We start from the raw sequence: 113,316 nt of genomic DNA on the forward strand, positions 1-113,316 counted from the left end.
GCAGCGGCTGCGACTTCAGCGCCGCGTAGCCGAACAGCTCGGCCAGCGCGGCCGGCTTGCGCACGTCGATCAGCAACTGCGCAGTGGCCGGCACGCGGAACGTGTTGCGCCCGGCGAGCGAGGCATGCTCGACGATCGTGTAGCCGTCGCCGTGGGCGAGGGCGGTGTCAGTGCCGGCCATCGGTCCTCCGCGCGGCCGCACCGGAGCCTTCGCGCAACCTAGGTGCGCGCACGGATTGCCTCGACGCAGTCGCCGATCAGGCCCGGTCCGCGATAGATCATGCCGGTGTAGAACTGCACCAGCGTGGCGCCGGCCGCGATCTTCGCCGCCGCGTCGCCGCCGCCGACGATGCCGCCGACGCCGACCAGCGGGATGCGGCCGCCCAGGCGCTGCGCCATGCCGCGCAGCACCTGGGTCGATTTCACGAACACGGGTTTGCCGGAGAGGCCGCCGGCTTCGTCGGCGTGACGGTGACCGGCGACCGCGGCGCGGTCGATCGTGGTGTTGGTGCAGATCAGACCGTCGACACCGGCCGCCAGCAGCACTTCGGCGATCGCGTCGAGTTCGGCCTCGGACAGGTCCGGCGCGATCTTCAGCAGCATCGGCTTGCGCGCGCCGTGTTGCGCGGCGAGGCGCTCCTGCGCCTCGCGCAGCGTGCCGACGAAGCGGCGCAGCGTTTCCTCTTCCTGCAGGTCGCGCAGGCCCTGCGTGTTCGGCGAGGAGATGTTGACGGTGACGTAGCTGGCGCGCGCGTAGACGCGTTCCAGGCAATGCAGATAGTCGTCGACCGCACGCTCGTTCGGCGTGTCCTTGTTCTTGCCGATGTTGATGCCGAGCACGCCGCCGAACTTCGCGCGCTCGACGTTGCGCACCAGCGCGTCGACGCCGCCGTTGTTGAAGCCGAGCCGGTTGATGACGGCCTCGTGCTCGGGCAGGCGGAACATGCGCGGCTTCGGATTGCCCGGCTGCGCGCGCGGCGTGGTCGTGCCGACCTCGACGAAGCCGAAACCGAGCGCGGCGAGCGCGTCGACGTAGGCGCCGTTCTTGTCCAGGCCGGCGGCCAGGCCGACCGGGTTGTCGAAGCGCAGGCCGAACGCCTCGACCGGCAGCGGTTTCGGCCTGGCCGCCAGCAGCGGCGTGGTGCCGGTGCGCCAGGCCGCCTCGATCGACGCCAGCGCGAGGTCGTGCGCGCGCTCGGCGTCGAGGCAGAACAGGAACGGGCGGGCGAGCGCGTACATCTAGGGCATCCGTCCGGCGTAAAGCCGCGTGTCGTAGTTCAAGGTGACGTGGCCGTCGACCGCGCTGCGCTCGAACGCGTCGCGCAGCGCGTCGCGTAACGGCTCGTAGGATTCGTCGCCGGGCCTGGGCGCGTACGAGGACGAGCGCGCGCGGCCGAGCACGCCCTCGAAATCCAGCCGCTGCGCGTTCGGGAACGCCGCGGTTTCGAGGAAGCCGGCGCCGAAGAACGCGCGGATCACCGGTTCGTCGGCGCGCCGGCCCGATTCGACCTCGGCGTAGTCGCGGCAGTGGGCGCGCAGGATCGCCTCGTATTCGAGCATGAAGCCGTCCTGGCGGCGCACGTTCCAGAACAGCACGACGTGGCCGTCGGGACGCAGGATGCGCGCGAATTCGGCGCGCGTCGGGGCGGCATCGAACCAGTGGAAGGCGGTGCCGGCGGCGACCAGATCGATGCTGCCGCCGGCCAGCGTGGTGGCTTCGGCGCGGCCGTCGACGGCGTGGAAGCCGTCGCGGCTGCCGAGCCATTCCGCCGCCGCCTCGCGCATCGGCGCGTTCGGCTCGACCGCGTGCACGACGCAGCCGGCATCGAGGAACAGCGCGCTGGAGATGCCGGTGCCGGCGCCGACGTCGGCCACGCTCGCTCCCGGCCACAGCCAGTTGCGCGCGCGCAGGTGTGCGGTCAGGGCAGCCGGATAGCCGGGCCGCCAGCGTACGTAGTCGGCGACGCGGTTGCCGAAGCGCTCGACCGGATCGTGGGCGGCGCGTCCGCCCGCCGTCGATTCGTCCGCCATCAGAACGCGTAGTGCGCGAAGAACGCGAGGCCGCCGAAGAACAGGAAGATCAGGGCCAGGCCGCAGGCGACGATGACCACGTGCGCCCAGCCGAGGATCAGCCCGGCGATGGCGAAGCCGTCGCCGTCGACCGTGCCGGGCGGCGCGCGCCGGATCTCGCCGCGCGCGACGTGGCCGAGGACGATCGCCAGGATCGCGCCGATGATGGGCAGGGCGAACCACGACAGCACGCCGAAGACGAGGCTGGCGACGGCGCTGCCGCTGGTGCGGGGGGCAGTATTCATGGGCGGCATTCTAGCGCGCCGCGGCGTCGGCGCGCCGCCGCCCGGACGAGAGGTCCGGGCGGTCGGGCGGGTGCGATCAGAACTCGAACTTGATGCCCTGCGCCAGCGGCAGCGCGTCGGAGTAGTTGATCGTGTTGGTCTGCCGGCGCATGTAGGCCTTCCACGCGTCCGAGCCGGATTCGCGGCCGCCGCCGGTTTCCTTCTCGCCGCCGAACGCGCCGCCGATCTCGGCGCCGCTGGTGCCGATGTTGACGTTGGCGATGCCGCAGTCCGAACCGGCCGCGCCGAGGAAGGACTCGGCCGCCTTCAGGTTCTGCGTGAAGATGGCCGAGGACAGGCCCTGCGGCACGGCGTTCTGTTGCGCGATCGCCTCGTCCAGCGTCTTGAACTTCATGACGTAGAGGATCGGCGCGAAGGTTTCGGTCTGCACCACCTCGTCGGCGTTGGACAGGCCGGTGACGATCGTCGGCAGCACGAAGTTGCCCTTGCCGTCGATCGCGGCGCCGCCGGTCTCGACCTTGCCGCCGCTGGCCTTGGCCTTCTCGACCGCGCCCAGATAGGCCTGCACCGCGTCGTGGCTGTTGAGCGGACCCATCAGGTTCTTCGCGTCGGTCGGATCGCCGATCTTCTTCTCCACCTGCTTGTACGCGCCGACCAGCTTGGTCAGCACCTCGTCGTGGATCGCCTCGTGCACGAACAGGCGGCGCGTCGTCGTGCAGCGCTGGCCGGCGGTGCCGACCGCGCCGAACACGATCGCCGGAATCGCCAGCTTCAGGTCGGCGCTCTGGTCGACGATGATCGCGTTGTTGCCGCCCAGTTCGAGCAGGCTGCGGCCCATGCGCTGCGCGACGCGCTCGCCGACGATTCGGCCGATGCGGGTCGAGCCGGTGAAGCTGATCAGCGGGATGCGGCGGTCGTCGACGAACTGCGAGGCCAGCTCGGTGCCGGCGTCGTTGAACAGGAAGAAGATGTCCGGGAAACCGCCGGCCTTCAGCGCCTCGTTGCAGATCTTCATCGACGCGATCGCCGACAGCGGCGTCTTCGGCGACGGCTTCCAGATCGTGATGTCGCCGCAGACCGCGGCGACGAACGAGTTCCACGCCCACACCGCGACCGGGAAGTTGAATGCGCTGATCACGCCGACCAGGCCGATCGGGTGCCACTGCTCGTACATACGGTGGCCGGGGCGTTCGGAATGCATGGTCAGGCCGTACAGCTGGCGCGACAGGCCGACCGCGAACTCGCCGATGTCGATCATCTCCTGCACTTCGCCGTCGCCTTCCGGCTTGGACTTGCCCATCTCCAGCGCGACCAGCGAGCCGAGCGCATCCTTGTGCTTGCGCAGTGCGTCGCTGCACAGGCGGATGGCCTCGCCGCGGCGCGGCGCCGGCGTCGCGCGCCAGGTCGCGAACGCTTCCTGCGCGCGCTGCACGATCGTCTCGTAGTCGCCGGTGCCCGAAGCGTGCACTTCGGCGATGACTTCGTTGGTGCTCGGGTTGATCGACTGCAGCAGGCCGGCGTCGGTGGTCTTCGACCATTCGCCGCGGCCCAGGTAGGTGCCGGAATTGGTCTGATCGAGGCCGAGGGCCTTCAGGATCTGGGCGGACATGTGCACTCCACGATAAATGATGATGAGGGCGGCGCCGGGCGGCGCGAAACGGACGATTGTAGCAGGGCGGCCGTGGCCGGGCCGGCGAGCGCCTTCGCGGAGGGGACGGACGGGGGCGAACGGGAGCTGCGGCGCGGCAACGCGCACGTTTTCCCGAAGCCGGTTCCGGGTCGGGCGGGGAGGTTAGCGCCGCGGGTTCGCCGCGCCCTCGTTTTCTAAGGCTCCGCGGCGCAGCGCTTGAGCCAGACGAAGCTGCGGCGGGACGCCGCCGCTTCGGGCTCGCAGCGCAGCTCCTTCATGTTCGAACGAGGCAGCTTCACCTGCGAGCAGTTCATGTGGGTGGGGACTTCCGCGTACAGCGACTTCAGCTTCTCCACCTTGGCGTCGGCCGCCGCGCGCTGCTCCGGCGTCATGTGCTGCTCGAGCGTGTCGGTCACCTTGCGGTACCTCGGCTCTCCGGAGGTTCCGGCGAGTTTCATCCACGCGTAGCCGGTCAGGTCGTCCTTGGCGACGCCGCGGCCGATCAGGTACAGCCCGCCGAGCGCCGCCTGGCTGGACTGGTTGCCGGCGCAGGCCAGGCGCTGCTGGAGTTCGGCCACGTTGGTGCTCTTCTCGTCTCGCAGCGCCTGGTCGGCGCGCATGAGCAGGTCGTAGTAGTCCCGGCGCGTCACCGACTCGAACTCGGGCTCGGACGGCGGCGCCGCCACGAGGCACGCGGGAATCAGGCAGAACGCCAGGGACAGCAGACGCAGGCCGGGCTTGTTCATGCGGATCTCCAGACGGCGGGGCGCGGCTCGCGCCGGCCCGTGCGGAAAAAACGAAAGGCTCCTCGCGGAGCCCTTCGCCGAACGATGCGCAACCCTGGTATCCGGACATCGCGAGCCATGGGGAACTACGCAGATGCAGCAACCGGACATCGTTCGGTGAAGACGATAATCCCTTCGGCAGTGTACCGGCACTGGACGAAAAAGGCCTTTCGATGGAGCTTCTTGATCGGCCGGCCGCGCGCCATACAGGATGGCGCGCTTCGTTGCGAAGCAAATGGGTACGGAGGCGGAATCCGCGGCTGCGTTGGACGGGTGGGCGCGCTCGGGCGCTGGCCGTCCCGGCTCGTGGACGAGCGGGCGATCTGCCCGGTCCGGCGGCTCGGTCATACCTTGCCCGCCGCCGTCGGCGCGCTTTCCTAGCGCCTCGGATACTTCCGTCCGCTGTGGACGGAAACGCGCAGGGCCGATCCCTCCTGCACGGACCCATCCAGGGCGGCGATGGCTTGCCGGGCTTCGTGTCCTTCCATTTTCAGCTCCGCAAATCCCTTGCATTCGCCGTTGAACAGGTCCTTGGACATGCGCAGTCCGAACACCTTTCCGTGATTGGCGAACAGGGCTTGCAACGCGCTTTCGGTCATCGATCGTGGAAGACCGCGGACGTCGATGGTGATCATGGGGTTCTCCTTGAAGGGGCCGTGCAACGATGCGCACGACGGCTTGTGCCGGGTGAGCGGACGGGAAGCGATCCTTGAGGCTTCAAAGTCGCTGCAGGACGACGGGCATCGACGGGTAGCGAGCCCGCAGGTAAAGGATCATGCGTGATTCGGCCAGCGTCCGGTTGAACACGAGCGACGGCGGATGCAGACAGTAGAGGTACTTGGGGACTCCGGAATGGCTGGTGCCCACCCACGTTCGCGACACGGAAACCTTTTCGTCGTCGCAGGCCGCGGACCACATGCGTTTCAACGCAGCCGGTCCGATCGAATGGCCGTCCCAGAGCCGGAACTGAAAGACCGGTGACGAGAGTTTCATGCCGCCTCCCTCGATTGCGCGCACGGATTGCAAGGACCGGCGCGGTGTCACCCTGCGTCGTTGCCGAAAGCGGAAGAAAAACGGTTCGTGAGCTTTGCGATCACCAGGCGCAAGCCGCTCGTCGGGAGAGAAGGACGGGTCGTCCGACGTCCGGCGATGCCGGCAATGCCAACCGCGGGTCGGCGAACGAGTGTGAGGGAGGCGATCGCAGGGGGCGAGGACATCCAACGCTTCGTCAGTGTGCGCCTGATCGTCGTCGAAGTCACGAACGGCGTGCGAAGGCGAGCGTGCCGCAGACGCCTGAGCGGCGGTCGATCCGCGCAATACGCGGGCGGTTCGAAGCGGGACAAGGGCCGTGTCGATCCTCATCGATCCGATCTGCCTGGCGCCTTGGGCATTGGCCTGCCGCATGATCGTTCGGTACGCGGCGGTGACGATGCTGCACGCCCGCTGCAGACGATCGTGGAGAAGCGTTCTTTCGTCGCGCGCGCTTCGACGGGCAGCTTCTGCGCGAGGGCGCAGAACCATTCTGCCGGCATGTGCTGTGCGGGCGTTCCGGAGGCAGAGGATTTGCGGCATGCTGCCTTCGCCACCGCTGCACGCCGATCCGAATTGGCGACCCCGACAGGAGTTGAACCTGTGACCTCGCCCTTAGGAGGGGCGCGCTCTATCCAGCTGAGCTACGGGGCCGCGTGGACCGGCGGCTCGCATCCGAGGGGATCGGATGCTCCGGCCGTGCCGTGACGCGCGAAAGAGCTCGCGGAATCGGACGGGCGGCAGCCGGGCCGCCATGATACCCGGCTTCGGCCGGATCGGTGGCATCCGGCGTCGCGCCGCGCTCCGCCGAGGCGCGCCGCGCTCGCCTCAGCCGGGGCCTTCCGCTGCCGCTTCCGCGTCGAGCAGCCGGTAGCCCACGCCGGTCTCGGTCAGCAGCCATTTCGGCCGGGCCGGGTCGGCTTCGATCTTCTTGCGCAGGGTGCGCATGTAGATGCGCAGGTACTGCGGCGATTCGGTGTGCGCCGCGCCCCACACCTCGCGCAGCAGCTGGCGGTGCGTCAGCACCTTGCCGCGATGGCGCGCCAGCGTGGCCAGCAGCTGGTACTCGATCGGCGTGAGATGGACGTCCTCGCCGTCGCGCCGCACGCGGCGGGCGGCGAGGTCGAGCGTGACGTCGCCGATCTCGACGCGAGGAGTTTCGGCGACCGCTTCGCGGCGCGACAGGTGCCGCTGCATCACGCGCAGGCGCGCGAGCAGCTCGCCGATGCCGAACGGCTTGGTCAGGTAGTCGTCGGCGCCCATGTCCAGCGCGGCGACCTTGTCGGTCTCGCGTTCGCGCGCGGACAGCACCAGGATCGGCTGTTCGTACCATTCGCGCAGGCGCGCGATGACTTCCAGGCCGGGGAGGTCGGGCAGGCCGAGGTCGACGATGGTGATGTCCGGACGATGCAGCGCGGCGAGCCGCAGTCCCTCGTTGCCGCCGCCCGCGACGTGCAGCGCGTAGCCGTGCGCGTCGAGCGCGGTGGCGAGGAAGCGCTGGATCTGCGGGTCGTCCTCGATCAGCAGCAGGTTGGCGCGCGCGGCGCTCACGGCGCGGCGACTCCGCGCGGCCGCAGCGGCAGGCGCACGCGGAACTCGGCGCCGCCGTCCTTCGCGTTGCGCGCCTGGATGCTGCCGCCGTGCGCGTCGACGATCGCCTTGCAGATCGCAAGGCCGAGGCCGAAACCGCTCTGCGCGCGTTCGCGCATGCCCTGGTGGAACTTGTCGAACACGCGCGCTTCTTCGCCGTCGCGGAAGCCCGGCCCGCGGTCGCGCACGCTCAGCACCAGGTCGGCGCCGTCGGCGTGCGCGCCGATCTCCACGGCGGTGTCCGGCGGCGTGTGGCGCGCGGCGTTCTCCAGCAGGTTGGACAGCAGCTGTTCCAGCATCACCTCGTCGCCGGACAGCAGCGGCAGGTCGTCGTCGATCGCCAGCGCCACCGGATGCCGCGCCAGCAGCTCGCGCAGGCGCGCGAGCACGGAGCCGACCAGTTCGTCGATCGCGACCCAGTCGCGGCGCAGCGGAACCGGTTCCTCGCTCAGGCGGGTCAGGTCGAGCAGGTTGCCGATCAGGCGGTTCATGCGCCGCGCCTCGTGCAGCAGGCCGTCGAGCAACGTCTGCCGCTGCGACGCGTCGAGCGCGCTGTCGCGCAGGGTGGAGGCGGCGCCGATGATGGTCGCCAGCGGCGTGCGGAAATCGTGCGAGATGGCGGCGAGCAGGGTGTTGCGCAGGCGCTCGGATTCGACGCGCATCCCGGCTTCCTGCGCTGCTTCGGCCAGTTGCACGCGTTCCATCGCCACCGCGGCCTGGTTGACCAGCGCCTCGACCAGGTGCATCTGCTCGGGGATGACGAGCTGGCGCGGATCGGCCGGGCGCAGGCCGAGCACGCCGATGCAGTGACTTTCGCGCTCGTCCGCCGCGGCCGTCCTGGCCGCGCCTTTGGAGGTGAGCAGCGGCACGTAGATCGCCGCCGCGCTGGCCAGCGTGTCGGTGTTCAGGCCGGCCTTGCGGCGATGGTCGTAGGCCCACTGCGCGATGCCCAGGTCGTTGCCCGGCACCGGATAGCGCACCAGGCTGCCGCTGGCGCGCTCGGCGCCGCGGTCGCAGAAGTGCGTCGGGTCCTGGATCCTGCCGTCGGCGTCGGGCAGCAGCACGGCCGCCTCGCCGTCGACGCTGGCGAGCACGTGGCGGACCAGGAACTTCGCCAGATCCTCCAGGTTGCGCCGGCGCGCGAGTTCGCGGCTCAGCGCGTACAGCTCGGCGCTGCGCCGTTCGCGCTGGCGCGCGACGGAGGCCTGCCGCTTGCCCAGCGCGGTCAGCTGGCTGATCACCAGCGCCGTGGTCAGCATCACGCCGAAGGTGATCAGGTATTGCGTGTCGGAAACGGCGAAGGAGAACTGCGGCGGCACGAACAGCAGGTCGAACAGCGCAACGCTCAGGACCGAGGCCAGCACCGACGGCCCGCGGCCGAGGCGCGCGGCGACCAGCACGATGCCGAGCAGGTACACCATCACCACGTTGGTGCGCTCGAAGCTGCCGACCATCTGCGCGCCGAGCGCGGTCGCCGCGGCGACCACCGCCAGCGCCTTCAGGTACGCCGGCCAGCGGCTGCTGCGCGCCGGCAGGCGCGGTGCGACCGGCTTCTCGTCGCCGGCCTCGCCGTTGATCACGTAGACGTCGATCGCGCCGCTGTGGCGGATCAGCCCGTCGACCAGCGACGGCCACCAGCGCGAGAGCCAGCCGGCGCGCACCGGCTTGCCGACGATGATGCGGCTGACGTCGCGCCGGCGCGCGTATTCGAGCAGGGTCGTGGCGACGCCTTCGCCGCTGAGGTTGGCGGTTTCCGCGCCGAGCTGCTCGGCCAGCTTGAGCGTGGCGAGGATGCGGTCGCGCGCGGACTGCGGCAGGCGCGTGAGCGCCGGCGTCTCGACGTACACGGCCAGCCACGGCGCGTGCGAGGCCGCGGCCATGCGCCGTGCGGCGCGCACCAGCCGCGCCGACAGCGGATCGGGACCGACGCAGACCAGGATGCGGTCCGTCGCCGCCCAGGTCGCCGAGATCGCGTGGCGGTCGCGGTACTCGCGCAGCGCGGCGTCGACGCGGTCGGCGGTGGCGCGCAGCGCGAGCTGGCGCAGCGCGATCAGGTTGCCCTTGCGGAAGAAGCCTTCGGCCGCCTGGCGCGCCTTCTGCGGCACGTATACCTTGCCTTCGGCGAGGCGTTCGAGCAGTTCGTCCGGAGGCAGGTCGACCAGTTCGACGTCGTCGGCTTCGGCGAACACCTTGTCCGGCACGGTCTCGCGCACCTGCACGCCGGTGATCTGCGCGACCACGTCGTTGAGGCTTTCCAGGTGCTGGACGTTGACGGTCGTATAGACGTCGATGCCCGCTTCGAGCAGTTCCTGCACGTCCTGCCAGCGCTTGGGATGGCGCGCGCCGGGATGGTTGCTGTGCGCCAGCTCGTCGACCAGCAGCAGCTGCGGCCGGCGGGCGAGGGCGGCGTCGAGATCGAATTCGGCCAGCTCCAGTCCGCGGTGTTCCAGCGGCAGCGGCGGCAGGAGTTCGAGCCCGTCGAGCAGGGCTTCGGTTTCCGGGCGGCCGTGCAGTTCGACGTAGCCGACGACGACGTCGGTACCGTCGTCGCGCTGGCGCCGCGCCGCCTCGAGCATCGCGTAGCTCTTGCCGACGCCGGCGGTGGCGCCGAAGAAGATCTTCAGGCGGCCGCGCCGCGCGCGCGCATCCTCGTTCTGCACGCGCGCGAGCAGGGCGTCGGGATCGGGACGTTCGGAGTTCTCGGACGTGGGCATGCGACGGCGCTGTGGACCGCGTCCATCATGCGGCAAGCGGTGCCGGGATGGCTATGTTTTCTGCGATGCGGCTGAAGGAGCGGTTTCTCGCACAGGCGCAGAGAACGCAGGGAAGATCACAAGCTCTTCTCTTTTCTCTGCGTCCGCTGCGTCTTTGCGAGAAAACCGCTTTCCGTGGAGACGCCGAACGAACAGCAGGCTACCGACCGTCGAGGGACAAATTCAGCTCGAGCACGTTCACGCGCGGCTCGCCGAGCACGCCGAACTGGCGGCCTTCGGTGGCCTGCGCGACGCGCTTCTCGACCTCGGCCGCGTCGATGCCGCGCGCACGCGCGACGCGTGCGACCTGGTATGCGGCGGCGGCCGGCGAGATGTGCGGATCCAGGCCGCTGCCCGACGCGGTGACCAGCTCGACCGGCACCGGCGCCGTATTGCCCGGATCGGCGGCGCGCAGCGCGGCGATGCGCTGGCGCGCCGCTTCGGTCAGGGCCGGATTGGTCGGGCCCTGGTTCGAGCCGGACGATGCCGCCGGGTTGTTGGCGAACGGCGCCGTCGCCGACGGCCGGCCCCAGAAGTAGCGTGGATCGGTGAACAACTGGCCGACCAGTTCCGAGCCGCGCGGCTTGCCGTCGACCTCGATCAGGCTGCCGTTGGCGGCGCGCGGAAACAGCACCTGGGCGAGGCCGGTGGCGACCAGCGGATAGGCGATGCCGGTGACGATCGTCAGCAGGAGCAGCATGACGACGGCCTGGCGGAGGATCTTGCTCATGGCGGTTCCCGTACTTTCTGGAGTGGAAGCGGTGGCGGCGTGGATCAGAAGATGCCCTGCAGCGTGACGAAGCCGCGCGTGCCGCCGGTGTCGCGCGTGTCGCCGGCGTCGGTGAAGCTGGCGGTGCGGCCGTAGAAATCGTCGTTGTCGGCGTGGCTCACGCCGAGGCTGGCCGACCAGCCCGGATGGAACTGGTACTTCAGCGTGGCACCGACGTCGCTGTAGTCCGGGTCGTCGGTGCCGTCGGCGTTGGGGGCGGCCAGGCGCGTGCCGAAGCGCGTGTGGCCGGCGTGCAAGGCCAGGCTCCACTGCGCGGCGAGCGGAATCGTGGCGTCCAGCTGCACGTAGCCGGCGCCGCGCGAATCGCCGCGGTAGCCCTGTTCGACGTCGACGCCGAAATAGTCCGTCAGCGCGTGCGAGTACTTCAGCGTCAGCCATTTCCAGCTCAGCGCGGCGTTCGCCTCGAGCGTGTCGAACGAGCGCGACGGCAGGCCGGCTTCGTCGAGGTCGCCGTTGGGATAGAGATAGCTGTACAGGCCCACGCGCCACGACCAGTCCTCGTCGATCGGGCGGCCGTAGCTTGCGTACAGATCCAGTTCGAGCGAGGCGCCGGGATAGCTGCGGTCGCTGATGCTCGAGGCCCACACGCCGGCGGCGAAGCCGCTGTTCGTGGCCAGGTCGGCGCCGCCCTGGATCGCCGGGCCGCCCCAGGTCTGGGTGAGGCCGCGGAACAGATAATCGGAGGTCAGCGCGACGTTGCCGCTGATCGTGTACGGCGCGTCCTCGGCATGGAGGTTCGCGGCGGCCAGGCAGGCGAGGGCCGCGGCCCACGGCAGTGTCTTGTTCTTCACGGGATGTCCTTGTTCGAAACGGAATGGCGTCGTGCGTCAGATGCCGGCGTAGCCGCCGAGGACGTAGTCGTCGTCCTCGGTGCGCGCCGGCGCGACGAACGGGGCGGGTTTCTTTCTCGCCGCATCGTCGGCGGCGTAGCAGGCGTCGTTCGCGGCGTTGCCGGTGTCGGGCTCGGCCGTCGCGGACGACGGGTAGACGGTTCTCAGCAGATGCGTGCGCATCACGGTTCTCCTCAGGCCAGACCGCAGGCGACCAGCAGCACGTCGATCAGCTTGATGCCGAGGAACGGCACCGCCAGGCCGACCAGGCCGAACACCAGCAGGTTGCGCCGGAGCAGCTGGGCTGCGCTCATCGCGCGGTAGTGCACGCCCTTCAGGGCGAGCGGAATCAGCACCACGATGATCAGCGCGTTGAAGATCACCGCGGAAAGGATCGCGCTCTGCGGCGTGGCCAGATGCATCACGTTCAGCGCGTTCAGCGACGGATACGTGCCGGCGAACGCGGCCGGGATGATCGCGAAGTACTTGGCGACGTCGTTGGAGATCGAGAACGTGGTCAGCGCGCCGCGCGTGATCAGCATCTGCTTGCCGATCTCGACGATCTCGATCAGTTTGGTCGGATTCGAATCGAGGTCGACCATGTTGCCGGCCTCCTTGGCGGCCTGCGTGCCGCTGTTCATCGCCACCGCCACGTCGGCCTGCGCCAGCGCCGGTGCGTCGTTGGTGCCGTCGCCGCACATCGCGACCAGCCGGCCTTCGGCCTGGATGTCGCGGATCAGCTTCAGCTTGGCTTCCGGCGTGGCCTCGGCGAGGTAGTCGTCGACGCCGGCCTCGGCGGCGATCGAGGCTGCGGTGAGCGGGTTGTCGCCGGTGATCATGATGGTCCGGATGCCCATCGCACGCAGCTCGGCGAAGCGCTCGCGGATGCCGCCCTTGACGATGTCGCGCAGCTCGATCACGCCGAGCGCGCGATGGCCTTCGGCGACGACCAGCGGCGTGCCGCCCTGGCGGGCGACGTCCTCGGCCGCCTTGATCACCGTCGGCGGCAGCTGTCCGCCCTGCGCCTGGACGTACCTCCTGACGGCATCGAGCGCGCCCTTGCGGATGTGCTGGACGCCCGGCGCGTCCTGGCGCGACGGATCGGCGGGCAGGTCCACCCCGCTCATGCGCGTCTGCGCCGTGAACGGCACGAACTGCATGCCGGCGCCCGTCATCTGGCGCTCGCGCAGGCCGAACAGTTCCTTCGCCAGCACGACGATGCTGCGGCCCTCCGGCGTCTCGTCGGCGAGCGAGGCGAGCTGGGCGGCGTCGGCCAGCGCGCGTTCGTCGACGTCGGGTGCCGGGTGGAAGGCGACCGCCTGGCGGTTGCCGAGCGTGATCGTGCCGGTCTTGTCGAGCAGCAGCACGTCGACGTCGCCGGCCGCTTCCACCGCGCGGCCGGAGGTGGCGATCACGTTGGCCTGGATCATGCGGTCCATGCCGGCGATGCCGATCGCCGAGAGCAGGCCGCCGATGGTGGTCGGGATCAGGCAGACGAGCAGGGCGACCAGCACCGTGATCGTCACCGGCTCGCCCTGGCCGGAGCTCTGCACGGCGTACAGCGAATACGGCAGCAGCGTCGCGCAGGCGAGCAGGAAGATCAGCGTGAACTTCGCCAGCAGGATGGTCAGCGCGATCTCGTTCGGCGTCTTGCGGCGGCTGGCGCCTTCGACCATCGCGATCATGCGGTCGAGGAAACTCTCGCCCGGATTGTTGGCGATGCGCACGACCAGCCAGTCCGACAGCACGCGCGTGCCGCCGGTGACCGAGCTGCGGTCGCCGCCGGACTCGCGGATCACCGGCGCCGATTCGCCGGTCACCGCGCTTTCGTCGACCGAGGCGGCGCCGTCGATCACTTCGCCGTCGGCGGGCACGAAGTCGCCGGCTTCGACCAGCACGCAGTCGCCCACGCGCAGGTCGCTGGCGGAGGCGACCGCGACGGCGGCGTCGCGCTTGGGTGCGGCCAGCTTCTTCGCCACCACGTCGCGGCGTGCACCGCGCAGGCTGGCCGCCTGCGCCTTGCCGCGGCCTTCGGCGATCGCCTCGGCGAAGTTGGCGAACAGCAGCGTGAACCACAGCCACAAGGTCACGCCGAGGATGAAGCCGGCCGGCGCTTCGCCGTGGCCGGTCAGCGCCTGCAGCCACAGGCCGGTGGTGAGCGCGCTGCAGACGAAGACGACGAACATCACCGGGTTGCGGAACTGGCGCCGCGGCGACAGTTTGCGGAACGCGTCGGCGACGGCGGGGAGCAGCAGATCCTTGCTGAGCGCGCTGGTATGGGAGGTGGTCATGAGGGTCGAAGATCCAGGATCAAAGAGGAAACACGAAGGACACGAAGGGCGCGAAGAAAAGCGAATCCGAAGCTTTCCTTCGCGCGTTTCGGGAGGTCCGTGGTTTGGAGTTCTCGCTTTCGATTGGAGCGGCGAAGGAAAACGGCTGACGCCTGGGACGCTCGGATAGAGGCACGGAGGTTCTTCCGCCTTCCTTCGTGGTGGAGTCTTCTCGCCTTTCAGCGCCCACTCGCGAGCAACTGCTCTGCGATCGGCCCGAGCGCGAGGGCGGGCAGGAAGGTCAGCGCGCCGATCACGATCACCGTGCTGGCGAGCAGCACGACGAACAGCGGCGTATGCGTGGGCAGCGTGCCGGCCGAGACCGGCACCTGCTTCTTGGCGGCGAGCGAGCCGGCGATGGCGAGCATGCCGATCGCCAGCGGGAAGCGCGCCATGAACATGCAGATGCCCAGCAGCACGTTGTAGAACGGCGTGTTCGCCGACAGGCCGCCGAATGCGCTGCCGTTGTTGTTCGACGCCGAGGACAGCGCGTAGAGGATCTCGCTGAAGCCGTGGATGCCCGGATTGGCGATGCCGGCGACGCCCTGCGGCGCGAGCACGGCGATCGCCGTGCCGACCACGACCAGCGCGCAGGGAATCAGCACGACCAGGCTGGCCATCTTCATCTCGTAGGCTTCGATCTTCTTGCCGAGATACTCGGGCGTGCGTCCGACCATCAGGCCGGCGATGAACACCGCGACGATGGCGAACGCGATCAGGCCGTACAGGCCGGAGCCGACGCCGCCGAAGATCACCTCGCCCAGCTGCATCAGCCACATCGGCACCAGCCCGCCGAGCGGCGTCAGCGAGTCGTGCATCGCGTTGACCGCGCCGCACGAGGCGGCGGTGGTGATGGTCGCGAACAGGCCGCTCGCGGCGATGCCGAAGCGCGTCTCCTTGCCTTCCATGTTGCCGCCGGCCTGCAGGGTGGAGACGTGCTGGTCGATGCCGAGCCCGGCCAGCGCGGGATTGCCGGCCTGTTCGGCCATCGTGCAGCCGATCGCCAGCGGCACGAAGATCACCAGCATCGTGGCGAGCAGGGCCCAGCCCTGGCGGCGGTCGCCGACCATCGCGCCGAAGGTGTAGCACAGCCCGGCCGGGATCAGCAGGATCGCCAGCATCTCGATGAAGTTCGAGAACGGCGTGGGATTCTCGTACGGATGCGCGGAATTGGCGTTGAAGAAGCCGCCGCCGTTGGTGCCCAGGTGCTTGATCGCGATCTGCGAGGCGGCCGGACCGAACGGCAGGGTCTGCGCGGCGACCGGCGTCTGCCTCGTCGTGTCCTTGCCGTCGGCATCCTTGATCGCGTTGCCGTCGGCATCCTTGACCGTCTCGACCTGCGTCGTCGGCTGCAGCAGCGGCACGTCCTGGTAGGCCTTGAAGTTCTGCACCACGCCCTGCGAAGCGAGCAGCAGCGCGACCAGCAGCGACAGCGGCAGCAGCACGTAGAGCGTGCTGCGGGTCAGGTCGACCCAGAAATTGCCGATGCCCTGCGCCGTGCGCCGCGCGAAGCCGCGGATCAGCGCGATCAGCACGGCGATGCCGGTCGCGGCGGAGAGGAAGTTCTGCACCGCCAGGCCGAGCATCTGCGTGAGATAGCTCATGGTCGACTCGCCGGCGTAGCCCTGCCAGTTGGTGTTCGAGGCGAAGCTGATCGCAGTGTTCATCGCCGAATCCGGCGCGACGGCGCCGAAGCCCTGCGGATTGAGCGGCAGCCATTGCTGCGTGCGCTGCAGCAGGTACACCAGCAGCAGGCCGGCGACGTTGAAGGCGAGCATCGCGATGGCGTAGCGCTTCCAGCTCATGTCCTCGTCGGCGCGTACGCCGCCGAGGCGGTAGAGCAGGCGCTCGATCGGGGCGCCGAAGCGGCGCACGCGCGTGGGCGCATCGGAGAACACGGCCGCCATGTAGGCGCCGAGCGGCTTCACCGTCAGCAGCAGGACGGCGAGGTAGAGGGCCAGTTGCAGCCAGGCATTCGCGCTCATTCGAACCACTCCGGCTTGAGCAGGGCGAGGGTGAGGTAGACGGCCAGCAGCAGCGCGATCAGCGCGGCGAGGGCGTGCAGCGCGCTCATCGGCGATCCTCCAGCCGGGCGCACAGCCACAGGTAGCCGCCGGTCAGACCGGCCAGCGCCGCGAGCAGGAGCAGATAGACAAAATCCATGGGGGGTGACGTCTCGTCGTTCGAGGCCGTCACGATAGGCCGGCGCGCATATGCGCCGCGTAGGAAAGCGCGGCTGCGCCATAAAGAACGCATAAAGATCGGCGGGTGGAGCGAGGAAGAATTTCTCGCAGAGACGCAGAGAAGAGAGGGCAGAGAGGAACTATTCCTCCGCGTTCTCCGCGTCTGCGCGAGAGCCGTCTTTTGCACCGGCCGGCGCGAACGGCACGATGGCGCCGGGCTGCAACGTGCGCTGCCAGGCGTCGAGCCTGGCCTCGATCGCGGGCGAGGTCGCGATCTGCGGCTCGGAATGCTCCTGCTGCTCGGTCGCCTCCCATTGCGCGACGGACGCCTTCGCCCGCTCGAACGCGTCGCGGATCGAGGTCGTCTGGTTCAGCGCTTCGGCCAGGAAGGCCTTGCCGAAGTAGGTGATGTCCGAGTCCGCGCCGCAGCCGAACGAGGTCCGGTCAGCGCGGGCCGACGCGATCACCATCGTCGAGTCGTCGCGCAGGGCGTCGACGAAGCCGCCCGAGTAGCAGGCGTTGACGACGACGACCTTCCAGCGCAGGCGCGGATCGGTTTTCAGAACGTCGGCGAGATCCTGCGGCTCGATCTGGTTCAGCGGCAGCGGATCGAGGTCGACCAGCAGCTGGTGGTCGGCCGAGCCGTGCGTGGTCAGGTACAGCAGCAGCACGTCCTCGGACGGGTCCATCGTCCTGGCGATCGCGTCGAGGCCGCGCTGAAGGTTGGTCCAGCTGGCCAGCGGACGCGTCGCGATCGTGGCCGCGTTGTTCTCCAGCACGAGCACGCGACCGGCGGCGCCGAAGCGTTGGCCGAACAGCTGCTCGACGTACTCGGCCTCGTTGCGGAACACGTTCTCCTGTGCGTCGCCGGCGAACGCGACGACGTAGAGATCGACGCTGCCGGGCGTCTGCGGCTTCAGCCGCGCCAGCGCCGCGTCGAGCAGGGCCGGCTGGTCGTACATGAGCTTTTCCGCATCGAAGGCCGGCGCCTCGTCGGCGCCGGCTTCGTCGGGCGGCGTGTCGTCGCCGGTTTCGGCGAGCATGGCCTGCTCTGCGGACGTCAGCACCGAGACGGCCGGCAGCCACCACGACAGCGCGGTCACCGCGAAGGCGAGCGCGGCGACGCCGAGCGTGCGCGCGAACCGGCGCGGCGCCAGCCAGTGCGCGAGGACCAGCAGCGCGAGCAGCCACCACAGCGACACTGCCAGAATGAAGAGACCGGCGAAGAGGCCGAGGTCGTCATCCTGCATCCTCGACGCGGCCAGGTCGAACGGCCAGTACAGGACGGCGAGCGCGAACGTCGAGGTGGCGGTCAGGATCGCCGCCGTGCCCCACGTCACGTCGCGTCCGCACAGGCGCACCATCAGCCACGCGGCGAACAGGGTCACCAGCGCTTCCACCAGCAGCGCCATCGCGTCGTCGACGGACAGCGCGAAGGCGCCCGCGTCGAGCGTGGAGACGCCGCACAGCACGACCAGGCCCAGCGCCACCATCGCGAAGAACGTGCCGGGGCCGGCGGTGATCGCGCGGCCGCGCGGCGCGCGCAGGAACAGCAGCCGAAGGCCGTCGAGCAGGGTCTGAAGCAGGGGCTTCAAGGCGTGGTTCGGTCGACGTCGATCGCGTCGAAGTCCGCCACGCAGCGATGCGCCGCTTCGGCCGGGCAGGTCGTGGGCGCGCGCGCCAGCAGGGTCGTGCGCAGGCCGGCCGCGCGTGCGGCGTCGAGTTCCTCGACGATGTCGGAGAGGAACACGATCGTGTCCGGCGTGGCGCCGATCGCCGCGGCGATGCGGCGGTACGACTCGACATCGCGCTTGCCGCCGACTTCGGTGTCGAAGTAGCCGTCGAACAGCGGCGTCAGGTCGCCGGCCTCGCTGTAGCCGAAGAACAGCTTCTGCGCCGGCACCGAGCCGGAGGAATAGACGTACAGGCGCTTGCCCGCGTCCTTCCACGCGCGCAGGCGCGCGGCCACTTCGGGGTAGAGGTGTGCGCGGTACTCGCCGCTGGCGTAGCCGTCCTTCCAGATCATTCCCTGCAGCGCCTTCAGCGCGGTCGACTTGCGGTCGGCGTCGATCCACTCGATCAGCAGGTCGATGATTTCCTGCTGGCTGGCCGAGACCAGGCCGGCTTCCTTCGCCGCTTCCTGCAGCCAGTGCTGCACGTCGGCGTCGTCGGCGTGCGTCTCGACGAAGGCCGGCAGGCGTTGGCGCGCGTACGGGAACAGCACGTCCTTGACGAAGCGGATCGAGCTGGTGGTGCCTTCGATGTCGGTGAGGATGACCTGGATCAAGCGCGGATTCCTTTGCGTGTTCGCGGCGTCGGGGAAGTCACGGCGAGGCGGCCGGCTGGCGCGCGCGGGTGTCCTCGACGTGCGCGGCGTAGGCGCCTTCGATCGCGCGCTTGGCGCCGAGCGGATCGGCCAGCTGCGCGAAGATCATCGCGCTCTCGCCGCGTCCGGTCAGCACCACGTCGCCGAAGCCGAGCAGGCGTCCCCACATGCTCTGGCGCAGGTCGATCGTCTCGATCGAGGCCAGGCGAAGCTCCTCGGTGCTGCGGCTGACGATGCCGGTCTTGCGCACGACGCGGCGGTTGGTCACGCCCTGCTCGATGGAGCGCAGGCGGATCCACTCGTACAGCGCCGCGAGCAGGGCCAGGCCCAGCGTCGGGATCGCCAGCAGCAGGAACACGATCAGCCGCCACTTGGCGGTCCAGTGCAGGTCGAAGCGGCCGGCGATGACCTCGCCCGGCGCCAGCGATTCGTCGAGGTAGGACACGATGCGGCTCAGGCGGCGCCGGCCGAGGCGTGCGGCGACATGCGCGGGAACTGCTCGGCGATGTCGCTGCCGGTGAAGCTGGCGACCCAGCCCTCGACGTTGGTGAACAGGCGGATCGCCACGAAGTAGGGCGACTCGCTCATGTCGAACCAGTGCCGCGTGCCGTCGGGCACGCCGATCAGGTCGCCCTGCTCGCACAGCACCTCGTAGACCTTGTCGCCGATGTGCAGCGTGAACTGGCCGGCGCCGGCGACGAAGAAGCGCACCTCGTCCTCGCTGTGCGTGTGCTCGTTGAGGAACTTCTTGCGGAATGCGGCCCGCTCCGGGTGGTCCGGCTTCAGACTGATCACGTCGACGGCGCGGTAGCCTTCCTCGGTCATCAGGCGCTCGATGTCGGCGCGGTAGGCGGCGATCACCTCGTCCTGGCTGGCGCCCGGCTCGATCGGCGCGGATGCCTCCCACTGCTCGAAGCGGATGCCGACGGCGCGCAGTTCGCGCGCGACGTCGGCGTGTTCGGTGTGCACGGACAGCGGCGCCCCGCCGCGGGATTCCTGGTAGATGCGCAGACGGCTCATGCCTGTTTTCCTCGCAGTTGCAGCAGGTCGAGCTCGCACGCTAGCAGGAACTCGAACGCTTCGAGATGGCGTTTGGTTTCGCCCATATCGCGACCCCACGTATAGATTCCGTGGCCGTCGATCAAGTACCCGTGCAGCGGGCGGCCGGCGTCGAGCCAGGCGTCGACGCGGTCCACCAGCTCGGCCATGTCCTGCGTGTTCGGGAAGACCGGAAGATCCAGCACGCTCTCGTGCGTGGTGTAGCCGCTGATCGCCTTCTGCAGCTCCCAGCCCTCGAAGCGGATCGCACCGGCGCCGGCGTACAGGCGCGAAGCCACCGTCTGCGTGCGCGAATGGGTGTGCAGCACGGCGCCGGCCTGCGCGAAGCGGCGGTAGACCTGCGTGTGCAGCGCGGTTTCGGCCGACGGGCGCGCATCGGTGCCGATCGGGCGGCCGGCGAGGTCCACGACCATGATGTCGTCGATGCCGAGGCGGCCCTTGTCGCGGCCGGAAATCGTCACCGCGGCGTGGTCCGCGTCCAGGCGCATCGAGAAGTTGCTGCTGGTCGCCGGCGTCCAGCCGCGCGCGCCGAGCTCGCGGCCGGCGTCGGCGATCTGCCGTGCGCACTCCTGCAGGCGGTCGCGGTCGATGGCGTAGGCGTCGTCTTTCATGCGTGCGGCGGGTGATCGGGAGGAGGGGCACTATACCGGAGCCGCATGAAGGCCCGCCTTCATCACGCAGTCATCGCCGCGCGGCTACGGTGCGCCGACCGGAGCTGCGGCAAAGCTGCGCAGCAGCGTGCGGGCGCTGCGGGCAGGCGCTAAGCTCCGGACGCTTTTCGAGAGAGGAAGTTGGTCTTTCCCGGGCCGTCCGGCCCGATGCAAAACACACACTGAGGAGTCACCATGTCGAACCCAGCCGAAAGCCAGGCCAGACGCCGTTTCCTGAAACTCGCCGCCACCGCCGCCGTCGCGGCTCCGGTCGCCGCCGTCGTACTGCCGCAGGTGGCGCGCGCGCAGGACCTGCCGCACGTCGACGCGGCCACCGATGCGACCGCCAAGGCGCTCAACTACGTCGAGGACGCGAGCAAGGCGTCCGGCAACGCCGCCTACAAGGCCGGTGACGATTGCGCCAACTGCCAGTTCTACACCGGCAAGGCCGGCGATGCGTACGGTCCCTGCCAGCTGTTCCCGGGCAAGTCCGTCGCCTCCAAGGGCTGGTGCGCGAGCCACGCCAAGAAGGCCTGATCCGCCTGCGTCATCGGACCTTTCCATCTGGAAAGGTCCGATGACGCGTTCACCCGTCTCGGCAATCGAGACGTGCCGCTGTCACAATCGCCCCCGGTTCTTCGCCTCGGGTGTCGTGCGTGCCAGATCTTCCGCTTCCCGTCCTGCTCGGCCTTGCCGCCCTGGCCGGTTTCGTCGTCGGTCTCCTGCTGCTGTACCTGGCGTCGCGGCGCTGGGTCGCGCGTGCGCACGAGGCCGGCCGCAGCAGCCGTGACACCGACGTGGCGGTCCTCGCCGGACAGCGCGAGGCCGCCGCGGCGCGCGCCGACGAACTCGCCGAACGCCTGCAGCGCTACGAGCGCGACTGGTCGGCGGCCGAACAGAACCTGCGCAAGCTGACCGCGCACGCGGCCGCGCAGCAGTCGCAGGCCGAGCAGCTCGGCCATCAGCTCGCCGACGCACGCCGCAGCCGCGACGACGCGCAGGGGCGGCTGGTCGAGCTCACGCGCACGCACGCCGCGCTCGAGGCCGGCGCGAAGGAGCAGGCGCAGGCTGCGGCCGACAAGCTGCAGCTGCTGGAGCAGGCCGAGCAGCGCCTGCGCGAGTCGTTCCGCAACCTGGCCGGGCAGATCCTCGACGACAAGGCCGAGCGCTTCCGCGAGCAGAGCTCGCAGCAGCTCGGCGGCCTGCTCGATCCGCTCAAGCTGCAGCTGAAGGAATTCCGCGAGACGATCCACGCCACGCACGCCAGCGAGCAGCGCGAGCGCGGCATGCTGGCGCAGGAGATCCAGACCCTCAAGCAGCTCAACCAGCGCATCAGCGAGGACGCGATCAACCTCACGCGCGCGCTCAAGGGCGACACGCGCTCGCAGGGCGCCTGGGGCGAACTCGTGCTCGAGCGCGTGCTGGAAGCCTCCGGCCTGCAGGCCGGGCGCGAGTACGAGACGCAGGCGAGCTATGCCGACGGCGACGGCGGCCGCCAGCGTCCCGACGTGATCGTGCACCTGCCCGAGGACAAGGACATCGTCGTCGACGCGAAGGTGTCGCTGGTCGCCTACGAGCGCTTCGTCGCCGCCGTCGACGAGGGCGAACGCGCCGCCGCGCTGGGCGAGCACGTCGCCTCGCTGCGCCGGCACATCGACGGCCTGTCGTCGCGCAACTACAGCGGCATCGAAGGTTTGCGCACGCTCGATTTCGTGCTGCTGTTCGTGCCGGTCGAGGCCGCCTTCATCGAAGCGGTGCGCGCAGACGACCGCCTCTACACGCAGGCGCTGGCGAAGAACATCTCCCTGGTCAGCCCGAGCACCCTGCTGGCGACGCTGCGCACGGTGGCCCACCTGTGGCGCATCGAGCGGCGCAACGTCAATGCGATGGAGATCGCCAAGCGTGCGGCCAACCTGCACGACAACTTCGCCATGCTCGTCGACGAACTGCAGGCGCTCGGCGGCCAGCTCGACAAGGCGCAGCGCGCGCATGCGAGCGCGCTGCGCCGGCTGACCGAGGGTGGCAAGGGCAGCGTGCTGCTGCAGGTGCAGAGCCTGGCCGAGATGGGCGCGCCGGTAAAGAAGGCACTGCCGCCGGGGCTGTTGAGCGCGGCCGGCACGGCGCCGGAAGACGATTCTTCGTCCACGCCCTCCGGCTGATCCCGCGAAACAGGGAAAGTGCCGATTCCCGGCGCCGCCCGGACGACCCGGGCGGCGCCGTGGAGCAATCCGGCTACGGCGCGCCGTCGAAGCCGTCGGCGAACAGTGAGTCGACGGCGTCCTCCACCACCAGCTCGACCGGCACCTGCAGCATCGCCCGGGCCGGATCGTTGCTGTGGATGCACAGCTGCGCCGAATGGCGACCCGCTTCCAGGCCGGTCGCGTCGAGCACGACGCGCGCGGTCGACTCGGCTCCGGGCGCGGTGGTGCCGTCGACCTGGTCGTAGAACAGCCATGGCACCTCGCCCGGCCGTGCGCAGGCTCCGCCCGGCGTGGCGATGGCGAGGCCGGCGAGCGTCATCCAGGTGCCGGGATAGCCGTAGTCGAAGCGGCCGCTGCGCGTCGCCGCGCCGGTCGCCAGGTCGAGGGTGTACATCGCCGTCAGCGGCGGCAGCGGATCGGACGACCCGGCCAGGTAGAGCACGCCGCTGGCGTCGTCGAAGTCCATGCTCTGGCGGTAGTTCGCGTCGAAGCCGATCGATCCGATCGCCTGCGCCGCGCCGCTTTCCTTGTCGATCGCCACCAGCGCATCGTTGTACAGATCCAGGCCGTACATCAGGCCGTTCGGCGCGACCGCGACGTCGGCGATGCACACCGCCGCGCCGGTGTCGATCTCGGCGACGGCACTGGGAATGCCCGTCGCCGGGTCGATGCGGTGCAGGAACGAGCGGTTCTGGTCAGTGCGGCCGCAGGTCGAGGCGGAGGCGAACAGCGTGTGCGTGGTCGCATCCCAGGCCATGCCGGTCCAGCCCTGAGAGAAGTCGGGCGTGCGGATCGCGGCGATCTCGCCGAGCTCGCCGGTCGCGGTGTCGATCGTGTCGAAGCATTCCTCGGCAACCGACAGGCACTGCGTGATCACGTATTCGCGGCTGAAGTCGTTGCCGACGAAGTCGCCGGCCAGCGTGTCCTGGGTGATGCCCACGCGTATGAACGGTCCCGGGTTGGCCGCGTCCACGCCGACCAGCTCGATGAACCGTCCCGGCTCGGTCTTCACGCCGTAGGCGGGCAGGCCGAACACGCCCGACAGCTGCGGCGGCGCCGACGGATCGATCGGCGCCGCGGCCGTCGCAGCCGTGTCGACGGGCGGGCGCGCCAGCGAGGTCCGGTTCGGATCGCCGACCGGCACGACGTGCCGCGACTGGCGAGGGAAATGCGCGTCGGACGCCACGCGGCCCAGGCTCCATTCCAGCGCATGGTTGCCGTTGTTGCGGATGCCGAGCTGGCGGATCAGCACGTCGCCCGGAGCGGCGGTCGCCGCGATCGTCGACGGCGTGGCGGCGATGCGCGGCGTGCCGATTTCGAGGCGGTTCTGCGCATGGGCGAGGTACGGCGCGTGCTGCGGCGTCCAGCGCACGGTGCGCCCGTCGGCGAGCAGCGGCTGCTCGACCGAGTATTCCTGGCGCAGGCCGCGGTAAGTGTCGATCAGCGCGACACCGGCCGAGGCGCCGTGGTCGATGTTCAGCACGTCGCCGCCTTCGGTGTCGAACTCGACGTCGACGTAGCTGAAGGAGACGGCGCCGCCGGCTTCGTCCAGGATCAGCTCGAACGTGATGCCGCAGTCCGCCGGCGCGGCGTCGCAGCCCAGGCCCAGGTCTTCCTCGTTCGCGTGGTTCTTGCCGCGCCACTCCACCACGAAGCGCCGGTTCGGCGCCTCGCCGACGGTGGCGTACTGCACGCTGCCGGCGCCGCCGAGCCTGTCCCAGTGCGGCAGCAGGCTGTCGTTCGCATCCGGCGGCGGCGGGAACCAGTCGTCGCTGCCGAACAGCGGGAAGTTGCCGCCGCACTGCTCGGGATGGGTGACGAACTGCGCCGCGCCGTTGTTGTACACGCACAGCGCGTCGACCGCGCCGCCGCTGAAGGTGCGGCCGTACAGGGTGAACTCGAACGGCAACGGCACGTAGGCGCTGCCCTCGACGAACACGCCGCTCGCGCCGATGTCGACGTAGTCCAGCGGCGCACCGTCGTCGATCGCGTACGTCGGCGGCGCGGACTGGGCAGTCCAGGTGAAGGCGAGGTCGTTCACCTGGCCGGCGGTGACGACCTTGTTGTAGCGCCCGCTGGCGCCGGGGGCGATCTCGAGTTCGAACAGGACGTCCAGGAACGCGTCTCCGTTCTGGGTGCCCGACAATTCGTATCGGCCGGAACTGAGCGTGTGGTAGCGCAGGGTCTCGGCGGTGTGGTTGGTCACGGTGAAGCAGTAGTTGACCTGCGTGCCGGCGACGACGGCGAGATCCGGGGTGGCGCCGCAGGCCGGCGGCGGATCGGTGCTCAGGGTGACGGCGACGTCGAGCGTCGCCGGCTCGACGGTCTGCTCCAGCGCGGTCGAGGTCGAGGCGAGATTGCCGGAGTCGCCCGCATAGACCGCCTTGATCGCGTGCGAGCCGGCTTCGAGCGTCGTGGTGGTCAGCGTCGCGCGCGCGGAGGCGTCGAGCGTCGCGCTGCCCAGCGGAACGTCGCCGTCGAGGAAGGTGACGGTGCCGGTCGGCGTGGGCGCCTGCCAGTGGCCGGACGCGACGCTGGCGGTGAACGTCACCGCCTGGCGGGCGATCGAGGGATTGAGGCTGCTGGTCAGGGTGGTCTGGCTGGCCGGGGGCGTGATGACCTGCACCAGCACGTCCGAGGTCGCCGGTGCGTGCACGCCGTCGCCGGCGTAGCGGGCGGTGACCGGATGCGGACCGGGCGCCATGGTCGAGGTGATCAGCAGGACGCCCTGGCCGCCGGCGTCGAGATCGAACGTGATGATCTCGTTGGCGCCGTCGTAGAAGGTGATCTGGCCGCTCGGCGTGGCCGCGTCGCCCGAGGTCACGGTGGCGGTCAGGAAGACGAGCTGCCCGAACACGCCCGGGTTCGCGCTGCTGGTCAGGGTGACGGTGCTCGGCACGCTGCCGGCCACGGCCGGCAGTGAAACGAGCAGCGCGAAGAGGGTGCAGATCGCCCAGGCGCACAGGCGCAGCGAGCGTGCCGCGCGCCCGGGCTCGGGCGCGAAGGCGGAAGAATGACGCGGTGTCCGGGACGCTGCCCGCAGCGGCGAACCGGCCGCGGCCGCCATCGTGATGCAATCAGGTTTCATCGAGGTTCCCCGTAGTGATGGCCTGGGCCGGAGAGCTCGCCGAGCCGCCGTCCCGCAGGCGTTGCGACCGTAGTCGCGAGCCGCGGCCGCGGCTATCGGAACCTATTGCAGATCGATGGCAGGGCGATTGCCGGGCGCTTCGAGCGGGCGGGGCGGCCGCCCGCCGGCCCGCACCGCGCTCAGGCCGGCGGCGAGGAAAGGCCGGCCGGTATGGTTCGCTCCCCGGCCAGCGCGCGGGCCTGGCGCAGGGCATCGACCCAGGCCTGGCGATGTCCGCGTGCGCGATACACCGACACCTGGAGCAGGGCGCAGTCGAAGTCGCGCCCGGCCCAGGCCGCGACGCGCCCGGCCAGCGCGCTCGCCTCGTCCAGGCGCCCGGCGGCGATCAGCCACGCCGCATAGGAAGTCGCGACGCCGGCGATTTCGATCGGAGCGCCGGCGGCCTCGGCGGCCTCCAGGGCGGTCCGGTAGGCGCGTTCGGCGGCATCGTGGCGTTGCAGGTGCAGGTCCCGCTCGGCGGCGGCGACCGCCAGCATCGCCGAGCCTTCCCGGGTACCGTCCGCCGCCGCGGAGGGTTCCGCGGCGAGATCCGCGCGCGCGCCGCGATCGGCGATCAGCGCCCGCTGCCGCACCAGCACGATGCGCGCGCGCTGGCCGTCGCCGTCGTCGGGCCACTGCGCCAGCGTGCGGTCCGCGGTGGCGACCGCGTCGCCCATCCGCCCCTCGCGCCAGGCCAGCTCGGCTTCGGCGGCATGCAGGTAGCGCGAAACGGTGGCGCGCATGCCGGCGGCGCGCGGCTGCAGGTCCGCCAGCAGCGCGCGCGCCTCGCGGTAGCGGCCCAGCCCGGTCAGCGCCCGTGCCCGGTCGACGCCGATCAGGAAGGCCAGCCCGGGATCGGCGGCATGGTCGCGCATCTGCCACTGGCGTTCGCTGGTGGCCAGGGCATCGGCCCAGCGCAGCAGCATCACCTGCACGTCGAAGGTGCTGGTGCGCACGGCGAGGACGCGTTCGATCGCGCCGGCGGCCTCGAACTGCTCGGCCGCGCCGAGCAGATACGAAAGCGCACGCTCGGGCCGGCCGCGCTCGGCCTCGAGCAGGCCGAGGTTGGTGTCCGCCTGGGCGATGCCGATGCGGTCGCCGGCTTCCTGGAACAGGCTGCGCGCACGGCCCAGATCGGCGGCCGCCCCGTCGAAACGGTGCAGTCCGACGCGGCTCGCGCCGCGCGTCGCCAGGGCGTCGGCGGTCTCGCGCACGGCCTCGCGGCCGTCCAGACGGTCCAGCGCCGCGTCGAGGTCGCGCTCGGCCGCCTCGAAGTCCGCGCGGCGGAACGCGACCTTGCCGCGCACGGTCTGCGCACGCGCCTGCAGCAGCGGATCGGCGCGCACGGCGGGGTCGTCCAGCAGCCGGGACAGTCGCGCTTCCGCCTCGTCGAGGCGGCCGCCGCGGAAATCGACCTGGGCCAGGCGGTAGGCGACCTGCGGGCTGTTGCGCTCCGGCTCGGCAATCGCCTCGAGGATCGCGCGCGCGGTGTCGAGTTCGTTCGCGAGCAGGGCGGCCTGCGCCTGCTGCAGGCGCTCCTCGGTCGCGACGCTTTCGTGCGAGTCGGCCGGAATGGAGCGGCCGAGCGCGGCCAGCAGCAGGTCGGCGCTTCGTCGCGCGGCCTCGATCACGTCGGCGTGCTCGGCCTCGACGTGGTGAAGCACGCCGCCGACGCTGGCGTCGAGTTCGATCTTCCAGTTCGACGGCGTCCGGCTCGCCTTGCCTTCGACGCGGGTGCCGACGCCGAGCCGGCGCGCCAGTTCGTCCCGTTCCGGCGGCTCGACCGCAGCGTCCGCGCCGCGCAGCGCGAGCAGCACGTTTTCGCTCGGCGGCACCGCCAGGCCCGCCGAGCGCAGCCGCTCGGCGATCAGGTCCATCGCGCCCAGGCGCACCCAGCCGGCGTCGCGAGGCGCATCGACGGCGAGCGGCATAACAGCGACGGCGGCAGGGTCCGTCGCCGCGGCGACGGTTGCCGTCTGCGTGCGCTCGCGCAGGGCATAGGCGAGCACGGCGGCAGCGAGCAGCGCCGCGACGGCGAGCCGCGCCGCCATCCGGATCCGGCGGGTGCCGGGCGGCACGGTCGCCGCTGCAGGCGGACCGGAACGGGCGCCGGACGGTGGCGTTGCGTCCGCTCCGCCGGACGCCGCTCCGTTCGCCTCGCCTTCGGCGGAGGCGTCGTCGGCCAGTGCGTCCGCCGCGGGGGCCTCGCCGGATTCCGCCGGCGTCACGGCTTCGGTCTCGGCCACCCAGCGGTAGCCGAAGCCGGGCACGGTGCGGATCGCGCTCTGGCGCTGGCCGTCGTCGCCGACGGTGCGCCGCGCGCGCAGGACCAGTTCGCTCACGCGCGCTTCGGCGACGTCGACGCGGCCCCACAGCGCGGCGACGAGTTCGTCGCGTCCGACCGCGCGGTGGCGATGCTCGACGAGATAGGCGATGCAGTCGAAGGCGAGCCGCGTCACCGACAGCATGCGTCCGTCCTGCCACAGCTCGCGCGCGGCCGGCAGCAGACGATAGTCGCCGAAGCGGTACTCGGTCGGGTTCATCGCGCAAGATTGGCGGCTCGCGCCGCGGCCGGCAAGCGCGCCCGCCGGCGCGCGCCGGCGGGATTCAGGAGCGGCGCAGCCGGCTGTTGCGGTAGCCGTAGCCGAGGTAGACGGCCATGCCGATCACGGTCCAGATCAGCAGCAGGCTCCAGTTGTACCAGCTCATCGTGCTCAGCAGCAGCAGGCAGCTGGCGATGCCGAGCGTGCACACCACCGGTGCCCACGGCACGCGGAACGTGCGCGGCAGGTCCGGTTGCGTGTGGCGCAGGATCCACACGCCGGCGCAGACCGCGCAGAACGCGATCAGCGTGCCCATCGAGGTGAGTTCGCCGAGCACGTCGAGCGGGAACACCGCCGCGAGCGCGGCGATGCCGATGCCGGTGATCACGGTGTTGATGTGCGGCGTGCAGTAGCGCGGGTGGATCTTGGCGAACACCGGCGGCAGCAGGCCGTCGCGGCCCATGATCATGAAGATGCGCGGCTGCGCGATGATCATCACCAGCACGACCGAGGACAGGCCGATCAGCGCGCCGAGCTCGACCACGATGCGCAGCCAGGCCAGCTCCGGATGCGCCTTGACCGCGGTCACCACCGGTTCGGTGGTGCCGAGCTGGTCGTACGGCAGCAGGCCGGTCAGCACCGCGGCCATGCCGATGTAGAGCACGGTGCAGATCGCCAGCGAGGCGATCGTGCCGATCGGCAGGTCGCGCTGCGGGTTCTTCGCTTCCTGCGCCGCGACCGAGGTCGCCTCGAAGCCGATGTAGGCGAAGAACACCATCGAGGCGGCGCGCAGCACGCCGGACCAGCCGTACTTGTCGCCGCCCTGGTTCTCCGGGATGAACGGGTGCCACAGGTCCGGATTGACGTACTGCCAGCCGGCCACGATGACGATCAGGATCAGGCCAATCTTCAGCACGACCATCGCGATGTTGGCGCCGCTCGATTCGCGGATGCCGACGTAGCACAGCCAGGTCAGCGCCAGCACGATCGCCACCGCCGGCAGGTTGAACAGCGCGCCGGTCGTGACCAGGTGACCGTTCTGGAACGCGATCGGCGCGTTGGTCAGCGCGGCCGGCAGCACGATGCCGAAGTGTTCGAGCAGACTGTTGAAGTAGCCGGTCCAGCTGACCGCCACCGCCGACGCCGAGACGCCGTATTCCAGAACCATGTTCCAGCCGATGAACCAGGCCGCGCCCTCGCCGAGCGTGGCGTAGGCGTACGAGTACGAGCTGCCCGACATCGGGATCAGCGTGGCGAACTCGGCGTAGCAGATCGCGGCGAAGCTGCAGCAGATCGCGGCGAACACGAAGGAGAGAATGATCGCCGGGCCGGCGTGGCCGGCCGCGGCCTGGCCGGTGATCACGAAGATGCCGCCGCCGATCACCGCGCCGATGCCCAGCGCGGTCAGGCCCCACGGGCCGAGGGTTCGTTTCAGCGACGGGCCGTCGCCGTCGTCGTAGCCGGAGAAATCGGTCTTCTTGGCGAGCAGTTGGTCGAGCATGGGGTTCCCATCGGCGCGATGCGCAGGGTGGCGCGCGAAGCCGGCGGCGCGCCGCCGGCTTGGCAGTCTAGCGATGCACGCAGCGCACGGCTCAGTTTGCGTTCGCCCCGGCCAGCTGGCTGCGGCGATAGCCGTAGAGCCGGTACACGACGAGGCCGATGGCGGCCCAGATCACGAACACGAGCTTCGCCGTCATGCTGAGGTTCACGAACAGCAGCACGCAGCCGAACACGGCGAGCGGGCAGACCAGCCATGCCAGCGGCGTGCGGAACGGGCGTTTGCGATCCGGCTGCTGCTTGCGCAGGATCAGCACGCCGATCGACACCATCGCGAACGCGAGCAGGGTGCCGGAGTTCGAGGTGTCGGCCAGCTTGCCGACCGGGAACAGGGCGGAGCAGAACGCGACCACGAGACCGGTGATGATGGTGATCACGTGCGGCGTGTGGAAGCGCGGATGCACTTTCGACAGGGCTTCGGGCAGCAGGCCGTCGCGCGACATCGTGAAGAACACGCGCGTCTGGCCGAACATCATCATCAGGATCACCGACGGAAGGGCGAGGATCGCGGCGACGCCGATCCAGTTGCCGATCGAGGAGAAGCCGAGCATGCGCAGGGCGTGCGCCAGAGGTTCCTTGCTGCAGACCAGGGCCTCGGAAGCAGCGCAGGCGGCGGCCATCGCGTCGCTGCCGGGTTCCAGCGGCATGCCGTCCGGGCCGAGGATCGGCTGCGCACCGACCGAACCTGCCGCACCGTAGCCGACCAGCAGGTAGAAGATCGTGCAGATGCCGAGCGAGCCGATCAGGCCGATCGGAATGTTGCGATTGGGATTCTTGGTTTCCTCCGCGGCCGTCGACACCGCGTCGAAACCGACGTAGGCGAAGAAGATCGAAGCCGCGGCGCCGAGCACGCCGACGCCACCGAGCGGGCTGCCCCAGCCGCCGGGCAGGAAGGGTTCGAAGTTCGAGCTCTTCACCGCCGGCACCGCGATCAGGATGAACACGGTCAGCGCGACGATCTTGATCGCGACCAGCACCGAGTTGACGCGGGCGCTCTTGGACGTGCCGATGACGAGCAGGAAGGTCACCGCCAGCGAGATCAGGAAGGCGAGCAGGTTGAAGGTACCGCCGGTGTACAGGCCGCTGCGCAGGAACTCCGGCAGCGCCAGCGCGCCGGGCTGCACCAGGCCGAACAGGTCGCTGTGGGCGAGCAGGCCGTTCATGTAGCCGGACCAGCCGACCGACACCACCGACGCGCCGATTGCATATTCCAGTACCAGTGCCCAGCCGACGATCCAGGCGATGAATTCGCCGAGGACGCCGTAGGTGTAGGTGTAGGCGGAACCGGAAACCGGCAGCATCGAGGCCAGCTCGGCGTAGGCGAGGGCGGCCAGCGCGCAGACCGTCGCGGCGATCACGAACGCGATCATCATGCCAGGGCCGGCTTTCTGTCCGGCTTCGGCAGTGAGGACGAAGATGCCGGTGCCGATCACCGCGCCGACCCCGAGCAGGGTCAGTTGCAGTGCGCCGAGTTGTCGTTTGAGGGACTTCTTTTCTGCCGTTTCAAGAATCTGATCAAGCGGTTTGACTCGCCAGAAAATCATCGCGTCCCCTTAGCAGGCTGCTGTCGTACTTGAGCGGTCGAGCGGGACAGGAGGTGAAGCGGCTGCCACCGTCGGAGAGTTCGTTCGAGCCGACCTCCGCCGACCTTCACGCGCCGGTAAAATACGCGACCCCCGACAGAGCGGCAAGCGAACTTGCACATGCCCGAAAATGCTGCTGCGCCGCAAATTCTGCAGCCTCACCAGCGGCTCTGGCTGGATGCACTCGACGCGTATGCCGTCGCCCGTCCCGGCGAGTCGGCGTCGATCGCGCTGTTTCGCTCGTTCATGACCGCACGCGTCGACGCAGCCTGCCGCGAACTCCTCGAAGGCCATCTCACCGGCAGCGCCTGGCTGGTCAGCGCCGACGGCCGCCGCGTGCTGCTGACCCACCACCGCAAGCTCGACCGCTGGCTGCAGCTGGGCGGCCACGCCGACGGCGACGCCGATCTCGCGTGCGTCGCCCTGCGCGAGGCGGAGGAGGAATCGGGCCTGACCGGCCTCGTCGTGGAGCGCACGATCTTCGATCTCGACCGTCACCGCATTCCCGCGCGCGGCGACGTGCCCGAGCACTGGCATTACGACGTGCGCTACGTCGTGCGCGCGACCGGCAGCGAAGCGTTCACCGTCAGCGAGGAATCGCACGCGCTGGCCTGGCGCGACGTCGCCGAACTGGCCGCCGCGGACACCGCCGACGAATCGCTGCGGCGCATGGCGCGCCGCTGGCTGGAGCGGCCGCCGCGTTGAGCGGCTTTCAGTCGAAGCCGTTGGCGAAGATCGGATCGCCGCGCAGGTGCCAGACGCCGGTATTCGTGCCGGCGACCAGATGGCCAGGCTCGCCGGGGACGCTGGCCAGAGCCATCACTGCCGTGGCCGGCAGCCCCGCATCGACGCGATCCCAGTTCGCGCCACCATCGTTGCTACGTAGGACGCAGCCGGTTCCCTTGCTTCCCAAGGAGCGACCAGTGGCGTAGATGCTATCGGTCGCCAGCGGATCGACCAGCAGACGCCGGATGTCGCAACTTGGGAAAGCGACCTGCTCAGTCCAGTGATCGCCGCCGTCGTCCGAACGGAATATCCGACTGCCGTCGTTGCCGTTTTCTTCGGTGACGGCAGCCCATACACGGCCGCTTGCGACCGGGTGAGTGGCGATCGCATAGACGTTCAGTGCGGTGTCAACGGAGCCTGGATAGCGCGGCAGTCCGGTATTCGCTTCATGCCAGCTCGCGCCGCCGTCAGTGCTGCGGAAGACGCCGTTGGCGAGGCGGAATGCGGGCGCTTCACCATCGCCGTACCAGTGCCGGATGTACGTTCCGATATACAGTCGTTCAGGATTCGCAGGTTCGAGCGCGATTGCGACCGGCTGGACGTCTTCGCCGCCGGCATTATTCTCGTAGTTCAGCTGTGGCGGCAGTCCGGCACTGCGATCCATCAGGCTCGCGCCCGCGTCGTCGCTGCGAATCACGCGCATGGCGCCACTGGTGATTGCATAGAACGTCCGCAAAGGCCCTTGCACGCATGGACCGGATGCAGGTGGCGACGCGCACGAGCGCGGGTCAAGCAGAAGGTCGCGAACCATGCCGGTCCACTGGTCCGAAAGGCGATTCCAGGTTCTGCCGCCGTCGAGGCTCTTGTAGATTCCAGCGCCGATGTCGTTGTCGCCTCCGCCTGCATACACCGGAGTCGCCTCGATTCGCGGCTCCGTCGGGTCGACCACAATCGCACGCGTCAGCCAGATCAGTTTTCCCAGGTCCGAGGCGGTCCAGGTGGTGCCGCCATCGTCGCTGAGCAGCAGCGCCGGATTCGTGGTGGTCGTGCTGTCGTCGGCGTAGCCGGCGAAGATTCTCTGCGGATGGTGCGGATGCACGGCGACGGCGCGGAAGCCCGTGCCGGACAAGCCTGTGTTGCGCGGGATCCAGGAGCGTCCCGAGTCGGCACTCGTGTAAACGCCGACATGGTCGGCCGCGGCCCACAGTCGCGTCGGATCGATATGATCATGCAGGATGTCGCGAATCGACGCCGGGACGCCGTCGATCACCATCGGTGGTGCGACGACTTCGACGAGGCCGACGAGCCCGGTACGGCAGCCGACCCATTCGAGGCTTCCGTCGACGGCGTTGGGCAGGATTGTATTGGGTCGGGTGCACGCTGGGGCGGAGCCCGGCGGGTTCCACCACGTCTCCATCCACGGTGCGCTGAAATTTGACGAATTCCACCAAATGCCGCCGCCTGGCCAATCAGGGATCACATACGCCATGCCATCGGCAAACGCACCCACTATCGCAACGCCTCCGATTCCATCACTACCGATCCACCCAGTACCTCCGGTCAAGGAATAATACAAAGGCGGGATCGAATTCATCGCCGGGAACGCCATGACCTTGCTCGGATCGTGCGCGGAAATGATCAACTTTCGAATGCGCACCACTGGATCAATTCCCGCATTGACGGGGGAGAAGCTGACGCCGGCGTCCTCGCTGTACCACAGCCCCGAGTTCGCCGTCACCGCGAGCAGCTTGTCGGCGGAACCGGGAACCGCGACCAGTTGCAGAATGAAGGACTCAGGCAGGACGGTCGTATGGGCAACGGTTTCACCGTTGTCGTCGCTGCGATAGATGCTGCCGCCGTAATCGGCGAGATAGATGCGTCCCGGCCGTGCTTTGGATAGTGCGAATGCCGCGAATTTGCCCGGACCGGCGCCCGGTGTGCCGGTCAGCTTGCGCGCCCAGTGCCGGCCGCCGTCGTCGCTGCGGAACAGCCCACCGTCGGTTCCGGCAAACAGCGTCTGCGCGTCCTGCGATTGCATCAGAACGTTTATGGTGCCGCCATAGGGCGTACCACCGGACCATGTCTGCGCAAGCGCAAGATCGGAGCCGGGAGCGGCGAGAATCAGCATCAAGCACGCTGCCCCAATGCGAAAGAACGCGGTTCCGTCCATGACGGCGTTCACCCCACCAGTCGATGCCATGCGGCAGTATCGACGGTATTCCGACACGGCGCCACATGCTGCGCGCCGATTGCATCACGCCCGCCCGGAGAACTCCCCGGTGGTCGTATTGACCGTAATCTTCTCGCCGACGGAGATGTACTCCGGCACGAGGATCTCGATGCCGGTCGACAGCTTGGCCGGCTTGGGTCGCTTGGTGGCGGTCGCACCCTTCATTTCCGGCGCGGTGTCGACCACTTCGAGCACCACCGACTGCGGCAGCTGCAGCGCCACCGGCGCGTCGTCGATCAGCTGCACGTAGCAGCCCTCGATGCCGTCGACGATGTAGCCGGCGGCCTCGCCGACGGCGCTGGCGTCGAGCGTGTACTGCGTGTAGTCCTCGCTGTCCATGAACACGAAGGCGTCGCCGTCCTTGTAGGAATACGTCACCGCGCGGCGCGTCAGTTCGGTTTCCCTGAGGTCGTCCTCGGCGCGCAGCGAGAGGTCGAGCTTCTGGCCTCCGGGCACGGAGTACATGATGAAGCGGTAGGTCACGTTGCCGCCGCGGCCCTGCGGCGAGCTGCGGTCGATGTCGCGGATCTGGTAGACCCTGCCGTCGTGCTCGACGACGTTTCCTTTCTTGATTTCGGAGGCTTTCATGGTTGGAGCCGGGAAGGGGGAATCGGGAATGGGGAATCGTCGAAGCCAGGGGCGGGAAAGCGGGCGGCGGGAATCGCGTCGGCAGTCTCCCGATGCGCGATCGCCCGTTCCCGGTTCCCGGTTACTTCGGCGCGAGGCGGATCGCGCCGTCGATGCGGATCGTCTCGCCGTTGAGGTAGCGGTTCTGCAGGATGAAGGCGACGGTGTCGGCGTATTCCTCCGGCTTGCCCAGGCGCGACGGATACGGCACCTGCGCGCACAGCGACTGGTAGACCTGCTCCGGCATGCCGTCGACCATCGGCGTGTGGAACACGCCCGGCGCGATCGTCATCACGCGCACGCCGATGCGCGCGAACTCGCGCGCCATCGGCAGGGTCAGGCCGACCACGCCGCCCTTCGAGGCGGAGTAGGCGGCCTGTCCGATCTGGCCTTCGTAGGCGGCGATCGACGCGGTGTTGACGATGACGCCGCGCTCGCCGTCTTCGCCGGCGGCGTTGTGCTGCATCAGGTTCGCCGCGGCCTTGGCGACGTTGAAGCTGCCGATCAGGTTGATCGTGACGGTGGTGGCGAAGGTGGAGAGCGGCATCGGCCCCTCCTTGCCGAGCACGCGGCCGGCGCCGAGCACGCCGGCGCAGCTGATCACCGCGTTCAGGCCGCCGAGCGCGTCCTGCGCCTGCGCCAGCGTCGCGGCGACGCCTTCCTCGCTGGTCACGTCGGCGCGGAAATACTTCGCGGCGGAGCCGAGTTCGCGCGCGGCGGCCTGGCCCTTCTCGTCGTTGACGTCGAGCAGGGCGACGGCGCCGCCCCGCGCGACGAGATGCTTCGCGACCGCGAAGCCGAGACCGGACGCGCCGCCGGTGATGACCGCCTTGACCTGATCGAGCTGCATGGGATTTTCCGATGTCTGCGGGAAACGGGCGCGGATTCTAACCGAGCCGTTCCGTCGCCGGCGGCTCAGTCGACCGTGCGGCGGAAGTCGAGGTCGTAGCGCGCGCCGCCGGTCAGCGCGTGCAGGCGCAGGTTGGTGATGCGGATCGGCGCACCGGGTTCGAGTTCGGCGGCGTTCGACTCGCGCATCTCGGCCGGATCGATCAGGGTCACGCCGCCGCTGCCGACCACCTCGAGCACGTTGTCCGGGCCGATCACCGCGGCGGTGGCGGCGTCCAGGCCCAGGCCGAGGGCGAATGGATTGAGCGCCAGCGCGGCGAGCAGGCGACCGAGGCGGTCGCTGGCGTGGCCGCCCTGGTCGACGACGATGCGGTTGGTGAGTCCGAGCCCCGGCGCCAGGCTGGCGCCGCCGCTGCGCGGCGTCGCGCCTTCCGCGCCGTGCGTGAGCATGTGCTCGCACAGCAGCGCCGCGCCGGCGGCGCAGCCGACCACGCTCATGCCCTCGGCGTTGCGGCGGCGGATCGCGCGCGCGAGCTGGGTGCCGCCGACGAGAGTGGACAGTCGCAGCGGCTGTTCGGCCAGCAGCAGGACCACGTGCGCGTGCTCGACCGCGTCGAGCAGGCTGCGCTGCTCGGCGTCGGCGCGCGCCTGCAACACCTGCAGGCGCACTTCGCCGGCGCCGGCGTCGTAGAGCACGTTGTCGAGATCGGCGCAGTCGTCGGCCAGGTCGGCCGGAACCAGCACGACCACGCGCGGCTGCGTGCCGACCAGGGCGAGCAGCCGCGTCAGCAGCGGCAGGTCGTGCGTTTCCGAACGCAGGTCGCCGGCGGCGACGATCAGGCCGCGGGTGCGGTCCGGGGCGAGTTTGGCGGGCATCGGACCGCTCGCGGCGAGGAAACCGCCAGTATAGCGGCGCCGCGGCCGCCGCCGCTCAGCCGGACTCGCGCCGGCGCGCGAATTCGTGGAATCCGGCGGCGTCCAGCGCCGGGCTGAACAGGTGTCCCTGGCCGAGGCGCATGCCCTGGCCGAGCAGGAACCTGCGCTGCTGCTCGGTCTCCACGCCCTCGGCGATCATGCCCAGGCCGAGGCCGTGGCCGACGCGGATGATCGCCTCGCAGATCGCCGTGTCGGCCGCGCTGCCGGGCACGCGGCGCACGAATTCGTAGCTGATCTTCAGCGCGTCGACCGGCAGCCGCCGCAGGTAGTTCAGCGAGGAGTAGCCTTCGCCGAAATCGTCGATCGTGATGCGCACGCCGAGCGTGCGCAGGTCTTTCAGCATCTGCAGCGTGTCGGGCGTGTCCTCGATCAGCACGCGCTCGATCATTTCGATCTCCAGCGATTCGCCGGGCAGCTCGTAGCGGCGCAGCGCCGAGACGACCGAGTCGAGGAACGCTTCGCTGAGCAGCTGGCGGTACGACACGTTCACCGCGACGCGCGGGATCGCCAGGCCGCGGTCGTTCCATTCGCGCAGCGAGCGGCAGGCCTCGTCGATGACCCAGGCGCCGATCGGGATGATGTCGCCGGAACTCTCGGCGTGCTGCACGAAGGCCAGCGGCAGCAGCTCGCCGCGCTGCGGATGGCGCCAGCGCAGCAGCGCCTCGGCGCCGACGACGCGGCCGTCGGACAGGTCGACCTGCGGCTGGTACATCAGGTGCAGTTCGTGGCGCGGCAGCGCGTTGCGCAGCTGGCTCTCGATCGCCAGGCTGTTCTCCAGGCGCCGCTCGGTCGCGACCGAGAACGGCTGCCAGGTGTTGCGCCCGCGGCGCTTGGCGTCGCCCATCGCCGCGTCCGCGTGCTGCACCAGCTGCTGCGCGCTGCGGCCGTCCTTCGGATGGCGGGCGACGCCGACCGACACGGTGATGACGTATTCCTCGCCGGCGTGCTCGAACGGGCGGCGGAAGCGCTGGTTGATCGTCTCGGCGACCTCGTTGGCCTGCTCCTCGCGCAGCGAGCGCGGCAGCACGATGAGGAACTCGTCGCCGGCGAAGCGGCCGCAGCGCGCGTTCTCCGGCAGGCTGTCGCGCAGCCGCTCGGCGGCGGCGGCGAGCAGGCGGTCGCCGGCGGCGGCGCCGAGGATGTCGTTGATGACCTTGAAGCGGTCGAGGTCGACGTAGAGCAGGGTCGGGCCGGGCGGGTCGCGCGTGGCGATGATCTGCCGGTTCAGCTCGTCGACGATGCTCTCGCGATTGGGCAGGCCGGTGAGCGGATCGGTCACCGCCTTCCGGCGCAGTTCCAGCTCCAGCTGCTTGCGCGCGGTGATGTCCTGGCACATGCCGGCGACGCCCCAGATGACCCCGCCGCGGCGCAGCGGACGCAGCGCGACGTTGAGCCAGCGCCGGCGGCCGAGCGGCGTGACGATCTCGTGCTCGTGCTGCACGATCTCGCCGCGCGCCACGGCCTTGATGTCGTTGGTCACCAGGTCCTGGCCGTGCGGCGCCAGCAGCGTCATCAGGCGGTCCAGCGTCATCGCGTTGTCGTGCGGCAGGTCGAACAGACGGTACATCTCGTCGGTCCAGAACAGGTGGTTGTCCTCGAGCGAAAGCTCGAAGCCGCCGATGCTGCCGACCGTCTGCGTCTGCGCGAGCACGTCGCGCATGCGCTTGAGCTCGCTCACGTCGTCGTAGGCGACGACCACCTGGTAGGGCTTCTCGCCGCCGACGTGGAACAGCGGAACCGCCGTGATCGACAGCCACAGCGGATCGTGCCGGTGCGGCAGCAGCACGCACATCAGCGTGCTGTCCAGCGGCTGTCCGCCCGACAGCACGCGCTCGGACGGCAGGTCCGCCGACTGCAGCGGCCGGCCGTGCTCGTCGTACCAGCGCCAGCCGGGAAAGCTCTCGCGCGCGGCCTGCAGGAACTCCTCCTCGTGCAGGCGGAACATCAGCTGCGCGGCGGGGTTGACGTAGACGTACGCGCCCTGCGCGTCGCACACGTGCACGCCCTTGTCGATCATCTTCAGCAGCATGCGATAGCGCTGCTCGGAATCGCGCAGCGCCTTGGCGGTGCTCTGCCAGTGGCTGATGCCGCGCGTGACCGACAGCACGCGCTTCTCGCTGCCGTCGAGGTACACGTTGGAGTGGATCTCGACCGGGAAGCTGCGCCCGTCGCGGCGGCGGATCGAGGTTTCGATGGTGAACGCCTCGTCGAGGCGGCAGGTCTCGATCACGTGCCGGATGTGGTCGGGCGGCAGCGCCGGATTGAGATCGACCAGGTTCGACGCCAGCAGGGTTTCGCGGGTGTGGCCGTACAGCCGGCACGCGGCGATGTTCGCGTCGAGGATGTCACCCAGCTCGTTGTGCACGGTGACCGCGTCGGGGATCGCCTCGAGCAGGCCGCGGTAGCGCGTCGCGACGGCCAGCGAAGCGGCGTCGTGCCGGCGCAGGCGGTCGATCGCGCCGAGCACCGCGGCGCGGGCGGAGATGTCCAGGTCGCCGCGCGCGGCGATCTCGAACAGCGACTCGATCGCCGAAGCGACCGTCTCTCCGGAGGCGGGCAGCGTCGCGATCCAGTCGTTCATGTCGCTGCTGTCGTGCGATGTCGCGCTCTGCTGCATCGCTTCCGCCCCGAACAGGAAACCGCCTTCGCCCGGCGAACGGAAATTAGCATCGCCGCGGGTATGCCGGCGTGAATGAATTGTGGAAAACGTTGACCTTTGTACCGCATGACGGAGGACATGCGGCGCGCCCGCTCAAAGGCTCGCGCGGGCGACGCGGCTGGAGGTCTCGCGGCCGAGGCGGGCGCTCAGCCACAGCCCGGTGGCGATCAGCGCGGGCAGGTCGACGCCGGTCGCGATGCCGAGGCCGTCGAGCATGTAGACGACGTCCTCGGTGGCGACGTTGCCGGTGGCGCCCTTGGCGTAGGGACAGCCGCCGGTGCCCGATACCGAGCTGTCGACGACGGCGACGCCTTCCTCGAGGCAGGCCAGGATGTTGGCCAGCGCCTGTCCGCGCGTGTCGTGGAAGTGCACGGCCAGGGCCGGCATCGGCACCTCCGCCGCGACCGCGCGCAGCATCGCGCGCGCCTTGCCCGGCGTGCCGATGCCGATGGTGTCGCCGAGCGAGATCTCGTAGCAGCCCAGCGCGTGCAGCCGGCGCGCGACGCGCACCACGTCGCCCAGCGGCACCTCGCCCTGGTACGGGCAGCCGAGCACGGTGGAGACGTAGCCGCGCACCTTGACGCCGTCGGCCCTGGCGCGCTCGAGCACCGGCTCGAAGCGCTCGATCGACTCGTCGATCGACGCGTTGATGTTCTTGCGGCTGAACGCCTCGGACGCCGCCGCGAACACCGCGACCTCGTCCGCGCCGACCGCGCGTGCGCGTTCGTAGCCCTGCAGGTTCGGCACCAGCACCGGATAGGCGACGCCGGGCTTCCTGGCGATGCCGGTGAACACCTCGGTGGCGTCGGCCAGCTGCGGAATCCATTTCGGGCTGACGAAGCTGGTCGCCTCGATCGTGCGCAGGCCGGTGGCCGACAGGCGGTCGATCAGCTCGATCTTGGTCGCGGCCGGGACGATCGTCTTCTCGTTCTGCAGGCCGTCGCGCGCGCCGACCTCGACGATGCGGACCTGGGTGGGGGCGGTCATGGATGGCCCTCCAGCTCGACCAGCACGGCGTCGGCCTCGACGAAGTCGCCGGCCGCGGCCTGCACGGCGTCGATGCGTCCGGCGCGCGGTGATTTCAAGCTCAGCTCCATCTTCATCGCCTCCATCACCAGCAGCTCCTGGCCCTCGGCGACCTCGTCGCCCGCCGCGGCCTTGACCACCACGATGCGCCCCGGCATCGGCGCGACGACGCGATCGCCGCTGGCCGCGGCGTCCTGCGTCCAGGCGAACGACGGCGCATGCGCGTAGACGTGGCGGCGCGTGCCGTCGTGCACGCGGATCTCGTCGCGGCCGAAGGCGACCTGCCAGCGTCGCGTCACGCCGTCGATCTCGGCACTGAGCGTGCCGTCGTCGAGCCGGGCACGGGCCGCCGCGGCGTGCGCGCCGGCGCATTCGAGCCGGTAGTTCCCGCTCGCGCCGTGCGCGGTGATCTCGACGCGTTCGCCGCGATCGAGCAGGACCACGATGCGCTTGCCCGGATGGCCCAGGCGCCAGCCGTCGGCGCGTGCCCACGGCGAATGCGGATCGGCGCCAGCGAGCGACCGCTTCGGCGCCTCGGCTTCCTCGTGCAGCAGCCACGCCGTCGCCGCGGCGAAGCGCGCGCCGTCGTCGTGCGCACCGGCCCCGGCGCCGACGAACTCGTCCAGGTGACGGTCGAGATAGCCGGTGTCGATGCGGCCCTCGGTCACCGCCGGGTGACGCACCAGGCGTTCGAGGAATTCCACGTTCGATTTCGGACCGACCACGTCGCAGGCCGCCAGCGCCTCGCGCATGCGTTGCAGCGCGGACGCCCGGTCGCGGTCCCAGACGATCAGCTTGGCGATCATCGGGTCGTAGAAGATCGTCACCGTGTCGCCCTCGATCACGCCCGAATCGATGCGCACGTGCGGCGACGGCGGCGGCAGGCGCAGCCGTTCGAGCCTGCCCGAGCCGGGCAGGAAGCCCTGTTCGGGATCCTCGGCGTACAGGCGCAGCTCGATCGCGTGGCCGTTCGCCGGCACCGACTTGTTGCGGATCAGCGAACCGGGCAGCTCCTCGCCGGCGGCCACGCGCAGCTGCAGCTCGACGAGGTCGAGGCCGAGCACCATCTCGGTGACCGGATGCTCGACCTGCAGGCGCGTGTTGATCTCCATGAAGTAGAAATCACCGGCCGGCCCGACGATGAACTCGACCGTGCCGGCGTTGACGTAGTCGAGCGCGCGCGCCGCGGCGACGGCCGCCTCGCCCATGCGCGTGCGCAGCTCCGGCGTGACGAACGGCGAGGGCGTTTCCTCCAGCACCTTCTGGTAGCGCCGCTGCGCCGAGCACTCGCGTTCGTTGAGGTGCACGATATTGCCGTGTGCGTCGCCGAACACCTGGAATTCGATGTGGCGCGGATGCTCGACGTAGCGTTCGAGCAGCACGCGGTCGCGGCCGAACGCGTTCTTCGCCTCGCGCTGGCAGCTTTCCAGGTTGGCCGCGAACTCGTCCGCCGAGCGCACGATGCGCATGCCCTTGCCGCCGCCGCCGTGCGCGGCCTTGATCATCAGCGGAAAGCCGATGCGCGACGCCTCGCGCGCGAGCAGGGCAGGGTCCTGGTTCTCGCCGGTGTAGCCCGGCACGACCGGCACGCCGCGCGCCGACATCAGCTCCTTCGCGCCGGCCTTGGAGCCCATGCGGCGCATCGAATCGGCCGACGGGCCGATGAAGACGAGTCCGGCGCGCGTCACCGCGTCGGCGAAATCGGCGTTCTCGGAGAGGAAGCCGTAGCCGGGATGGATCGCCTGCGCGCCCGACTGCAGCGCCGCCTCGATGATCGCCTCGCCGCGCAGGTACGAATCGGCCGGGCGCGGACCGCCGACCGGATAGGCGCGATCGGCCTGGCGCACGTGCTGTGCGCCCGCGTCGGCCTCGGAATAAACGGCCACGGTCTCGATGCCGAGACGGCGGCAGGTGCGGATCACGCGGCAGGCGATCTCACCTCGGTTCGCGATCAGGATGCGTTTGAACATTCGTGCGCTCTTGAGGGCCGCCCGCATGCCGGGGCGGCGATCGGAATGGAAGGTCGTGCCCGCGTCGAGCCGGAGCGCTCAGTGCCCCGGCTCCGGCGCATGGCAGACCGCTTCGATGTTGTGGCCGTCCGGATCCAGCACGAACGCGCCGTAGTAGTGCTCGTGGTAGTGCGGGCGCAGGCCGGGCGCTCCGTTGTCGCTCGCGCCGGCGGCGAGCGCGGCGGCGTGGAAGGCGTCGACCGCGGCGCGGTCCTTGGCGACGAAGGCGACGTGGGTGCGCGCGACCTTGCCGTCGCTGCCGATCCAGAAGTACGGCTTGCCCTGCGAGCCGAAGCCGCCGGCCCAGTCCGCGCCGGTCTGCTCCGGACCCACTTCCATGACCATCCCGATGCCCAGCGGCTCCAGCGCCCGCGCGTAGAACGCCTTCGCTCTCGCATAGTCGGAAACCGGGATGCCGATATGGTCGAGCATGGAGGCGCTCCTGCGGAGGGCGAACGGGACAATGCGTCGGGACGAGGGCGTACGGTAGCATGCTGGGTTCACGTCAGAAATGCAGCGATGACGACACCGCTCCACGCCACCGGCGCCACGCCACCGGGCTCGACCGCGCCCTTCGATTCGATCCTGCGCACGCTGTCCGGCAGCCCGGCCGAAACCTGGCTGGAAGCCGGCCGTGCGCTGGTGCTGAAACAGGACCTGGACGCCGCCGCCGCGGTGCTGCACGCAGCGCTCGCGCATTTCCCGGACGAGGCAGAGCTGCGCCTGGCGCTGGCCGGCGTGTACTGGCAGCGCAAGGAGTACGGCGATGCGCAGGTGCTGCTGGACGAGCTGCTGGCGCGGCAGCCTAACCACGTCGCGGCGGTGTTCACCCTCGCGCGCCTGCACGCCGAACGCGACGCTTTGCCGGCCGCGGAGGCCGCCTTCCGCGCGCTGTTCGAGCGCTTCGCGCAGCCGGCGGATCTCGCCCTGCGCGCGGCGAAGATGCTCGCCGACTGGGGCCGCAAGCCCGCCGCGGCGGAGATCTGCGAGGCAGCGATCGCCGCCGGGGCGGACGACGCGATGCTGCATCTGTACGCCGCCGCCCTGCAGGGTCAGCTCGGCGAGTTCGAGCGTTCGCGTCGCCACTACCTGTTCGCGCTCGACCACGATCCGCGCACGCTCGAGTTCGGCGCCGCCTACGGGCTCGCCTCGATCTCGCGCTACGACGATCCCGGCCATGCGGACCTGGCGCGGTTCGCGGCGCTGCTGCAGCGGCCGGGCCTGGACGCGCGTTCGCGCGCCTCGCTGCTGTTCGCGCTCGGCAAGGTCCACGACGACCTCGGCCGCTTCGAGCAGGCGGCGGCGTATTTCCGCGAGGCGAACGCGCGGGTCGACCGCGAGAACTGGTCGCGCAAGAACTGGCGCCGCGTCGTCGACGCGCGGCTCAGCGCCAAGCCGCTGCCCGCGCGCACGCCGGCCACAGGCGAGTGCGTGCCGATCTTCGTCGTCGGCGCACCGCGCTCGGGCACCACCCTCGTCGCCGAACTGCTCGGCCGTTCGCCGCAGGTGCGCAATCGCGGCGAACTGGACTGGCTGCCGCACTACGCCGAGCGCGTCGCGCGCGCCGGCCGGCCGACGCCGCAGCTGCTCGACGAAGTCGCCGCCGCGTACCTGGCCAAGCTGCGCCAGGAGGAGTCCGGCGTGCGCTGGTTCGTCGACAAGCAGCCGCTGAACTTCCTGCACGTCGACCTGATCCGCGCGCTGTTCCCGCAGGCGGCGATCGTCCACTGCCGGCGCGGCAGCCGCGACACCGCGCTGTCGATCTGGACCCAGCATTTCGGCTCGACCGAATACCGCTTCGCCTACGACTTCGACGACATCGCCGCCGTGCTGCAGGGATGCGCGCGACTGATGGCCAGGGCTGCGCGCGATCCCGGTGCGCGCGTGCTCGAGGTGCGCTACGAGGATCTCGCGCGCGAGCCGCAGGCCGTCGTCGACGGCCTCGCCGCCGCGCTCGGCGTGCCGGCCTTCGACTGCAGCGAGCCGGAAGCCCGCCGCCACGCGATCGGCACGGCCAGCGTCTGGCAGGCGCGCCAGCCGGTCTACACGCGCGCGATCGGGCGCTGGCGCGCGTACGCGCCGTTCGTGCCGGAACTGCTGAAGCTCGCCGACGATTGAGAATAAGAAATCTTGTCTCGCGCAGGCGCAGAGGTGCGCGGAGAAAAGCCGAAGATCAGTTCTTTTTTCTCGGCGATCTCTGCGCCTCTGCGAGAACCGCTTTTCGGCGCAGCCCTTCGATCCTGTGACTCAGTCCGTCTCGACCCAGGACGGCGCGCGCTTGTCGAGGAACGACGACAATCCGTGCTGGCCTTCGGGCGAGACGCGCAGGCGCGCGATCAGCGCGGCGTTCGCCGCGTCGGTGCGTTCGGCCGATTCGCGCGTCATGCCGGCCATGCGCAGGGCCAGCTGCTTGGCTTCGGCCTGCGCCAGCGGTCCGCCCTTGGCGAGGAAGTGCAGGGCGCGCTCGACCGCGGCGTCGAGCTGGTCGCCCGGCACGCTCTCGTGCAGCAGGCCGATGCGCGCGGCGGCGGTGGCGTCGAACACCTCGCCGCTGACGAACAGCCGGCGCGCCTGGCGCGCGCCGATCGCGGCGATCACGTAGGGCGAGATCACCGCCGGCACCAGGCCGAGCTTGACCTCGCTGAGCGAGAACTTGGCGCCGTCGACGCCGATCGCCACGTCGCAGCAGGCGATGAGTCCGACGCCGCCGCCGTAGGCCGCGCCGTTGACGCGCGCGACGGTCGGCTTGGACAGGAAGTTCAGCGTGCGCATCAGCGCGGCCAGGCGCAGCGAGTCGGCGCGGTTGTCTTCCTCGCTCGCCGCCGCCATGCCGCGCATCCAGTTCAGGTCCGCTCCGGCGGAGAACGAAGCCCCGGCGCCGGTGAGCACCACGGCGCGCACCGCCGGGTTGCTTTCGCACCCGGCCAGCGCGGCGGTGAGGTCGGCGATCAGCGCGTCGTCGAAGGCGTTGTGCACGTTCGGGCGGTTCAGCGTGATCGTGGCGACGATGCCGCGGACGGCGACGAGGACGGCTTCGCTCATGGCAGGGTTCCTGGGCGGATCGGGGCGGCGATGATAGCGGTGCCGGCGCGATCGCCACGCGGCGTGCGCGTGGGCGGACATGACCTTCGGCCTGTTTCGTCGTCGCGCGGCATTGAAAAGTCTATAATGCGAACCATTCTCATTTATTGCAGCCTCCCAGCGTGCGGTTATCCGAATTGAAGAAGGGCGCGTCCGCCGTGGTCCGCGAAGTCGAAGACACCCATGCCGCCGATCCGATCGCGCGCCGCCTGCGCGAACTCGGCTTCGTCGGCGGCGAGCCGGTGCGCATCGTCGCCAGCGGACCGGTCGGCGGCGATCCGCTGCTGGTGCAGATCGGCTACACGCGCTTCGCGCTGCGCCGCGCCGAGGCCGCGCGCGTGGTCGTCGAGGACGGAGGCGTCTCGTGAACGCCGCCGCCGACGCCCTGCGCATCGCCCTGGTCGGCAATCCGAACAGCGGCAAGACCGCCTTGTTCAACCGCCTGACCGGCAGCCAGCAGAAGGTCGCCAACTATGCCGGCGTCACGGTCGAGCGCAAGGAAGGGCGCTTCCTCGCGCCGTCCGGACGCGTCATGCGCCTGCTCGACCTGCCCGGCGCCTACAGCCTGGACGCGGCCAGCCCGGACGAGGCGATCACGCGCGACATCTGCGAGGGCCGCCATCCGGACGAGCCGGCGCCCGATCTCATCGTCTGCGTCGCCGACGCGACCAACCTGCGCCTGCACCTGCGCTTCGTGCTCGAGGTGAAGCGGCTCGGCCGGCCGATGGTGCTGGCGCTGAACATGATGGACGCGGCGCGCAAGCGCGGCATCCGCATCGACGTGGCGGCGCTGTCGCAGGCGCTCGGCGTGCCGGTGATCGAGACGGTCGCCGTGCAGCGCGGCGGCGCCGCGGCGCTGATCGACCATCTCGACCGCAATCTCGCTTCGGCCGCGTCCGCGCCGGCACTGCCGGACAGCGGCGACGCCGCGGTCGAGAGCGACCTGCACGCGCAGGTGCGCGCGGCGCTGGCGGCGGCGGTGACGATGCCCAGCGCGACGTCCAGCATCGACGACGCGCTCGATCGCGTCGTGCTGCATCCGGTCGGCGGCCTGGCGATCCTGGTCGCGGTGATGTTCCTGATCTTCCAGGCGGTGTTCTCCTGGGCCGCGCCGCTGCAGGACGCGGTCGGCGCCGGCGTCGGCGCGGCGGGCGAGTGGGTCGGCGGCCTGCTCGAATCGATGCCGCTGCTGCACAGCCTGGCCACCGACGGCGTGTTCGCCGGCCTCGGCACCGTGCTCGAATTCCTGCCGCAGATCCTGATCCTGTTCCTGTTCATCCTGATGCTCGAGGAATCGGGCTACCTGCCGCGCGCGGCGTTCCTGCTCGATCGCCTGATGTTCAAGGCCGGCCTGACCGGGCGCTCGTTCATTCCGCTGCTGTCGAGCTTCGCCTGCGCGATCCCCGGCATCATGGCCACGCGCAGCATCCAGGACCCGCGCGACCGCCTGACCACGATCCTGGTCGCGCCGCTGATGACCTGCTCGGCGCGCCTGCCGGTCTACACCCTGCTGATCGGCGCCTTCATCCCGCGGCAGACGGTGCTGGGCGTGTTCAACCTGCAGGGCGCGGTGCTGTTCACGCTGTACTTCGCCGGCATCGCCAGCGCGCTGGCGGTGGCCTGGGTGATCAAGCGCATGCGCCGCGACCGCAGCGAGCACGCGCTGCTGATGGAGCTGCCCTCGTACCGCCTGCCCAACCCGCGCGACGTGGCGATCGGCCTGTGGGAGCGCGCCAAGATCTTCCTGCGCCGCGTGACCGGCATCATCCTTGCGCTGACCGTGCTGCTGTGGTTCCTGTCGAGCTTCCCGGCGCCGCCGGAAGGCGCGACCCTGCCGCCGATCGACTACAGCCTGGCCGGCCGCATCGGCCGCTGGATGGAACACGTGTTCGCGCCGATCGGCTTCAACTGGCAGATCTGCATCGCGCTGATCCCGGGGCTGGCCGCGCGCGAAGTCGCGGTGTCCTCGCTGGCCACGGTGTACGCGATGTCGGCGGTCGGCGAGGACGCGATCGCGGCCGAACTGGGCACCGCGATCGCCGCGCAGTGGTCGCTGGCGACCGCGCTGTCGCTGCTGGCCTGGTACGTGTTCGCGCCGCAGTGCATGTCGACCCTGGCGGTGATCCGCCGCGAGACCAACTCCTGGCGCAACGTCGGCATCGCGGCCGGGTATCTGTTCGCGCTGGCCTATCTCGCCTCGTTCGCCACGTACCAGATCGCGAGGGCGCTGGCGTGAACGCAGCGGTCTTCGTGCAGTCCGCGGTGATCGCGCTGGCGCTCGCCTGGGCCGTGTGGTTCGCGTTCCGCCGCCTGCTGCCGAAGACCTATCGCCGCCTGCTGTCGCGCCTGGCCGCCGCGCTCGACCGGCCGTCTGCGCCGGCCTGGCTGCGCGCGCGCGCGCGCCACGTGCAGCCCACCAGCACGTCCGGCGGCAGCTGCGGCGACGGCTGCTCGACCTGCGGCGGCTGCGCCGCCGCCGCGTCCAAGCCGGCCGCCGAAGCGCAGCCGCTGGTGTTCCGGCCGCGCGCGCCGAAATAGCGCGCCGCGCCGCCTCCGGTATCCCGCCTCAGTCGAAGCCGTCGGCGAAGACGCGGTCGACGTCGATCAGCGCGCTTTCGCAGTCCAGCCGCGGAAACGACAGGCCGTTCTTCGGGTCGGTCACGTGCGTGGGCGAGGCGCGCAGCGCGGCGGTGACGCGGTCGCGCGTCAGGTTCGGCTTGAACTGGAACAGGTCGGCGATGCAGGCCGCCACCAGCGGCGCCGCCTGCGAGGTGCCGCCGTAGGTGGAGGTGGCAGCGCCCAGGCCGGTCGAGGTGGTGTAGGCACCCGGTGCGTACAGGGCGATGCCGGCGTTGCTGTTGGTGAAGCAGGTGGGCTTGTCGGCGACGATGCCGGTGTCGGTGCAGCCGAGGAAGGTCTGGTCCGGCATCGCGCTGTCCCACACCGCGCCGATCGCGAGCACGTGCGACAGGCAGGCCGGTGCGGCGAGGCTGGTCGGCGAGGCCTGGTTGCCGGACGACACCGTCATCAGCGTGCCGTTGGCGGCGACGGCCGCCGCGGCCTGCGCCAGCGCCATCGTCCAGGCGGTGCTGTCGTCGCAGGCGGTATCGAACAGCTGGTCGGTGCCCAGGCTCAGGTTGACCACTTTCGCATCCGGGTGCTGGCTCGCGATCCAGTCGAGCGCGGCGACGATGTCGGCCGAGGTATTGAAGCGGCCCTGGTCGTCGAGCATGCGCACCACCACCGTCGCCGCCGCCGGCGCGCCGCCCTGCGGGGACTGCGTGCCGTCGCCGGTGACGATGCCGGTGACGTTGGTGCCGTGGCCGTTGCCGTCGGCGGCGCTGCCGGCGCCGCTCTGCGTATCGGAGCCGTTCGGGCAGCAGCCGACGCCGGGCGTGGCGCTGGAGCAGAAGCACTGCTGGCCGACGATGCTGCCGGCGAGATCGGGGTGGTCCAGGCGCGCGCCGGAGTCGACCACCACGGTCTTCACGCCCTGGCCGACGAGGCCGCGTGCGCGCACCTCGCTGACGCGGGCGAGCGGCGCGGCCTGCGGCATCTGCGCGCCGCCGCCGACGTCGAGATCGACGCGCACGACGTCGGCCTGCGCGCGCAGCGCGTCGACCGCCTTCGCGGAAACGTCGAGCGACACGGCGGCGACATGGTCGAAGCGGCGCCGCAGCGCGTAGCTGCCGGCCGGCAGCGCGGCGAGCACGCCGTCGACGGATGCCGCGATGCGGTGCTTTCGTTCCTCGCGCTGCGTGGCCGTGCCTTCCTGCGCGTCGGTCTTCAGCACCACCACGACGGTCGCGCGCGGTGCGCTGCGCAGACGTGCGTCGACGTCGTCGCCGATCCTTCCGGCGGCCAGCGCCGGAGCGGTCGTCGCGAACGGAAACAGGAGCAGGAGCGGGAGCAGGAGACGGTTCATCGCGCATCCTCCGTCGAACGGGTCGGACGGCGCCGGGGACGGACGCCGCGCAGCGGATTCTAGACCTTCGCGGCCGCCGTGATTCCGGCACCGCCCGGAGGCTAAACTGGCGCGCATGAAACCCGTCTACGCCTTGCATCGCGGCAGCGCGCCGCTGCTGATCAGCCTGCCGCACGACGGCACCGAAGTCCCCGCCGAACTCGCCGCGCGCATGACCGCGTCCGCGCGCCGTGTGCCCGACACCGACTGGCACGTGTCGCGCCTGTACGCCTTCGCGCGCGAGCTGGGCGCCTCGCTGCTGGTGCCGGCGCACTCGCGCTACGTCGTCGACCTGAACCGTCCGCCGGACGACGTCTCGCTCTATCCGGGGCAGAACACGACCGGGCTGTGCCCGATCGTGCAGTTCAGCGGTGAGCCGGTCTATCTCGACGGGCAGCAGCCGACGCCGGAGGAGATCGCGGCCCGCGTCGAGCGCTACTGGAAGCCGTACCACGAAGCGCTGCGCGCGGAGATCGCGAGGTTGCGCGAGACGCACGGCCGCGTCGTGCTGTGGGAGGGGCATTCGATCCGCAGCGTGGTGCCGTTCCTGTTCGAAGGACGCCTGCCGGACTTCAATCTCGGCACCGCGAACGGCGCAAGCTGCTCGCCGATGCTGCAGGCCGGGCTGGCCGACGTGCTCGCCGCGCACGGCGACTACTCGCACGTCGTCAACGGCCGCTTCAAGGGCGGCTACATCACGCGCCACTACGGCGATCCGCGCGGCAACGTCGAGGCCGTGCAGCTGGAACTGGCGCAGCTGAACTACATGGACGAAGACCGTTTCGATTACCTGCCCGAGCGCGCGGAGGCGACGCAGGGGGTGCTGCGCGAGCTGCTGCTGCGCTGTCTGAAGGCTTGAACGTGAAGCTACGGAGGGTCGCTGTCAGAACGGGCGACAGGAATAGACTTTTTTCAAGCTTGAACGCGCGGCAACGGCGTCCGTGAAGACTTCGTTGGGTTCAGCTTCGATATTCCCATTCGGCCCTAGCGTGCGCAGCGCCTGACCTGCGGAATGTTCCGCCGGCACGCACTCAACGACTTCCAGGAGACAATCCATGCGCATGTCCATCCTCGCCGCCCTGATCGCCGGAGCCTTCGTCGCCAACGCCTTCGCGGCCGAGGGCACCGCGCCAGTCGCCAAGGCCGCCGAAGCGGCCAAGCCGGTCGCCGCCCAGGCGGTCGCTCCGGCCGCGGTTCCGGCGGCCCAGGCCGAGGCCGCCCCGGCGGCGAAGCCGGAGGCCGCCGCGCTGGCGACCCAGGCCGAGCCGGCGGCGATGACGTCGACCGCGGAGAAGGCGCAGGCCAAGGCGGCGGTCGCCGAGAAGACCGCCTCGGCGCATCACGGCAAGCACGGCAAGCATTCGCACGAGGCCAAGGCCGAGCCGAAGCCGACCGAGTAAGCGCGAAGCGGCGAACCGAAAACCCCGGGCATGCCCGGGGTTTTCTTTTGCGGTCGGCTCAGCGCGCCGGCACGGCGCGGTGCGAGGGTTCCAGCGACGGCAGGAACCAGGCGAGCAGGCCGATCGCGGGCAGGAACGCGCAGATGCCGTACACCGCCTCGATGCCGATGTGGTCGGCGAGTTCGCCGAGCACGGCGGCGCCGAGGCCGCCCATGCCGAACGCGAAACCGAAGAACAGGCCGGCGATCACGCCGGTGCGGCCGGGTACCAGTTCCTGCGCGTAGACCAGGATCGCCGAGAACGCCGAGGCGAGCACCAGGCCGATCACGATCGTCAGCGCGGTGGTCCAGAACAGGTTCGCGTGCGGCAGCAGCAGGGTGAACGGCAGCACGCCGAGGATCGAGCCCCAGATCACGTACTTGCGCCCGATACGGTCGCCGACCGGGCCGCCGACCAGCGTGCCGACGGCGACGGCGCCGAGGAACACGAACAGGTGCAGCTGCGCGCTCTGCGCGCTGAGCGCGAACTTCTGCATCAGGTAGAACGTGAAGTAGCTCGACAGGCTGGCGAGGTAGAAGTACTTGGAGAAGATCAGCGCGCCGAGGATCGCCATCGTGACGACGACGGTGCGCCGCGGCAGCGCCGAGCCGGCCGACACGCGCACGGCGCGATGCGCAGGAATCTGCGTGCGGTACCAGCCGCCGATGCGCGTCAGCAGCACGATCGCGACGAGCGCGGCGATGGCGAACCAGCCCACGCTTCCTTGCCCGCGCGGCATCACCACGAAGGCGGCCAGCAGCGGCCCGAGCGCCGAGCCGACGTTGCCGCCGACCTGGAACAGCGACTGCGCCAGTCCGTGCTGCCCGCCCGAGGCCATGCGCGCCACGCGCGAGGACTCGGGATGGAACACCGACGAGCCCGAGCCGACCAGCGCCGCAGCGAGCAGCAGCATCGGGAACGTGGTCGCCTGCGACAGCAGGAGCAGGCCGCTCAGGGTGCAGCCCATGCCGATCGGCAGCGAGTACGGCATCGGCCGGCGGTCGGTGTAGACGCCGACGAACGGCTGCAGCAGCGAGGCGGTGACCTGGAACGTCAGCGTGATCAGTCCGATCTGGCCGAAGTCGAGCCGGAAGCTGTCCTTGAGCAGCGGATAGATCGCCGGCAGCAGCGACTGGATCATGTCGTTGAGCAGGTGGCAGGTGCTCAGCATCAGCAGGATCGGGAACGCGGTGCGCGCGGCGGCGGTGCCGGCGTCGTCGGGGGGAGAGGCGAGGGGGGCCACGTCCGCGGACGTGGCGGCGAGCGGGGAGGGCGTGTTCATGGCGCGCAGTAGACATCGCCGGGTTCGTGCCCGCATTATCGGATAGGTCATTCTTCTTCGAGATCGGGCCATGCGCAACGTGCACGCGACGAGGGCCGACGCCCTGCCCGGAGCGATCGTCGCCACCGCCAACGAGTATCCGGTGCACCATCGCGTGGCGCGCCACCGGCACCGGCGTTCGCAGCTGCTGTACGCGGCGACCGGCATCATGATCGTCGGCACCGAGGCCGGCCGCTGGATCGTGCCGCCGGAGCGCGCGGTGTGGGTTCCGGCCGGCATGGACCACGAGGTGAAATCGCTGGTGCACGTCAGCACTCGCAGCCTCTACGTCGATCCGGCGGTCGATCCGGCGCTGCCGGTGGACTGTCGCGTGATCGCCATCTCGCCGCTGATGCGCGAGCTGCTGCTGGAGACCGCCGACCTGCCGCTGCCGTACGCGCGGGGCTCGCGCGCGGATTCGATCTTCTCGCTGCTGGTGCACGAGATCGTGCGCGCGCCGGTGCTGCCGCTGGACATCCCGATGCCGGCCGACGCGCGCATCGCCGCGCGCTGCCGCGCCTACCTGCGCCGGCCGTCGCCGCACGAGACGATCGACGACTGGTGCCGCGACCTGGACTTGAGCCGGCGCACGTTCACGCGCCGCTTCCGCGCCGAGACGGGCCTGAGCTTCGCCGGCTGGTGCCGCCAGGCGGCGATCTTCGCGGCGCTGCCGCGGCTCGCCGCCGGCGCGGCGATCACGCCGCTGGCGTTCGATCTCGGCTACGACAGCGCGTCGGCGTTCACGACCATGTTCAAGCGTGTCGTCGGCGTGCCGCCGAGCCGCTATCTCGCGCAGTCGCCGCCGAGCGCCTAGCCGTCGCGTTCATCGCCGCGGCGTCATTGCCGAGGAATTGCGTCGAAGAAGAGAAGGCGTTCTCCGTGACCTGCGCATCACCGTCGGCGAAGCCGGCATCGGCTAGCATGCCGGTTCCGCCATCGCGCACGAAGAAGGAAGACGCAATGCGATTTTCAGGATTGATGCGCAGCGTCGTGCGCACGGGCGAGGAATGGTCGGTCGAGGTCGGCGAGGACTGGGCACAGGGACGCAGCCTGTTCGGCGGCCTGCAGGCCGCGCTCGCGGTACGCGCGATGCGCGATCTGCGCTCGATCCAGGCGCCGCTGCGCAGCCTGCAGGTGGCGTTTCTGGCGCCGGTTCCGCCCGGCCCGGTCGCGCTGCGCGCGCGCGTGCTGCGCACCGGCAAGAACGTGCAGCAGATCGAGGCGCGCATCGTCGCGGGCGAGGACACGCTGTGCCTGGCGATCGGCATCTACGGCGCGGCGCGCGACTCGCGCATCGCCGTGCTGCCGGTGCAGCCGCCGGTTCCGGCCGGTGCGCGGATCGCGATGCCGCACCTGCCCGGCGTCACGCCGGACGACGCGCCGTCGACGCTGCCGGCGCCGCTGCGCCTGCCGTTCGTGCCCGGACTGACGCCGAACTTCACGCAGCACTTCGGCGTGCGCTGGCTGCACGGCAGCCTGCCGCTGTCCGGCAGCCGCGAGACGCGTCAGGTGCTGGAGCTGGACCTGCTCGACGAAGACGGCGATCCGCTCGACGAACTGCGCGTGCTGGCCTTGGCCGATTTCATCCCGCCGATCGCGCTGAACTGGCTGACCACGCCGGCCAACGGCAGCTCGCTGAACTGGATGGTCCAATTCCTGCGCGACCGCTACGACGATCTGCCGCCGGCCGGCTGGCGCGTTCACGCCGACCTCGTCGCCGCGCGCGACGGCTATCTCGACCAGAGCCTGAGCCTGTGGGCGCCGGACGGCACGCCCGCGGCGCTGGGACGGCAGGCGATGACGGTGTTCGGCTGACCGGAACGCCTCACTCCGCTTCCCCTCACCCGCGCCTGCGGCGCGGCTGCGCACTCCATGCTTCGCATCCGTTCGCGCATCCTGCGCTCACCCTCAGCCGCTCGAGGCGGCTTCGACCTCTCCCGCGAGCGGGAGAGGTGACGGCCTTGCGAGGTGAAGCGATGCGGGTCTTCTCCCTCTCCCGCGGGCGGGAGAGGTGATGGCCTTGCGAGGTGAAGCGATGTGAGTCTTCTCCCTCTCCCGCGAGCGGGAGAGGTGACGGCCTTGCGAGGTGAAGCGATGTGGATCTTCTCCCTCTCCCGCTGGCGGGAGAGGGCAGGGTGAGGGCAATCGGAGCAAGAGGTGTCGGATCGCGCCGCTCCGCTTTCCCTCGCCCGCGCCTGCGGCGCGACTTCTCCCGCGGGCGGGAGAGGTGACGGCAAGAATGACTTCCGTCGGTACGGCTGTCGTATCGCCTATGGCACCATGCGGCTTTGCCTCTGCCGGAATCGAACGCATGAGCGAGCAGGAAAACCGGTCCATCCTCACCATCAGCCTGATGGCTTCGTTCGCCGACGGCGCGAAGGACGAGCGCGAGCGCGACGAGATCCGGCGCATCGCCGAAGGGCTCGGCGGCGACGGCCTCGACGTCGCGCGGCTGTACCAGGACGTGCTGCTCGAGCGCGTCGGCCTCGACGACGCCGTCGCCGGCCTGGCGTCGGCGCAGACGCGCCAGCTCGCCTACGAGATGGCGGTGTGCGTGTGCGACGCCGACGGCGTGCAGAGCGAGGCCGAGCGAGCCTTCCTCGCCGACCTCGCCGGCCGGCTCGGCCTCGACCCGGCGAGCAGCCGCGACTACAGCGAGCGCGCCGAGGCGATCGCTTCGGCGCCGCTCGGCGCGACCGGCGGCGCTGCGGCCGTCGCGACGCCGGCAGCGCCGCCGGCGTCGACCGCCGAGCGCCCGTCGTCGATGAGCGATGCCGAGATGGACAAGGCGATCCTCAACGCCTCGATCCTCAACGGCGCGCTCGAACTGCTGCCCGAATCGCTGGCGACGATGGCGATCATTCCGCTGCAGATGAAACTGGTCTACCGCATCGGCCAGTCCTACGGCTACGAACTCGACCGCGGCCACGTCAAGGATTTCCTCGCCACCGCCGGCGTCGGCCTGACCTCGCAGTACATCGAGCAGGCCGGGCGCAAGCTGCTCGGCGGCCTGATCGGCGCGATCGGCGGCGGCCTGCTCGGCGGCCTCGGCCGCCAGGCGGTCAGTTCCGGCATGAGCTTCGCCAGCACCTACGCGCTCGGCCACGTCGCCAAGCGCTATTACGCCGGCGGCCGCGTGCTGTCGACGCAGATGCTGCGCGAGGCATTCCAGCAGATGCTCGGCGAGGCGAAAGACCTGCAGGCGAACTACCTGCCGCAGATGCAGGAGCAGGCGCGTTCGCTCAATCCGGCGAAGATCGTGCAGATGGTGCGCGGCGGCTGAGGCTCTCGATGGGGCGAGAAGAAAGTCGAAGTGGATCCCCGCGTTCGCGGGGATGACGGAGCCTTTCGACGCTCCTGACGTGGCCGCGCCGGGCGTCGCCCGGCGCCCGCGTCAGACCTCCAGCGAGGCGAGATCGCCCTTGGTCTCGAGCCACTCCTTGCGGTCCGCCGCGCGCTTCTTCGACAGCAGCATGTCCATCAGCTTGGCGGTGCCGTCGTCGCCGTCGGCCGGGTCGCCGACGGTGAGCTGCACGAGGCGGCGCGTGTCCGGGTCGATGGTCGACTCGCGCAGCTGCGAGGGATTCATCTCGCCCAGTCCCTTGAAGCGCGTGACATTGACGGCGCCCCTGATCTTCTCGCGTTCGATCTTCTCCAGCATCGCGTCGCGTTCGGATTCGTCCAGGCAGTAGAACACCTGCTTGCCGACGTCGACGCGGAACAGCGGCGGCATCGCGACGAAGGCGTGACCGCCGCGTACCAGGGCGGGGAAGTGCTTGAGGAACAGCGCCGACAGCAGGGTCGCGATGTGCAGGCCGTCGGAATCGGCGTCGGCGAGGATGATGACCTTGCCGTAGCGCAGGCCGGACAGGTCGTCCTTGCCCGGATCGCAGCCGATCGCGACGGCGAGGTCGTGCACTTCCTGCGAGGACAGCACCTGGCCGGATTCCACTTCCCAGGTGTTGAGGATCTTGCCGCGCAGCGGCAGGATCGCCTGGAAGTCCTTGTCGCGCGCCTGCCGCGCGCTGCCGCCGGCGGAATCGCCCTCGACCAGGAACAGCTCGGTGCGCGACAGGTCGCTGGAGGCGCAGTCGGCCAGCTTGCCGGGCAGGGCGGGGCCCTGCGTGATCTTCTTGCGCACGATCTGCTTCTCGGCCTTCAGCCGCAGCGTGGCGCGTTCGATCGCCAGCTGGGCGATCTTCTCACCGATCTCCACGTGCTGGTTCAGGTACAGCGAAAAGCCGTCGTGCACGGCGTTCTCGACGAAGCCGGCGGCGTCGCGCGAGGACAGGCGTTCCTTGGTCTGGCCGGAGAACTGCGGATCGCCCATCTTCAGCGACAGCACGAAGCACAGCCGGTCCCAGACGTCCTCGGGCGCCAGCTTGATGCCGCGCGGCAGGAGGTTCCTGAACTCGCAGAACTCGCGCAGCGCGTTGGTCAGGCCCGAGCGCAGGCCGTTGACGTGGGTGCCGCCCTGCGCGGTCGGGATCAGGTTGACGTAGCTCTCCTGCGTCAGCTCGCCTTCCGGCAGCCAGGCCACCGCGAACTCGACCGCACCGCTGTCGCGCTGCACGTGGTTCACGTACAGCTCGGCCGGCAGGTATTCGACCGCGCCGAGCATCGAGCGCAGGTAGTCGCGCAGGCCGTCCTCGTAGTACCACTCGACCTGCTCGCCGCTGGCCTCGTCGGTCAGGCGCACGGTCAGGCCGGCGCACAGCACGGCCTTGGCGCGCAGCACGTGCTTGAGGCGCGGCAGCGAGATCTTCGGCGAATCGAAGTATTTCGGATCGGGCCAGAAGTGCACGGTGGTGCCGGTCTGCTTCTTCGGCACCGTGCCGGTCACGCTGAGGTTGCTCGCGCGCTCGCCGTCCTTGAAGTTCATGCGGTAGACCTGGCCGTCACGCTTGATCGTGACTTCCACGCGCTGCGACAGCGCGTTGACCACCGACACGCCGACGCCGTGCAGGCCGCCGGAATACTGGTAGTTGCGGTTGGAGAACTTTCCGCCGGCGTGCAGGCGCGTGAGGATCAGCTCGACGCCGGGGATCTTCTCCTCCGGATGGATGTCGACCGGCATGCCGCGGCCGTCGTCGGCGACGGTCACCGAGCCGTCCGCGTGCACGGTCACGTCGATGGTCCTGGCGTGGCCGGCGAGCGCCTCGTCGACCGAGTTGTCGATGACTTCCTGCGCCAGATGGTTCGGCCGCGCGGTGTCGGTGTACATGCCCGGGCGGCGTTTGACGGGGTCGAGGCCGGAAAGGACTTCGATGTCGGCGGCGTTGTAGCGGCTGCTCATTGCGGAACGGAGGCGGCGTGGCGGTGAAGGGCGTGCAGGATGGGCATTCGATCCGCAAGGGTCAAGCTCGCCGGCGCGCGCCGCTGCCGGGCGCGGCGGACCGGATCCTGCGGCGACGCGAAACCGGGTGCCTGCGCCGTTCGGGGGAAAAAAAGAAGCGCCCGCGCGATCGCGCGGGCGCAGGCGGAACCGTGCACGGGCGCTTCGCGTCGAACGCGGGGCGCGGAGGCGTCGGGATCAGCCGTCGAAGCCGAAGCCGTGGCAGAAGATCGTGTCGCCGCGGTACTCGTAGGCGCCGATATCGGTGGCGTGCACGTTCGGGCGGCGGCAGGCGTTGGCGTCGATCGTGCGCGCGACACCCGCGCCGCGCTGGTCGCCGGTCAGGTTGCCCGGATTGCTGCCCGCGTCGACCGCCGGACTTGCGTGCGGGATCGGATGCACGGGCGTGCGGCCGCCGTGCGCCGTCGTCAGCTCCTGGAGCAGTGCGTCGGCTTCGATGTTGTCGCTGCCCGTGGTGACGACGCCGATGGCCGGCATGATCTGGAACAGGCTGTGGTCGACGTTCAAGGTGCTTTCCGGAATGCCGGTCCTGCGCGTCAGGTCGATCGGCTGGTTCGTGTCGCCGTGCGTGTTGCGGTTGAACAGGCTGCTCTGCACGGTGGCGAGCGTCTTGACGCCGACGTTCACCCACATCGCTCCGCCCGCATTCGCGCCGGACGCGACGCCGGGCGCGGTCTTGTTGTCGGCGAAGGTGGAATTGCGCACGGTGAGGTAGCCGTTCCACATCGCCAGCGCGCTGCCCGTCGCGAACTGGTGCTGCGATTCATTGCGCGAGAACGTGGTGTTCTCGATCACGCTCTGCGGCGTATCGGTATTGGTGGCGCCGCTGAAGTAGATGCCGCCGCCGTAGCTGCTGATGGCGACGTTCTCGATCAGCGCGCTGCGTGACAGCGTGAAGCTTTCCACCGTGATGGTGTCGATGCCGCCACCTTGCTGCGCGGTGTTTTCCTGGAACACCGTGTCGGCGATCGTCGCCCTGGCGCCGGGCGAGGCGATGTGCAGGCCGCCGCCGTACTGGGCGCGGTTGTCGACGAAAATGCTGCGGTCGATGCGCAACTGGCCGCGGCTGAAGTACAGCCCGCCGCCCGAAGGCTGGAACTGGCCGACAGCGCCGTTGCCGCGCAGGACGACGTCGCTCAAGGTCAGGTTCGCGCCGGCGACGCTGACGGCGCCGCCGTTGCGGCTCGCGGTGTTCTGCTGGAACACCATGTCCGACAGGCGGATGTCGGCGTGGATCGAGCTTGCCTCGTAGAACAGGCCGCCGCCGCTCTCGTTGTTCGGCGTCACGCCGTTGACGACCGTCATGCCGCTGATCGCGAACGTCTTGTCGGACGCATTGGCGTTCACCAGATGGAACGCACGGCCCTGGTTGGCGTCGAGGGTGACGCGGGCGGCTCCGGGGCCGGTGAGGGTCAGGCTGTCGGTGACGGTCAGTTCGCCGCCGACCAGCGTGATCGTGCCGGGCGCGGCGAGCTGGAACGTGATCGTGTCCGCGCCGGCCGCCTGGTTGGCCTGCGTGATCGCGTCGCGCAGGGTGCCCGCGCCGCTGTCGCCGAGGCTGGTGACGGTGAAGGTCGCGGCATGCGCGCAAGGCGCGCCGGCGATCAGGGCGGTGCAGAGCAGGGGGTGAATCATTCGCATGGCATGTTCCTGGGTTGAAATCCTTGACCGCGCACTGTCGCAACGAACCTCGTCGGCGTGGTTGCCGATGCGGGTGCGCAGGCGTTGCGGCCGTTGTGGAAAGCGGTGAGCGGTACCGGCGGCGGCCCGCATCGCCCGGCCGGGCGGGGCGCTCTAGAATCCGTCGCCGAGCCAGGCGCGAACGAGGAAACCGGATGAACGAAGCCCCACGCGCCGAGCGCGCCCTGCTCTGGCTGGTCGCACTCGGCGTCTTCATGCAGATGCTGGACTCGACCATCGTCAACACCGCGCTGCCGGCGATGGCGGCGGGCCTGGGCGAGAGCCCGCTGCGCATGCAGTCGGTGGTCATCGCCTACGCGCTGACGATGGCGATGCTGATTCCGGCGTCGGGCTGGCTGGCCGACCGCTTCGGCACGCGCCGCGTCTACTTCACGGCGATCGTGCTGTTCACCCTCGGCTCGCTGCTGTGCGGAATTTCCTCCAGCCTCAGCCAGCTGGTCGCCGCACGCGTCCTGCAGGGCGTGGGCGGGGCGATGCTGCTGCCGGTCGGGCGCCTGGCGGTGCTGCGCTCGTATCCGCGCGGCGAGTTCCTCAAGGCGATGAGCTTCGTCACGCTGCCGGGCTTGATCGGCCCGCTGGTCGGCCCGACCCTGGGCGGCTGGCTGGTCCAGGCGATCTCCTGGCACTGGATCTTCCTCATCAACATTCCGGTCGGCCTGATCGCCGCGCTGGCGACCCTGCGCCTGATGCCCGACGCGCGCAGCCCGGTCGGCGCGTTCGACCTGTCCGGCTACGCGATGCTGGCGATGAGCATGGTCGCGATCTCGCTGTCGCTGGACGGCCTGTCCGAACTGGGCCTGCGCCACGCGACGATCGCCGTGCTGTTCCTGTTCGGCATGGCGATGTTCGTCGCCTACTGGCTGCATGCCACGCGCGTGCCGAAACCGTTGTTTCCGCTGGCGCTGTTCCGCGTGCCGAGCTACCGCGTCGGCATCCTCGGCAACCTGTTCTCGCGCATCGGCAGCGGCAGCATGCCGTTCCTGATTCCGCTGCTGCTGCAGGTCGGCCTGGGCTTCACGCCGCTGGAGGCGGGCATGACGATGATTCCGGTCGCGCTGGCCGGCATGGCGTCCAAGCGCGCCGTGGTGCCGATCGTGCAGCGCTTCGGCTATCGGCGCGTGCTGATCGTCAACACCATCCTGGTCGGTGCGGCGATGGCGAGCTTCGCCCTGATCGGTCCCGACCAGCCGGCCTGGCTGCGCATCGTGCAGCTGTCCGCGTTCGGCCTGGTCAATTCGCTGCAGTTCACGGCGATGAACACGGTGACGCTGCGCGACCTCGACGGCGAGCTGGCCAGCGGCGGCAACAGCCTGCTGTCGATGGTGATGATGCTGTCGATGAGCTTCGGCGTCGCCGCCGCCGGCGGCATCCTCTCCGCGTTCACCGAGGCCTTCGGCGTGGAGCGCGGTCCGGCGGCGCTGCCGGCCTTCCACGCCACCTTCGTCAGCGTCGGCCTGGTGACGATGATGTCGGCGTGGATCTTCTGGCAGCTCGAACCCAAGCGCCGCTACCCGGTGCCGCCGCCGGCCGATCCGATGTAGCGCGGCGGCGCGGCCGGACCGTCGAGGGCGCCGGCCGCGCGATTCAAGCTGTCTGCGCGGATGCGCCCCCGCCGCAGCGGGGGCGCGGATCCGTCATCGTCAGTCGTTGAAGCCGTAGCAGAAGATCGTGTCGCCGCGGTATTCGTAGGCGCCGATGTCGGTGCGGTTCACCAGCGGGCGACGGCAGGGGTTGAAGTCGATCGTGCGCGCGAAGCCGGCGCCGCGCTGGTCGGTGGTCAGGTTGCCCGGGTTGGTGCCGGCGTCGATGGCCGGGCTGTCGGCCGGGATCGGATGCACCGGCGTGAGGCCGCCGTGCGCCGTGGTCAGATCCGCCAGCAGGGCATCGCCTTCGAGGTTCGCGGTGGCGTTGGTGATGACGCCGATCGCAGGCAGGGTCTGGAACAGGCTGTGATCGACGTTCAGCGTGCTCACCGGCGTGCCGGTGTCGCGGGTCAGGTCGATCGAGCCGTCGGCGTTGCCGTGCGTGTTGCCGCTGAACAGCGTGCTCTGCACGGTCACGCGCGTGGTCGTGCCTGCGCTGACCCACAGCGCGCCGCCCGCGCCCGCGCCGGCAGCGGTGTCCGGTCCGGTGGCGTTGAACGCGAAGGTGGAGTTGCGCACCGTCATGTTGCCGCTCCACACGGCCAGGCCGCTGCCCTTGCCGAACTGGTGCGCGGAGACGTTGCCGGAGAAGGTGGTGTTCTCGATCACGTTCTCCGCCGAGCCGGCGTCGGTGACGCCGGCGAAGTAGATGCCGCCGCCGAGCGGCTGGCCGGTCATGTTCTCGACCAGGGCGCTGCGCGACATGGTGAAGCTTTCCATCGTGTCGGCGAGGATGCCGCCGCCGGTGTGCTCGGCGATGTTGCCCTGGACCAGCGTGTCGAGGAAGACCGCCTTGGCGCCCGGCGAGGCGACGCGGATGCCGCCGCCGAACTGCGCGCTGTTGTCGACGATGCGGCTGCGCTCCACGCGCAGCAGGCCGCGGCTGAAGAACAGCGCGCCGCCGGACGGCTGGAAGCCGTCGGCGGCGTGGTTGTTGTTCATCGTCACGTTGGTCAGCGTCAGGTTCGCGCCGGCCACGCTGACCGCGCCGCCCTTGCGGCCGGCCGTGTTGCCCTCGAACACCATGTCCGTCAGGCGGATGTCGGCGTGGATCGAGCCGGCCTCGTAGAACAGGCCACCGCCGCTGTCGTCGCTGGCCGTGGCGATCGCGCCGCTGGTGATCTTCAGCCCGCTGAAGGCCCAGGTCTTGTCGCTGGAATCGGCGTTGACGAGGTGGAACACGCGGCTGGCGCCATTGGCCGTGAGGGTGACGCGGCCGGCGCCGGGGCCGGCGAGGGTCGCGCTGTCGGTGATCGACAGTTCGCCGCCGGTCAGGGTCAGCGTTCCGCTGAGGCCGGACTGGAACTGGATCGTGTCGGCGCCGGCGGAGGTATTGGCCTGCGTGATCGCTGCGCGCAGGCTGCCCGCGCCGCTGTCGTTGAGGTTGGTGACGGTGAGGGTGGCCGCTTCGGCCAGCGGCGCGCCGAGCAGGAGCGCGGCGCAGAGCAGGGTGCAGGGGTGGGTCATGTCGTCGTCCTTCGTGTTCGTCGTTCGGGGCGTGGGGCTGGCCCGGCGCGCCGGAAGGCGCCCGTGGATGAGCCGTTACCGACGAATACGGAGCGCGACGCAATTTCCTATCAGGGCGCCGGCGGGGGATCGCAGCCGCCGGCGGCCGGTGCCAGGGGCGCCGGGCCGGCGCCGTGCATGGCGCGGCGATCACGCGGAACGGGGACGGAAACGGGGTCGCGGCGAGGGGTGGATCGGCGGCCGGCGGCGGGCCGCGCGCGGCGGCGTCGCGCCGCAGGCTCGCCCGTACCCCGTGCAAGCGATTAGAATACGGATTTCCAGCGGACGGTTTTACCCATGACCCCCCTCGTTTTCGTGACCGGCGGCGTGGTGTCCTCGTTAGGCAAGGGCATCGCCGCGGCGTCGCTGGCTGCCATCCTCGAAGCGCGCGGGCTGCGCGTGACGATGATGAAGCTCGATCCGTACATCAACGTCGACCCGGGCACGATGAGCCCGTTCCAGCACGGCGAGGTCTACGTCACCGACGACGGCGCCGAAACCGACCTCGACCTGGGCCACTACGAGCGCTTCGTGCGCACGCGGCTGACCGGCAAGAACTCGATCACCACCGGCAAGATCTACGAGAGCGTGATCGCCAAGGAGCGCCGCGGCGACTACCTCGGCGCCACCGTGCAGGTGATCCCGCACATCACCGACGAGATCAAGCACCGCATCTACGAGGCGACCCAGGGCTACGACGTCGCCCTGGTCGAGATCGGCGGCACGGTCGGCGACATCGAATCGCTGCCGTTCCTCGAGGCAATCCGCCAGATCCGCATCGAGCACGGCGCCGACGCGGCGATGTTCATGCACCTGACCCTGGTGCCGTACATCAAGGCTGCCGGCGAGATCAAGACCAAGCCGACCCAGCACTCGGTCAAAGAACTGCGCTCGATCGGCATCCAGGCCGACGTGCTGCTGTGCCGCTGCGAGCAGCCGCTTCCGCAGGCCGACCGCCGCAAGATCGCGCTGTTCACCAACGTGCCGGAGAAGGCCGTGATCAGCGCGGTCGACGTCGACGTGATCTACAAGCTGCCGCAGTGGCTGCACGCGCAGAAGCTCGACGAGATCGTGGTCGACCGCCTCAAGCTCAACGCCAAGCCGGCCGACCTGTCCGAATGGGACCGCACGGTCGAGGCGGTGGAGCACCCGCACGGCGAGATCACCATCGCCATCGTCGGCAAGTACGTCGAGCACAAGGACGCCTACAAGTCGCTCGGCGAGGCGCTGCGCCACGGCGGGCTCAAGCAGCGCACGCGCGTCAACCTGCGCTGGATCGAATCGGAGGAGATCGAGCGGCGCGGCCCGGACCAGCTCAAGGACGTCGACGGCATCCTGGTGCCGGGCGGCTTCGGCAAGCGCGGCTTCGAGGGCAAGATCGCCGCGGCGCGCTATGCGCGCGAGAACAAGGTGCCGTACTTCGGCATCTGCTACGGCATGCACGCGGCGGTGACCGACTTCGCGCGCAACGTGGCCGGCCTGGAAGGCGCCAATTCGAGCGAGAACGACCGCAACTGCGCCCATCCGGTGATCGCGCTGATCACCGAGTGGACCACCGGTTCCGGCGACGTCGAGAAGCGCGACGAGAACTCGGACAAGGGCGGCACCATGCGCCTGGGCGCGCAGGAATGCCGCCTCAAGGCCGGCACGCTGTCGCGCGAGCTGTACGGCCAGGACGTGGTGCGCGAGCGCCATCGCCACCGCTACGAGTTCAACAACCGCTACCGCCAGCAGTTCGAGGACCTCGGGCTCATCATCGCCGGCAAGTCGATGGACGATCTGCTGGTCGAGATGATCGAGCTGCCGAACCATCCCTGGTTCGTCGCCTGCCAGGCGCATCCGGAATTCACCTCCACGCCGCGCGACGGCCATCCGCTGTTCATCGGCTTCATCCGCGCCGCGCGCGAGCAGAAGGCGGTGCGCGAGGCGCCGCGGCTTGCGGCGACGCAGGAGGCGGTGGCTTGAAGGCACGCGCCCGGATGCCGGCGTCACGCCCGCGCAGGCGGGCATCCACTGTCGGCCCGTCGCGCAACCGCGCGGCGGGCTTCCATGTTCGCGGGAATGACACCGTAGGGAAAGCTCCGCAATGAAACTGTGTGGATTCGAGGTCGGCCTCGACCGGCCGCTGTTCCTGATCGCCGGTCCCTGCGTCATCGAGTCGATGCAGCTGCAGCTCGACACTGCCGGCACGCTGAAGGAAATCACCGGCAGGCTCGGCGTGCCGTTCATCTTCAAGTCGAGCTTCGACAAGGCCAACCGCACTTCCGGCAGCAGCTTCCGCGGCCCCGGCCTCGAGGAGGGACTGAAGGTGCTGGCCGAGGTGAAGCGCCAGATCGGCGTGCCGGTGCTGACCGACGTGCACGAGTACACGCCGATGGACGAAGTCGCCAGCGTCGTCGACGTGCTGCAGACACCGGCCTTCCTGTGCCGGCAGACCGACTTCATTCAGAACGTGGCCCGCGCCGGCAAGCCGGTCAACATCAAGAAGGGCCAGTTCCTGTCGCCGTGGGAGATGAAGCACGTCGCCGCCAAGGCCAAGGCCGTCGGCAACGAGCAGATCATGGTCTGCGAGCGCGGCGCCAGCTTCGGCTACAACAACCTCGTCTCCGACATGCGCTCGCTCAGCGTCATGCGCGACACCGGCTGCCCGGTGGTGTTCGACGCGACGCATTCGGTGCAGCTGCCCGGCGGCGCCGACGGCAAGAGCGGCGGCCAGCGCGAGTTCGTCCCGGTGCTGTCGCGCGCCGCGGTCGCAGCCGGCATCGCCGGCATTTTCATGGAAACGCATCCCGATCCGGACAAGGCGCTCAGCGACGGGCCGAATGCGTGGCCGCTGGGCAGGATGGCCGCGCTGCTCGAGACGCTGGCCGGCATCGACCGCCTGGTCAAGCACGAAGGTTTCCTCGAGACGCCGTGATGACCGGCCGCGACGACGAAATCGTGCAGCTGTTGCGCGACATCCGCAGCGGGCAGCAGGAGCACCTGGCCCTGTACCGCGACGTGGTGCAGCGTTCGCTCGATACGCAGCAGCTGTCTGTCGACCTGCAGCGGCGCAGCGCGCGGTTGTATCGCGTCGTCGTCAGCGTCGCCGCGGTGCTGGTCGCCGGACTGCTCTACTACCTCCATTCCCTTTCGAACTGACGAGCCTTTCCGCCCCATGACATCGATCGCCACGATCCACGCCCGCGAAATCCTCGACTCCCGCGGCAATCCCACCCTCGAAGCCGAGGTCACGCTGGCCGACGGCTCGTTCGGCCGCGCGGCGGTGCCGTCCGGCGCCTCGACCGGCTCGCGCGAAGCGGTCGAGCTGCGCGACGGTGACAAGGCGCGCTATCTGGGCAAGGGCGTGAAGAACGCGGTGGCCAACGTCAACACGACGATCGCGGCGGCGCTGAAGGGCTTCGACGCGGCCGACCAGCGCGGCCTCGACGAAAAGCTGATCGCCCTCGACGGCACGCCGAACAAGGGCAAGCTCGGCGCCAATGCGCTGCTCGGCGTGTCGCTGGCGAACGCGCACGCGGTCGCCGCATCGAAGAAGATTCCGCTGTGGAAGCACCTCGCCGGCGGCCGCGCCGCGCGCCTGCCGGTGCCGATGATGAACATCATCAACGGCGGCGCGCACGCCGACAACAACGTCGACATGCAGGAATTCATGATCCTGCCGGTCGGCCTGCCGAACTTCGCCGAAGGCCTGCGCGCCGGCACCGAGATCTTCCACGCGCTGAAGTCGGTGCTGAAGGGCCGCGGCCTCAACACCGCCGTCGGCGACGAGGGCGGCTTCGCGCCGAACCTGAAGTCCAACGAGGAAGCGATCGAGACGATCCTCGAGGCCGTGTCGAAGGCCGGCTACGCGATCGGCAAGGACATCTGGCTCGGCCTCGACGTCGCCAGCTCCGAATTCTTCAAGGACGGCGCCTACCATCTGGAAGGCGAGGGCAAGGTGCTGTCTTCGGCGCAGTTCGCCGATTTCCTCGCCGCCTGGTGCGCGAAGTACCCGATCGTGACGATCGAGGACGGCATGGCCGAAGGCGACTGGGACGGCTGGAAGCTGCTGACCGACAAGCTCGGCAAGACCGTGCAGCTGGTCGGCGACGACCTGTTCGTGACCAACACGGCGATCCTGAAGGAAGGCATCGACAGGCACATCGCCAACGCGATCCTGATCAAGGTCAACCAGATCGGCACGCTGACCGAGACGCTCGACGCGATCGCGATGGCCGAGGCGGCCAAGTACGCCTCGATCATCTCGCACCGCTCCGGCGAGACCGAGGACACGACCATCGCCGACCTGTCGGTGTCGACCGCGGCGACGCAGATCAAGACCGGTTCGCTGTGCCGCTCCGACCGCGTCGCCAAGTACAACCAGCTGCTGCGCATCGAGGAAGCGCTCGGCGCGGCCGCCCGCTACGCCGGCAAGGACGCGTTTCCGAACCTGCCAGGCTTCAAGGGCTGAGGCAGCGCGCGCGTGCTGCGCTACGTCGCGCTGATCCTGCTGATCCTGCTGATCGCGCTGCAGGTGCGCCTGTGGAGCGGTCAGGGCGGGCTGCACGACGTCTGGCGGCTGCGCGAGCGCGTCGAGGAGCAGAAGGCGGAGAACGCCAAGCTGAAGGCGCGCAACGACACGCTCGCCGCCGAGGTCGAGGACTTGAAGCACGGCGACGAGGCGATCGAGGAGCGCGCGCGCGCCGAGATCGGCCTGCTCAAGCCCGGCGAGACGTTCTACCAGGTCGTCGACCAGAACGCGGACAAGTCCAAGGAAAGCAAGGGCGATGAGCGGCGCTAGGCCGGCGCGGAAGTCTTCCGGCCGCGACGGCGACGAGACGCTGCGGGCTTTCCCCGGGCGGCTGTGGTGCGTGGTCCCGGCGGCCGGCCGCGGAACGCGTTTCGGCGCGCAGCGGCCCAAGCAGTACGTCGCCCTGGCCGGCAAGCCTCTGCTGCAATGGACGCTGGAGCGGCTGGCGGCCTGCGAGCGCATCGGCGGCCTGGTCGTCGCGCTGGCGGGCGACGACGCGCACTGGCCGGGCCTGCGCGAGCTGGCCGGCAAGCCGGTGCTGACCACGGTCGGTGCCGACGAGCGCAGCGGCTCGGTGCTGGCCGGCCTGCGCGCGCTGCCGGCCTCGGTCGGTGGCGACGACTACGTGCTCGTCCACGACGCCGCGCGCCCCTGCGTGCGCGGCGACGACATCGCGCGCCTGATCGACCGCGGTGTCGCGGCCGGCGGTGCGCTGCTGGCGGCACCGCTGCGCGACACGCTCAAGCGCGCCGATGCGCAGACGCGCGTCGCCGCCACCGAGTCGCGCGAGGCGCGCTGGCGCGCACTGACCCCGCAGCTGTTCCGCCGCGCCGAGCTGATGGATGCGCTGGAGCGCGCCGACCGCGACGGCGTGGCCGTCACGGACGAGGCGATGGCGATGGAACTCGCCGGCCACCGGCCTTTGCTGGTCGAGGGCGCGGAGAGCAACATCAAGGTGACCACGCCGGCGGATCTGGTGCTGGCGGAGTTTCTTTTGAGAGGGCTGAGGGCTGAGGGCTAAGAGGAGGGCTGAGGGCTGAGAGCAGAAGCGCTTGCGCGACGCCGATACGCTTGTGGTCGAGCGATCGAGCGAACATGCCGTCAATGCTCGCCCGTCGGTTCGCCCCGCGAGCTGCTACGCTTCTCAGCCCTCAGCCCTCAGCCCTCAGCCCTCAGCCCTCAGCCCTCAGCCCTCCTCTTAGCCCTCAGCCCTCAGCCCTCAGCCCTCCTCTTAGCCCTCAGCCCTCAGCCCTCACTCATGCGCATCGGCCAAGGCATCGACGTCCACGCATTCGGACCCGGCGATCACGTCGTGCTCGCCGGCGTGGCCGTGCCGCACGACCGCGGCCTGGTCGCGCACTCCGACGGCGACGTCGTGATCCACGCGCTGTGCGACGCGCTGCTCGGCGCGCTCGCGCTCGGCGACATCGGCATCCACTTCCCACCCAGCGATCCGCGCTGGAAGGGCGTCAGCAGCCGGCATTTCCTGCTGCACTGCGCGGCGCTGATGATCGATCGCGGCTACGCGCTCGCCAACGCCGACGTGACCATCGTCTGCGAGCGGCCGAAGATCGCGCCGCACGTCGAGGCGATGCGGCGCAATCTCGCCACCGATCTGGGCTGCGCGATCGGCGACGTCAGCGTGAAGGCGACCACCAGCGAGAAGCTCGGCTTCACCGGCCGCGGCGAGGGCATCGCCGCCTTCGCCGTGGTGCTGCTGCAGCGCAGCCGCGCGCCGCAGACGGTGGACGTGGACGATCCGGCGCTGCGCGAGCTGGTCAGCCGCGTCGAGCTGGATCCGCGATCCTGACGGAAGGGTTTCGATGGAACTGCCCCGCGCGCACGGCGCGCCGCCACTGACCGGCCGTCTGCGCGCCGAACCGGCCGACTTCGAAGTCGAGGAGGAGCGCGGCTTCGAGCCGAGCGGGCAGGGCGAGCACGCGTTCCTGATCATCGAGAAGACCGGCGCGAACACCGAATGGGTGGCGCGGCAGCTCGCCGCCGCCGCCGGCGTGGCGCCGGTCGCGGTCGGCTACGCCGGCCTCAAGGACCGCCACGCCGTGACGCGGCAAGCGTTCACCGTGCAGCTGTCCGGCCGCGCCGATCCGGACTGGTCGGCGCTGGCGATTCCCGGCGTGCAGGTGCTGTCGGCGGCGCGGCACGATCGCAAGCTCAAGCGCGGCGCGCACCGCGGCAACCGCTTCCGCATCCGGCTGCGCGACGTGCGCGGCGAACGCGCTGCCGCCGAAACGCAGCTCGAGGCGATCCGCGCGCGCGGCGTGCCGAACTATTTCGGCGAACAGCGTTTCGGCACGGACCGGCGCAATCTCGCGCTGGCCGAAGCCCTGTTCGCCGGGCGTCGCCTGCCGCGCGAGCAGCGCGGCTTCGCACTCTCGGCGGCGCGTTCGGAACTGTTCAATGCGGTGCTGGCCAGGCGCGTCTCGGACGACAGCTGGGACCGTGCGCTCGACGGCGAGGTATGGATGCTGGCCGGATCGAACGCGATCTTCGGGCCCGAGCCGTGGAACGAGGACCTTGCGCGTCGGCTGGCCGCGTTCGACATCGACCCGACCGGGCCGCTGTGGGGCGCGGGCGAACTGCGCAGCGCGGCTGCGGTGCGCGCGCTCGAACTGGCGGCGATCGAGCCGCTGGCGCCGCTGGCCCGCGGACTGGAGCGCGAGGATCTGGGGCAGCAGCGTCGCGCCCTGCGCCTGCGGCCGGGCGACCTGGCGTGGAGCTGGGAAGGCGAGGATCGCCTGGTGCTCGACTTCCGCCTGCCGGCCGGCGCGTTCGCCACCGTGGTGCTGCGCGAAGTCTTCGACGCCCCCGATCCGCAGGGCTGAGCGTCCTCTCCGGCCCGCGCAGGGAATCCTCACTGCCGTCAATCCGCACGAGCGGCAATCCAGGGCGCCTCGTAGGGGCGGCGCCGACAATGGATGCCCGCGTTCGCGGGCATGACGTCGCAAGGGGCATCCGCGATGCGTGACGTCGTGGAGTCGTCGTCGTTCGCGTGGGAGCGGGAGTCGACGCGGCTTCGTCGGTGCGATACCGCGGCGAGCCGCCCATTGCGGGCGGAGGCCTGCTTCGAGACTGACTTGAAAGAAGGCCGCGGCCCGCGCTGTGGCGGGCCGCGGCGCGGTTCTCAGCCGTGCACCGCGACGGCGGTCATGTCGTTGTGGTTGACCAGCGGGCGGCCGGACAGCTTGCGCAGTCCGACGTAGAACACCGGCGTCAGGAACAGGCCGAACAGGGTCACGCCGATCATGCCGGAGAACACCGTGATGCCGGTGATCGAGCGCACCTCGGCGCCGGCGCCGTGCGAGAACACCAGCGGCACGGTACCGGCGATGAAGGCGACCGAGGTCATCACGATCGGGCGCAGTCGCAGGCGGCACGCTTCCAGCGCGGCCTCGACGATGCCCTTGCCCTGGAACTCCAGCTCGCGTGCGAACTCGACGATCAGGATCGCGTTCTTGCAGGCCAGTCCCATCAGCACCACCAGTCCGACCTGGACGAAGGTGTTGTTGTCGCCGCCGAGCAGCTTCACGCCGGCCAGCGCCGACAGCATGCACATCGGCACGATCAGGATCACCGCCAGCGGCAGCGTCCAGCTCTCGTACAGCGCGGCGAGCACCAGGAAGGCGAGCAGGATGGCCAGCGGGAACACCACCAGCGCGGCCTTGCCCTGGGTGGCTTCCTGGTAGCTCAGGTCGGTCCACTCGAACGTCATGCCGTTGGGCAGCACCTGCTTGGCGATCTCGTTGATCTTGTCCATCGCCTGCGCCGACGACAGCATCGACGGTTCGGCTTCGCCGAGCAGGTCGGCCGCCGGATAGCCGTTGTAGCGCAGCACCGGATCGGGGCCGTAGGTCTGCTTGATCGTCACCATCGAGCCGATCGGCACCATCTCGCCGCGGTCGTTGCGCGTCTTCAGATTGGCGATGTCCTCGACGCTGTCGCGGAACGGACCGTCGGCCTGCGCGATCACCTGCCAGGTGCGTCCGAACAGGTTGAAGTCGTTGACGTAGGCCGAACCGAGATAGGTCTGCAAGGTGGCGAACAGCTCGGTCAGCGGCACGCCCTGCGCCTTCGCCTTGGCGCGATCGACCTCGGCGTCGTACTGCGGCATGTTGGCCTGGTAGGTGCTGATCGGGAAGCCCATGCCCGGCGTCTGCGCCACCGTGCCCTGGAACGCGGTCACCGCGTTCTGCAGCGCGCCGTAGCCGAGACTGGCGCGGTCCTCGATGAACAGCGAGTAGCCCGATCCGTTGCCCAGGCCGAGGATCGGCGGCGGCAGCAGGGCGAAAGTGAAGCCTTCCTGGATGCCGTGGATCTTCTGGTTGATCGAGTCGTTGATCTCCTTCGCCGTGCGATGGCGCTCGCCGAACGGCTTGAGCGGGAAGAACACCAGGCCGGTATTGGGCGTGTTGCTGAACTGCAGCGCGTTCAGGCCCGGGAACGCGCCCGAACTCTCGACGCCTTCCTCGGCCAGGCCGATCTTCACGACCTTGTTCAGCACCGCGTCGGTGCGCTCGATCGAGGAGCCTTCCGGCAGCTTCACGCCGGCCATCAGGTACATCTTGTCCTGGATCGGGATGAAGCCGCGCGGCACCAGCTGGAACATCAGGCCGGTGCCGACCAGCAGCAGGGCGTAGACCAGGAACACCGCGCCGCGGAACTTCAGCGTGCGCGAGACGGCGCCCTGGTACTTGTCCGAACTCGCCTTGAAGAAGCGGTTGAACGGGCGGAACACCCAGCCGAACATCCGGTCGATCAGGCGCGAGGGCAGGTCCTTGGGCGCGTCGTGCGACTTCAGCAGCTTCGCCGCCAGCGCCGGCGACAGGGTCAGCGAGTTGATCGCCGAGATCACCGTCGAGATCGCGATGGTCACCGCGAACTGCTTGTAGAACTGCCCGGTCACGCCGGTCAGGAACGCCATCGGCACGAACACCGCGCACAGCACCAGCGCGATCGCGATGATCGGTCCGGACACCTCGGTCATTGCCTGGTGCGCCGCCTGCAGCGGCGTGCGGCCTTCCTCGATGTTGCGCTCCACGTTCTCCACCACCACGATCGCGTCGTCGACGACGATGCCGATCGCCAGCACCAACCCGAACAGGGTCAGCGTGTTGATCGAGAAGCCGAGCACGTACAGCGCGGCGAACGTGCCGACGATCGACACCGGCACCGCGATCAGCGGAATGATCGAGGCGCGCCAGGTCTGCAGGAACAGGATCACCACCAGCACCACCAGCAGCACCGCCTCGAGCAGGGTGCTGACCACCGCCTTGATCGAATCGCGCACGAAGATCGTGGTGTCGTACGGCGCGCTGTACTCGATGCCTTCGGGGAAGCGCTTGGACAGCTCGGCCATCTTGTTCATGACCGCTTCCTGGATCGCCAGCGCATTCGCGCCGGGTGCCTGGAAGATGCCGATGCCGGCCGCGTTGTGGCCTTCCATCTGCGCGCGCAGCGTGTAGTCGCCGGCGCCCAGCTGCAGGCGCGCGACGTCGGCCAGGCGCACGATTTCGCCGTTGCCGCCGCTCTTGAGCACGATCTCGCCGAACTGTTCGGGCGTGCTGAGGCGGCCCTGCGCGTTGATCGGGATCAGGAAGTCGCTGCCGCCGGGAATCGGCTCGGCGCCGACCTGGCCGGCCGAGACCTGCACGTTCTGCTCGCGGATCGCGTTGAGCACGTCGCTGGCGGTGAGCCCGCGCGAGGCGATCTTGTCCGGATCGAGCCAGATGCGCATCGCGTAGTCGCCGCCGCCGAAGATCTGCGCGTCACCGACGCCCGGCAGCCGCGCCAGCTCGTCCTTGACGTTGAGCACGGCGTAGTTGCGCAGGTACAGGGTGTCGTACTTGCCGCTCTTGGACGACAGGAACACCACCATCAGGAAGGTCGGCGACTGCTTCTGCACGGTCACGCCCTGGCGCCGCACGTCCTCGGGCAGGCGCGCCTGCGCCTGGCTGACGCGGTTCTGCACGCGCACCGTCGAATCGTCCGGATCGGTACCGGGACGGAAGGTGACGGTGATCTGCAGCACGCCGTCGGAGCCGGCGATCGACTTCATGTACATCAGGTTCTCGACGCCGTTGATGGCGGCTTCGAGCGGCTGTGCCACGGTTTCGGCGATCACCTTCGGATTGGCGCCGGGGTAGACCGTGCGCACGATCACCGACGGCGGAACCACCTCGGGGTATTCGCTGATCGGCAGCAGCGGGATCGCGATCAGGCCGGCGGCGAAGATCACGATCGACAGCACCGCCGCGAAGATCGGGCGGTCGATGAAGAACTTGGAAAAATCCACGTGTCGGTCCCCTTATTTCGCCGCCACCGCCGGCGCCGCCGGCGGCGCGCCCATCGGCACCTCGGCCGGCTTCACCGGCGCGCCGGGGAAGAAGATCTTCTGCACCCCGGCGACGATGACCTTGTCGCCGGCGTCGAGGCCCGACTGCACCACGCGCAGGCCCTCGACCATGCCGCCGAGGGTGACGTCCTTGCGCATCGCCTTGTTCTCCGGGCCGAGCACGTAGACGTACTTGCGGTCCTGGTCGGTGAGCACGGCCTTGTCGTCGATCAGCATGGCCTTGAACTCGGCGCTGCCTTCCAGCTGCACGCGCGCGTACAGGCCCGGCGTGAACACGCGGTCGGCGTTCGGCACCACGGCGCGCGCATTGATCGTGCCGGTGGCCGGATCGACCTGGTTGTTGACGAAGTTGACCGTGCCGGCGTACGGGAAGCCGCTGTCGTTGGCCAGCCCCACGCGCACCGGATTGTCCGAGTTCGCGCGCTCGCCCTTGCGCGCCAGTTCGCTGTAGCGCAGGAAGGTCTGCTCGTCGGGCTGGAAGTAGACGTAGACCGGATCCTGCGAGACGACGCTGGTCAGTACGCTCTGGTCGGCCTGGACCAGGTTGCCGAGCGTCAGCAGCGCGCGCCCGACGCGGCCGGCGATCGGCGAGCGCACCTCGGTGTATTCGAGGTTGAGCTTGGCCGTGGCCAGCGCCGCGTCGGTGGCGCGCACCTCGGCGTTGGCCTGGCCGAGCGTCGCGCTGCGGGTGTCGTAGTCGTCGCGCGAGATCGCACCGGTCTTGATCAGCGACTGCGCGCGCTGGTCCTGCGCCTGGGCCAGCTTGGCCGAGGCGCGCGCGCGGTCGAGCTGGGCGGCGGCGTTGTCGAGCGCGGCCTTGTACGGCCGCTGGTCGATGACGAACAGCAGGTCGCCCTGCTTGACCTCGTCGCCCTCCTTGAACGCGATGCGCTGGATGTAGCCGCCGACGCGTGCGCGCACGTCGACCGAATCGGTCGCCGCGACGCGGCCGGTGAAGGCGTCCCATTGCCGGACCGGCTTGGAGACGACGGCGGCGACGCTGACGTCGGGCGGTGGCGGCATGCCGGCGTGCGGCGCGGCCGCGTTCTTGTTGCAGGCGGCGAGCACGGCCAGCAGGCCGAGCGCGAGCGCGGATTTCAGGGGTAGGACGAGATGGCGCGTAGGCATTGCGAGTGTCCCTGATGATGAATGGTGGAATCGGCAGCGCAACCCCGGATGCCGTCGGACGGCACCGTTGGCGTCGTCGGCGGCAGCAGCGACGAAGCCGGGGCGAGGCGGGGCGCGCATGGTCGGGGAAGCCTGCTGCCAACGTCGTGGCAGGAGCTTCGCCCGGACCATGCGAGCAGCCGGATGCGCATCGCATTGCCTCGTTGGGGCCGGGCAAACCGATATCAACGGATATCCTGAAAAATAATTTAGATCGCCCGTCTGCGGACGCGGCGCAGAGGCGTCGCGACGATCAGGTGCGCAGCGCCTGCAGAAGCACGATCACCGCGCCGGTGCCGCCCTGCGCCGGACGTGCCGACGTGAAGGCGAGCACATCGGCGCGACGGCGCAGCAGGGTGTCGGTCAGCTGCTTGAGCACCGGACCGTGCGCCTTGGAGCGCAGTCCCTTGCCGTGCACGATGCGCACGCAGAGCCGGTCCTCGCGGCGGCTCTCGTCGAGGAACTGGCGGATCGCCTCGCGCGCGACCGCGCTGGTCATGTCGTGCAGGTCGATCTCGGCGCGCACGCTGAACTGGCCGCGGCGCAGGCGTTGCAGCAGGCGCTGCTGCTGTCCCGTCTTGAGGTAGGCGATCTCGTCGCCGCCTTCGATGCTCGCGTCGAGCGGCGGTGCGAGCAGCTCGCCGATGACGCGGGCCTCGTCCAGCTGCGCCTGGGTCGGCTCCGGCGCCGGCCGCGGCGCGCTCGGCTCGGCCGCGGACGATGGCTTGAGCGGGCGCACCGGCCCGATCGCCTCGCGGAATAGCGCGGCGTCGTCCGCCGCGGACGGCTCGTCCGGATCGGGGGCGGGACGGAAGCGCGACTTCATCGGCCAAGCATAGCCGGCACGGCGTGCGACTGAACATGGCGTTAAATCCGGTCCGCGGGCTCAGCCGTGGTTCGGTTTTCGCCGCCGACGATGCCGGCCGCATCGGCACGCTCCGATGCGACGCGAAGATCCCGCTGCAAGGAGGAAGACATGAAGATCCATCTGATGGGTGCCACGGTCCTGCTGATCGCCGGCATCGGTACGGCCTCGGCGCAGACCGTTCCGCGCGACAAGCCCGATGCGCACGCCGTGGACGCGGCGAAAGTGGTCACGGTGGAACAGTGGAGCAAGCGGCGCGGCGCGAAGGTGATCTGGGGCAGCGATCCGCAGCGCCTGCCGAAGACCTCGGCGGTGCAGACCTCGTCCCGTGTCGACGCCGACCAGGTCGGCACTGTCGAACAGCAGGCGCGCGAACGCGGCCATCGCGAGATGTGGTTCAAGTATCCGCAGCAGCGCAACGGCGTGGTGGCGTCGAACTCGCGCACGGCCGCAGCTTCTGCGACGAAGAAGGCCGTGGTGCACAAGCCGGCCGCGACGGACGCCGCGCAGCAGCCGTAGTCCGCATGCGGGCCCCGGCACGGCGCGTCCTTCGTCGCGCCGTGCCGGACCGGCGACCAGGCGCCGCCGCACCGGGGCCGGAGCAGGCGGCGGCGCGAATCCGCTATCATCCGTGTTTCGCGGACGAAGTTCGGCGGCTGCGTCCCCGCGACGCGGCCGCGTTCCGTTCGCATCCCGCAACGGCGCGGCGGTCCGTCCGCACGCGCCTGCGTTCGCGGGAGTCCCGACGAATCTGCACGGATGGAGAGCATGCGAGTCCTGGTCAGCAACGATGACGGCGTCGACGCACCGGGCATCCGCGTGCTGCACGAGCGGCTCGCCGCGGTCGGCGAAGTCACCGTCGTCGCGCCGGACCGCGACCGTTCCGGCGCCAGCAACTCGCTGACCCTGGACCAGCCGATCCGCGTGGTCCGTCTCGACGAGGATCGCTGGCGCGTCGCCGGCACGCCGACCGACTGCGTGCATCTGGCGCTGTCGGGGCTGCTCGATCACGAACCGGACATCGTCGTTTCCGGAATCAACAACGCCGCCAACCTCGGCGACGACGTGATCTACTCCGGCACCGTCTCCGCGGCGATGGAAGGGCGCTTCCTCGGCCTGCCGGCGATCGCGGTGTCGCTGGTCTCGCGCGACCACGAAGGCGTTCACTACGACAGCGCCGCCGAAGCGGTGCTGCTGCTGATGCGCCGCCTGCTGGTCGATCCGCTGCCGGCCGACACGATCCTCAACGTCAACGTGCCGGACCGCCCGTGGAGCGAGATCCGCGGCCTGGCCGTGACGCGCCTGGGACGGCGCCACCGCTCGGCGCCGTGCATCGCGCAGACCGATCCGCGCGGACGGCCGATCTATTGGATCGGCCCACCGGGCGAGGCCGCCGACGACGGCCCCGGCACCGATTTCAACGCGGTGCGCGACGGCTACGTGTCGATCACGCCGATCCACGTCGACCTCACGCGCTTCCAGGCGCTGGAGAAGGTCAGCGGCTGGGTCGCCGCGCTGCAGCCGAAGTTCGATGCGGCCTGAGTCCTGCCGCCGGGGCCGCCGCGCATGAGCCTGTTCTCGCGGCGCGACTCGTCGGCACGCGGGCTGGGCATGACCTCGCAGCGCGCGCGCGACCGCCTGGTCGAGCGGCTGGTCGCCGAAGGCATCCGCGATCGCCGCGTGCTCGACGTGATGCGCCAGCTGCCGCGGCACCTGTTCATCGACGAGGCGCTCGCCTCGCGCGCCTACGAGGACACCGCGTTGCCGATCGGGCAGGGCCAGACGATCTCGCAGCCGTTCATCGTCGCGCGCATGACCGAAGCGCTGATCCAGCCGAAGCTGCCGCGGCGCGTGCTCGAGATCGGCACCGGCTCCGGCTATCAGTGCGCGGTGCTCGCGCAGCTGGTGGAGCAGGTGTACACGGTCGAGCGCATCGACGAGCTGCTGCGCAACGCGCGGCGCCTGTTCCGCAAGATCGGCATCGCCAACGTGCGCTCGCGTCACGCCGACGGCCGTCTCGGCTGGCCGGAGGAAGCGCCGTTCGACGCGATCATCCTGACCGCGGCCGGCGTGCAGCTGGAGGAATCGCTGCTCGACCAGCTCGCTCCGGACGGCTGCCTGATCGCACCGGTCGGCCCGGCCGGGCGGCAGCAGCTGGTGCGCGTGCGCGCCGACGCCGAGGGCTGGGTGCGCGAATCACTCGGGGCGGTCAGTTTCGTCCCGCTGCTCGGAGGAACCGGATGAATCGTCGAAAGGAAGGGTCGCGATGAAGTTGTTCCGACCGATGTACGAAGCCGCGCTGCGCTGGGCGGCACATCCGAAGGCTGAGCCGTACCTGGGCGGGCTCAGCTTCGTCGAGGCGATCATCTTCCCGATCGCGCCGGAGATCATGCTGGCGCCGATGGTGCTGGCCAAGCCCGAGCGCTGGTTCCGCTACGCCACCATCAGCGTGGTCTGCTCGCTGCTCGGCGCGCTGGTCGGCTATGCGCTCGGCCACTACGCCTTCGCCGCGCTGCGCCCGCTGTTCGACGATCTGGGCTGGCTGCCGCGCATCGACGCGCTGGTGCTGCAGCTCAAGCAGGACGTCGCCCAGCATCCGTGGACCGCGTTCTGGACCCTCGTGGTGGCCGGCTTCATGCCGGTGCCGTTGAAGATTTTCACCTGGGCCTCGGGCATCGTCGGGGTACCCTTGATCGCCTTCGTCGCCAGCATGTTCGTCGGCCGCGGCAAGCGCGTGTACCTGCTGGCCGGCATGATCCGGCTCGGCGGCCAGCGCGCCGAAGCGGCGCTGCACCGCTGGATCGAATGGATCGGCTGGATCGCGGTGGCGCTGGTCGTGCTGGTGGTTATCTACTTCAAGTTTCTTCGGTAAGGTACTGTGATGAAAAGCGGTTTCTCGATCCGGCATGCGCTTTGGACGGTCGCGCTGGCGTTCCTTGCCGGCTGCGCCTCGAACGGGCCTGCGCCGGTGGAGGATCGCAGCCTGGGCGGCTCGCGCGTGGTCTCGCGGCCGGAAACCCGGCCCGCCGCGCAGCCGCCCGGCGGCACCTACAAGGTGCAGCGCGGCGACACGCTCTACAGCATCGCGTTCCGCCACGGCACCGACTATCGCGAGCTGGCCGGCTGGAACGGCATCTCGGCGCCGTACACGATCTACGTCGGGCAGGAACTGCGCCTGGCACCGAAGTCGGGTGCCAGGGCCGCGCCGCCGCCGGGCCGTTCGCCGTCGACGCCGGTCATCGCCACGGTGACGCCGGCTTCCGGCAAGCCTTCCGTGCCGGCTCCGGCGCCGTTCGAGGACGTCACGTCCTCCGCTTCGACGGCCGCGCCGCCGCCGGCCGCGGCGACTGCGCCGGCGGCATCGGCGCCGGCTGCTACAGCCACTGCCGCGCCGCCGCCGGTGGCACCGCCGCCGAAGCCGGTCGAGGTGCAGTCGGCGCCGCCGACCGCGACCAACGTTTCCGGTGACGTCGCCTGGCGCTGGCCGGCCGACGGCCAGGTCGTCGCGACGTTCGTCGCCGGCGACCAGACCCGGCAGGGCGTCGACATCGCCGGCAAGTCCGGCGATCCGGTACGCGCGGCCGCCGACGGCAGCGTGGTCTACAGCGGCAACGGCCTGATCGGCTACGGCGAACTGATCATCGTCAAGCACAGCCCCGGCTTCCTTTCCGCCTACGGCTACAACCGCAAGCGGCTGGTGAAGGAGGGCGACGCGGTCAAGTCCGGCCAGGTCATCGCCGAGATGGGCTCGAGCAGCGCCAGCCGCGACTCGCTGCACTTCGAGATCCGCAAGAACGGCAAGCCGGCCAATCCGCTCGATTATCTGCCGCGGCGTTGACGCGCTAAGCTCGGCGAGTGAGCGTAGGTCCACATTCCCGCGACGACGGCCCGGATCCGCGCGATTCCGCGCTCGAAGGCCTGCTCGACCTGATCGATGCGGTCGAGCCGCAGGACGAGGAGGCGCGCAGCTCCACCGGCGCCTACCTCGCCGAGATCGGCCTGATCCCGCTGCTCGACGCCGAGGACGAATGGGCGCTGGCCGCGCGCGTGCAGACCGGCGACGCCGAGGCGCGGCGCCGCATGATCGAGGCGAACCTGCGCCTGGTCGTCACCGTCGCGCGCGCCTACGTCGGCCGCGGCGTGCTGCTGATGGACCTCATCGCCGAAGGCAATCTCGGCCTGATCCGCGCCGTCGAGAAATTCGATCCGGCGCGGCGCCTGCGTTTCTCGACCTATGCGGTGTGGTGGATCCGCGACGCGGTGCAGTCGGCGGTGATGAACCAGGGTCGCACCGTGCGCGTGCCGGTGCACGTGCTGCGCGAGCTGGCGCAGATCCTGCGCGAGGAACGCGAGCTGGCCTCGCGCCTGGGTGCGCCACCGAGCCTGGAGCAGGTCGCCGCCGCGGTCGGCAAGAGCGTGCAGGACGTGGCCGAGCTGTTCCGCATCAACGAGCGCGTCGGTTCGCTCGACGCCGCGCTGGAAGCCGGCGAACGCGCGCTGATCGGACAGATCCAGGAAGCCGAGGAATCGCCCAGCCCGAACGCGATCAGTGGCGACCGCCTCGCCACTGCGCTGGCGCAACTCGGCGAGCGGCAGCGCACCGTGCTGCAGCGCCGCTTCGGCCTGGACGGCACGCCGGTGCAGTCGCTGGCCGAGATCGGCCGCGACCTGGGCATCTCGCGCGAACGCGCGCGGCAGATCCATGCCGAGGCGTTGAAGAAACTCAGCGCCTTGCTGCGCGAGGCGGATGGGGCGAGGGAGGGGTAGCCTGTCGCGGACGCGTGGCGGGGAATCGGCCCTGGATTCGGCGGCGTACCCAGGGCGTGGCCGCATGGCCTCGCAGTCGGGGCAAACGGATCGCGTGACCGCGACTGGGCATTTGCACGGAAATTGTCCAGGGGTTCTTTCTTCCGGTGCATGCACTGGATGTGCTCGACTAGGCAGCTGTGTCAGAAAATGCGGTTCGGCAGCAGCGAAACCGGCTAGCGGAGCGGCCGGGCGCTGCGGCGATGAAACCGTCGGCAAGTACATGCGCGCTTCGCTTCGTTGCTCGTGGCGCGTCACCATTCATTCGTGGGGTCCTATGAAAAGCAGGTCGGCATCGCGCACCGCGCGCGGATTGGGCAAGTCGTTGCTGGTCGTTCCCATTGCGCTCGCGCTGGGAACATTCGCGTCGGGCGCCGCGGCGGCGGATTTCGCGGGCGTCGATGCGCTGCACGCATCGCATGCGCCGGCGAGCGATCTGCCGGCGGGGTATCGCGCGACGGTGCAGGCGAACCTGGGCATTCCGGAATTCCTCAAGGCCGGGCGATCGGTGCCGAATCTGGCCGGCTCGATGCTGCTGGTTTCCGATCCGGCGCCGATCGCGCGCAGCTATCTGAAGTCGCTGGCCCCGCTCTACCGCATCAGCGCCGCGGAAATCGACGCGTTGGACGTGTTCGACAGCCAGCGTTTGCGCAACGGCGCGGCGATCGTGCGCCTGGAGAACCGCGTCGACGGCGTCCAGGTCTTCCGCGACGGTTTCAACGTGCTGATCCGCGCCGACGGCTCGCTCGATACGGTCAGCGGCTACGCCTCGGGCGCGAACGGCGACGCGGCCGCGCGACGCTTCGTGCGCAGCGCCGAGCAGTCGATCGCGAGCGCGCTGCGGCAGGACTTCAACTTCGTGTCGTCGTCCGCCGCCGCGTCGTTCACGCTCACCGGCGAGAGCGGCGACTACGCGTCGTACGCAACCGGCCTGACCGGCGCGAATGGCGAGACGCTGCTGCAGGCCGCGCGCGTCAAGCCGGTCTACTTCCGCACCGCCGACGGGCTGACGGCGGCCCACTACGTGGAATTGAACGTCGGTTCGGCAGACGGCGACCGCTACTACTCCTACGTCATCTCCGCGCAGGACGGCACGATCCTGTTCCGCAACAACCTGACCGCCGACCTGTCGCCCTTCAGCTACCGCGTGTGGGCGGACACGACGGCGCCGTTCGTGCCGTACGCAGGCCCGCAGGGCCGCAACGGCACGCCGCATCCGACCGGCCAGCCGGACGGCTACCAGGCGCCGTTGACGCCGCCCAACCTGGTCACGCTGGTCAATGCGATCACCGATTCCGCGTCGGTGGCCGCCAACGATCCCTGGCTCGCCGACGCGGCCACCGAGACGGTCGGCAACAACGTCAACGCCTATGCCAACCTCACCGGCGGCGATGCGCTGAACGCGCCGGGCGACTACCGCGCCGACGTCACCAGCGAACGCACCTTCGATCGCGTCTACGACACCACCAAGGATCCGCAGGTCGACTCCGACCAGATCAAGGCGTCGGTGACGCAGCTGTTCTACATGAACAATTTCCTGCACGACTGGTACTACGACGCCGGCTTCGACGAGCCGGCACGCAATGCGCAGACCAGCAACTACGGCCGCGGCGGCAGCCAGAACGACGAGATTCAGGCGCAGGCGCAGGACGTCAGCGGCACCGACAACGCGAACATGTACACGCCGTCCGACGGCGGCAAGCCACGCATGCGCATGTACGTCTTCAACGGCGCCGGCGGAGCGCGCATCACCTATTCGGACGGCTTCAGCGGCGAGGTCGAGCCGGGTACGGGCGCGTTCGGACTCACCAACTTCGATCTCACCAACACCATCGTGCGGCCCGATCCGCTGGACGCCTGCGCGGTGCTGACCAATGCGGCCGCCGTGGCCGGGAAGATCGTGCTGGTCGATCGCGGTAATTGCGATTTCAACGCCAAGGCCAAGACGGCGGAAACTGCCGGTGCGGCCGCCGTGATCATCGCCAACGTCGCCACCAGCAACAACCCGGGCGATGCGCCGGGCATGGCGGCGAGCACTCCGCCGATCCCGGTCGCCATCGGCACCCTCAGCCTCAATCTCGCCGATGGCGACGCCCTGCGCACGGCGGTCGGCGCCGGTACGGTCACGGCGCACATGGAACGCGCATCCGGCATCCGTCGCGACGGCACCATCGACGACGGAATCATCGCGCACGAATGGGGCCACTACATCAGCAATCGCCTGGTCGGCGACGCGAACGGTCTGAGCACCAACCAGGCCGGCGGCATGGGCGAAGGGTTCGGCGACTTCCACGCCATGCTGCTGCTCGTGCGCGCCGAGGACGCCGCATTGCCGGCGACGCCGGACTTCACCGGCGTCTACGCCAATGGCGCCTATACCGCGTCGACCTTCGTGACGCTGCCGGGCCAGATCAACAATGGCTATTACGAAGGCATCCGCCGCTATCCGTATTCGATCGACATGTCGAAGAATCCGCTGACCTACCGCCACATCGTGGACGGCGTCGCGTTGCCGACCACGCCACCTCCGGCGTTCGGCGCCTCCGGTGGCTCGAACAGCGAAGCGCACGCGACCGGCGAGGTCTGGGCCAGCATGTTGTGGGAGTGCTACGCCTCGCTGCTGCGCGACAGCGATCGCCTGAGCTTCCTCGAGGCACAGGACCGCATGAAGCGCTACCTGGTGGCGGGCTACAAGCTGATGCCCAACGCGCCGACCTTCGTCACCGCGCGCGACGCGATTCTCAGCGCGATCCAGTCGCAGAGCGAGGAGGACTACGCGCTCTGCGGGGCGGGATTCGCCAAGCGCGGCCTCGGCGCCGGCGCGATCGCCGGCAGTCCGGACGACAACTCCGGTGCGGTCGAAAGCTTCGCCGTCTTCAACGACCAGATCTTCGCGAACGGATTCGACGGCGACTGATAAGGGTGGGACGACGCGACGCCGTGCGGGACTTCTCCCGACGCGTCGCGATCGCCGGCGCTTCGGTGGAGATCGCAGCTGCCGGGGCGCCGTCCCGACTTGCCCTCTGGTGCGAAATGAAATCGCCGGCATGACGCCGGCGATTTCATTTCGACCGCCCGCATTCCAGCGGATGCGGTCCATCCGGCGCGGCGTCTGCGCGCTGTCCTCGATGGGTCCGCGCGAATCGCTCTCCGCCCGTCACCCCGCACGATCGGCCGTGCCTCGGGGCGTACCATCGCGCGAGGGCTCGCGACGGGACGAGCCCAGCGTGCGCTCGATCGCTGCGACGAAGTCCGCGTCGACCTCGCCGAGCTTGCTGCTGCGCGCGACGATGCGACCTTGCGCGTCGAGCAGGACCAGCACGCTGGAGTGGCTGAACTCGTGGTTCTCGAGCTGCTTGTACTGGATGCCGAGCACGGCGGCGAGGCGGCGCACGTCCGGTTTCGCCGTGCGCGCCAGTCTCCAGCGCGGGACGTCGACGCCGTGCTGCTCGGCGGTGCGCTTCAGGGCGGCCGACGTGTCCCGCTCCGGATCGATGCTGACCAGCAGCACGTCGAGCCGCGCACGATCGACCTCGGGCAGTTCGCGTTCGGTCTTCTTCAGCGTGTCGATGATCAGCGGGCAGACGAACTGGCAGGAGGTATAGAACATGCTGACCAGGCGTGGCCCGTCGCGGCCGTCGGCGAAACGCAGCGGCTTGCCGTCCTGGTCGGTCAGCGGCACGGCCAGGTGATAGACCGAATCGCTGGGGAGATTCGTCGTCGTGGCGGGTTCGGTTTCGAGCGCGCTCGCCGACGGCGGCCACGATGCGGCGAGGAAGACGGCGAGCAGCAAGGAGGCGAGTGCGAACAAGGGTTTCATGGCGAGGATTCCTTCGCGTCGCGCGCGCAGCGGAAACCGAGATTGCGCGTGGTGTCGGCCGCCTGCAGCGAGGACAGCATGGCGATGCGCATCAGCAGGGCGTAGTTGTCGCGGTCGCGCAGGCTCATCGCGGCGGCGCCGCAGAATTTCAGCCGGTCCGGATCGTTCTGGTCGCGGCTGTCGGCGCTGACCATCATCGCCGCGTAGTCGTCGACCCATTCCCACACCAGACCGTGCAGGTCGCGCACGCCGAACAGGTTCGGTTCGCCGCCGATCGTGCCGGGCGCGCCGGTCGAAGGCTTTGCGTACCAGTCGAGCAGCTTGCGCCGCCACGCGGCATCGTCGCGCGCGTCGGCGACGGTGCCGCTGGCCGCGGCGGCGCGTTCCCACTCGATCCAGCTCGGCAGCCGTGCGCCTTCGGCTTCGCAATACGCCTGCGCGGCGAACCAGCTGACCCGCGTCACCGGCTGCGCGGGCAGGGCGTCGGCGCCGAGCGCGTCGGGCGCCTGCCACTGCGAGAGGTACTGGCCGTCTGCGAAGACCGACGGTACGCGGTCGCGTTGCCACTGCGGATGGCGTTCGACGAAGGCGAGGAACTCGGCATTGGTGACCGGCTCGCTGCGCAATGCGTAGGCGGCGATCGAATCCGGCTTCGCGTCCGGGCTGTTCTCGATCACGCTGACGAACGAGGTCGCCGGAATGTCGACGTAGACCGGTGCCGGATTCGCCGCTGCTGCGACAACGGGAAGGGCGAGGGCGATCGTCGCGGGCAGACGGCGCCGGCGAGGGTGCCGTTCGCCGTCGATGACTTCGGCGCGCGCCATCGTCTTCAATGCTCGGCCTGTTTCGCGTTGGGATTCTCGGCGCGCGCGGCCGCCGCTTCGTCCTTCGTAGCGAGCCCGCCCGGATTGCCCCAGCTGTTCAGCACGAAGGTCGCGATGTTGGCGACTTCGTCGTCGGTGAGCTGGTTCATCGGCGGCATCACCGAGTTGTAGTCGGTGCCGTTGACCGTGACCTTGCCGCTGAGGCCGTGCAGTATCGTCTTGACGATGCGCCTGGGATCCTGCGCGATGTAATCGGACCCGGCCAGCGGCGGGAACACGCCTTTCAGGCCCTCGCCGTTGGCCTGGTGGCAGACCGAGCAGGTGCCGGTGAACAGCTGCTTGCCGGCGGCGATCTGTTCGTCCCGGGTCAGCGTGCCGGCGGCGTGCGCCTTCGCCGCCGTGCTGACCGCCTTGAGATTGGGTTCGGCGCGATCGCCCAGATAGACCGAATCGACCTCCTTGCCGGAGTAGATCGCCTTGTTCTCGGCGCCGTCGACCTTGAGGATCGCCAGCGCGCCCTTGTTGAAGGCGCGGAAGATCGAGTGGTCGACCATCACGTAGCTGCCGGGCACTTCCAGGTGGAACTCGACGATCGCCGCGCCGCCGGCGGGAATCAGCGTGGTCTGCACGTTCTCCTGCGGATGCGTGCCGCCTTCGGGCTGCACGCGGTCGAAGATCTCGCCGATGACGTGAAAGCTCGAGACGAGGTTCGGGCCGCCGTTGCCGACGAACAGGCGCACCGTCTCGCCGGTCTTCGCCGGCAGCGACCTGTCGCCGGTGAGCGCGCCCTCCGCGCCGTTGAACAGCACGTAGGTCGGGTTCTCGTCGATGGCCTTCTCCATGTCGAACGGCTGCAGGCCCTTCTCGCGGTACTTGCCGGTCGTGTAGAAGTCGCCCTGCATCACGTAGTACTCGTGGTCGACCTTCGGCAGGCCTTCCGGCGGCTCGACCAGGATCAGGCCGTACATGCCGTTGGCGACGTGCATGCCGACCGGCGCGGTCGCGCAGTGGTAGACGTAGATGCCCTGGTTCAGCGCCTTGAACGTGAACTGCGATTCGTGTCCGGGTGCGGTGAAGCTCGACGCCGCGCCGCCGCCGGGTCCGGTCACGCCGTGCAGGTCGATGTTGTGCGGCATCTTGCTGTCCGGCGCGTTCTTCAGATGGAACTCGACCGTATCGCCCTGGCGCACGCGGATGAAGCTGCCCGGCACGGTGCCGCCGAAGGTCCAGAACGTGTAGGTCACGCCTTCGGAGATCGGCATTTCCTTCTCGACGACTTCGAGCTCGACCACGACCTTGGCCGGATGATCGCGGCCGACCGGCGGCGGCACGTGCGGCGGGCTGGTCAGCACGGCGTGGATCGGCTCGCCCTGCGGCGGTCCGAAGTCGCCGCGGGCGGAACCGCCGGTCGTCGGCGCATCAGCGGCGACGGTGTCGGACGCGCCGCCGGTGCAGCCGGCCAGGCCGGCGGCGACGACGACCGCGAGTGCAAGCGACAGACGATTCATGCGTTCCCCCATGTCCCGATGACGTTCGCAGTTTCCGACGAGGCGCGGGACGCCGCCCTGACGCAGGTCAAGGCGGCCCGATACGTGACGGGGCGGTGGAATTTCCGCAGCGAAGCCGGGGAGCCGCGGCGACGTTTCAGCCGGCGTTGCCGTCCACGCGCGGCGTCAGCCAGATCCACAGCGAACGCCCCACCCAGGGCGCGAACGCGAGCAGCCATCCGGACGCTGCAATGAGCAGCCATCGCGGCGCATCGGACGACAGCTCGGCGCCGATCCGCACCAGCGCGACGACCTGCAGCAGGGCGAACGTCGTCCACGCCACGGCGCCCATCTCCAGCGGCCGGCCGGAATGGCCTTGCGTCACGCGCGTGACCATCGCCACCAGCATCGAGCCGAAGAAACCGACGGTCAGCGCGTGCACCGGCGCGCGGCCGAGCAGGAAGCCGTGATCGAGGAAGGCGAGCAGGCTCTGCGTCGTGTACAGCGCGAAGGCGACCGGCAGCCAGGCGAACGAGAGATGCAGCGCCGCGAGTAACCCCGGCCGTCGGCACTTCCACGGCTGCCAGCCGATCGCATGAATCGCGAACACGATCGCCAGCGGCGCGTCGACGATCCACAGCCGGTCCTGCCGGTGCGTCAGGTCCAGCGTCAGATGCGCGAGCAGCAGCGCCCAGACGAGGGGCAGGCTCCAGGCCGGCTTGAACACACGATAGCGCGCACCGGCCACGTTCGCGCTGAAGAACGGCACCATGCGGTGGCAGACCGTGAAGTAGACCGGCAGCAGCAGGCCGAAAGTGCCGAGCTTGATCGCGACGAAGGCGAACTGCCACGGCGCGCCGAGTGCGAACGCGCCGAAGGCGGTCAGGCCGCAGGCGCCGAGCACGAGCGCGACGAAGCACGACAGCGCGTGGCGGTCGCGCGCCTCGTTGCCGGCGAGCACGCGGCCGAGCGCGACCAGCGCGGCGATCCAGCCGGCGAGCATCGCGGCGAGGCCGGCCAGCAGCAACGGCCGCAGGCCGAGCAGCCCGACCTGCGCGAGCAGGTAGCCGCCGAAGAGTCCGGCAAAGACCGGAACGTAGTGCCGGCGCCCGAGCGGCGTCTGGCCCGTCCAGCGTGGGAACACGGTCAGCAGGAAGCCGAACATGAAGCACGGCAGCATGCCGTACTGGGTGAAGACTGCGTGCGCCCACCCGGCCGGCACCGGCGCGGTGGGAAAGGAGAAGCCGAAGTAGCCGGCGCACAGGAAGCCGGTCCACCACAGCATCGACGCGATCACCGCCGTCGCGCCGGCAAGGAACATCAGCCGATGCGGCGCAGCGGCGAGCACGCGCGCGATTTCGGCCGGCGCCGCTCGCCGACCCCGCAGGCGCGCCGGGCGAGCGGCCTTCGCGGCGTGCGCGGCGCCGAGGGGCGTGCGTCCGGCATCGTCCTGCCTGTTCATGCGGCGAATGTGCAGCGGCGGCGGGGATTCCGCCTTGATCCCGGTCAGGCCGATGCCGCGCGCCGGTGCGGTCTCGAACGCGATCGCAGGCGACCGAAGCGGATATGCTCGCGCGCAGGATTTCGCTTCGCCGCTCCGGGGAACTCGCTCGATGATCGTCCTGCGCCGTCTGTCCGTCCTGCTCGCCACCGCGCTGCTCGCCGCACCCGCAGCGGCCGCCGACCTGTTCGTCGATCACGTCGACGGCTACACGCTCGACGGCGCCGGCACGCTGAAACGCTTCGAGGCGATGCTGGTGGAAAAGGGCAAGGTCGTGGCGACCGGCTCGCACGCCGAACTCGCCGCGCGCGCCGGCGGGGCGAAGGTCGTCGACGGCGGCGGGCGCACCCTGCTGCCGGGCCTGATCGACGCGCACGCGCACGTGATGGGCCTGGGCGTGGCGCTGCGCCAGGCCGACCTGATGCCGACGAAGTCGCTCGCCGAGGCGCTGGCGGTGGTGAAGTCCTACGCCGCCGCGCACCCGCAGATGCCATGGGTGCAGGGCCGCGGCTGGAACCAAGCGGTGTGGAAGCTCGGCCGCTTCCCGACCGCGCGGGAACTCGACACCGCCGTCGCCGACCGGCCGGTCTGGCTCGAGCGCGTCGACGGCCACGCCGGCTGGGCCAACGGCGCTGCGTTGAAGCTGGCCGGCATCGACAAGGACACGAAGGACCCGCCCGGCGGCCGCATCGAGCGCGATGCCGACGGGAGGCCCAGCGGCGTGCTGGTCGACGGCGCGATGGATCTGGTCGCGCGCAGGATTCCGCCGATGGACGCGCGCGAAGCGGAGAAGTCGCTCGACGCGGCGCTCGCGGAAATGGCGCGGGTCGGCCTCACCGGCGTGCACGACGCTGGCGTCGACGCCGACACCGTCGCGCTGTACCGGCGCTACGCCGACGCCGGCCGGCTCAGCGCGCGCATCTACGCGATGATCGGCGGCACCGGCGCCGACTTCGACCGCCTTGCCGCGAACGGCCCCGTCGTCGGCTACGGTGGCGGCTTCCTCGACGTGCGCGCGGTCAAGCTGTACGCGGACGGCGCGCTCGGCAGCCGCGGCGCCGCGTTGCTCGCACCGTACTCCGATCATCCCGGCGACAAGGGATTGCTGTTCCATTCGCCCGACGAGCTGACTGCGATGATCGGCAAGGCGATCGGCAAGGGCTACCAGCTCGGCGTGCACGCGATCGGCGACGCGGCCAACCGCGAGGTGCTCGACAGCTTCGCCGCGGTCTACCGCGAGCGCGGCGGAAAGGAGCTGCGCAACCGCATCGAGCACGCCCAGGTCGTGGCGGTGGACGACATCGCGCGCTTCCGCACGCTCGGCCTGATCGCCTCGATGCAGCCGACGCACGCGACCTCGGACATGAACATGGCCGAGGACCGGCTCGGCAAGGCGCGCATGGAGGGCGCCTACGCCTGGCGCACGTTCCTCAAGCAGGGCACGGTGATTGCGGCGGGCTCGGATTTTCCGGTCGAGTCGCCCAATCCGTTCTACGGCCTGTATTCGGCGGTCACGCGGCAGGATCACGACGGCCGTCCGCCCGGCGGCTGGTATCGGCAGCAGGACATGACCCTGCCCGAAGCGCTGCGCGCATTCACGCTGGATGCGGCGTACGCGGCGCACGCGGAAAAGACGCTCGGCACGCTCGAACCCGGCAAGTGGGCCGACTTCATCCTGATCGACCGCGACGTCTTCGCCGGCAAGCCGGCGCGCCTGTGGTCGACGGTGGTGCTGGAAACCTGGGTCGGCGGCCGCCGCGTGTACGCGCGCGAGGGCGGCTGAGCCTTCAGCGCTGCAGGATCGGGCGCGCCAGCTCGAACAGTTGCGCCGGCCGGGCGATCGTCACGTGGCGTGCGTCGACGCGGATCAGGCCCTGGTCCTGGAAGCGGCGCAGCACGCGGCTGACCGTTTCGGCGGCCAGGCGCAGGTAGTTGGCGACGTCGCCGCGCGACATCGCCAGGCGCAGCGTGTCGGCGGGATGGCCGCGTTCCGCGCAGCGCCGGCTGAAGCCGATCAGGAACGCGGCGAGGCGCTCGTCGGCGGAGTAGTCGCCGGCGAGCAGGGCGGCACTGCCGATGTCGCGGCTGAGACGGCGGAACAGCTCGCGCTGGATCGCCGGCACGCGCGCGGCCAGCGTGGCGAGCGCCGGAAACGAGAAGCGGCAGACCTCGACCTCGTCCAGCGCCACCGCGTCGCATGGATACACCTCCGGTTCGATCGCGTTGAGCCCGATCAGCTCGCCGGGCAGGTGGAAGCCGAGCACCAGTTCGCGGCCGCCCAGATCGATCAGACGCGTCTTCACGGTGCCGGTGCGCACGGCGTAGATCGCGCCGAAGCGGGCGCCGGTGCGGAAGATCGTGTCGCCGGCGTGGAACGTGCCGACGTGTTCGACGAGACAGTGCAGGTCGCGCAGCGCGGTCTTGTCGACGTCGCCGGCGATGCACACCGAGCCGAACGCGCAGGTCGAGCAGAAACGGTACTCGTCGCCGTCGTCGTCGGGCGGCGGCACCGCGCACTCTTGCATCATCGTCTGGACCATGCGCGAACCGGCCTTCTCACACGGCGCGCGAGTAGCGGACGCGTTGCGCGCCCGCGCCGACGTAGGCGTCGAAGCACATCGCGATGTTGCGCAACAGGAATTGGCCGCGCGGCGTCACCGCGATGCGCTCCGGCGTGCACTGGACCAGGCCGTCCGCAGCCAGCGCCTGCAGGCGTTCGAGCGAATGCCGGAAGTATTCGGCGAAGCGCACGAGATGGCGCGCCTCGAAGGCCGGAACGTCGAGCACACCGGCGCACATCAGCTGCTGGATCGCGTCGGCGCGCAGCCGGTCGTCGCGGTCCAGGCGCAGCCCGCGCACGGTCGGCAGGCGGCCGTCGTCGAGCGCGGCATAGTAGTCGGGCAGGTCCCTGGCGTTCTGGCTGAAGGTGTCGCCGACGCGGCTGATCGCGCTCATGCCGAAGCCGACGAGGTCGCAGGCGGCGTGGGTGGAGTAGCCCTGGAAGTTGCGCTGCAGGGTGCCGGCTTCGGCCGCGCGCGCCAGATCGTCGTGCGGCAGGGCGAAGTGGTCGACGCCGATGTAGCGGTAGCCGGCGGCGTCGAGCCTCTCGACGGCCAGCTGCAGCAAGCCCAGGCGCGCGCCCGCGTCGGGCAGGTCGAAGCGGTCGATGCGGCGCTGCGCGCGGAAGCGTTCCGGCAGGTGCGCGTAGCCGTAGGCCGCGATGCGCTCGGGGCGCAGCGCGATCACCTGCTCGAGCGTGCGCGCGAACGACGCCTCGGTCTGTTTCGGCAGGCCGTAGATCAGGTCGAGATTGATCGAGCGGATGCCGGCGTCGCGCGCGCCTTCCATCACGGCGCGCGTGCTTTCCACGCTCTGCACGCGGTTGATCGCGTGCTGCACGTCGGCGTCGAAGTCCTGCACGCCGATCGAGAGGCGATTGATGCCGGCCGCGGCGATGCGCCGCACGTAGCCGGCGTCGCAATGGCGCGGATCGATCTCCACGCCGAACTCGCGATCGGCGCGCTGACTGAACGCGAAGTGGCGGCCGAGCGTGTCGATCAGCTCGACCAGCTGGTCGGCGTCGAGGAAGTTCGGCGTGCCGCCGCCGAAGTGCAGCTGGGCGAGACGGCGATCGCGCGCGAACAGCGCCGCGACGGCCTCGATCTCGCGGTACAGCCGCGCCAGATAGCCGCCGGCGCGGCTGCGGTCGCGGGTGACGATGCGTGCGCAGCCGCAGTAGAAGCACGGCGAGAGGCAGAACGGCACGTGCACGTAGGCCGAGACGTCGCGCGGGATCGGATCTTCGTTCGAGGCGAGGATCGCGCGGCGCAGGTCCGCCTCGCCGAAATCGGCGCGGAAATGCGGCGCGGTCGGATAGGAGGTGTAGCGCGGCCCGTCGACGTCGTAGCGGGCGACGAGGGCGGGATCGAAGCAGGCGGCGGTCGGCGGTCGGGCAGGGTTCACCGCGCCATCGTGCCGCGCGTCGGCCGTGCACGCCTTGATCGGGGTCAAGCGGCGGCGGGACCGCCTTCGTCGCCGGCCGCCTTCGGCAGCATGATCGCCGCGACCACGCGGCGGCCTTCGCCGGCGAGCAGGTTGTAGGTGCGGCAAGCGGCGGCGTTGTCCATGACCTCCACGCCGATGCGCCGGCGCAGCAGGGCGACCATCGGCTCGCGCGGCGGGAACACCTGGCGCGCACCGGTGCCGAGCAGGACGACTTCGGGGGACAGCGCGGCGATCGCCTCGGCCGCGGCCGCATCGAACTGCGCGGCGGCGGTCACCGGCCAGTCCTCGACCAGGCGATCGGGGGCGAGCAGGAAGCTGCCGGTCAGCACGCGGTCGACCACCGTCACCGCGTCCGCCGTGCAGTTGCGGAAGAAGAGATGCCCTTCGGGCAAGTCCTGCGTGAACTGCATCGTGCTACTTGGGCAGCGTGAACTGCGCCTTGTCCGGATTGCGCTTGTAGAAGCAGGCGACCTTGCCGATGGTCTGCACCACCTCGGCCCCGGAGTGCGCGCGGATCGCCTCGATCGAGGCCTCGCGCGAGTCGCGTTCGTCATCCGCCAGCTTCACCTTGACCAGCTCGTGATGCGCCAGCGCGCTGTCGAACTCGGCCAGCAGGGCCGGCGTGACGCCTTTCTGGCCGACCAGGATCACCGGCTTGAGGTCGTGCGCGAAACCGCGCAGGTAACGCTTCTGGGACGAGGACAGGGGCATGAGCGAAAACTGAACGGAGACGGGCGGCAGGGGGCGCCGCGGGTCGCGCAGGTTATCATGCGCGATGGCCTCGAACGTCTTGTCGTACTTCGCTTTGTATGAAAAGTCCGCACCGGGATGTGCGGGTGCTTGCGGGGGACTCGCCTAATGTCGCGCAGCAAATCCAGCACCCGCTGGCTGCAGGAGCATTTCAGCGACCCCTACGTGAAGCGCGCCCAGGCCGAGGGCTGGCGCTCGCGGGCGGTGTTCAAGCTGGAGGAGCTGATCGAGCGCGACCGCCTGCTCAAGCCCGGCATGGTCATCGTCGACCTCGGCGCGGCCCCGGGCGGCTGGTCGCAGGTGGCGCGCGAACGGCTCGGCGAGAAGGGCCGCGTGATCGCCCTGGACATCCTGCCGATGCAGGGCATCGGCGGGGTCGAGTTCATCCACGGCGACTTCCGCGAGGAAGCGGTTCTCGAACAATTGAAACAGGCGCTTGGCGGCGCCGAGGTCGATCTTGTCCTTTCCGACATGGCCCCCAATCTCAGCGGCATGGCCGCGGTCGACCAGCCGCGCTCGATGCATCTGGTGGAACTGGCCGAGGAATTCGCCGCCGCGCACCTGCGTCCGGGCGGCTCGTTCCTGACCAAGGTGTTCCAGGGCGAGGGTTTTGACGAATTCGTAAGGCGCTTGCGCGCAGGCTATCAGCGCGTCAGCATCCGTAAACCGAAAGCCTCGCGGGCCAGGAGCCCGGAGGTCTACGCGCTGGCCGTCGGCAAGCGCGAACACAGTTGAGCAAGGCGATCAGGCACATCCGCATGAACGACATGGTGAAAAATCTGCTGCTCTGGGTGGTCATCGCGATCGTCCTGCTGACGGTATTCCAGAGCTTCAATCCGCGCCAGGCGCCGCCTTCGGACGTGTCCTACTCGGATTTCACGCAGCAGGTCGCCAACGGCGGCATCGCCTCGGTCACCTTCACGGCGGAACTGCCGTCCAAGGCGACCGCCAAGCTGAAGGACGGCAGCACCGTCTCGACGATCGTGCCGCTGGACGGCAACCAGCAGCTGCTCGAGCTGCTGTCGAAGGCGAACGTCGAGGTGCGCCAGGTGCCGGTCGACAACGTGATGCCGCTGTGGCGCATCCTGCTCGACTGGGTGCCGATCCTGATCTTCATCGGCCTGCTCATCTACTTCATGCGCCAGATGCAGGCCGGCGCCGGCGGGCGCGGCGCGATGTCGTTCGGCCGCTCGCGCGCCAAGCTGCAGGGCGAGGACCAGATCAAGATCACCTTCGCCGACGTCGCCGGCTGCGACGAGGCGAAGGAGGAAGTCTCCGAGCTGGTCGACTTCCTGCGCGATCCGTCCAAGTTCACCAAGCTCGGCGGCAAGATTCCGCGCGGCGTGCTGATGGTCGGCTCGCCGGGTACCGGCAAGACGCTGCTGGCCAAGGCGATCGCCGGCGAGGCGAAGGTGCCGTTCTTCTCGATCTCCGGCTCCGACTTCGTCGAGATGTTCGTCGGCGTCGGCGCCGCGCGCGTGCGCGACATGTTCGAGCAGGCGAAGAAGCACGCGCCGTGCATCATCTTCATCGACGAGATCGACGCGGTCGGCCGCCATCGCGGCGCCGGCCTGGGCGGCGGTCACGACGAGCGCGAGCAGACCCTGAACCAGCTGCTGGTCGAGATGGACGGCTTCGAGGGCAGCGAGGGCGTGATCGTCATCGCCGCGACCAACCGCCCTGACGTGCTCGACCCGGCTCTGCTGCGTCCGGGCCGTTTCGACCGCCAGGTCGTCGTGCCGTTGCCGGACCTCAAGGGCCGCGAGCAGATCCTCAAGGTGCACATGCGCAAGGTGCCGGTCGCCGCCGACGTCGATCCGCTGACGATCGCGCGCGGCACGCCGGGCTTCTCCGGCGCCGACCTCGCCAACCTCGTCAACGAGGCGGCGCTGTTCGCCGCGCGCGAGAACTCGCGCGACGTGCGCATGGACCACTTCGAGCGCGCCAAGGACAAGATCATGATGGGCGCCGAGCGCCGCTCTATGATCATGAGCGACGACGAGAAGAAGCTGACCGCCTACCACGAGGCCGGCCACGCGATCGTCGGCCTGTCGGTGCCCGAGCACGACCCGGTGCACAAGGTCACGATCATTCCGCGCGGCCGCGCGCTCGGCGTGACGATGTTCCTGCCCGAGCAGGACCGCTACAGCCATTCCAAGACCTCGCTCGAGAGCCGCCTGGCCAGCCTGTACGGCGGCCGCGTCGCCGAGGAGCTGATCTTCGGCGAGGACAAGGTCACCACCGGCGCGTCGAACGACATCCAGCGCGCGACCCAGCTCGCGCGCGACATGGTCACCAAGTACGGCCTGTCGGAGGAACTCGGTCCGATGACCTACACCGACGAGGAGGACGAGGTCTTCCTCGGCCGTTCGGTGACGCAGCACAAGCACGTCTCGGAGGAGACCGCGCGCAAGATCGACGAGGTCGTGCGCGGCGTGATCGACCGTGCCTACGGGCGCGCCAAGGAGATCCTCGTCACCAAAAACGACAAGCTCGAGGCGATGGCGCTGGCGCTGCTGCAGTACGAGACCATCGACCGCGAGCAGATCGCCGCGATCATGGACGGGCGCCAGCCGGGCCCGCCGAAGGACTGGCAGGGCGGCAACCGTCCGCGCTCGGACAGCGGCGGCACGCCGCGCGGCGAGGCACCGATCGGCGGACCGGCGGTGCAGTCGCGCGAGAGCCTCTGAGGCTTTTGCAGGATTTTCAGGAACGGCCGGCGCAATGCCGGCCGTTCGTCATTGCGGCGCGCGCGTTTCCAGATGCGGGCGGATCAGCGCCGCGAACCAGTCGATGAAGGCCGACAGCCGCCGCGACAGCTGGCGCCGGTGCGGGTACAGCGCCGAGATCGCCATCGAACCGGCGCGCTGCGCCGGCAGCACCTCCACCAGCTCGCCCGAATCCAGCAGGTGCTGCACGTCATAGCGCGGCACCTGGATCAGCCCGAGCCCGGCGCTGCAGCAGGCGATGTAGCTTTCGGCGTTGTTGACGACGATGCGGCTGGGCAGGCGCAGCGTGCGCGCGCCGTCCGCGTCGCATTCCCACGGCAGTTCGCGTCCGGTCGTCGGCGAAGCGTAGCCGACCGTCCAGTGTCCTTCGAGGAGGTCCTCCGTGCGCTCGGGCAGGCCGTGCTCGCGCAGGTATGCGGGGCTGGCGCAGTTGATCAGCGCCAGATGCCCGAGCGGGCGCACGACCAGGCTGCTGTCGTGGAGGTGACCGACGCGGATCGCGCAGTCCACGCCTTCGTGCACGAGATCGATCATGCGGTCGGTCGAGCCGAGCTTGAGCTGCAGGCGCGGGTAGCGGCGCAGCAGCGCCGGCAGGGCCGGAGCGACCAGGCGGCGCGCCACGCGGCTGGGCACGTCCACGTGCAGGCGCCCGGAGACCTGGCGCTGGCGCGTCTGGAACAGCTGGTCGATGTCTTCCGCTTCGGCGAGCAGCGGGCGCACGCGTTCGAGCAGCTGCGCGCCGTCCGCGGTCAGGCGCACGCGCCGCGTGGTCCGGTGCAGCAGGCGCGCGCCGACCTCGGCCTCCAGCCGCTGCAACGCAGCCGACACGGACGCGCGCGGCAGTTCCAGCGCGTGCGCGGCGCGCGTGAAGCTGCCCATGTCGGCGACACTCACGAAGACGCGGTAGCGGTCCAGTTTGTCCATGCGCCGGCGCGGCTCAGTGACCGACGATGCGCATTTCCCGGATCGAGTCGCCGTCGAGCACGAACACGAAGCGCGAGTCGCCGCTGTAGTAGCTGCTCTTCCAGCCGGCGTCGACGGTGACCGTATCGCCGCTGCGGCTGATCTTGCGCGGGGTCAGCACGCCCTTGGCGCCGATGAATTCCTTGTCGCTCCAGCGCCGGATCGCGGCGTGGCCGCTGAAGCGGCGGCCCCAGTCGTCGACCACGCCGTCGGCGGGGAACAGCGCCAGGAAGGCGTCGGTGTCGCCGGCCGTCACGGCGGCGACGAGCTGGGCGACGGGAGCGGGAAGTTCGGACATGACGGAGCCTTCGGACGGGGTTGCGGGAGCGGCCGCCACCGGTGCGGCGACCGCCAGCAGCAGTGCGAGCAGGCTCGCCGGCACGGGCGCGCGGCTCATCGGAACAGCGCCAGGCTGCCGGAGATGTCCTTGCCGGCATACGGCGGGAACACGTCGAGTTCGAGGTCGGGATTGCCGATCAGCATCGCCTTGGTGTTGCTCAGCGCGTCGAAGCCGGCCTTGCCGTAGTACTTGCCCATGCCACTGTAGCCGACGCCGCCGAACGGCAGGCTGTCGATCCAGCAGTGCAGGTTGGTCTGGTTGACGCAGCCGCCGCCGAACGACAGGCTGCCGAGCACGAAGTCGACGTGCGCCGGGTTCTTGCTGAAGACGTAGGCGGCCAGCGGTTTCGGCCGGCGCTTGATCGTCGCCACCAGCCCGGCGAGGTCGTGGTACGGCATGACCGGCAGCACCGGGCCGAAGATCTCCTGCTGCATGGCCGGGTCCTCCCAGGCGGACGGGTAGAGGATCGTCGGCTCCACGTAGCGCGCGGCGACGTCGTGGCGGCCGCCGAGCACGACCTTTTCCGGAAGGATGTAGGACGCCACGCGCTCGACGTCGTGCTCGCTGATCATGCGCGCAAAGTCGGGACTGCGCTGCGGATCCTCGCCGTACATGCGCACGATCGACGCCTTCAGTCTGGCGACGAATTCCTCCGCGATGCTTTCGTGCACGCAGACGTAGCCCGGCGCGATGCACCACTGGCCGGAGATCGCGTTGTGGCCCCAGGCGATGCGATCGACCGCGATGTCGAGGTTGGCGGTCTCGTCGACGATGGTCGGGTTCTGGCCGCCGAGTTCGAGGATCACCGGCGTCAGGTTCTCGGCCGCCGCGCGCATGACCACCTTGCCGACGGCGGAGCTGCCGGTGAAGAAGATGAAGTCGAACGGCAGCTTCAGCAGCTCGGCGATCTCCTCGCGGCCGCCGGTGACGATGGCGACGTCGCGCGGGTCGAAGTACTGCGGCACCAGTTCACGGAACAGCGCCGCCGTCGCCGGCGTCGTGTTGGCCGGCTTGAGGATCACCGGATTGCCCGCCGCCAGCGCGGCGATGGCCGGATCGAGCAGCAGCAGGACCGGCGCGTTGAACGGCCCGATGACGAGGGTGACGCCGTAGGGTTCCTTGTAGATCACGCCGCGGTTGCCGGTCGCCTCGAGTCCCTTCGGAATCGCCACCGGCTGCGGCGCCATCAACTGCTCGAGGTTCTCGCGGTAGTAGGCGATCACGCCGGCCGGCACGGTGATCTCGAACAGCTGCTCGAACGGCGGCTTGCCGAAATCCTGGTGCAGCGCGGCGCAGAACGCGTCGCGGTTGTCGAGCAGCATGCGCTCCATGCGGTCGAGCTGGTCCATCCGCCACGCCAGGGACTTGGTGCCGTCGGAGAAGAAGCGGGCCTTCTGCGCGTCGAAGATCGACTGGAACCGGTTGTCCATCGCATCCCTCCTGCGGGCGTGCGCGATGCGGGCCGCACGGCCCGCATCGCGCCGGTGATCACTTCGTGGTGTAGCCGCCGTTGATCAGGATCGTCTGGCCGGTCATCCACCAGCCGTCGGAGACCAGGAAGCGCACCCACGGCGCGATGTCCTCGATGTGCGTCAGGCCGGTCGGGGTGAACTTGGACAGGGCCGCGGCCGTCTTGTGGTAGGCGACCGCGTCGGCGCCCTCGGCCGGATAGAAGAACGGCGTGTCCATCGGTCCGGGACCGATCGCGGTGACCGAGATGCCGCGCTCGCCGAATTCCTTCGAGGCGGCGCGCGTGAAATGCTCGACCGGCGCCTTGGTGCCGGCGTAGGCGGCGTAGAACGGGGTGTACGCGCCGAGCAGGGAAGTGACCAGCGTGCAGATCTTGCCGTTGTCGTTGACGTGCTTTCCGGCTTCCTTGAGGAAGAAGAACGCGGACTTGGAGTTCACCGCGGTCATCTCGTCGTATTCGGCCTCGCTGATCTGGGCCATCGGCTTCTTCAGCACCTTGCCGACGGTGTTGATGGCGATGTCGGGGCGGCCGAACGCGGCGATCGCGTCGGCGAACAGCTTCTCGACCGCCGCGGCGCCGGTGAGGTCGGCCTGGAACGCCGCCGCCTGCGCGCCGGCGGCCTTGATCGCGGCGACGGTGGCGTCGGCGTCGGCCTTGCTGGCGGCGCTGTTGTAGTGGACGGCGACCGCCTTGGCGCCGTGCGCGGCGAGATCGCGGGCGATCAGCCCGCCGAGGTTCTTGGCGCCGCCGGCGATCAGAACGGTCTTGCCCTTGATGGAATGGTCGGCCATGGGAATCTCCTGGGAGTGAGGCGGAATGTCGGACGTCGCGCGGCCGCGGCCGCATTGCCGTACGGCGGGACGGGCTCCGGATCAAGTCTAGACGGCGGGGTATTGCGGATAAGCGCCGGCGATCTGGATGAATTGTCTAGATTTGTAAAACAATCGATCCTGGCGTTGTGGTGAAACGCTCGTCACTGCGGCGGAGCGGGCTTGTGTAGGATGCGCGTTCGACTCGCGATTTCGGGGCAAGCATGCGAACGATCTTCTACGGGCTCCTGCTCGGCGGCGCCTTCGTCTCCGCCACGGCCAGCGCCGGCGACGCCGCGACCTGGGTGCGCGTGGAGGCCACGTCCGCCCGCGTGCAGCAGGTCCTCGGCCGCTCCGCGGCACCGGCGACGGGCGACTACGGTGCGTTCCAGTGGCTGCGCGTCGACGCGGCCGGGCTGGCGCGCCTGCGCGCCGCGCAGCTGGAGGTCGCTGTCGCCGACGCGCCGTTCGAGCTGGAACTCGGCGGCCTGCGCTTCGATCCGCTGGCCGCCGCGCCGGCGCTGCCGGCCGGCTGGGACCGCTCCGGCGCCGCGCGCGGCGACGACGCGGACCTGCGCCTGGTCCAGTTCGGCGGACCGGCGCGCCAGGGCGCGCTCGACGCGCTGCGCTCGGCCGGCGTCGAACCGCTGCAGTACATCCATCCGTTCAGCTACGTCGTGTGGGGCAGCCGCGCTGCGCTGGCGCGGGCGACGCAACGCAGCGCCGCGCGCTGGAGCGGCGATTTCGCGCCGGCCTATCGCGTGCAGCCGCAGTGGCGCGCGCTGTCCGCCGAGCGCGTCGAGGCGCGCGCCAGCGTCTACCGCGGCGCCGAAGGCGTGGAGGACGCGCTGCGCGCGGCCGGCGCGTCGATCGGCGAGGTGCGCGCGGTGGACCGGCATTTCACCTCGATCCGCTTCAGCGTGGCCGGCGACCGCTTCGCCCGGCTCGCCGCGATCCGCGGTGTCTACAGCCTGCGTCCGCTGCCGACCGACGGCGGCCTGCGCGGCGAGATGAGCGCGCAGGTCAACGCCGGCAACGTCGACGCCGGCAGTCTCGCCTTTCCGGGATACCTGGGCTATCTGTCCGGCATCGGCCTGGACGGCACGGGCGTGGTCGTCGCCGACGTCGACGGCGGCATCTACGACACGCATCCGGACCTGGTGAACCGCATGCTGCCGTGCACCGGCAGCAGCTGCGGCGGATCGGCCACCGACTCGCACGGCACGCACACCGCCGGCATCATCGCCGCCGACGGCAGCTCCGGCGTGACGACGGCCAACGGCTTCCTGCGCGGCCTGGGCGTGGCGCCGGGAGCGAACCTGGTCGAGCAGCTCTACGAGCCGACCTTCACCCAGGCCGGCGGCATGTTCGAGCTGATGACGCAGTCGGTGCGCAACCACGCCGTGATCTCCGGCAACAGCTGGGGGCCGGCCGGATCGCCGCAGGGCTACGACGACGACACGCGCCAGGTCGACGTCGGCGTGCGCGACGCCGATCCGGTCGCGCGCGGCGACCAGCCGCTGCACTACGTGCTGTCGATCATGAACGGCTACGGCGGCGTCAGCTCGCAGGGCTCGCCGGACGAGGCCAAGAACGTGTTCACCATAGGCTCGACCAAGATGCAGAGTTCGCCGACCGTGCAGTACGCGGCGATCGACGATCTCTCGGCCAATTCCGGCCACGGGCCGGCGCGCGACGGTCGCAGCATCCCGGCCATGGTCGCGCCCGGCTGCGACGTCGACTCGACCATCAGCGCGACCGGCTACGGCCTGGCCTGCGGCACCAGCATGGCCTCGCCACAGGTCGCCGGCGCTTCCGCGCTGTTCTTCGAGTACTACCGCAGCCGCTTCGGCGCCGATCCGAGTCCGGCCCTGGTCAAGGCCGCGTTCACCGCGGTGGCGAAGAACCTGACCGGCCGGCGCGACGCCGACAACCAGGTCATGACGCGCCTGTTCGACAACCGCCAGGGCTGGGGCCGCATGCAGATCGATCCGGTGCTGGCGCCGCAACAGGCGGTGCAGTACGTCGACCAGGCCACGATCTTCGACGACACCGGCGAGCAGTGGACGCATACCTACGAGGCGGACGATCCGAGCCAGCCGATGCGCATCATGCTGGCCTGGACCGACGCGCCCGGACACGGCCTCGGCGGCACGACGCCGGCGTGGAACAACGACCTCGACCTGCGCGTGGTCGCCGGCGGCGACACCTTCCTCGGCAACGCGCTCGACGCCGACGGCTGGTCGGTCGCCGGCGGCAGCGCCGACGGCAAGAACAACACCGAGGCGGTGTTCCTGCAACCGGCGCAGCACGGCGGTTCGGTGACCGTCGAAGTGCTCGCGGCGAACATCAGTTCCGACGCGCGTCCCAACGACGGCGACGACACCGACCAGGATTTCGCCCTGGTCTGCTACAACTGCAAGGACACCGCCGCACCCGCCGGCGTGGACGTCGGCGTCGTCGCCAGCACCTCGGCCGAGGCCGAACCCGGCCACGAGCTGCAGTACGCGGTGGAAGTGGCCAACGCCGGCCCCGGCGACGCCGACGGCGTCACCCTGACGGCGACGTTTCCGCCGTCCGTGTCGCCGAGCGCGCAGGCGCCGTCGGACTGGGCCTGCACGCCGTCGGGGTCCGTGCTCACCTGCATTCATTCGACGCCGTTCGCCGCCGGCGCCTCGGCGGCGTTCACGATCCTCGCCGCCGTCGCCGCCGACGCCAGCGGATCGATCGATGCGACGTTCGAGGTCGGCACCACCTCCGACGACACCGACGCCGCCAACGACACGGTCGCCCTGTCCACGCCGGTGATCGACCGCCTGTTCGCCGACGGCTTCGACGGCGCGACCGCACCGTGATCTTCACCACGCTCGACTGCAACGGCCGTCCGCTCGCACTGGACCGGCCGCGCGTGTGCGGCATCGTCAACGTCACCCCCGATTCGTTCTCCGACGGCGGGCGCTTTCTCGATCCGCAGGCGGCGGCCGAGCACGGCCTGCGCCTCGTCGCCGAAGGTGCGGACCTGCTCGACGTCGGCGGCGAGTCGACGCGGCCGGGTGCGGCCGAGGTGTCCGCCGCGGACGAGATCGCGCGCGTGGTGCCGGTGATCGAGGCGCTGGTGCGACAGACCCGCGTGCCGGTCTCGATCGACACCGGCAAGCCCGAGGTCATGCGCGCCGCGGTCGCCGCGGGCGCCGGGCTGATCAACGACGTGCGCGCGCTGCGCGGCGAGGGTGCGCTCGACGCGGCGGCCGGGCTGGGCGTGCCGGTCTGCCTCATGCACATGCAGGGCGAGCCGCGCACGATGCAGGAGGATCCGCGCTACGACGACGTCGTCGGCGAAGTGCACCGCTTCCTCGCCGAGCGCCTGTTCGCCTGCCAGATGGCCGGCATCGACAAGAAGAAGATCCTCGTCGATCCGGGCTTCGGCTTCGGCAAGACGCTCGAACACAATCTCGCGCTGCTGCGCGCGCTGGCGCGCTTCCCCGAACTCGCGCCCGTCATGGTCGGGCTGTCGCGCAAGTCGACGATCGCGGCGCTGACCGGCCGCGAGGCGCCGGCCGAGCGCGCGGCCGGCTCCGCCGCCGCGGCCCTGATCGCCGTGCAGCGCGGCGCGGCGATCGTGCGCGTGCACGACGTCGCCTTCACGCGCGATGCGCTCGCCGTCTGGCAGGCGGTCGCGCAGGGCGACGTCGCGGCCAAGCCGGCGCCGGCGAAGAAGGTCTCGCTCTGGGACGACGATTAGGCAAACGGCCGTTGCGGCGGCTCAGAACGGCCGCTTCAGCTCTGCCGATTCGCGCCGTCCGCGGAACACCAGCGGAATCGCCGCCGCCTCGTCCGCATGCTGCGCGCGTTCCACCGTCGCCAGCAGGGCCGCGTGGTGGACGGACTTGTCGCAGACCGGATCGGCGGCGGCCGGATCGGCGGCGAGCATGTAGGCCTGGCAGCGGCAGCCGCCGTAGTCGCGCTCGCGCTCGGGGCAGCTCGCGCACGGCTCCTTCATCCAGCCGGTGCCGCGGTAGCGGTTGAAGCCTTCCGACCGGTACCAGATGTCGGCCAGGCTCGCCTCGCGCACGTTGGGAAACGCCAGCCCCGGCAGCATGCGCGCGGTGTGGCAGGGCAGGGCGACGCCGTCCGGTGCGACGGTGAGGAACACGCTGCCCCAGCCGTTCATGCATTTCTTCGGCCGCGATTCGTAGTAGTCCGGCACGACGAAGAACAGCTTCATGCGCCCGTCGAGCCGGGCGCGCCAGGTCTCGACGGCCGCCTCGGCGCGCTCGAGCTGGTCGCGCGTGGGCAGCAGCGCGTCGCGGTTGACGTGCGCCCAAGAATAGAACTGCACGTTGGCCAGTTCCAGGTAGTCCGCGCCGATTTCGACCGCGAGCTCGACGATGCGCTCGACGTGATCGATGTTGAGGCGATGGATCACGCAGTTCATGACCATCTCGTAGTCGTAGGCCTTGATCAGCGCGGCGGCCTTGCGCTTGAGGTCGAAGGTGCGCGTGGAGGAGAGGAAGTCGTTGACCTCGCGCGTGGAGTCCTGGAAGGACAGCTGGATGTGATCCAGGCCGGCGCGCTTGAGCGCGGCGATGCGCGCCTCGGACAGGCCGATGCCGGACGTGATCAGGTTGGTGTAGTAGCCCAGGCGATGCGCCTGCGAGACCAGGATTTCCAGATCCTTGCGCTGCAGCGGCTCGCCGCCGGAAAAGCCGCACTGCACCGCGCCGAGCGCGCGGCCCTCGTTCAGTACGCGCAGCCAGTCCTCGGTGGACAGCTCGTCCTCGTGCGCGGCGAAGTCGACCGGGTTGTAGCAGAACGCGCAGTGCAGCGGGCAGGCGTAGGTCAGCTCGGCGAGCAGCCACAGCGGCGGGCCCGGCGTCGGCGCGGTCGCGGCGGTGCTCATGCGAGTTCGATCCAGCGCTGCGCGCGTGCGAGGTCGAGAAAGGCGATCACGTCGGCGGCGAGCCCGTCGCGCTCGAAGCGTCGTTCCAGGTCGGCGACGATCGCCCGCAACGGCCTGGCGCCGTCGCAGCGCGAGAGGATCTCGCCGGCGCTGCCGTTGAGCTTGACCATGCCTTCGGGATACAGCAGTACCCAGGCGTCCTGCGCGGCCTCCCACTGCAGGCGGAAGCCGCGGCCGATGCGCGGCACGCTGTGCGCATCGATCGCCGGCATCATCGCATCGGCGCTCATGCGACCTCCGCCAGGCCGTATTTCAGGGCCATCGCGTCGTTCATCGACCACAGCACGTCGAGCTTGAACTGCAGCACCTCCAGCGCTCGCCGCTGCAGCGCCGGCGTGTCGAAATGGGCTAGCGTGAGCTGCAGGCCGTGCTCGACGTCGCGGCGCGCCTGCGACAGGCGGTTGCGGAAGTAGGCCAGCCCTTCGCTCTCGATCCACGGGTAGTGCTCCGGCCAGCCGGCCAGGCGTTCGCGGTGGATCTTCGGCGCGAACAGCTCGGTCAGCGAGGAGCACACCGCTTCCTGCCACGGCGCGCGCCGCGCGAAGTTCACGTAGGCGTCGACGGCGAAGCGCACGCCCGGCGCGACGTGGCGCAGGTCCTCGATCTCCTCGCGGCCCAGTCCGGTCGCCAGTCCCAGCCGCAGCCAGGCCTCGATGCCGCCGGCATCGTCGCCGTGGCCGTCGTGGTCGAGGATGCGCTGCGCCCACTCGCGGCGTACGGCGCGATCCGGGCAGTTCGACAGGATCGCGGCGTCCTTCAGCGGTATGGCGATCTGGTAGTAGTAGCGGTTGGCGACCCAGCCGCGCACCTGCTCGCGCGTCGCGTGCCCTTCGTTGAGCAGGCGGTTGAACGGATGATGGATGTGGTACGCGGCGCCTTTCTCGCGCAGCCGCGCCTCGAAGTCGTCGCGGTTCCAGGCGGTGGTCGTCACAGTCGCAAGTCCATGCCGTCGTGGGCGAGTTCGATGCCGGCGGCGCGCAGCTGCGCGTGTTCCGCGCCGTCCTCGTCGAGCACCGGGTTGGTGTTGTTGATGTGGATGAGGATCCGGCGCGTCGACGCCGGCAGGGCCGACAGGCGTTCGAGCATGCCGCCTGCGCCGGCGATGGCGCGATGGCCCATGTCGCGCGCGCGCTTCTTCGACAGGCCCAGCGCGATCATCTCGTCGTCGGTCCAGCAGGTGCCGTCGACCATCACGCAGTCGGCGCGGCGCATCGCCTCGTCGATCGGCGCGCCGATCTCGCCCAGTCCCGGCGCGTAGAACAGCCGCTTGCCGGCGCTCTCGACGAGCAGGCCGATGGTGTCGCCCGGAACGGGCCGGTCGCGATGCGGCGAGTACGGCGGCGCATTGCTGGTGACGGGCAGGGCGGCGAAACGCAGTCCCGGCAGCGAAGGAATCTCGAACGCGGTGCCGTCGGCCTCGATCGGCCGCCAGTAGACGCCGCAGTAGTGCCGCAGCAGGCCGAACAGCGGATTGCCGTGCTCGAGGTCTTCGCGCACGGCCTGCGTGCACCAGATCTCCAGCGGCCGGCGGTGCTCGCGCAGCATCGCAAGACCGGTCACGTGGTCGACCTGGGCGTCCATCAGCACGATCGCGGCAATTGCCGTGTCGCGGATCGCGCGCGCGGGCTGCAGCTCGGGAAAGGCGCGCAGCTGCGCGGGAAGGTCGGGCGAGGCGTTGCACAGCAGCCAGTTCGTCTCGTCGCCGCTGATCGCGATGGACGACTGCGTACGCGGCTGCGCGCGCACGCGGCCGCGGCGCACACCGTCGCACAGCCGGCAGTTGCAGTTCCATTGCGGAAAGCCGCCGCCGGCGGCGGAACCCAGGACACGGATGCGCATGCGCGGAGGACGAACGCCGGCTCGCGCCGGCGTCCGCCGATCGGTGCTCAGCGAGTCGAGATGTACATCGTCACTTCGAAGCCGAAGCGCATGTCGATCGCCGCAGGGGTTTCCCACTTCATAGTCCGACTCCTGGTTGCGGTCCGCGGTCATGGCCCCGCGAATCGACGAACGATGCCGGCGTGAACCGGTCGCCATGTGCGTCCGAGTCTGCGGCCATCGGCGGCGTGCCGCCTCGCCATCGCCGTGATTGGCGGCTAGCGATTTTCTGGAGCCGCGGGCGCGGGGCGATGCGGTAGGATCGAGCCGATGTCGACCGTCGCGATGCCCGATCCGCCTGCGCCCGCCGCCGTCTCCGGCTGGCTCGAGGTCGGCCACGGCCATCGCCTGTGGTACGCGCAGAGCGGCGCCGCCGACGGCCTGCCGGTGGTGTCGCTGCACGGCGGGCCCGGTTCGGCCAGCACGCCGCGCCAGCGCGAGATCTTCGACGCCGCGCGCTGGCGCATCGTGCAGTTCGACCAGCGCGGCTGCGGCCGCAGCACGCCGCTGGGCGAAACCGCGCACAACCACACCGACGCATTGATCCAGGACATCGAATCGCTGCGCGCACACCTGGGCATCGAGCGCTGGCTGGTCAACGGCGGCTCGTGGGGCTCGGCGCTCGCGCTGGCGTACGCGGCGCGCCATCCCGCGCGCGTGTGCGGGATGCTGCTGCGCGGCGTGTTCCTGGCCGGCCGTGCGGACCTGGACTGGTTCTTCCACGGCGTGGCCGCCTGCGCGCCGCAGGCGAACGCGGACTTCCTCGCCGCGATCCCGCGACGCTGGCAGCGCAGCGTGCCGGCCTGGCTCGACCGCTGCTTTTCCGGCGGCGACGCGGACCGGCAGCTGCAGGTGGCGACGGCGTGGCAGCGCTACGAGACGCGCCTGGATCATCCGGCCGCGACGCTGCCGGCTGTCGTCGGCGAGGAGGCACGGGCGCGGCTGATCGCGAAGTACCGCGTGCAGGCGCACTACCTCGCACGGCGCTGCTTCCTCGGCGAGGCCGCGGTGATGCGCGCGGCCGCCGCGCTGCGCGGCGTACCGGTGGCCCTGGTGCACGGCACGCGCGATCTGGTGTGTCGGCCGCACAACGCCTGGCGCGTGCAGCGCGCGATCGGTGGAAGCCGCCTGGCCTGGGCCGATCCGGCCGCGCACGATCCCTTCCATCCGGCCGCGTTCCGCCTGCTGCGCGCGGCCACCGACGCGTTCGCGGACACGCGCGATTTCTCCACCTGGCCGGTGGTGCCGGCATGAGCATGCGCCTGCAGATCAACCTGCTGGTGGCGAGCCTGATCGCCGTCTTCATCGCGGTGGTGCTCGCGTTCAAGCTGGCGGACACGCGGCGCAGCGTGCTGGAGGAAACCGAGGCGGCGAACAAGGTGGCCACCCAGCTGCTCGCGTACTTCGTCGAGACCTACGCGCAGACCAGCCGGCCGATCGTGCTGCATTCGCTCGAGCGGCTGGGTCGCGTGCGCTCGACCGAGATCACCCTGCGCGATGCCGGCGGCGCGGTCGTCTACCGCTCGCCGCCGTCGCCGTACAAGGCCGGCCGCGACGCGCCGGACTGGTACACGGCGCTGGTCGGGCCGGAGCCGATGCGCAGCGAGCTGCGTTTCGCCGACAGCGTGCTGGAGATCGAGTCGAACGCGTCGCGCGCGGTGCTCGACGGCTGGGACGACACCGTGCACCTGCTGCAGGTCGGCGCGTTCGCGATGGTGTTCGGCAACCTCGTCGTGTTCTGGCTGGTGCGGCGCATGACGCGTCCGTTCCGCACCATCGTGCGCGGCCTGGAGGACATGCAGGCCGGCGCGTACCACACGCGCCTGCCGGAGTTCGCTGGCGCCGAGGCCGGCTCGATCGCGCGCGCGTTCAACCGCAGCGCGCAGGCGATCGAGGACAGCCTCGACGCGCGGCGCGACGCGGTCGAGGCGCGCCTGCGGCTCGAGCAGAGCCACGAACTGGCCGCCGCCGTGCAGGGCCGCGTCGAGGAGGAGCGGCGCCAGATCGCGCGCGAGCTGCACGACGAGACCGGGCAGGGCATCACCGCGATCCGCAGCCTGGCGCAGGCGCTGATCCGGCGCGGCGGCGACGCGCCGACGCGCGAGGTCGCGCAGCTGATCGCCGACACCGCGGGGCGGCTGTACGACGCCGTGCACGAGCTGGTCTCGCGCGTGCGGCCGCCGAGCGTCGACGCGCTCGACCTGGCCGCGGCGATCGAGGATGCGCTGGCGCAGTGGCGCCGGCAGCAGCCGCAGGTGGCGTTCGCCTTCACCTGCGGCGAGCTGCCCGAGCCGCTCGGCGAAAGCTACGTGCTGGCGGCGTACCGCATCGTGCAGGAGGCGGTCACCAACGCGCTGCGCCACGCACAGGCCGGACGCATCGCGATCGCCGTCGACGTTGCCGACGGCGCCCTGCGCATCGCGGTGAGCGACGACGGCCGCGGCCTCGCCGCGGACTGGCAGCGTCCCGGCCACTACGGCGTGCGCGGCATGCGCGAACGCGCGCGCGCGCTCGGCGGCGACGTGACCATTGGCAACCTGGACGAAGGCGGCGTGCGCGTGAGCGCGCGGCTGCCGCTGGAGTGAACGTGGCGAATCCGAAGATCCGCGTCATGCTCGTCGACGACCACGCAGTCGTGCGCGTCGGCTTCCGCATGCTGCTGACCGCGAGCGGCGACGTCGAGGTCGCCGCCGAGGCCGACAGCGGCGAGCTGGCCTACCAGGCCTACGGCGAGGTGCGCCCGGACGTCGTCGTCATGGATCTGTCGATGCCCGGCATGGGCGGCATCGAGACCGTGCGCCGCCTGCTGGCCAAGGACAAGTCCGCGCGCGTGCTGGTGCTGTCCGCGCACGAGGACAGCGCGCATCCCAAGCGCGTGCTCAAGGCCGGCGCGCTCGGCTACCTGTCCAAGCGCACGGCGCCGGAGGAACTGATCGAAGCCGTGCGCGCGGTCGCCGCCGGACGCGTGTACCTCGATGCGGAAATCGCGCGCAAGCTCGCCGTGCAGGACATCGGCGGCGCCGGCACGGTCGAGGCGCTGTCCGAGCGCGAGTTCGCCGTGTTCATCCATCTCGCGCGCGGGCAGTCGGTGAACCGCATCGCCGAGATACTCAAGCTGTCGCCGAACACGGTCGGCACGCACCTGTACAACGTCAAGCAGAAGCTCGGCGCCGGCAACCAGGCGGAACTGACCCTGATCGCGGTGCGCAACGGCCTGATCGAGGCCTGAGCCTCGCCGCACGGCACCGAGTTCAGGCCTCCACGCGCAGCCGGTGGCGGTGCAGGTGCTCGTACAGCGGCCGGCATTCGTCGGCGACGCGCCGCGCATCGTCGTGCAGGCGGATCGCCTGTGGCGGCGGCGCCTCGAAGCCGGTCGAACGCCAGACGGCGGCGTACCAGTGCGGCGCCCAGACGCCGTCGCTGTCGCGCGGTCCGGCCGGCCAGCGCAGCATGCGATCGGTGAAGGCGATGCCGAAGTGCGCACACAGCGCGCGCAGGTGCGCCTCCGGCGCGTGCAGGAAATCGTCGGCGTCGATCACCGGCGGCGCGCGGCCGCTGCGCTGGGCGAGTTCGTCGAACAGGCGCACTTCCTGCGGCAGGCCGACGTCGTCGGCGCAGACCTGCGCGCGCGCCTTCACATACGAATGCACGACCCGCTCCGGATCGCGGATCAGGAACGCGTTGGCGAGCCGGTGGATCCAGTCGTGCCCGACGTGCGGCAGCAGGTGGTGGCTCATGTGCTTCTGGTACCACAGCGGCCGTGCGTCCGGGACGTCGCCGGCGAGCGCGGCGGTGACCGCGCGCCAGTCGGTCTCGCCGGCGGCGATCACTTCCTCGCGCATCGGATGGTCGATGCCCGTGTGCGCAAGGTAATGCGCGTAGAGCGGTTCGTCGGAGACCGCGCAGTCGCCGCGGTTCTCCCAGGCGCGCATCATCGCGGTGGAGATGTTGCGCGGGCCGGACCACATGGCGATGCGCAGCGCGCTCATGTGGTCGCGTCCTGCGCCTTGCGCGCGGCGACGTCGCGCGCGATCCAGTCGCGGTACAGCGCCTGCAGGCGCTCGACCATCGGCCCGCGCCGGCCGTCGCCGAAGACGCGCCCGTCGACCTCGCGCACCGACACCACGCCGGCGAAGGTGCCGGTGCAGAACGCCTCGTCGGCGCCGTAGACGTCGGTCAGGCTGAAGGATTTCTCGAACGCCGGGATGCCGGCCTCGCGGCACACCGCGAGCACGTTCGCGCGGGTGATGCCGCCGAGGCAGTACTGGCCGGTCGAAGTCCACACCTCGCCCTTGCGCACGATGAAGAAGTGCGTCGAATTGCAGGTCGCGACGAAGCCGTGCGGATCGAGCATCAGGCCTTCGTCGGCGCCGGCGGTGTAGGCCTGGATGCAGGCGGTGATGCAGTTGAGCTTGCTGTGGCTGTTGAGCTTGTTGTCCTGCACGTCGGGATAGCCGCGGCGCACGTGCACGGTGAACAGCTTCAAGCCGCGCTCGACGGTGGCCGGCAGCGGATTCTTGAATTCCGGGATGATCACGATCGTCGCCGGCCCGACCACCACGCGCGGGTCCTGGTACGGCGTGCGCTTGACGCCGCGGGTGACCATCAGGCGCAGGTGCACGCCGTCGCGCATGCCGTTGGCGGCGAGCGTGGCGTAGATCGCACGCGTCAGGCCGGCGCGGTCGAGGCCGATGTCCATGGCGATCGCCTTGGCGCCTTCGTAGAGGCGGTCGAGGTGCGCGTCGAGGAAGGCCGGATGGCCGTCGACCACGCGCAGCCCTTCCCACACGCCGTCGCCGAGCACGAAGCCGGAGTCGAACACCGACACGACGGCCTCGGCGCGCGGCTTCATCTCGCCGTTGACGTAGATCCGGATGTCGCGGTTGCGCGGATCGTCGGCGAACTCGTGGATGCTCTGGGCCATCGGCACAATCTCGGCAGGGAATCGAGACGGAAGCATAGGCGATCGGCCATGAGTCGAGCACGTAGTGCCTCGAGAGCGGCGGGTTCGCGACAGCGGGTCCGCTTGCGATTCTCGACGTCATGCCCGCGCAAGCGGGCATCCGTTGCGCTCGCCATGCGTACGGCGCCCATGGATTCGCGCGTTCGCGGGAATGACGCAATTTGGACGGGCGCGTTCGCTTCCGGCCGACGCCTGGTTTCCGAACGGCGCGCTGCTTCCGAGCGGTGTGTCGGGTTGACGCATGCGCTACACGACCTCTCGACGTCATGCCCGCACATGCGGGCATCCATTTCGCTCGGCGCGCGTACAGCATCCATGGATTCCCGCGTTCGCGGGAATGCCCCAATGACGGAACCGGCGCGTCCGTTTCAGATCGTCGCGGTCGACGTCGTCTCGACTCGAGCCATCAGCGCAGCACGCGCAGGTTGAGCTGCGCGTAGGCGCCGGCCGGAGTCAGCGCGGTCACGGTCTGCGCGCCGGTGTCGGCGAAGGCGTACTCGAACGGCTGCGCGCCGTGCGTGGTGCCTTCGAGCCGGCCGTTGACCAGCCACAGCACCTCGCCGGCGGCGCCGAGCGCGCGCAGGCGCACGCTGGCCGGCTTGTCGGCGTTGGGGGCGCGCGCGATCGCGGCGTTGTCGGCGAGCCCGTCGATGCGCAGCGGCTGGCTCGCATCGAGGCCATCGTCGGCGCAGCCCGGCGCGAGCGGCGGCAGGCTGGCGCGCCGGCGCAGCTCGCGCGAAAGCCACGGATAGGCCAGCGACGGCCAGCGCGCGATTTCCGTCTCGCGCGCCTTCGCACTGGTGCAGGCTGCGCCGAGGCGCGCGCCGCTGCCGGCGTCGACGCGCAGGCGCACCAGGCCGGCGCTCCAGCTGGTCGCGTCGCGTTCGGGCAGGGTCGGCGGAATCACGCCGTCGAGCACCCAGGCCTTGCGCTTCTGGTGGCACAGGTCCGGCCGCGCCGGATCGAAGGCGAGGCCGAGCGGCCAGCAGACCTCCGCTTCGGTCACGTTCGCCGGCGGCGGCTGCGGCGTGGCCGACAGCGTGCTGCGCGGCAGGCTGTCGACGACCTGGAACATCAGCGGCAGGGCGGTGACCGCGCCGTACTGGCCGGGCAGCGGCGTGCCGTCCGGGCGGCCGATCCACACCGCCACGGTGTACGCGCGCGTCGCGCCGATCGCCCAGGCGTCGCGGAAGCCGTAGCTGGTGCCGGTCTTCCACGCCACGCGCGGGCGCGAGCCGGGATCGAACGTGCCGGGCGCGTAGCCGGGGCGCGGATTGGCCTCGAGCACGTCGCGCACGATCCAGGCCGCGCCGTCGGAGAGCACGCGCCGTTCGATGACGGCGTCGTCGGCGGTGTAGCGCACGCGCCCGCCGATACCGCCGCGGTTCAGCGCGACGTAGGCGCCGACGAGGTCTTCCATGCGCGCGCCGGCGCCGCCGAGGATCACCGACAGGTTCGGCGCGGCGCCGCGCGGCAGGCGCAGGTCGAGGCCGGCGTGGGCCAGGCGCGCGGCGAAGCGCACCGGGCCGATGCGGTCGAGCAGGTCGACCGCCGGCACGTTCAGCGACAGCCGCAGGGCTTCGGCCGCGCCGACCGGGCCGTTGTAGGCGAGGTCGAAGTTGCCGGGCCGGTAGCCGCCGAAGGATTGCGGCGCGTCGATCAGCAGGCTTTCCGAATCGATCAGGCCGTCGTCGAGCGCCAGGCCGTACAGGAACGGCTTCAGGGTCGAGCCCGGCGAGCGCCAGGCGCGCACCATGTCGACGTGGCCGAGCCGCTGCTCGTCGCCGAACGCGGCCGAGCCGACGTAGGCGCGCGCTTCCAGCGTGGCGTTGTCGACGACGAGCAGCGCGGCCGAGGTGCGTTCGGGCAGGCGCGCGAGGTAGTCGCCGACGCGCGCCTCGAGCGCGCGCTGCAGGCCGGCGTCGATCGTCGTCGCGATGCGCCGCTGCTGCGGATGCTCGGCGCGCAGGCGCTCGGCCAGCAGGGCGGCGGAAAGCGGCGGTTGCAGCGTGCGCGCGGCGACCGATTCGATGCGGGCGTCGTGCACCTCGGCCGGCGTCCACACGCCGAGTTCGGCCATGCGCTGCAGCACCTTGTCGCGCGCCTCGCGCGCGGCGTCGGCGTTACGGTCCGGTCGCAGGCGGCTGGGCGCCTGCGGCAGCACGGCGAGCAGCGCCGCCTCGGCGCGCGACAGCTTCGACGCGGGCTTGCCGAGATAGGCCCACGAAGCCGCTTCCACGCCCTCGATGGTGCCGCCGAACGGCGCGCGTTCCAGGTACAGGGTGAGGATTTCGCGTTTCGACAGGTGCGCCTCGAGCTGCAGCGCGCGCAGGATCTGGCGCAGCTTGCCGGCCATGCTGTGCGGCGTGCCGTCGAGGATGCGCGCCACCTGCATGGTCAAGGTCGAGCCTCCCGAGACCAGGCGCCGGTGCACGATCCACTGACCGAACGCGCGCGCCAGCGCCAGCGGATTGACGCCGGGGTGGCGATGGAACCAGCGGTCCTCGTAGGTCAGCAGCGCCTGCACGTAGAGCGGCGAGACGTCCTCGACGCGCACCGGATAGCGCCACACGCCGTCGCGGTCGGGGAAGGCGCGCAGCGGCGAGCCGTCGCGCGCGAGCACCACGGTGCTGCCGCCGCTGCCGTCGGGCAGCGGCAGCGGGAACAGGCGGTCGAGCAGCAGCGCGATCGCGAGCAGGGCGAGCGCCACCGCGGCGGCGCGCTCGAGGCGGCGGCGACGC

97 protein-coding genes, 1 tRNA gene and 1 pseudogene (2 of these 99 only partly in view) are annotated in these 113,316 nt (G+C 70.1%); 36 read left to right on the top strand and 63 right to left on the bottom strand.

Annotated elements, in window-relative coordinates; all coding sequences use genetic code 11:
* From murB to ACFO6Q_RS13625, 22 genes are all read right to left on the bottom strand, one after another.
* Positions 1-181: the start of a UDP-N-acetylmuramate dehydrogenase gene (murB, locus tag ACFO6Q_RS13520; RefSeq protein ID WP_380021633.1), read on the bottom strand. Its footprint begins 872 nt before the window's first position; the window shows 181 of its 1,053 coding nt (coding positions 1-181); its start codon is at positions 179-181; its stop codon lies beyond the left edge, outside the window.
* A gap of 38 nt (positions 182-219) precedes the next feature.
* Positions 220-1,239, bottom strand: coding sequence for a quinone-dependent dihydroorotate dehydrogenase (locus ACFO6Q_RS13525; RefSeq protein WP_380021634.1), 1,020 nt, complete (start codon positions 1,237-1,239; stop codon positions 220-222).
* The gene (locus ACFO6Q_RS13530) at positions 1,240-2,031 is read right to left on the bottom strand and encodes a class I SAM-dependent methyltransferase (protein WP_380021635.1); all 792 of its coding nucleotides are present in this window, start codon (positions 2,029-2,031) and stop codon (positions 1,240-1,242) included. It lies immediately after the preceding gene.
* On the bottom strand, positions 2,031-2,315 hold the full coding sequence (locus ACFO6Q_RS13535) for a DUF4190 domain-containing protein (protein ID WP_380021636.1): 285 nt from the start codon (positions 2,313-2,315) through the stop codon (positions 2,031-2,033). The genes ACFO6Q_RS13530 and ACFO6Q_RS13535 overlap by 1 nt, the downstream gene beginning before the upstream one ends.
* A gap of 76 nt (positions 2,316-2,391) precedes the next feature.
* Positions 2,392-3,924, bottom strand: coding sequence for an L-piperidine-6-carboxylate dehydrogenase (gene amaB, locus ACFO6Q_RS13540; RefSeq protein ID WP_380021637.1), 1,533 nt, complete (start codon positions 3,922-3,924; stop codon positions 2,392-2,394).
* A 215-nt stretch (positions 3,925-4,139) separates the two neighbouring features.
* Positions 4,140-4,691 (bottom strand): SEL1-like repeat protein, encoded by a 552-nt coding sequence (locus ACFO6Q_RS13545; protein ID WP_380021638.1) that lies wholly within the window; start codon positions 4,689-4,691, stop codon positions 4,140-4,142.
* Between the two features lie 416 nt (positions 4,692-5,107).
* On the bottom strand, positions 5,108-5,365 hold the full coding sequence (locus ACFO6Q_RS13550; RefSeq protein ID WP_380021639.1) for an RNA recognition motif domain-containing protein: 258 nt from the start codon (positions 5,363-5,365) through the stop codon (positions 5,108-5,110).
* A gap of 82 nt (positions 5,366-5,447) precedes the next feature.
* Entirely contained in the window at positions 5,448-6,302 is an 855-nt protein-coding gene (locus tag ACFO6Q_RS13555) for a hypothetical protein (RefSeq protein ID WP_380021640.1), read from the bottom strand.
* Positions 6,303-6,336: 34 nt separating this feature from the next.
* Positions 6,337-6,413 (bottom strand) — tRNA-Arg (locus tag ACFO6Q_RS13560).
* Between the two features lie 174 nt (positions 6,414-6,587).
* The gene (locus tag ACFO6Q_RS13565; protein ID WP_380021641.1) at positions 6,588-7,310 is read right to left on the bottom strand and encodes a response regulator; all 723 of its coding nucleotides are present in this window, start codon (positions 7,308-7,310) and stop codon (positions 6,588-6,590) included.
* On the bottom strand, positions 7,307-10,063 hold the full coding sequence (locus tag ACFO6Q_RS13570; RefSeq protein WP_380021642.1) for a DUF4118 domain-containing protein: 2,757 nt from the start codon (positions 10,061-10,063) through the stop codon (positions 7,307-7,309). The genes ACFO6Q_RS13565 and ACFO6Q_RS13570 overlap by 4 nt, the downstream gene beginning before the upstream one ends.
* Positions 10,064-10,262: 199 nt before the next feature.
* Positions 10,263-10,832: a potassium-transporting ATPase subunit KdpC gene (kdpC, locus tag ACFO6Q_RS13575; RefSeq protein WP_380021643.1), complete on the bottom strand. Its 570-nt coding sequence runs from the start codon at positions 10,830-10,832 to the stop codon at positions 10,263-10,265.
* 44 nt (positions 10,833-10,876) lie between these two features.
* A complete protein-coding gene (locus ACFO6Q_RS13580; protein WP_380021644.1) occupies positions 10,877-11,683 on the bottom strand; it encodes a TorF family putative porin in 807 nt (268 codons plus the stop codon).
* A gap of 36 nt (positions 11,684-11,719) precedes the next feature.
* Positions 11,720-11,905 (bottom strand): hypothetical protein, encoded by a 186-nt coding sequence (locus tag ACFO6Q_RS13585; protein ID WP_380021645.1) that lies wholly within the window; start codon positions 11,903-11,905, stop codon positions 11,720-11,722.
* An 11-nt stretch (positions 11,906-11,916) separates the two neighbouring features.
* Positions 11,917-14,013, bottom strand: coding sequence for a potassium-transporting ATPase subunit KdpB (kdpB, locus tag ACFO6Q_RS13590; RefSeq protein WP_380021646.1), 2,097 nt, complete (start codon positions 14,011-14,013; stop codon positions 11,917-11,919).
* Positions 14,014-14,231: 218 nt separating this feature from the next.
* On the bottom strand, positions 14,232-16,037 hold the full coding sequence (gene kdpA / locus ACFO6Q_RS13595) for a potassium-transporting ATPase subunit KdpA (protein ID WP_380021647.1): 1,806 nt from the start codon (positions 16,035-16,037) through the stop codon (positions 14,232-14,234).
* Complete coding sequence (locus tag ACFO6Q_RS13600) at positions 16,034-16,126, bottom strand: potassium-transporting ATPase subunit F (RefSeq protein WP_380021648.1); 93 nt, start codon at positions 16,124-16,126, stop codon at positions 16,034-16,036. Before ACFO6Q_RS13600 ends, kdpA begins: the two co-directional genes overlap by 4 nt.
* A gap of 249 nt (positions 16,127-16,375) precedes the next feature.
* Positions 16,376-17,830: a C13 family peptidase gene (locus tag ACFO6Q_RS13605; RefSeq protein WP_380021649.1), complete on the bottom strand. Its 1,455-nt coding sequence runs from the start codon at positions 17,828-17,830 to the stop codon at positions 16,376-16,378.
* On the bottom strand, positions 17,827-18,522 hold the full coding sequence (gene mtnC, locus ACFO6Q_RS13610) for an acireductone synthase (RefSeq protein ID WP_380021650.1): 696 nt from the start codon (positions 18,520-18,522) through the stop codon (positions 17,827-17,829). Before mtnC ends, ACFO6Q_RS13605 begins: the two co-directional genes overlap by 4 nt.
* A 37-nt stretch (positions 18,523-18,559) precedes the next feature.
* On the bottom strand, positions 18,560-19,006 hold the full coding sequence (locus ACFO6Q_RS13615) for a PH domain-containing protein (RefSeq protein ID WP_380021651.1): 447 nt from the start codon (positions 19,004-19,006) through the stop codon (positions 18,560-18,562).
* An 8-nt stretch (positions 19,007-19,014) separates the two neighbouring features.
* Positions 19,015-19,581 carry a 1,2-dihydroxy-3-keto-5-methylthiopentene dioxygenase gene (locus ACFO6Q_RS13620; protein WP_380021652.1) on the bottom strand — a complete coding sequence of 189 codons (567 nt, stop codon included), beginning with the start codon at positions 19,579-19,581 and terminating at the stop codon, positions 19,015-19,017.
* On the bottom strand, positions 19,578-20,231 hold the full coding sequence (locus ACFO6Q_RS13625) for a methylthioribulose 1-phosphate dehydratase (RefSeq protein ID WP_380021653.1): 654 nt from the start codon (positions 20,229-20,231) through the stop codon (positions 19,578-19,580). The genes ACFO6Q_RS13620 and ACFO6Q_RS13625 overlap by 4 nt, the downstream gene beginning before the upstream one ends.
* 234 nt (positions 20,232-20,465) lie before the next feature.
* Here ACFO6Q_RS13625 and ACFO6Q_RS13630 point away from each other — a divergent pair, with 234 nt between their 5' ends.
* Both ACFO6Q_RS13630 and ACFO6Q_RS13635 read left to right on the top strand, forming a co-directional pair.
* Complete coding sequence (locus ACFO6Q_RS13630) at positions 20,466-20,807, top strand: high-potential iron-sulfur protein (protein ID WP_380021654.1); 342 nt, start codon at positions 20,466-20,468, stop codon at positions 20,805-20,807.
* Between the two features lie 119 nt (positions 20,808-20,926).
* Positions 20,927-22,429, top strand: coding sequence for a DNA recombination protein RmuC (locus tag ACFO6Q_RS13635; protein WP_380021655.1), 1,503 nt, complete (start codon positions 20,927-20,929; stop codon positions 22,427-22,429).
* A gap of 73 nt (positions 22,430-22,502) precedes the next feature.
* Here the strand turns inward: ACFO6Q_RS13635 and ACFO6Q_RS13640 are convergent, their stop codons facing one another.
* From ACFO6Q_RS13640 to ACFO6Q_RS13655, 4 genes are all read right to left on the bottom strand, one after another.
* Positions 22,503-25,559 (bottom strand): Ig-like domain repeat protein, encoded by a 3,057-nt coding sequence (locus tag ACFO6Q_RS13640; protein WP_380021656.1) that lies wholly within the window; start codon positions 25,557-25,559, stop codon positions 22,503-22,505.
* A 179-nt stretch (positions 25,560-25,738) separates the two neighbouring features.
* A complete protein-coding gene (locus ACFO6Q_RS13645; protein WP_380021657.1) occupies positions 25,739-28,141 on the bottom strand; it encodes a winged helix-turn-helix domain-containing protein in 2,403 nt (800 codons plus the stop codon).
* A 64-nt stretch (positions 28,142-28,205) separates the two neighbouring features.
* Positions 28,206-29,642 (bottom strand): amino acid permease, encoded by a 1,437-nt coding sequence (locus ACFO6Q_RS13650; protein WP_380021658.1) that lies wholly within the window; start codon positions 29,640-29,642, stop codon positions 28,206-28,208.
* Between the two features lie 91 nt (positions 29,643-29,733).
* Entirely contained in the window at positions 29,734-31,242 is a 1,509-nt protein-coding gene (locus tag ACFO6Q_RS13655) for an amino acid permease (protein ID WP_380021659.1), read from the bottom strand.
* 285 nt (positions 31,243-31,527) lie between these two features.
* Here ACFO6Q_RS13655 and ACFO6Q_RS13660 point away from each other — a divergent pair, with 285 nt between their 5' ends.
* On the top strand, positions 31,528-31,986 hold the full coding sequence (locus tag ACFO6Q_RS13660) for an NUDIX hydrolase (RefSeq protein WP_380022206.1): 459 nt from the start codon (positions 31,528-31,530) through the stop codon (positions 31,984-31,986).
* Between the two features lie 7 nt (positions 31,987-31,993).
* On the opposite strand, the gene ACFO6Q_RS13665 is transcribed toward ACFO6Q_RS13660, so the two are convergent.
* From ACFO6Q_RS13665 to ACFO6Q_RS13700, 8 genes are all read right to left on the bottom strand, one after another.
* Positions 31,994-34,135, bottom strand: coding sequence for a WD40/YVTN/BNR-like repeat-containing protein (locus ACFO6Q_RS13665; RefSeq protein ID WP_380021660.1), 2,142 nt, complete (start codon positions 34,133-34,135; stop codon positions 31,994-31,996).
* Positions 34,136-34,261: 126 nt separating this feature from the next.
* The gene (yeiP, locus tag ACFO6Q_RS13670) at positions 34,262-34,825 is read right to left on the bottom strand and encodes an elongation factor P-like protein YeiP (RefSeq protein WP_380021661.1); all 564 of its coding nucleotides are present in this window, start codon (positions 34,823-34,825) and stop codon (positions 34,262-34,264) included.
* Between the two features lie 121 nt (positions 34,826-34,946).
* Positions 34,947-35,714, bottom strand: a complete 768-nt coding sequence (locus tag ACFO6Q_RS13675; RefSeq protein WP_380021662.1) for an SDR family NAD(P)-dependent oxidoreductase — start codon at positions 35,712-35,714, stop codon at positions 34,947-34,949.
* Between the two features lie 65 nt (positions 35,715-35,779).
* A complete protein-coding gene (locus ACFO6Q_RS13680; protein WP_380021663.1) occupies positions 35,780-36,589 on the bottom strand; it encodes a cyanophycinase in 810 nt (269 codons plus the stop codon).
* A gap of 55 nt (positions 36,590-36,644) precedes the next feature.
* Positions 36,645-39,230 (bottom strand): sensor domain-containing protein, encoded by a 2,586-nt coding sequence (locus ACFO6Q_RS13685; protein ID WP_380021664.1) that lies wholly within the window; start codon positions 39,228-39,230, stop codon positions 36,645-36,647.
* A 171-nt stretch (positions 39,231-39,401) separates the two neighbouring features.
* On the bottom strand, positions 39,402-40,295 hold the full coding sequence (locus ACFO6Q_RS13690) for a hydroxymethylglutaryl-CoA lyase (RefSeq protein WP_380021665.1): 894 nt from the start codon (positions 40,293-40,295) through the stop codon (positions 39,402-39,404).
* Positions 40,292-42,304: an acetyl/propionyl/methylcrotonyl-CoA carboxylase subunit alpha gene (locus ACFO6Q_RS13695; RefSeq protein ID WP_380021666.1), complete on the bottom strand. Its 2,013-nt coding sequence runs from the start codon at positions 42,302-42,304 to the stop codon at positions 40,292-40,294. Before ACFO6Q_RS13695 ends, ACFO6Q_RS13690 begins: the two co-directional genes overlap by 4 nt.
* Positions 42,305-42,382: 78 nt before the next feature.
* Positions 42,383-42,775: a VOC family protein gene (locus ACFO6Q_RS13700; protein ID WP_380021667.1), complete on the bottom strand. Its 393-nt coding sequence runs from the start codon at positions 42,773-42,775 to the stop codon at positions 42,383-42,385.
* 87 nt (positions 42,776-42,862) lie between these two features.
* Between ACFO6Q_RS13700 and ACFO6Q_RS13705 the strand changes: the two genes are divergently transcribed.
* On the top strand, positions 42,863-44,461 hold the full coding sequence (locus ACFO6Q_RS13705) for a tetratricopeptide repeat-containing sulfotransferase family protein (protein WP_380021668.1): 1,599 nt from the start codon (positions 42,863-42,865) through the stop codon (positions 44,459-44,461).
* A 129-nt stretch (positions 44,462-44,590) separates the two neighbouring features.
* On the opposite strand, the gene ACFO6Q_RS13710 is transcribed toward ACFO6Q_RS13705, so the two are convergent.
* On the bottom strand, positions 44,591-45,385 hold the full coding sequence (locus ACFO6Q_RS13710; RefSeq protein WP_380021669.1) for an enoyl-CoA hydratase-related protein: 795 nt from the start codon (positions 45,383-45,385) through the stop codon (positions 44,591-44,593).
* 161 nt (positions 45,386-45,546) lie between these two features.
* Between ACFO6Q_RS13710 and ACFO6Q_RS13715 the strand changes: the two genes are divergently transcribed.
* Genes ACFO6Q_RS13715 through ACFO6Q_RS13725 form a run of 3 tightly spaced genes read left to right on the top strand, consistent with a single transcriptional unit; the run spans position 45,547 to position 47,962 of the window.
* Positions 45,547-45,792 carry a FeoA family protein gene (locus tag ACFO6Q_RS13715; protein ID WP_380021670.1) on the top strand — a complete coding sequence of 82 codons (246 nt, stop codon included), beginning with the start codon at positions 45,547-45,549 and terminating at the stop codon, positions 45,790-45,792.
* The gene (gene feoB / locus ACFO6Q_RS13720; protein ID WP_380021671.1) at positions 45,789-47,660 is read left to right on the top strand and encodes a ferrous iron transporter B; all 1,872 of its coding nucleotides are present in this window, start codon (positions 45,789-45,791) and stop codon (positions 47,658-47,660) included. The genes ACFO6Q_RS13715 and feoB overlap by 4 nt, the downstream gene beginning before the upstream one ends.
* Positions 47,657-47,962 carry a DUF6587 family protein gene (locus ACFO6Q_RS13725; protein WP_380021672.1) on the top strand — a complete coding sequence of 102 codons (306 nt, stop codon included), beginning with the start codon at positions 47,657-47,659 and terminating at the stop codon, positions 47,960-47,962. Before feoB ends, ACFO6Q_RS13725 begins: the two co-directional genes overlap by 4 nt.
* Positions 47,963-47,990: 28 nt before the next feature.
* On the opposite strand, the gene ACFO6Q_RS13730 is transcribed toward ACFO6Q_RS13725, so the two are convergent.
* Entirely contained in the window at positions 47,991-49,349 is a 1,359-nt protein-coding gene (locus ACFO6Q_RS13730; protein WP_380021673.1) for a S8 family peptidase, read from the bottom strand.
* A gap of 115 nt (positions 49,350-49,464) precedes the next feature.
* Between ACFO6Q_RS13730 and hutG the strand changes: the two genes are divergently transcribed.
* Together hutG and ACFO6Q_RS13740 are read left to right on the top strand one after the other, a co-directional pair.
* The gene (gene hutG, locus ACFO6Q_RS13735) at positions 49,465-50,247 is read left to right on the top strand and encodes an N-formylglutamate deformylase (protein WP_380021674.1); all 783 of its coding nucleotides are present in this window, start codon (positions 49,465-49,467) and stop codon (positions 50,245-50,247) included.
* Positions 50,248-50,443: 196 nt separating this feature from the next.
* Positions 50,444-50,788 (top strand): hypothetical protein, encoded by a 345-nt coding sequence (locus tag ACFO6Q_RS13740; RefSeq protein ID WP_380021675.1) that lies wholly within the window; start codon positions 50,444-50,446, stop codon positions 50,786-50,788.
* Between the two features lie 58 nt (positions 50,789-50,846).
* Here ACFO6Q_RS13740 and ACFO6Q_RS13745 read toward each other — a convergent pair whose 3' ends face one another.
* Positions 50,847-52,109, bottom strand: coding sequence for an MFS transporter (locus ACFO6Q_RS13745; protein ID WP_380021676.1), 1,263 nt, complete (start codon positions 52,107-52,109; stop codon positions 50,847-50,849).
* Positions 52,110-52,179: 70 nt separating this feature from the next.
* Here ACFO6Q_RS13745 and ACFO6Q_RS13750 point away from each other — a divergent pair, with 70 nt between their 5' ends.
* The 3 genes from ACFO6Q_RS13750 to ACFO6Q_RS13760 all read left to right on the top strand — a co-directional run bounded on the left by ACFO6Q_RS13750 (position 52,180) and on the right by ACFO6Q_RS13760 (position 55,431).
* Positions 52,180-52,962 carry an AraC family transcriptional regulator gene (locus tag ACFO6Q_RS13750; RefSeq protein WP_380021677.1) on the top strand — a complete coding sequence of 261 codons (783 nt, stop codon included), beginning with the start codon at positions 52,180-52,182 and terminating at the stop codon, positions 52,960-52,962.
* A 146-nt stretch (positions 52,963-53,108) separates the two neighbouring features.
* Entirely contained in the window at positions 53,109-53,963 is an 855-nt protein-coding gene (locus ACFO6Q_RS13755) for an acyl-CoA thioesterase (protein WP_380021678.1), read from the top strand.
* A gap of 496 nt (positions 53,964-54,459) precedes the next feature.
* Positions 54,460-55,431, top strand: a complete 972-nt coding sequence (locus ACFO6Q_RS13760) for a YcjF family protein (protein ID WP_380021679.1) — start codon at positions 54,460-54,462, stop codon at positions 55,429-55,431.
* Positions 55,432-55,542: 111 nt separating this feature from the next.
* On the opposite strand, the gene parE is transcribed toward ACFO6Q_RS13760, so the two are convergent.
* Together parE and ACFO6Q_RS13770 are read right to left on the bottom strand one after the other, a co-directional pair.
* Positions 55,543-57,444 carry a DNA topoisomerase IV subunit B gene (gene parE, locus ACFO6Q_RS13765; RefSeq protein WP_380021680.1) on the bottom strand — a complete coding sequence of 634 codons (1,902 nt, stop codon included), beginning with the start codon at positions 57,442-57,444 and terminating at the stop codon, positions 55,543-55,545.
* A gap of 237 nt (positions 57,445-57,681) precedes the next feature.
* Entirely contained in the window at positions 57,682-59,145 is a 1,464-nt protein-coding gene (locus ACFO6Q_RS13770) for a choice-of-anchor Q domain-containing protein (RefSeq protein ID WP_380021681.1), read from the bottom strand.
* Between the two features lie 194 nt (positions 59,146-59,339).
* Between ACFO6Q_RS13770 and mdtD the strand changes: the two genes are divergently transcribed.
* Positions 59,340-60,746 carry a multidrug transporter subunit MdtD gene (gene mdtD / locus ACFO6Q_RS13775; RefSeq protein ID WP_380021682.1) on the top strand — a complete coding sequence of 469 codons (1,407 nt, stop codon included), beginning with the start codon at positions 59,340-59,342 and terminating at the stop codon, positions 60,744-60,746.
* A gap of 99 nt (positions 60,747-60,845) precedes the next feature.
* Here mdtD and ACFO6Q_RS13780 read toward each other — a convergent pair whose 3' ends face one another.
* Positions 60,846-62,315 carry a choice-of-anchor Q domain-containing protein gene (locus tag ACFO6Q_RS13780; RefSeq protein WP_380021683.1) on the bottom strand — a complete coding sequence of 490 codons (1,470 nt, stop codon included), beginning with the start codon at positions 62,313-62,315 and terminating at the stop codon, positions 60,846-60,848.
* Between the two features lie 336 nt (positions 62,316-62,651).
* On the opposite strand from ACFO6Q_RS13780, the gene ACFO6Q_RS13785 reads away from it, so the two are divergent.
* The 8 genes and pseudogenes from ACFO6Q_RS13785 (at position 62,652) to truD (ending at position 69,710) form a co-directional block, all read left to right on the top strand.
* A complete protein-coding gene (locus tag ACFO6Q_RS13785; RefSeq protein ID WP_380021684.1) occupies positions 62,652-64,319 on the top strand; it encodes a CTP synthase in 1,668 nt (555 codons plus the stop codon).
* 121 nt (positions 64,320-64,440) lie between these two features.
* Positions 64,441-65,271 (top strand): 3-deoxy-8-phosphooctulonate synthase, encoded by an 831-nt coding sequence (gene kdsA / locus ACFO6Q_RS13790; RefSeq protein WP_380021685.1) that lies wholly within the window; start codon positions 64,441-64,443, stop codon positions 65,269-65,271.
* Entirely contained in the window at positions 65,271-65,495 is a 225-nt protein-coding gene (locus tag ACFO6Q_RS13795) for a hypothetical protein (RefSeq protein WP_380021686.1), read from the top strand. Before kdsA ends, ACFO6Q_RS13795 begins: the two co-directional genes overlap by 1 nt.
* 16 nt (positions 65,496-65,511) lie before the next feature.
* On the top strand, positions 65,512-66,807 hold the full coding sequence (eno, locus tag ACFO6Q_RS13800) for a phosphopyruvate hydratase (protein WP_380021687.1): 1,296 nt from the start codon (positions 65,512-65,514) through the stop codon (positions 66,805-66,807).
* A 12-nt stretch (positions 66,808-66,819) separates the two neighbouring features.
* A complete protein-coding gene (gene ftsB / locus ACFO6Q_RS13805; protein WP_380021688.1) occupies positions 66,820-67,137 on the top strand; it encodes a cell division protein FtsB in 318 nt (105 codons plus the stop codon).
* Positions 67,124-67,888, top strand: a complete 765-nt coding sequence (gene ispD / locus ACFO6Q_RS13810; protein WP_380021689.1) for a 2-C-methyl-D-erythritol 4-phosphate cytidylyltransferase — start codon at positions 67,124-67,126, stop codon at positions 67,886-67,888. Before ftsB ends, ispD begins: the two co-directional genes overlap by 14 nt.
* Before the next feature lie 237 nt (positions 67,889-68,125).
* Positions 68,126-68,593, top strand: a pseudogene (gene ispF / locus ACFO6Q_RS13815) (2-C-methyl-D-erythritol 2,4-cyclodiphosphate synthase); the annotation flags it as partial.
* A gap of 97 nt (positions 68,594-68,690) precedes the next feature.
* Positions 68,691-69,710, top strand: coding sequence for a tRNA pseudouridine(13) synthase TruD (gene truD / locus ACFO6Q_RS13820; RefSeq protein WP_380021690.1), 1,020 nt, complete (start codon positions 68,691-68,693; stop codon positions 69,708-69,710).
* 299 nt (positions 69,711-70,009) lie between these two features.
* On the opposite strand, the gene ACFO6Q_RS13825 is transcribed toward truD, so the two are convergent.
* The 3 genes from ACFO6Q_RS13825 to ACFO6Q_RS13835 all read right to left on the bottom strand — a co-directional run bounded on the left by ACFO6Q_RS13825 (position 70,010) and on the right by ACFO6Q_RS13835 (position 75,230).
* A complete protein-coding gene (locus ACFO6Q_RS13825) occupies positions 70,010-73,177 on the bottom strand; it encodes an efflux RND transporter permease subunit (protein ID WP_380021691.1) in 3,168 nt (1,055 codons plus the stop codon).
* A 12-nt stretch (positions 73,178-73,189) separates the two neighbouring features.
* The gene (locus tag ACFO6Q_RS13830; protein ID WP_380021692.1) at positions 73,190-74,365 is read right to left on the bottom strand and encodes an efflux RND transporter periplasmic adaptor subunit; all 1,176 of its coding nucleotides are present in this window, start codon (positions 74,363-74,365) and stop codon (positions 73,190-73,192) included.
* A 292-nt stretch (positions 74,366-74,657) separates the two neighbouring features.
* Complete coding sequence (locus ACFO6Q_RS13835; RefSeq protein ID WP_380021693.1) at positions 74,658-75,230, bottom strand: Smr/MutS family protein; 573 nt, start codon at positions 75,228-75,230, stop codon at positions 74,658-74,660.
* Positions 75,231-75,380: 150 nt separating this feature from the next.
* On the opposite strand from ACFO6Q_RS13835, the gene ACFO6Q_RS13840 reads away from it, so the two are divergent.
* From ACFO6Q_RS13840 to ACFO6Q_RS13870, 7 genes are all read left to right on the top strand, one after another.
* Positions 75,381-75,788, top strand: coding sequence for a hypothetical protein (locus ACFO6Q_RS13840; protein ID WP_380021694.1), 408 nt, complete (start codon positions 75,381-75,383; stop codon positions 75,786-75,788).
* A gap of 249 nt (positions 75,789-76,037) precedes the next feature.
* The gene (gene surE / locus ACFO6Q_RS13845; protein ID WP_380021695.1) at positions 76,038-76,811 is read left to right on the top strand and encodes a 5'/3'-nucleotidase SurE; all 774 of its coding nucleotides are present in this window, start codon (positions 76,038-76,040) and stop codon (positions 76,809-76,811) included.
* Between the two features lie 24 nt (positions 76,812-76,835).
* Positions 76,836-77,513, top strand: coding sequence for a protein-L-isoaspartate(D-aspartate) O-methyltransferase (locus ACFO6Q_RS13850; protein ID WP_380021696.1), 678 nt, complete (start codon positions 76,836-76,838; stop codon positions 77,511-77,513).
* Between the two features lie 22 nt (positions 77,514-77,535).
* Complete coding sequence (locus tag ACFO6Q_RS13855; protein ID WP_380021697.1) at positions 77,536-78,141, top strand: YqaA family protein; 606 nt, start codon at positions 77,536-77,538, stop codon at positions 78,139-78,141.
* A 9-nt stretch (positions 78,142-78,150) separates the two neighbouring features.
* Positions 78,151-79,107, top strand: coding sequence for a peptidoglycan DD-metalloendopeptidase family protein (locus ACFO6Q_RS13860; RefSeq protein ID WP_380021698.1), 957 nt, complete (start codon positions 78,151-78,153; stop codon positions 79,105-79,107).
* 17 nt (positions 79,108-79,124) lie between these two features.
* Positions 79,125-80,036, top strand: coding sequence for a sigma-70 family RNA polymerase sigma factor (locus ACFO6Q_RS13865; protein ID WP_380021699.1), 912 nt, complete (start codon positions 79,125-79,127; stop codon positions 80,034-80,036).
* A gap of 364 nt (positions 80,037-80,400) precedes the next feature.
* On the top strand, positions 80,401-82,992 hold the full coding sequence (locus ACFO6Q_RS13870) for a M36 family metallopeptidase (protein ID WP_380021700.1): 2,592 nt from the start codon (positions 80,401-80,403) through the stop codon (positions 82,990-82,992).
* A gap of 240 nt (positions 82,993-83,232) precedes the next feature.
* Here ACFO6Q_RS13870 and ACFO6Q_RS13875 read toward each other — a convergent pair whose 3' ends face one another.
* The 4 genes from ACFO6Q_RS13875 to ACFO6Q_RS13890 form a co-directional block, all read right to left on the bottom strand.
* On the bottom strand, positions 83,233-83,895 hold the full coding sequence (locus ACFO6Q_RS13875; RefSeq protein ID WP_380021701.1) for an SCO family protein: 663 nt from the start codon (positions 83,893-83,895) through the stop codon (positions 83,233-83,235).
* Positions 83,892-84,719, bottom strand: a complete 828-nt coding sequence (locus ACFO6Q_RS13880; protein WP_380021702.1) for a formylglycine-generating enzyme family protein — start codon at positions 84,717-84,719, stop codon at positions 83,892-83,894. Before ACFO6Q_RS13880 ends, ACFO6Q_RS13875 begins: the two co-directional genes overlap by 4 nt.
* Before the next feature lie 5 nt (positions 84,720-84,724).
* Complete coding sequence (gene nirK, locus ACFO6Q_RS13885) at positions 84,725-86,227, bottom strand: copper-containing nitrite reductase (protein WP_380021703.1); 1,503 nt, start codon at positions 86,225-86,227, stop codon at positions 84,725-84,727.
* Between the two features lie 136 nt (positions 86,228-86,363).
* Positions 86,364-87,554, bottom strand: a complete 1,191-nt coding sequence (locus tag ACFO6Q_RS13890) for an NnrS family protein (protein WP_380021704.1) — start codon at positions 87,552-87,554, stop codon at positions 86,364-86,366.
* A 265-nt stretch (positions 87,555-87,819) separates the two neighbouring features.
* Between ACFO6Q_RS13890 and ACFO6Q_RS13895 the strand changes: the two genes are divergently transcribed.
* Positions 87,820-89,490 carry an amidohydrolase gene (locus tag ACFO6Q_RS13895; protein WP_380021705.1) on the top strand — a complete coding sequence of 557 codons (1,671 nt, stop codon included), beginning with the start codon at positions 87,820-87,822 and terminating at the stop codon, positions 89,488-89,490.
* A 4-nt stretch (positions 89,491-89,494) separates the two neighbouring features.
* Here the strand turns inward: ACFO6Q_RS13895 and ACFO6Q_RS13900 are convergent, their stop codons facing one another.
* From ACFO6Q_RS13900 to yhbY, 4 genes are read right to left on the bottom strand one after another with little or no spacing between them, the layout of a single operon-like run.
* The gene (locus ACFO6Q_RS13900) at positions 89,495-90,247 is read right to left on the bottom strand and encodes a helix-turn-helix domain-containing protein (protein ID WP_380021706.1); all 753 of its coding nucleotides are present in this window, start codon (positions 90,245-90,247) and stop codon (positions 89,495-89,497) included.
* Positions 90,248-90,263: 16 nt separating this feature from the next.
* A complete protein-coding gene (gene hemN / locus ACFO6Q_RS13905) occupies positions 90,264-91,670 on the bottom strand; it encodes an oxygen-independent coproporphyrinogen III oxidase (RefSeq protein WP_380021707.1) in 1,407 nt (468 codons plus the stop codon).
* Between the two features lie 44 nt (positions 91,671-91,714).
* The gene (locus ACFO6Q_RS13910; RefSeq protein WP_380021708.1) at positions 91,715-92,122 is read right to left on the bottom strand and encodes an Mth938-like domain-containing protein; all 408 of its coding nucleotides are present in this window, start codon (positions 92,120-92,122) and stop codon (positions 91,715-91,717) included.
* 4 nt (positions 92,123-92,126) lie between these two features.
* Entirely contained in the window at positions 92,127-92,423 is a 297-nt protein-coding gene (gene yhbY, locus ACFO6Q_RS13915) for a ribosome assembly RNA-binding protein YhbY (RefSeq protein WP_380021709.1), read from the bottom strand.
* Positions 92,424-92,570: 147 nt separating this feature from the next.
* Here yhbY and rlmE point away from each other — a divergent pair, with 147 nt between their 5' ends.
* Positions 92,571-93,197 carry a 23S rRNA (uridine(2552)-2'-O)-methyltransferase RlmE gene (gene rlmE / locus ACFO6Q_RS13920; RefSeq protein ID WP_380021710.1) on the top strand — a complete coding sequence of 209 codons (627 nt, stop codon included), beginning with the start codon at positions 92,571-92,573 and terminating at the stop codon, positions 93,195-93,197.
* Positions 93,198-93,214: 17 nt separating this feature from the next.
* Positions 93,215-95,152, top strand: coding sequence for an ATP-dependent zinc metalloprotease FtsH (gene ftsH, locus ACFO6Q_RS13925; protein WP_380022207.1), 1,938 nt, complete (start codon positions 93,215-93,217; stop codon positions 95,150-95,152).
* Positions 95,153-95,200: 48 nt separating this feature from the next.
* Here the strand turns inward: ftsH and ACFO6Q_RS13930 are convergent, their stop codons facing one another.
* The 4 genes from ACFO6Q_RS13930 to ACFO6Q_RS13945 are packed head-to-tail and all read right to left on the bottom strand — an operon-like array spanning position 95,201 to position 98,756.
* Entirely contained in the window at positions 95,201-96,115 is a 915-nt protein-coding gene (locus tag ACFO6Q_RS13930) for a LysR family transcriptional regulator (RefSeq protein WP_380021711.1), read from the bottom strand.
* Positions 96,116-96,128: 13 nt separating this feature from the next.
* Entirely contained in the window at positions 96,129-96,551 is a 423-nt protein-coding gene (locus ACFO6Q_RS13935) for a nuclear transport factor 2 family protein (protein ID WP_380021712.1), read from the bottom strand.
* Positions 96,548-97,924 carry an aldehyde dehydrogenase family protein gene (locus ACFO6Q_RS13940; RefSeq protein ID WP_380021713.1) on the bottom strand — a complete coding sequence of 459 codons (1,377 nt, stop codon included), beginning with the start codon at positions 97,922-97,924 and terminating at the stop codon, positions 96,548-96,550. Before ACFO6Q_RS13940 ends, ACFO6Q_RS13935 begins: the two co-directional genes overlap by 4 nt.
* Positions 97,925-97,982: 58 nt before the next feature.
* The gene (locus ACFO6Q_RS13945; RefSeq protein WP_380021714.1) at positions 97,983-98,756 is read right to left on the bottom strand and encodes an SDR family oxidoreductase; all 774 of its coding nucleotides are present in this window, start codon (positions 98,754-98,756) and stop codon (positions 97,983-97,985) included.
* A gap of 242 nt (positions 98,757-98,998) precedes the next feature.
* Here ACFO6Q_RS13945 and ACFO6Q_RS13950 point away from each other — a divergent pair, with 242 nt between their 5' ends.
* Together ACFO6Q_RS13950 and folP are read left to right on the top strand one after the other, a co-directional pair.
* Entirely contained in the window at positions 98,999-101,629 is a 2,631-nt protein-coding gene (locus tag ACFO6Q_RS13950; protein ID WP_380021715.1) for a S8 family serine peptidase, read from the top strand.
* Positions 101,629-102,516 (top strand): dihydropteroate synthase, encoded by an 888-nt coding sequence (gene folP / locus ACFO6Q_RS13955; RefSeq protein WP_380022208.1) that lies wholly within the window; start codon positions 101,629-101,631, stop codon positions 102,514-102,516. Before ACFO6Q_RS13950 ends, folP begins: the two co-directional genes overlap by 1 nt.
* A 21-nt stretch (positions 102,517-102,537) precedes the next feature.
* Here folP and pqqE read toward each other — a convergent pair whose 3' ends face one another.
* Genes pqqE through pqqA form a run of 5 tightly spaced genes read right to left on the bottom strand, consistent with a single transcriptional unit; the run spans position 102,538 to position 105,695 of the window.
* Positions 102,538-103,674 (bottom strand): pyrroloquinoline quinone biosynthesis protein PqqE, encoded by a 1,137-nt coding sequence (gene pqqE, locus ACFO6Q_RS13960; protein WP_380021716.1) that lies wholly within the window; start codon positions 103,672-103,674, stop codon positions 102,538-102,540.
* The gene (gene pqqD / locus ACFO6Q_RS13965) at positions 103,671-103,964 is read right to left on the bottom strand and encodes a pyrroloquinoline quinone biosynthesis peptide chaperone PqqD (RefSeq protein ID WP_380021717.1); all 294 of its coding nucleotides are present in this window, start codon (positions 103,962-103,964) and stop codon (positions 103,671-103,673) included. The genes pqqE and pqqD overlap by 4 nt, the downstream gene beginning before the upstream one ends.
* Positions 103,961-104,665: a pyrroloquinoline-quinone synthase PqqC gene (gene pqqC / locus ACFO6Q_RS13970; RefSeq protein WP_380021718.1), complete on the bottom strand. Its 705-nt coding sequence runs from the start codon at positions 104,663-104,665 to the stop codon at positions 103,961-103,963. The genes pqqD and pqqC overlap by 4 nt, the downstream gene beginning before the upstream one ends.
* Positions 104,662-105,573 carry a pyrroloquinoline quinone biosynthesis protein PqqB gene (gene pqqB, locus ACFO6Q_RS13975; RefSeq protein ID WP_380021719.1) on the bottom strand — a complete coding sequence of 304 codons (912 nt, stop codon included), beginning with the start codon at positions 105,571-105,573 and terminating at the stop codon, positions 104,662-104,664. Before pqqB ends, pqqC begins: the two co-directional genes overlap by 4 nt.
* A 47-nt stretch (positions 105,574-105,620) precedes the next feature.
* Positions 105,621-105,695 carry a pyrroloquinoline quinone precursor peptide PqqA gene (gene pqqA, locus ACFO6Q_RS13980; protein WP_380022209.1) on the bottom strand — a complete coding sequence of 25 codons (75 nt, stop codon included), beginning with the start codon at positions 105,693-105,695 and terminating at the stop codon, positions 105,621-105,623.
* 187 nt (positions 105,696-105,882) lie between these two features.
* Here pqqA and ACFO6Q_RS13985 point away from each other — a divergent pair, with 187 nt between their 5' ends.
* Genes ACFO6Q_RS13985 through ACFO6Q_RS13995 form a run of 3 tightly spaced genes read left to right on the top strand, consistent with a single transcriptional unit; the run spans position 105,883 to position 108,841 of the window.
* Entirely contained in the window at positions 105,883-106,866 is a 984-nt protein-coding gene (locus ACFO6Q_RS13985) for an alpha/beta fold hydrolase (protein WP_380021720.1), read from the top strand.
* Complete coding sequence (locus ACFO6Q_RS13990) at positions 106,863-108,197, top strand: ATP-binding protein (RefSeq protein WP_380021721.1); 1,335 nt, start codon at positions 106,863-106,865, stop codon at positions 108,195-108,197. The genes ACFO6Q_RS13985 and ACFO6Q_RS13990 overlap by 4 nt, the downstream gene beginning before the upstream one ends.
* Positions 108,198-108,199: 2 nt before the next feature.
* A complete protein-coding gene (locus ACFO6Q_RS13995) occupies positions 108,200-108,841 on the top strand; it encodes a response regulator (protein WP_380021722.1) in 642 nt (213 codons plus the stop codon).
* A gap of 22 nt (positions 108,842-108,863) precedes the next feature.
* Here the strand turns inward: ACFO6Q_RS13995 and ACFO6Q_RS14000 are convergent, their stop codons facing one another.
* From ACFO6Q_RS14000 to pbpC, 3 genes are all read right to left on the bottom strand, one after another.
* The gene (locus tag ACFO6Q_RS14000) at positions 108,864-109,601 is read right to left on the bottom strand and encodes a sulfotransferase-like domain-containing protein (protein WP_380021723.1); all 738 of its coding nucleotides are present in this window, start codon (positions 109,599-109,601) and stop codon (positions 108,864-108,866) included.
* A complete protein-coding gene (locus ACFO6Q_RS14005) occupies positions 109,598-110,536 on the bottom strand; it encodes an aminotransferase class IV (protein WP_380021724.1) in 939 nt (312 codons plus the stop codon). The genes ACFO6Q_RS14000 and ACFO6Q_RS14005 overlap by 4 nt, the downstream gene beginning before the upstream one ends.
* Positions 110,537-110,981: 445 nt before the next feature.
* Positions 110,982-113,316: the 3' portion of a penicillin-binding protein 1C gene (gene pbpC / locus ACFO6Q_RS14010; protein ID WP_380021725.1), read on the bottom strand. The gene runs 74 nt beyond the window's last position; only the last 2,335 of its 2,409 coding nucleotides appear in the window; its start codon lies off the right edge, out of view; it ends in the stop codon at positions 110,982-110,984.

The organism is Dokdonella ginsengisoli (assembly GCF_042652785.1).
GTDB classification, from domain to species: domain Bacteria; phylum Pseudomonadota; class Gammaproteobacteria; order Xanthomonadales; family Rhodanobacteraceae; genus Dokdonella_A; species Dokdonella_A ginsengisoli.

What these genes read in the sequence shown, in the direction of transcription:
- ACFO6Q_RS13880 (WP_380021702.1), bottom strand. Translation starts at nt 84,719, where the DNA reads ATGGCGCGCGCCGAAGTCATCGACGGCGAACGGCACCCTCGCCGGCGC.
- ACFO6Q_RS13710 (WP_380021669.1), bottom strand. Translation starts at nt 45,385, where the DNA reads ATGAGCGAAGCCGTCCTCGTCGCCGTCCGCGGCATCGTCGCCACGATC.
- surE (WP_380021695.1), top strand. Translation starts at nt 76,038, where the DNA reads ATGCGAGTCCTGGTCAGCAACGATGACGGCGTCGACGCACCGGGCATC.
- ACFO6Q_RS14000 (WP_380021723.1), bottom strand. Translation starts at nt 109,601, where the DNA reads ATGAGCGCGCTGCGCATCGCCATGTGGTCCGGCCCGCGCAACATCTCC.
- ACFO6Q_RS13645 (WP_380021657.1), bottom strand. Translation starts at nt 28,141, where the DNA reads ATGAACCCGACCGAGTACCGCTTCGGCGACTATCGTCTGCTGCCGGCC.
- ACFO6Q_RS13835 (WP_380021693.1), bottom strand. Translation starts at nt 75,230, where the DNA reads ATGAAGTCGCGCTTCCGTCCCGCCCCCGATCCGGACGAGCCGTCCGCG.
- ACFO6Q_RS13910 (WP_380021708.1), bottom strand. Translation starts at nt 92,122, where the DNA reads ATGCAGTTCACGCAGGACTTGCCCGAAGGGCATCTCTTCTTCCGCAAC.
- ACFO6Q_RS13895 (WP_380021705.1), top strand. Translation starts at nt 87,820, where the DNA reads ATGATCGTCCTGCGCCGTCTGTCCGTCCTGCTCGCCACCGCGCTGCTC.
- parE (WP_380021680.1), bottom strand. Translation starts at nt 57,444, where the DNA reads ATGAGCAGCCGCTACAACGCCGCCGACATCGAAGTCCTTTCCGGCCTC.
- ACFO6Q_RS13770 (WP_380021681.1), bottom strand. Translation starts at nt 59,145, where the DNA reads ATGCGAATGATTCACCCCCTGCTCTGCACCGCCCTGATCGCCGGCGCG.
- ACFO6Q_RS13740 (WP_380021675.1), top strand. Translation starts at nt 50,444, where the DNA reads ATGCGCATGTCCATCCTCGCCGCCCTGATCGCCGGAGCCTTCGTCGCC.
- ACFO6Q_RS13760 (WP_380021679.1), top strand. Translation starts at nt 54,460, where the DNA reads ATGAGCGAGCAGGAAAACCGGTCCATCCTCACCATCAGCCTGATGGCT.
- yhbY (WP_380021709.1), bottom strand. Translation starts at nt 92,423, where the DNA reads ATGCCCCTGTCCTCGTCCCAGAAGCGTTACCTGCGCGGTTTCGCGCAC.
- ACFO6Q_RS13630 (WP_380021654.1), top strand. Translation starts at nt 20,466, where the DNA reads ATGTCGAACCCAGCCGAAAGCCAGGCCAGACGCCGTTTCCTGAAACTC.
- nirK (WP_380021703.1), bottom strand. Translation starts at nt 86,227, where the DNA reads ATGAATCGTCTGTCGCTTGCACTCGCGGTCGTCGTCGCCGCCGGCCTG.
- ACFO6Q_RS13620 (WP_380021652.1), bottom strand. Translation starts at nt 19,581, where the DNA reads ATGAGCCGTCTGCGCATCTACCAGGAATCCCGCGGCGGGGCGCCGCTG.
- pqqD (WP_380021717.1), bottom strand. Translation starts at nt 103,964, where the DNA reads ATGAGCGCCGATGCGATGATGCCGGCGATCGATGCGCACAGCGTGCCG.
- ACFO6Q_RS13570 (WP_380021642.1), bottom strand. Translation starts at nt 10,063, where the DNA reads ATGCCCACGTCCGAGAACTCCGAACGTCCCGATCCCGACGCCCTGCTC.
- ACFO6Q_RS13650 (WP_380021658.1), bottom strand. Translation starts at nt 29,642, where the DNA reads ATGCTCGACCAACTGCTCGCCAAGAAGACCGATTTCTCCGGCTACGAC.
- ACFO6Q_RS13945 (WP_380021714.1), bottom strand. Translation starts at nt 98,756, where the DNA reads ATGGCCGACCATTCCATCAAGGGCAAGACCGTTCTGATCGCCGGCGGC.
- ACFO6Q_RS13900 (WP_380021706.1), bottom strand. Translation starts at nt 90,247, where the DNA reads ATGGTCCAGACGATGATGCAAGAGTGCGCGGTGCCGCCGCCCGACGAC.
- kdpC (WP_380021643.1), bottom strand. Translation starts at nt 10,832, where the DNA reads ATGAGCAAGATCCTCCGCCAGGCCGTCGTCATGCTGCTCCTGCTGACG.
- ACFO6Q_RS13525 (WP_380021634.1), bottom strand. Translation starts at nt 1,239, where the DNA reads ATGTACGCGCTCGCCCGCCCGTTCCTGTTCTGCCTCGACGCCGAGCGC.
- ACFO6Q_RS13665 (WP_380021660.1), bottom strand. Translation starts at nt 34,135, where the DNA reads ATGCTGATTCTCGCCGCTCCCGGCTCCGATCTTGCGCTTGCGCAGACA.
- ACFO6Q_RS13640 (WP_380021656.1), bottom strand. Translation starts at nt 25,559, where the DNA reads ATGAAACCTGATTGCATCACGATGGCGGCCGCGGCCGGTTCGCCGCTG.
- truD (WP_380021690.1), top strand. Translation starts at nt 68,691, where the DNA reads ATGGAACTGCCCCGCGCGCACGGCGCGCCGCCACTGACCGGCCGTCTG.
- mdtD (WP_380021682.1), top strand. Translation starts at nt 59,340, where the DNA reads ATGAACGAAGCCCCACGCGCCGAGCGCGCCCTGCTCTGGCTGGTCGCA.
- ACFO6Q_RS13795 (WP_380021686.1), top strand. Translation starts at nt 65,271, where the DNA reads ATGACCGGCCGCGACGACGAAATCGTGCAGCTGTTGCGCGACATCCGC.
- ACFO6Q_RS13690 (WP_380021665.1), bottom strand. Translation starts at nt 40,295, where the DNA reads ATGACCGCCCCCACCCAGGTCCGCATCGTCGAGGTCGGCGCGCGCGAC.
- ACFO6Q_RS13535 (WP_380021636.1), bottom strand. Translation starts at nt 2,315, where the DNA reads ATGAATACTGCCCCCCGCACCAGCGGCAGCGCCGTCGCCAGCCTCGTC.
- ACFO6Q_RS13785 (WP_380021684.1), top strand. Translation starts at nt 62,652, where the DNA reads ATGACCCCCCTCGTTTTCGTGACCGGCGGCGTGGTGTCCTCGTTAGGC.
- ACFO6Q_RS13600 (WP_380021648.1), bottom strand. Translation starts at nt 16,126, where the DNA reads ATGAGCGCGCTGCACGCCCTCGCCGCGCTGATCGCGCTGCTGCTGGCC.
- ACFO6Q_RS13745 (WP_380021676.1), bottom strand. Translation starts at nt 52,109, where the DNA reads ATGAACACGCCCTCCCCGCTCGCCGCCACGTCCGCGGACGTGGCCCCC.
- ispD (WP_380021689.1), top strand. Translation starts at nt 67,124, where the DNA reads ATGAGCGGCGCTAGGCCGGCGCGGAAGTCTTCCGGCCGCGACGGCGAC.
- ACFO6Q_RS13830 (WP_380021692.1), bottom strand. Translation starts at nt 74,365, where the DNA reads ATGCCTACGCGCCATCTCGTCCTACCCCTGAAATCCGCGCTCGCGCTC.
- ACFO6Q_RS13530 (WP_380021635.1), bottom strand. Translation starts at nt 2,031, where the DNA reads ATGGCGGACGAATCGACGGCGGGCGGACGCGCCGCCCACGATCCGGTC.
- ACFO6Q_RS14005 (WP_380021724.1), bottom strand. Translation starts at nt 110,536, where the DNA reads ATGGCCCAGAGCATCCACGAGTTCGCCGACGATCCGCGCAACCGCGAC.
- kdpA (WP_380021647.1), bottom strand. Translation starts at nt 16,037, where the DNA reads ATGAGCGCGAATGCCTGGCTGCAACTGGCCCTCTACCTCGCCGTCCTG.
- hutG (WP_380021674.1), top strand. Translation starts at nt 49,465, where the DNA reads ATGAAACCCGTCTACGCCTTGCATCGCGGCAGCGCGCCGCTGCTGATC.
- ACFO6Q_RS13675 (WP_380021662.1), bottom strand. Translation starts at nt 35,714, where the DNA reads ATGCAGCTCGATCAGGTCAAGGCGGTCATCACCGGCGGCGCGTCCGGT.
- ACFO6Q_RS13585 (WP_380021645.1), bottom strand. Translation starts at nt 11,905, where the DNA reads ATGCGCACGCATCTGCTGAGAACCGTCTACCCGTCGTCCGCGACGGCC.
- ACFO6Q_RS13625 (WP_380021653.1), bottom strand. Translation starts at nt 20,231, where the DNA reads ATGAAAGACGACGCCTACGCCATCGACCGCGACCGCCTGCAGGAGTGC.
- ACFO6Q_RS13550 (WP_380021639.1), bottom strand. Translation starts at nt 5,365, where the DNA reads ATGATCACCATCGACGTCCGCGGTCTTCCACGATCGATGACCGAAAGC.
- ACFO6Q_RS13875 (WP_380021701.1), bottom strand. Translation starts at nt 83,895, where the DNA reads ATGAAACCCTTGTTCGCACTCGCCTCCTTGCTGCTCGCCGTCTTCCTC.
- ACFO6Q_RS13705 (WP_380021668.1), top strand. Translation starts at nt 42,863, where the DNA reads ATGACGACACCGCTCCACGCCACCGGCGCCACGCCACCGGGCTCGACC.
- ACFO6Q_RS13700 (WP_380021667.1), bottom strand. Translation starts at nt 42,775, where the DNA reads ATGCTCGACCATATCGGCATCCCGGTTTCCGACTATGCGAGAGCGAAG.
- ACFO6Q_RS13685 (WP_380021664.1), bottom strand. Translation starts at nt 39,230, where the DNA reads ATGAACGACTGGATCGCGACGCTGCCCGCCTCCGGAGAGACGGTCGCT.
- ACFO6Q_RS13680 (WP_380021663.1), bottom strand. Translation starts at nt 36,589, where the DNA reads ATGCCCGCCAAACTCGCCCCGGACCGCACCCGCGGCCTGATCGTCGCC.
- eno (WP_380021687.1), top strand. Translation starts at nt 65,512, where the DNA reads ATGACATCGATCGCCACGATCCACGCCCGCGAAATCCTCGACTCCCGC.
- amaB (WP_380021637.1), bottom strand. Translation starts at nt 3,924, where the DNA reads ATGTCCGCCCAGATCCTGAAGGCCCTCGGCCTCGATCAGACCAATTCC.
- ACFO6Q_RS13730 (WP_380021673.1), bottom strand. Translation starts at nt 49,349, where the DNA reads ATGAACCGTCTCCTGCTCCCGCTCCTGCTCCTGTTTCCGTTCGCGACG.
- ACFO6Q_RS13755 (WP_380021678.1), top strand. Translation starts at nt 53,109, where the DNA reads ATGCGATTTTCAGGATTGATGCGCAGCGTCGTGCGCACGGGCGAGGAA.
- ACFO6Q_RS13660 (WP_380022206.1), top strand. Translation starts at nt 31,528, where the DNA reads ATGACCGCACGCGTCGACGCAGCCTGCCGCGAACTCCTCGAAGGCCAT.
- ACFO6Q_RS13990 (WP_380021721.1), top strand. Translation starts at nt 106,863, where the DNA reads ATGAGCATGCGCCTGCAGATCAACCTGCTGGTGGCGAGCCTGATCGCC.
- ACFO6Q_RS13860 (WP_380021698.1), top strand. Translation starts at nt 78,151, where the DNA reads ATGAAAAGCGGTTTCTCGATCCGGCATGCGCTTTGGACGGTCGCGCTG.
- ACFO6Q_RS13555 (WP_380021640.1), bottom strand. Translation starts at nt 6,302, where the DNA reads ATGCCGCAAATCCTCTGCCTCCGGAACGCCCGCACAGCACATGCCGGC.
- ACFO6Q_RS13840 (WP_380021694.1), top strand. Translation starts at nt 75,381, where the DNA reads ATGAAGATCCATCTGATGGGTGCCACGGTCCTGCTGATCGCCGGCATC.
- pqqE (WP_380021716.1), bottom strand. Translation starts at nt 103,674, where the DNA reads ATGAGCACCGCCGCGACCGCGCCGACGCCGGGCCCGCCGCTGTGGCTG.
- ACFO6Q_RS13750 (WP_380021677.1), top strand. Translation starts at nt 52,180, where the DNA reads ATGCGCAACGTGCACGCGACGAGGGCCGACGCCCTGCCCGGAGCGATC.
- ACFO6Q_RS13940 (WP_380021713.1), bottom strand. Translation starts at nt 97,924, where the DNA reads ATGGACAACCGGTTCCAGTCGATCTTCGACGCGCAGAAGGCCCGCTTC.
- pqqB (WP_380021719.1), bottom strand. Translation starts at nt 105,573, where the DNA reads ATGCGCATCCGTGTCCTGGGTTCCGCCGCCGGCGGCGGCTTTCCGCAA.
- rlmE (WP_380021710.1), top strand. Translation starts at nt 92,571, where the DNA reads ATGTCGCGCAGCAAATCCAGCACCCGCTGGCTGCAGGAGCATTTCAGC.
- kdpB (WP_380021646.1), bottom strand. Translation starts at nt 14,013, where the DNA reads ATGACCACCTCCCATACCAGCGCGCTCAGCAAGGATCTGCTGCTCCCC.
- ACFO6Q_RS13855 (WP_380021697.1), top strand. Translation starts at nt 77,536, where the DNA reads ATGAAGTTGTTCCGACCGATGTACGAAGCCGCGCTGCGCTGGGCGGCA.
- ACFO6Q_RS13695 (WP_380021666.1), bottom strand. Translation starts at nt 42,304, where the DNA reads ATGTTCAAACGCATCCTGATCGCGAACCGAGGTGAGATCGCCTGCCGC.
- ACFO6Q_RS13780 (WP_380021683.1), bottom strand. Translation starts at nt 62,315, where the DNA reads ATGACCCACCCCTGCACCCTGCTCTGCGCCGCGCTCCTGCTCGGCGCG.
- ACFO6Q_RS13930 (WP_380021711.1), bottom strand. Translation starts at nt 96,115, where the DNA reads ATGGACAAACTGGACCGCTACCGCGTCTTCGTGAGTGTCGCCGACATG.
- yeiP (WP_380021661.1), bottom strand. Translation starts at nt 34,825, where the DNA reads ATGAAAGCCTCCGAAATCAAGAAAGGAAACGTCGTCGAGCACGACGGC.
- ACFO6Q_RS13850 (WP_380021696.1), top strand. Translation starts at nt 76,836, where the DNA reads ATGAGCCTGTTCTCGCGGCGCGACTCGTCGGCACGCGGGCTGGGCATG.
- ACFO6Q_RS13985 (WP_380021720.1), top strand. Translation starts at nt 105,883, where the DNA reads ATGTCGACCGTCGCGATGCCCGATCCGCCTGCGCCCGCCGCCGTCTCC.
- ACFO6Q_RS13935 (WP_380021712.1), bottom strand. Translation starts at nt 96,551, where the DNA reads ATGAGCCGCGCGCCCGTGCCGGCGAGCCTGCTCGCACTGCTGCTGGCG.
- ACFO6Q_RS13655 (WP_380021659.1), bottom strand. Translation starts at nt 31,242, where the DNA reads ATGATTTTCTGGCGAGTCAAACCGCTTGATCAGATTCTTGAAACGGCA.
- ACFO6Q_RS13950 (WP_380021715.1), top strand. Translation starts at nt 98,999, where the DNA reads ATGCGAACGATCTTCTACGGGCTCCTGCTCGGCGGCGCCTTCGTCTCC.
- ACFO6Q_RS13545 (WP_380021638.1), bottom strand. Translation starts at nt 4,691, where the DNA reads ATGAACAAGCCCGGCCTGCGTCTGCTGTCCCTGGCGTTCTGCCTGATT.
- kdsA (WP_380021685.1), top strand. Translation starts at nt 64,441, where the DNA reads ATGAAACTGTGTGGATTCGAGGTCGGCCTCGACCGGCCGCTGTTCCTG.